The 115,343-nt window shown below is 59.4% G+C and carries 100 protein-coding genes, 5 tRNA genes and 1 riboswitch; of the genes, 64 read left to right on the plus strand and 41 right to left on the minus strand.

Annotated features, from left to right (window positions below):
• Positions 1-249: 249 nt before the first annotated feature.
• A complete protein-coding gene (gene zapE, locus J2S67_RS02995) occupies positions 250-1,293 on the plus strand; it encodes a cell division protein ZapE (RefSeq protein ID WP_310246171.1) in 1,044 nt (347 codons plus the stop codon).
• A gap of 160 nt (positions 1,294-1,453) precedes the next feature.
• On the opposite strand, the gene J2S67_RS03000 is transcribed toward zapE, so the two are convergent.
• The 6 genes from J2S67_RS03000 to J2S67_RS03025 form a co-directional block, all read right to left on the minus strand.
• Positions 1,454-1,530: transfer RNA gene (locus tag J2S67_RS03000), tRNA-Gly, on the minus strand.
• Positions 1,531-1,599: 69 nt separating this feature from the next.
• A tRNA-Val gene (locus tag J2S67_RS03005) sits at positions 1,600-1,671 on the minus strand.
• Positions 1,672-1,695: 24 nt separating this feature from the next.
• Positions 1,696-1,769 (minus strand) — tRNA-Cys (locus J2S67_RS03010).
• A gap of 48 nt (positions 1,770-1,817) precedes the next feature.
• Positions 1,818-1,891 (minus strand) — tRNA-Gly (locus J2S67_RS03015).
• 210 nt (positions 1,892-2,101) lie between these two features.
• Positions 2,102-2,581: a DUF3817 domain-containing protein gene (locus J2S67_RS03020; RefSeq protein ID WP_070506410.1), complete on the minus strand. Its 480-nt coding sequence runs from the start codon at positions 2,579-2,581 to the stop codon at positions 2,102-2,104.
• On the minus strand, positions 2,578-3,030 hold the full coding sequence (locus J2S67_RS03025) for a DUF2871 domain-containing protein (RefSeq protein WP_070506412.1): 453 nt from the start codon (positions 3,028-3,030) through the stop codon (positions 2,578-2,580). The genes J2S67_RS03020 and J2S67_RS03025 overlap by 4 nt, the downstream gene beginning before the upstream one ends.
• A 280-nt stretch (positions 3,031-3,310) precedes the next feature.
• On the opposite strand from J2S67_RS03025, the gene J2S67_RS03030 reads away from it, so the two are divergent.
• The 9 genes from J2S67_RS03030 to hisF all read left to right on the plus strand — a co-directional run bounded on the left by J2S67_RS03030 (position 3,311) and on the right by hisF (position 11,560).
• Positions 3,311-4,156 (plus strand): PD-(D/E)XK nuclease family protein, encoded by an 846-nt coding sequence (locus J2S67_RS03030; RefSeq protein ID WP_310246174.1) that lies wholly within the window; start codon positions 3,311-3,313, stop codon positions 4,154-4,156.
• Positions 4,157-4,351: 195 nt separating this feature from the next.
• Complete coding sequence (def, locus tag J2S67_RS03035; RefSeq protein ID WP_070506417.1) at positions 4,352-4,939, plus strand: peptide deformylase; 588 nt, start codon at positions 4,352-4,354, stop codon at positions 4,937-4,939.
• A 7-nt stretch (positions 4,940-4,946) separates the two neighbouring features.
• Positions 4,947-5,897, plus strand: coding sequence for a methionyl-tRNA formyltransferase (gene fmt / locus J2S67_RS03040; protein ID WP_310246177.1), 951 nt, complete (start codon positions 4,947-4,949; stop codon positions 5,895-5,897).
• Positions 5,894-7,537 (plus strand): RsmB/NOP family class I SAM-dependent RNA methyltransferase, encoded by a 1,644-nt coding sequence (locus tag J2S67_RS03045; RefSeq protein WP_310246180.1) that lies wholly within the window; start codon positions 5,894-5,896, stop codon positions 7,535-7,537. The genes fmt and J2S67_RS03045 overlap by 4 nt, the downstream gene beginning before the upstream one ends.
• Positions 7,534-8,208 (plus strand): ribulose-phosphate 3-epimerase, encoded by a 675-nt coding sequence (rpe, locus tag J2S67_RS03050; protein WP_070490888.1) that lies wholly within the window; start codon positions 7,534-7,536, stop codon positions 8,206-8,208. The genes J2S67_RS03045 and rpe overlap by 4 nt, the downstream gene beginning before the upstream one ends.
• A gap of 138 nt (positions 8,209-8,346) precedes the next feature.
• A riboswitch (FMN riboswitch) is annotated at positions 8,347-8,494 on the plus strand.
• Positions 8,495-8,717: 223 nt separating this feature from the next.
• Complete coding sequence (gene pnuC, locus J2S67_RS03055; protein ID WP_141742466.1) at positions 8,718-9,431, plus strand: nicotinamide riboside transporter PnuC; 714 nt, start codon at positions 8,718-8,720, stop codon at positions 9,429-9,431.
• Positions 9,432-9,604: 173 nt separating this feature from the next.
• Positions 9,605-9,868, plus strand: a complete 264-nt coding sequence (locus J2S67_RS03060; RefSeq protein ID WP_310246186.1) for a phosphoribosyl-ATP diphosphatase — start codon at positions 9,605-9,607, stop codon at positions 9,866-9,868.
• A gap of 62 nt (positions 9,869-9,930) precedes the next feature.
• On the plus strand, positions 9,931-10,776 hold the full coding sequence (gene hisG, locus J2S67_RS03065) for an ATP phosphoribosyltransferase (RefSeq protein ID WP_310248698.1): 846 nt from the start codon (positions 9,931-9,933) through the stop codon (positions 10,774-10,776).
• A 13-nt stretch (positions 10,777-10,789) separates the two neighbouring features.
• Positions 10,790-11,560, plus strand: a complete 771-nt coding sequence (hisF, locus tag J2S67_RS03070; RefSeq protein ID WP_035757618.1) for an imidazole glycerol phosphate synthase subunit HisF — start codon at positions 10,790-10,792, stop codon at positions 11,558-11,560.
• 38 nt (positions 11,561-11,598) lie between these two features.
• On the opposite strand, the gene J2S67_RS03075 is transcribed toward hisF, so the two are convergent.
• Positions 11,599-12,291 carry a TIGR03085 family metal-binding protein gene (locus tag J2S67_RS03075; protein ID WP_310246189.1) on the minus strand — a complete coding sequence of 231 codons (693 nt, stop codon included), beginning with the start codon at positions 12,289-12,291 and terminating at the stop codon, positions 11,599-11,601.
• Between the two features lie 45 nt (positions 12,292-12,336).
• Here J2S67_RS03075 and hisI point away from each other — a divergent pair, with 45 nt between their 5' ends.
• From hisI to J2S67_RS03125, 10 genes are all read left to right on the plus strand, one after another.
• On the plus strand, positions 12,337-12,810 hold the full coding sequence (hisI, locus tag J2S67_RS03080; protein ID WP_377649944.1) for a phosphoribosyl-AMP cyclohydrolase: 474 nt from the start codon (positions 12,337-12,339) through the stop codon (positions 12,808-12,810).
• Entirely contained in the window at positions 12,810-14,453 is a 1,644-nt protein-coding gene (gene trpE, locus J2S67_RS03085; protein ID WP_310246192.1) for an anthranilate synthase component I, read from the plus strand. Before hisI ends, trpE begins: the two co-directional genes overlap by 1 nt.
• Positions 14,446-15,186, plus strand: a complete 741-nt coding sequence (locus J2S67_RS03090; RefSeq protein WP_310246195.1) for a Trp biosynthesis-associated membrane protein — start codon at positions 14,446-14,448, stop codon at positions 15,184-15,186. Before trpE ends, J2S67_RS03090 begins: the two co-directional genes overlap by 8 nt.
• Positions 15,187-15,450: 264 nt before the next feature.
• Complete coding sequence (locus J2S67_RS03095) at positions 15,451-15,705, plus strand: HGxxPAAW family protein (RefSeq protein ID WP_035757622.1); 255 nt, start codon at positions 15,451-15,453, stop codon at positions 15,703-15,705.
• Between the two features lie 133 nt (positions 15,706-15,838).
• Positions 15,839-16,660, plus strand: coding sequence for an indole-3-glycerol phosphate synthase TrpC (trpC, locus tag J2S67_RS03100; RefSeq protein ID WP_310246199.1), 822 nt, complete (start codon positions 15,839-15,841; stop codon positions 16,658-16,660).
• A 157-nt stretch (positions 16,661-16,817) separates the two neighbouring features.
• The gene (trpB, locus tag J2S67_RS03105) at positions 16,818-18,107 is read left to right on the plus strand and encodes a tryptophan synthase subunit beta (RefSeq protein WP_070490972.1); all 1,290 of its coding nucleotides are present in this window, start codon (positions 16,818-16,820) and stop codon (positions 18,105-18,107) included.
• The gene (gene trpA, locus J2S67_RS03110) at positions 18,104-18,901 is read left to right on the plus strand and encodes a tryptophan synthase subunit alpha (RefSeq protein WP_035757632.1); all 798 of its coding nucleotides are present in this window, start codon (positions 18,104-18,106) and stop codon (positions 18,899-18,901) included. The genes trpB and trpA overlap by 4 nt, the downstream gene beginning before the upstream one ends.
• Positions 18,902-18,904: 3 nt before the next feature.
• Positions 18,905-20,788 carry a prolipoprotein diacylglyceryl transferase gene (gene lgt / locus J2S67_RS03115; RefSeq protein WP_310246202.1) on the plus strand — a complete coding sequence of 628 codons (1,884 nt, stop codon included), beginning with the start codon at positions 18,905-18,907 and terminating at the stop codon, positions 20,786-20,788.
• A gap of 202 nt (positions 20,789-20,990) precedes the next feature.
• A complete protein-coding gene (pyk, locus tag J2S67_RS03120; protein WP_070490970.1) occupies positions 20,991-22,544 on the plus strand; it encodes a pyruvate kinase in 1,554 nt (517 codons plus the stop codon).
• Between the two features lie 8 nt (positions 22,545-22,552).
• The gene (locus tag J2S67_RS03125; RefSeq protein ID WP_310246205.1) at positions 22,553-23,779 is read left to right on the plus strand and encodes an enoyl-CoA hydratase/isomerase family protein; all 1,227 of its coding nucleotides are present in this window, start codon (positions 22,553-22,555) and stop codon (positions 23,777-23,779) included.
• Between the two features lie 75 nt (positions 23,780-23,854).
• Here J2S67_RS03125 and J2S67_RS03130 read toward each other — a convergent pair.
• Positions 23,855-23,936: transfer RNA gene (locus tag J2S67_RS03130), tRNA-Leu, on the minus strand.
• A gap of 285 nt (positions 23,937-24,221) precedes the next feature.
• Between J2S67_RS03130 and J2S67_RS03135 the strand changes: the two genes are divergently transcribed.
• Both J2S67_RS03135 and J2S67_RS03140 read left to right on the plus strand, forming a co-directional pair.
• A complete protein-coding gene (locus J2S67_RS03135) occupies positions 24,222-25,724 on the plus strand; it encodes an inorganic phosphate transporter (RefSeq protein ID WP_083285206.1) in 1,503 nt (500 codons plus the stop codon).
• Between the two features lie 12 nt (positions 25,725-25,736).
• The gene (locus tag J2S67_RS03140) at positions 25,737-25,985 is read left to right on the plus strand and encodes a hypothetical protein (RefSeq protein WP_035757634.1); all 249 of its coding nucleotides are present in this window, start codon (positions 25,737-25,739) and stop codon (positions 25,983-25,985) included.
• 188 nt (positions 25,986-26,173) lie between these two features.
• Here J2S67_RS03140 and J2S67_RS03145 read toward each other — a convergent pair whose 3' ends face one another.
• Positions 26,174-26,695 carry a hotdog fold thioesterase gene (locus tag J2S67_RS03145; protein WP_310246209.1) on the minus strand — a complete coding sequence of 174 codons (522 nt, stop codon included), beginning with the start codon at positions 26,693-26,695 and terminating at the stop codon, positions 26,174-26,176.
• On the opposite strand from J2S67_RS03145, the gene polA reads away from it, so the two are divergent.
• The 3 genes from polA (at position 26,694) to rpsA (ending at position 32,642) form a co-directional block, all read left to right on the plus strand.
• Positions 26,694-29,480, plus strand: a complete 2,787-nt coding sequence (gene polA / locus J2S67_RS03150; RefSeq protein WP_310246212.1) for a DNA polymerase I — start codon at positions 26,694-26,696, stop codon at positions 29,478-29,480. The two genes, J2S67_RS03145 and polA, sit on opposite strands and share 2 nt — an antisense overlap.
• 150 nt (positions 29,481-29,630) lie before the next feature.
• Positions 29,631-30,896, plus strand: a complete 1,266-nt coding sequence (locus tag J2S67_RS03155) for a GNAT family N-acetyltransferase (protein WP_310246215.1) — start codon at positions 29,631-29,633, stop codon at positions 30,894-30,896.
• Between the two features lie 267 nt (positions 30,897-31,163).
• Complete coding sequence (rpsA, locus tag J2S67_RS03160; RefSeq protein ID WP_035757641.1) at positions 31,164-32,642, plus strand: 30S ribosomal protein S1; 1,479 nt, start codon at positions 31,164-31,166, stop codon at positions 32,640-32,642.
• A 186-nt stretch (positions 32,643-32,828) separates the two neighbouring features.
• On the opposite strand, the gene eccCa is transcribed toward rpsA, so the two are convergent.
• Genes eccCa through J2S67_RS03180 form a run of 4 tightly spaced genes read right to left on the minus strand, consistent with a single transcriptional unit; the run spans position 32,829 to position 39,669 of the window.
• Positions 32,829-37,049: a type VII secretion protein EccCa gene (gene eccCa, locus J2S67_RS03165; RefSeq protein WP_310246218.1), complete on the minus strand. Its 4,221-nt coding sequence runs from the start codon at positions 37,047-37,049 to the stop codon at positions 32,829-32,831.
• Positions 37,046-38,038, minus strand: coding sequence for a hypothetical protein (locus J2S67_RS03170; protein ID WP_156961826.1), 993 nt, complete (start codon positions 38,036-38,038; stop codon positions 37,046-37,048). The genes eccCa and J2S67_RS03170 overlap by 4 nt, the downstream gene beginning before the upstream one ends.
• Before the next feature lie 27 nt (positions 38,039-38,065).
• Entirely contained in the window at positions 38,066-39,388 is a 1,323-nt protein-coding gene (locus tag J2S67_RS03175) for an EsaB/YukD family protein (RefSeq protein ID WP_310246222.1), read from the minus strand.
• Positions 39,382-39,669, minus strand: a complete 288-nt coding sequence (locus J2S67_RS03180) for a hypothetical protein (RefSeq protein WP_310246225.1) — start codon at positions 39,667-39,669, stop codon at positions 39,382-39,384. Before J2S67_RS03180 ends, J2S67_RS03175 begins: the two co-directional genes overlap by 7 nt.
• Before the next feature lie 365 nt (positions 39,670-40,034).
• Here J2S67_RS03180 and J2S67_RS03185 point away from each other — a divergent pair, with 365 nt between their 5' ends.
• From J2S67_RS03185 to J2S67_RS03235, 10 genes are all read left to right on the plus strand, one after another.
• Positions 40,035-40,370, plus strand: a complete 336-nt coding sequence (locus J2S67_RS03185) for a hypothetical protein (protein WP_084590386.1) — start codon at positions 40,035-40,037, stop codon at positions 40,368-40,370.
• A gap of 54 nt (positions 40,371-40,424) precedes the next feature.
• A complete protein-coding gene (locus J2S67_RS03190) occupies positions 40,425-40,730 on the plus strand; it encodes a pore-forming ESAT-6 family protein (RefSeq protein WP_310246232.1) in 306 nt (101 codons plus the stop codon).
• 65 nt (positions 40,731-40,795) lie between these two features.
• Complete coding sequence (locus J2S67_RS03195) at positions 40,796-41,125, plus strand: hypothetical protein (protein ID WP_310246235.1); 330 nt, start codon at positions 40,796-40,798, stop codon at positions 41,123-41,125.
• A 159-nt stretch (positions 41,126-41,284) separates the two neighbouring features.
• Positions 41,285-42,394, plus strand: coding sequence for a hypothetical protein (locus J2S67_RS03200; protein ID WP_310246238.1), 1,110 nt, complete (start codon positions 41,285-41,287; stop codon positions 42,392-42,394).
• Between the two features lie 86 nt (positions 42,395-42,480).
• Positions 42,481-42,975 carry a hypothetical protein gene (locus J2S67_RS03205; protein WP_310246241.1) on the plus strand — a complete coding sequence of 165 codons (495 nt, stop codon included), beginning with the start codon at positions 42,481-42,483 and terminating at the stop codon, positions 42,973-42,975.
• Positions 42,963-43,760 (plus strand): hypothetical protein, encoded by a 798-nt coding sequence (locus J2S67_RS03210; protein ID WP_310246244.1) that lies wholly within the window; start codon positions 42,963-42,965, stop codon positions 43,758-43,760. Before J2S67_RS03205 ends, J2S67_RS03210 begins: the two co-directional genes overlap by 13 nt.
• 1,300 nt (positions 43,761-45,060) lie before the next feature.
• The gene (locus tag J2S67_RS03220) at positions 45,061-45,396 is read left to right on the plus strand and encodes a hypothetical protein (RefSeq protein ID WP_310246246.1); all 336 of its coding nucleotides are present in this window, start codon (positions 45,061-45,063) and stop codon (positions 45,394-45,396) included.
• A 51-nt stretch (positions 45,397-45,447) separates the two neighbouring features.
• The gene (locus J2S67_RS03225; protein WP_310246248.1) at positions 45,448-45,753 is read left to right on the plus strand and encodes a pore-forming ESAT-6 family protein; all 306 of its coding nucleotides are present in this window, start codon (positions 45,448-45,450) and stop codon (positions 45,751-45,753) included.
• 64 nt (positions 45,754-45,817) lie between these two features.
• Entirely contained in the window at positions 45,818-46,147 is a 330-nt protein-coding gene (locus tag J2S67_RS03230; protein ID WP_310246250.1) for a hypothetical protein, read from the plus strand.
• Entirely contained in the window at positions 46,148-47,455 is a 1,308-nt protein-coding gene (locus J2S67_RS03235; RefSeq protein WP_310246252.1) for a hypothetical protein, read from the plus strand.
• A 239-nt stretch (positions 47,456-47,694) separates the two neighbouring features.
• Here J2S67_RS03235 and J2S67_RS03240 read toward each other — a convergent pair whose 3' ends face one another.
• On the minus strand, positions 47,695-48,954 hold the full coding sequence (locus J2S67_RS03240; RefSeq protein ID WP_310246257.1) for a class I SAM-dependent methyltransferase: 1,260 nt from the start codon (positions 48,952-48,954) through the stop codon (positions 47,695-47,697).
• The gene (locus J2S67_RS03245; protein WP_310246259.1) at positions 48,951-49,643 is read right to left on the minus strand and encodes an IMPACT family protein; all 693 of its coding nucleotides are present in this window, start codon (positions 49,641-49,643) and stop codon (positions 48,951-48,953) included. Before J2S67_RS03245 ends, J2S67_RS03240 begins: the two co-directional genes overlap by 4 nt.
• A 59-nt stretch (positions 49,644-49,702) precedes the next feature.
• Between J2S67_RS03245 and coaE the strand changes: the two genes are divergently transcribed.
• From coaE to J2S67_RS03260, 3 genes are all read left to right on the plus strand, one after another.
• Entirely contained in the window at positions 49,703-50,350 is a 648-nt protein-coding gene (gene coaE, locus J2S67_RS03250; protein WP_256276256.1) for a dephospho-CoA kinase, read from the plus strand.
• Positions 50,351-50,359: 9 nt separating this feature from the next.
• Entirely contained in the window at positions 50,360-52,450 is a 2,091-nt protein-coding gene (gene uvrB, locus J2S67_RS03255) for an excinuclease ABC subunit UvrB (RefSeq protein WP_035755610.1), read from the plus strand.
• 146 nt (positions 52,451-52,596) lie between these two features.
• Complete coding sequence (locus tag J2S67_RS03260) at positions 52,597-53,697, plus strand: TerC family protein (protein WP_377650344.1); 1,101 nt, start codon at positions 52,597-52,599, stop codon at positions 53,695-53,697.
• A 105-nt stretch (positions 53,698-53,802) separates the two neighbouring features.
• Here the strand turns inward: J2S67_RS03260 and hemL are convergent, their stop codons facing one another.
• From hemL to hemE, 8 genes are all read right to left on the minus strand, one after another.
• Positions 53,803-55,104 (minus strand): glutamate-1-semialdehyde 2,1-aminomutase, encoded by a 1,302-nt coding sequence (gene hemL / locus J2S67_RS03265; protein WP_310248709.1) that lies wholly within the window; start codon positions 55,102-55,104, stop codon positions 53,803-53,805.
• A 17-nt stretch (positions 55,105-55,121) separates the two neighbouring features.
• Positions 55,122-56,135, minus strand: coding sequence for a porphobilinogen synthase (gene hemB, locus J2S67_RS03270; RefSeq protein WP_070490649.1), 1,014 nt, complete (start codon positions 56,133-56,135; stop codon positions 55,122-55,124).
• Between the two features lie 45 nt (positions 56,136-56,180).
• Positions 56,181-56,957 (minus strand): uroporphyrinogen-III synthase, encoded by a 777-nt coding sequence (locus J2S67_RS03275; protein ID WP_239446939.1) that lies wholly within the window; start codon positions 56,955-56,957, stop codon positions 56,181-56,183.
• Positions 56,958-57,053: 96 nt separating this feature from the next.
• A complete protein-coding gene (gene hemC, locus J2S67_RS03280) occupies positions 57,054-57,953 on the minus strand; it encodes a hydroxymethylbilane synthase (RefSeq protein WP_310246264.1) in 900 nt (299 codons plus the stop codon).
• A gap of 15 nt (positions 57,954-57,968) precedes the next feature.
• Positions 57,969-59,168 carry a ferrochelatase gene (locus J2S67_RS03285; RefSeq protein ID WP_310248712.1) on the minus strand — a complete coding sequence of 400 codons (1,200 nt, stop codon included), beginning with the start codon at positions 59,166-59,168 and terminating at the stop codon, positions 57,969-57,971.
• 26 nt (positions 59,169-59,194) lie between these two features.
• Entirely contained in the window at positions 59,195-59,893 is a 699-nt protein-coding gene (hemQ, locus tag J2S67_RS03290; RefSeq protein WP_310246266.1) for a hydrogen peroxide-dependent heme synthase, read from the minus strand.
• Between the two features lie 57 nt (positions 59,894-59,950).
• Positions 59,951-61,378, minus strand: coding sequence for a protoporphyrinogen/coproporphyrinogen oxidase (locus tag J2S67_RS03295; protein ID WP_310246268.1), 1,428 nt, complete (start codon positions 61,376-61,378; stop codon positions 59,951-59,953).
• Between the two features lie 8 nt (positions 61,379-61,386).
• Entirely contained in the window at positions 61,387-62,475 is a 1,089-nt protein-coding gene (hemE, locus tag J2S67_RS03300) for a uroporphyrinogen decarboxylase (RefSeq protein ID WP_310246270.1), read from the minus strand.
• A gap of 110 nt (positions 62,476-62,585) precedes the next feature.
• Between hemE and J2S67_RS03305 the strand changes: the two genes are divergently transcribed.
• Complete coding sequence (locus tag J2S67_RS03305; RefSeq protein WP_310246272.1) at positions 62,586-64,043, plus strand: glutamyl-tRNA reductase; 1,458 nt, start codon at positions 62,586-62,588, stop codon at positions 64,041-64,043.
• Positions 64,044-64,071: 28 nt separating this feature from the next.
• Here J2S67_RS03305 and J2S67_RS03310 read toward each other — a convergent pair whose 3' ends face one another.
• The 4 genes from J2S67_RS03310 to J2S67_RS03325 all read right to left on the minus strand — a co-directional run bounded on the left by J2S67_RS03310 (position 64,072) and on the right by J2S67_RS03325 (position 69,433).
• A complete protein-coding gene (locus J2S67_RS03310) occupies positions 64,072-65,460 on the minus strand; it encodes an alpha/beta fold hydrolase (RefSeq protein WP_310246273.1) in 1,389 nt (462 codons plus the stop codon).
• A 77-nt stretch (positions 65,461-65,537) separates the two neighbouring features.
• Positions 65,538-66,158 carry a hypothetical protein gene (locus tag J2S67_RS03315; protein WP_310246275.1) on the minus strand — a complete coding sequence of 207 codons (621 nt, stop codon included), beginning with the start codon at positions 66,156-66,158 and terminating at the stop codon, positions 65,538-65,540.
• Between the two features lie 36 nt (positions 66,159-66,194).
• Positions 66,195-68,759 carry a DEAD/DEAH box helicase gene (locus J2S67_RS03320; protein WP_407682071.1) on the minus strand — a complete coding sequence of 855 codons (2,565 nt, stop codon included), beginning with the start codon at positions 68,757-68,759 and terminating at the stop codon, positions 66,195-66,197.
• Positions 68,759-69,433 (minus strand): MBL fold metallo-hydrolase, encoded by a 675-nt coding sequence (locus tag J2S67_RS03325; RefSeq protein ID WP_310246280.1) that lies wholly within the window; start codon positions 69,431-69,433, stop codon positions 68,759-68,761. The genes J2S67_RS03320 and J2S67_RS03325 overlap by 1 nt, the downstream gene beginning before the upstream one ends.
• A gap of 68 nt (positions 69,434-69,501) precedes the next feature.
• Here J2S67_RS03325 and J2S67_RS03330 point away from each other — a divergent pair, with 68 nt between their 5' ends.
• The 11 genes from J2S67_RS03330 to secG all read left to right on the plus strand — a co-directional run bounded on the left by J2S67_RS03330 (position 69,502) and on the right by secG (position 82,177).
• The gene (locus J2S67_RS03330; RefSeq protein WP_198020637.1) at positions 69,502-69,879 is read left to right on the plus strand and encodes a GntR family transcriptional regulator; all 378 of its coding nucleotides are present in this window, start codon (positions 69,502-69,504) and stop codon (positions 69,877-69,879) included.
• Between the two features lie 142 nt (positions 69,880-70,021).
• Positions 70,022-72,904 (plus strand): excinuclease ABC subunit UvrA, encoded by a 2,883-nt coding sequence (gene uvrA, locus J2S67_RS03335; RefSeq protein WP_310246284.1) that lies wholly within the window; start codon positions 70,022-70,024, stop codon positions 72,902-72,904.
• A 189-nt stretch (positions 72,905-73,093) separates the two neighbouring features.
• Positions 73,094-73,762 carry a lysophospholipid acyltransferase family protein gene (locus J2S67_RS03340; RefSeq protein WP_052048370.1) on the plus strand — a complete coding sequence of 223 codons (669 nt, stop codon included), beginning with the start codon at positions 73,094-73,096 and terminating at the stop codon, positions 73,760-73,762.
• Positions 73,763-73,882: 120 nt separating this feature from the next.
• Entirely contained in the window at positions 73,883-75,808 is a 1,926-nt protein-coding gene (gene uvrC, locus J2S67_RS03345) for an excinuclease ABC subunit UvrC (RefSeq protein WP_035755626.1), read from the plus strand.
• A 26-nt stretch (positions 75,809-75,834) separates the two neighbouring features.
• Complete coding sequence (rapZ, locus tag J2S67_RS03350; protein WP_035755628.1) at positions 75,835-76,728, plus strand: RNase adapter RapZ; 894 nt, start codon at positions 75,835-75,837, stop codon at positions 76,726-76,728.
• Between the two features lie 2 nt (positions 76,729-76,730).
• The gene (locus J2S67_RS03355) at positions 76,731-77,771 is read left to right on the plus strand and encodes a gluconeogenesis factor YvcK family protein (RefSeq protein WP_035755630.1); all 1,041 of its coding nucleotides are present in this window, start codon (positions 76,731-76,733) and stop codon (positions 77,769-77,771) included.
• Between the two features lie 65 nt (positions 77,772-77,836).
• Positions 77,837-78,817 carry a DNA-binding protein WhiA gene (gene whiA, locus J2S67_RS03360; protein WP_035755699.1) on the plus strand — a complete coding sequence of 327 codons (981 nt, stop codon included), beginning with the start codon at positions 77,837-77,839 and terminating at the stop codon, positions 78,815-78,817.
• A 251-nt stretch (positions 78,818-79,068) separates the two neighbouring features.
• Positions 79,069-79,698: a superoxide dismutase gene (locus tag J2S67_RS03365; RefSeq protein ID WP_310246292.1), complete on the plus strand. Its 630-nt coding sequence runs from the start codon at positions 79,069-79,071 to the stop codon at positions 79,696-79,698.
• Positions 79,699-79,802: 104 nt separating this feature from the next.
• The gene (locus tag J2S67_RS03370; RefSeq protein ID WP_070490638.1) at positions 79,803-81,041 is read left to right on the plus strand and encodes a phosphoglycerate kinase; all 1,239 of its coding nucleotides are present in this window, start codon (positions 79,803-79,805) and stop codon (positions 81,039-81,041) included.
• Positions 81,042-81,851: a triose-phosphate isomerase gene (gene tpiA / locus J2S67_RS03375; protein WP_310246297.1), complete on the plus strand. Its 810-nt coding sequence runs from the start codon at positions 81,042-81,044 to the stop codon at positions 81,849-81,851.
• 74 nt (positions 81,852-81,925) lie between these two features.
• Positions 81,926-82,177: a preprotein translocase subunit SecG gene (gene secG / locus J2S67_RS03380; protein WP_141739900.1), complete on the plus strand. Its 252-nt coding sequence runs from the start codon at positions 81,926-81,928 to the stop codon at positions 82,175-82,177.
• 142 nt (positions 82,178-82,319) lie between these two features.
• On the opposite strand, the gene J2S67_RS03385 is transcribed toward secG, so the two are convergent.
• The 3 genes from J2S67_RS03385 to tkt all read right to left on the minus strand — a co-directional run bounded on the left by J2S67_RS03385 (position 82,320) and on the right by tkt (position 87,305).
• A complete protein-coding gene (locus J2S67_RS03385) occupies positions 82,320-83,951 on the minus strand; it encodes a glucose-6-phosphate isomerase (RefSeq protein WP_310246300.1) in 1,632 nt (543 codons plus the stop codon).
• An 8-nt stretch (positions 83,952-83,959) separates the two neighbouring features.
• Entirely contained in the window at positions 83,960-85,075 is a 1,116-nt protein-coding gene (gene tal / locus J2S67_RS03390) for a transaldolase (protein ID WP_310246303.1), read from the minus strand.
• Positions 85,076-85,202: 127 nt separating this feature from the next.
• Positions 85,203-87,305 carry a transketolase gene (gene tkt / locus J2S67_RS03395; protein WP_310246305.1) on the minus strand — a complete coding sequence of 701 codons (2,103 nt, stop codon included), beginning with the start codon at positions 87,303-87,305 and terminating at the stop codon, positions 85,203-85,205.
• A 216-nt stretch (positions 87,306-87,521) separates the two neighbouring features.
• Here tkt and J2S67_RS03400 point away from each other — a divergent pair, with 216 nt between their 5' ends.
• The gene (locus J2S67_RS03400) at positions 87,522-88,508 is read left to right on the plus strand and encodes a heme o synthase (protein ID WP_310246308.1); all 987 of its coding nucleotides are present in this window, start codon (positions 87,522-87,524) and stop codon (positions 88,506-88,508) included.
• A 107-nt stretch (positions 88,509-88,615) separates the two neighbouring features.
• Here the strand turns inward: J2S67_RS03400 and J2S67_RS03405 are convergent, their stop codons facing one another.
• From J2S67_RS03405 to J2S67_RS03415, 3 genes are all read right to left on the minus strand, one after another.
• Positions 88,616-89,578: a COX15/CtaA family protein gene (locus J2S67_RS03405; RefSeq protein WP_310246311.1), complete on the minus strand. Its 963-nt coding sequence runs from the start codon at positions 89,576-89,578 to the stop codon at positions 88,616-88,618.
• 87 nt (positions 89,579-89,665) lie between these two features.
• Positions 89,666-90,421, minus strand: a complete 756-nt coding sequence (locus J2S67_RS03410; protein WP_239446911.1) for an ABC transporter permease — start codon at positions 90,419-90,421, stop codon at positions 89,666-89,668.
• 1 nt (position 90,422) lies between these two features.
• Positions 90,423-91,409: an ABC transporter ATP-binding protein gene (locus tag J2S67_RS03415; protein WP_310246315.1), complete on the minus strand. Its 987-nt coding sequence runs from the start codon at positions 91,407-91,409 to the stop codon at positions 90,423-90,425.
• Between the two features lie 98 nt (positions 91,410-91,507).
• Here J2S67_RS03415 and J2S67_RS03420 point away from each other — a divergent pair, with 98 nt between their 5' ends.
• From J2S67_RS03420 to J2S67_RS03445, 6 genes are all read left to right on the plus strand, one after another.
• Positions 91,508-92,338, plus strand: coding sequence for a helix-turn-helix transcriptional regulator (locus tag J2S67_RS03420; RefSeq protein ID WP_310246319.1), 831 nt, complete (start codon positions 91,508-91,510; stop codon positions 92,336-92,338).
• A 350-nt stretch (positions 92,339-92,688) separates the two neighbouring features.
• On the plus strand, positions 92,689-94,149 hold the full coding sequence (sufB, locus tag J2S67_RS03425; RefSeq protein ID WP_035755647.1) for a Fe-S cluster assembly protein SufB: 1,461 nt from the start codon (positions 92,689-92,691) through the stop codon (positions 94,147-94,149).
• Between the two features lies 1 nt (position 94,150).
• The gene (gene sufD, locus J2S67_RS03430; protein ID WP_310246323.1) at positions 94,151-95,446 is read left to right on the plus strand and encodes a Fe-S cluster assembly protein SufD; all 1,296 of its coding nucleotides are present in this window, start codon (positions 94,151-94,153) and stop codon (positions 95,444-95,446) included.
• A gap of 32 nt (positions 95,447-95,478) precedes the next feature.
• Positions 95,479-96,234, plus strand: a complete 756-nt coding sequence (gene sufC / locus J2S67_RS03435) for a Fe-S cluster assembly ATPase SufC (protein ID WP_070508115.1) — start codon at positions 95,479-95,481, stop codon at positions 96,232-96,234.
• Between the two features lie 6 nt (positions 96,235-96,240).
• The gene (locus tag J2S67_RS03440; RefSeq protein WP_035755651.1) at positions 96,241-96,570 is read left to right on the plus strand and encodes a metal-sulfur cluster assembly factor; all 330 of its coding nucleotides are present in this window, start codon (positions 96,241-96,243) and stop codon (positions 96,568-96,570) included.
• 203 nt (positions 96,571-96,773) lie between these two features.
• On the plus strand, positions 96,774-98,375 hold the full coding sequence (locus J2S67_RS03445; RefSeq protein WP_310246326.1) for an ABC-F family ATP-binding cassette domain-containing protein: 1,602 nt from the start codon (positions 96,774-96,776) through the stop codon (positions 98,373-98,375).
• Positions 98,376-98,433: 58 nt separating this feature from the next.
• On the opposite strand, the gene J2S67_RS03450 is transcribed toward J2S67_RS03445, so the two are convergent.
• The 3 genes from J2S67_RS03450 to J2S67_RS03460 are packed head-to-tail and all read right to left on the minus strand — an operon-like array spanning position 98,434 to position 100,118.
• The gene (locus tag J2S67_RS03450; RefSeq protein ID WP_310246329.1) at positions 98,434-99,393 is read right to left on the minus strand and encodes an SURF1 family cytochrome oxidase biogenesis protein; all 960 of its coding nucleotides are present in this window, start codon (positions 99,391-99,393) and stop codon (positions 98,434-98,436) included.
• Positions 99,394-99,705, minus strand: a complete 312-nt coding sequence (locus J2S67_RS03455) for a hypothetical protein (RefSeq protein WP_310246332.1) — start codon at positions 99,703-99,705, stop codon at positions 99,394-99,396. It abuts the gene before it with no gap.
• Between the two features lie 2 nt (positions 99,706-99,707).
• Complete coding sequence (locus J2S67_RS03460) at positions 99,708-100,118, minus strand: DUF3099 domain-containing protein (protein ID WP_310246333.1); 411 nt, start codon at positions 100,116-100,118, stop codon at positions 99,708-99,710.
• 170 nt (positions 100,119-100,288) lie between these two features.
• Between J2S67_RS03460 and J2S67_RS03465 the strand changes: the two genes are divergently transcribed.
• Positions 100,289-101,035, plus strand: coding sequence for a beta-ketoacyl-ACP reductase (locus tag J2S67_RS03465; protein ID WP_310246336.1), 747 nt, complete (start codon positions 100,289-100,291; stop codon positions 101,033-101,035).
• Between the two features lie 53 nt (positions 101,036-101,088).
• Positions 101,089-101,847 (plus strand): SDR family oxidoreductase, encoded by a 759-nt coding sequence (locus tag J2S67_RS03470; protein ID WP_035755657.1) that lies wholly within the window; start codon positions 101,089-101,091, stop codon positions 101,845-101,847.
• A gap of 150 nt (positions 101,848-101,997) precedes the next feature.
• Here the strand turns inward: J2S67_RS03470 and J2S67_RS03475 are convergent, their stop codons facing one another.
• Both J2S67_RS03475 and serB read right to left on the minus strand, forming a co-directional pair.
• Entirely contained in the window at positions 101,998-104,193 is a 2,196-nt protein-coding gene (locus tag J2S67_RS03475) for a VanW family protein (RefSeq protein WP_310246340.1), read from the minus strand.
• Positions 104,194-104,350: 157 nt separating this feature from the next.
• Entirely contained in the window at positions 104,351-105,325 is a 975-nt protein-coding gene (serB, locus tag J2S67_RS03480) for a phosphoserine phosphatase SerB (RefSeq protein ID WP_310246343.1), read from the minus strand.
• 81 nt (positions 105,326-105,406) lie between these two features.
• On the opposite strand from serB, the gene J2S67_RS03485 reads away from it, so the two are divergent.
• From J2S67_RS03485 to J2S67_RS03505, 5 genes are all read left to right on the plus strand, one after another.
• Positions 105,407-106,192 carry an ABC transporter ATP-binding protein gene (locus J2S67_RS03485; RefSeq protein ID WP_310246345.1) on the plus strand — a complete coding sequence of 262 codons (786 nt, stop codon included), beginning with the start codon at positions 105,407-105,409 and terminating at the stop codon, positions 106,190-106,192.
• Positions 106,193-106,206: 14 nt separating this feature from the next.
• Entirely contained in the window at positions 106,207-107,004 is a 798-nt protein-coding gene (locus J2S67_RS03490) for a sulfite exporter TauE/SafE family protein (RefSeq protein WP_239446885.1), read from the plus strand.
• A 146-nt stretch (positions 107,005-107,150) separates the two neighbouring features.
• On the plus strand, positions 107,151-107,408 hold the full coding sequence (locus tag J2S67_RS03495; RefSeq protein WP_035755666.1) for a type B 50S ribosomal protein L31: 258 nt from the start codon (positions 107,151-107,153) through the stop codon (positions 107,406-107,408).
• A 108-nt stretch (positions 107,409-107,516) separates the two neighbouring features.
• Positions 107,517-108,611, plus strand: a complete 1,095-nt coding sequence (locus J2S67_RS03500; protein ID WP_070490623.1) for a lipoyl protein ligase domain-containing protein — start codon at positions 107,517-107,519, stop codon at positions 108,609-108,611.
• Positions 108,612-108,815: 204 nt separating this feature from the next.
• Positions 108,816-109,619 (plus strand): hypothetical protein, encoded by an 804-nt coding sequence (locus J2S67_RS03505; RefSeq protein ID WP_310246352.1) that lies wholly within the window; start codon positions 108,816-108,818, stop codon positions 109,617-109,619.
• A gap of 109 nt (positions 109,620-109,728) precedes the next feature.
• Here the strand turns inward: J2S67_RS03505 and pepN are convergent, their stop codons facing one another.
• From pepN to J2S67_RS03520, 3 genes are all read right to left on the minus strand, one after another.
• Positions 109,729-112,395: an aminopeptidase N gene (pepN, locus tag J2S67_RS03510; RefSeq protein ID WP_310246355.1), complete on the minus strand. Its 2,667-nt coding sequence runs from the start codon at positions 112,393-112,395 to the stop codon at positions 109,729-109,731.
• 123 nt (positions 112,396-112,518) lie between these two features.
• Entirely contained in the window at positions 112,519-114,561 is a 2,043-nt protein-coding gene (locus J2S67_RS03515; protein ID WP_035755671.1) for an acyl-CoA dehydrogenase family protein, read from the minus strand.
• A 2-nt stretch (positions 114,562-114,563) separates the two neighbouring features.
• Positions 114,564-115,328, minus strand: coding sequence for a TetR/AcrR family transcriptional regulator (locus tag J2S67_RS03520; protein ID WP_310246360.1), 765 nt, complete (start codon positions 115,326-115,328; stop codon positions 114,564-114,566).
• Between the last annotated feature and the right edge of the window lie 15 nt (positions 115,329-115,343).

Raw genomic sequence — 115,343 nt, forward strand, 5'->3', positions numbered from 1 at the left:
ACGCGGAAATGCACCTATCTTGAACAACCAGAATGGGTGCGCAATGATTCCCTTCCAGCCTAGTGACAAATAAAACACAGCTTGGATGTGGCGCACACAAAAGGAAACAAACGCCAGATTGCGTAAGATCACAGGCAGAGACATCGTTGAGAAAGTGCCTCGAGGAGCGGTTGCGAACGCAGGCGTGCATGCTGGCACATCAACTTGACGACGCATATGAGGCACTGCAACCTGAGGAAACGCATCTACGTGGCAACCATTCACAAGTTGACCGACATCACCCCCAACGTCGCCGCAGAGGCACTTCTAGACGGAATGCATCCGTCGTATCGGTTCGGGGAGGTCTCCTTCGACACCTACATCCCCGACCCATCCCAGCCGAGCCAAGCGGCCGCGGTGAAACGTCTGCAGGAGTTCGCAGAAACCGTCAACGCGGATGCCGCACCCGCCAAGGGCCTCAAGAAGCTGTTCGGCAAGAAGAAAAAGGCGAAGGGGCCGGCGGGTATCTATCTTGACGGTGGCTTCGGTGTGGGTAAAACCCACCTTCTGGCTTCGCTGTGGCATGCCACGGAAGGCAAGCGTGCGTTCGGCACGTTCGTCGAGTACACCAACCTTGTGGGCGCGCTCACCTTCCCGCGGGCGGTTGAGATCCTCAAGACCTATAACCTTGTGTGCATCGATGAGTTTGAGCTCGATGACCCGGGCGACACCGTCTTGATGTCCCGGTTGATGCGCGAACTGGCCGATGCCGGGGTCAAGTTGGCTGCGACATCCAACACGTTGCCTGGTGCGCTGGGGGAGGGCCGCTTCGCAGCCCAGGACTTCCAGCGCGAGATCCAAGTTCTGGCGGATCAGTTCGAGATCATCCGCGTGGACGGTGAGGACTACCGCCATCGTGGCCTGCGGGACGCTCCGGAGCCAATGAATGGCAGCGAGATATTGGCCTTCGCTGAGGAACGGTACCCGGATGCGCACATCGCCGAAGACGATTTCGGCGAGCTCGTAGAGCATCTATCGAAAGTCCACCCGTCGCGTTACCGCAAGCTTCTGAGCGATACCGATGTGCTGGTACTGCACAACGTCGAGACGATTACCAACCAGGCGATCGCTCTACGGTTTGTGGTGTTCGCAGACCGCCTATACGACAAGGATGTGCCGATCATCGCCTCCGGCGAATCTTTCGATCACCTCTTCACCGAGGAAATGATGGCCGGCGGCTACATGAAGAAATACTTCCGCGCAGTTTCTCGTTTGACCGCGCTGGTTCGCGAAGGCCAGGGCGCTGAATCCTAAACGAGCTTCCTAGCGTCTGGCGGGTTGCCGCCAGGCGCTAGGGGGCAGGCCGGTGCTAGACGGCAGGACGGTGCTGCGTGGTAGGGCGGTGCCGGGTGAGAGCTCTGCACCTTAACGCGTTAGGCCGGGAACATCGTTTGATGTTCCCGGCCCTCCTTTTTGGAGCGGACAACGGGATTCGAACCCGCGACCTCCACCTTGGCAAGGTGGCGCTCTAGCCAGCTGAGCTATGTCCGCACATGACAGTCCCGTTCGGTACTGTATTTATAGAAACCGTGGTTCAAGTCTGAAGAACCGCGGTTCTCGTGCGCGATACTGGGTTCGAACCAGTGACCTCTTCCGTGTCAAGGAAGCGCGCTACCGCTGCGCCAATCGCGCCTATATAGGCTACAAATCACTTAGTGGAGGTGGGGACGGGATTCGAACCCGCGTATACGGCTTTGCAGGCCGCTGCCTCGCCTCTCGGCCACCCCACCACATCCGTAGAACTACGGTGCCTATGACAGGCCAGCAAGTGGTTTGCGAGCGGACAACGGGATTCGAACCCGCGACCTCCACCTTGGCAAGGTGGCGCTCTAGCCAGCTGAGCTATGTCCGCACGTGGTGTCACCCGCAGTTAGTTTCCTGTTCGGAAACCGTTTCCGGTGTGATGCCAACGAGTGATTACTCTAGACCAGATTCTGCCTCGATGCCAAATCGGGGTCAGACCGAGTGTCTCAAGACCTGCGATATGCGCTGGCCGTCCCCAGAATGCCCCAGCTCACGAGTGAGCGCGCCGCCCGAGCAAAGCTGGCAACGCATCGTGCCGTTAGCTTCGAGGCACTGGCGGTCCAAGCCACAGCAACGCCACGAACAGCAACGCAACGAACGCAACCAACAGCACGGCCGCGAGCCACACATGACGTAAAACCCACGCCTGAACGTGCTCGATGAAACCTTTCGGTTCCTCACCTCCCGGCGCTAATCGCCATCCGCCCTTCAACAGGCCCCTGCGGTCTACGTAGAGGTCAAACGGCAGGGTTGCGAACGGGACGACTGCAAGCAACACACCCGTGAGGCCGATGCGGGCCGGCCACTTTTGGTTGACCCACACGAAAACAGTGGAGGTGGCATAGCTCAAGAACACGAACCCGTGGATGCCGCCGGCAAACGGCACGATGTTGGCGACATCGAGTGCGCGAAGGATCAGCGCGGTAATGAGCCCTGCCCATGTGAATATTTCTGCGATGGCGAAGGTGCGGAACAGCAGGCGAGGGCTGACAGGCTTGCTTGGTGATGTAGTGGTCATCGAATGGTCGCTCCGTTGGTGGAAGATGCAGCATCAATTTTAGGTGTGACTGCGCGGCGCACAGCCACAACAAAGACGATGAGGCCGGCCGAAATGGCGATGTGTCCCAAGCCTGCGATGCCGGAGATCATGGCCGAAGAGTCCCGGCCAAGTACGGTGAGGCTGCCGTGCCAGGTGAGCATCGCTGACGTCACAACGAGACCGGCGTTGTAGAGCCAGAAGAACCAGGCGAACAGTTTGGGGCTGTCAGAAATCGAGAAAACCTTCTCGACCACGAGAAATATGAGAAACCCCATGAAACCAAGCGCGAGCAAGTGTGTATGCACAACGCCAAGCTGCGTGAACTGGCCTTCTGGGAATTCGTTGATCTTGGTGAATTCACGGTAGAAAACGCCGGCGGTCAAGCCTGCGATCAAATAGATCAAGGATGCGTTCAGCAGCTTCTTCACGGTTCAGTTCCTTTCGGTTCCGGCGCTTCAGGTTCCGGCAGAGGCGCAACGGGTTCGGCCTTTATTGGGGTTCGGGAATGGGGTCCGGACTTTAACGTCATTCAACTTCTTTGAAGAGGCAGAAACATCGCGATCTGTGTTGAAAGTCAGCTCAACCTTTCGGTTGATGAGGTCGCGGTTTGCCGGTCCAGGTCGCGTGAACAAAGTGTCAGTGAGCAATGCCTCAGCGAGCAATGTGTCGGTGAGCAATGTGTCAGGGGTAGGTGACAAACTTGGGAGCATGACACAGCCATTGCTCGCGCATCAGACCTCCCTCGGGCGTATGTATTCACGCACCGTGGGCGGGCTCCCCGAAGTTCCCTCGATCACCACCGTGATTTCCCGCCACGCGGTGGATATGACGGGCTGGGCTGGGCATATGGCCGCAACCGCGGTCGTCAATGACGAGCGTTTACCAACGTCAGTGGGCAATAAGATCCAGCTCAAGCAGATTGCACGGCAGGCCTCTTCCGCGGCGGAGAAATACCGTGACGAGGCAGCGGCCCGTGGTGACCGGGTCCACAACTATGCCGAACACAAGGCTCTGCGTGAGCTTGGCCGCCCGCACGAGGCCGCACAGATGCGTGAAATCCTCAAAGAACACGGGGAAGGCGCCTACGCGGATCGTTTCGATGAATGGTGGGATCTCTTTGGTGTTCGGCCTATCGAACCGGAAGTCACTATCTGGAACCACACTGTCGGCTACGCCGGCACACTCGATCTGGTTGCCGAGATCGGGGGAGCGACCTGCCTGATCGACTATAAGACGCGCGGCACTACCCGGGATGGCCGTGTTAAAGCGCCAGACCCTAAGGTTGTGATGCAACTCGCCGCCGGCGCGCAGGCCGAGGAATATCTGAGCGATCCAGAAAAAGGGACGTGGGAGCCGTGGCCGTTCCCTAAAAACAGTGTTCTGCTCGCCGTGGCTCTCGGTGAAACTGAGGTGCTACCGATGCGGGCCCAGCCTCACAGCCTCGAAAACGCGTGGAAAAGGTTCTGGGCTCTACGCCAAGTATGGGAAACCGAATCCGTGGCCTTCAGCGCAGCCGCAGAACTTCAGCCCGTCCCGCCACCAGCTACTCGGTAGTCACAACACGTACTGGGCGTAACACGTGAGCGGTCAGGCCGGACTGTCGCCCGCCAATCTCACGGTTTTCTCACATACGATGGAAAGCAAACAGCGGAGGGTAAGCACCGCTTCCGCGCCGCATTCGTTGAGCGACAAACATTCATTGAGCAACGCACGTTTTTGAGCGAAGAACATTTCAGAAAGAGGGGAAGCGTGACAGTTCACGCGATTCGTACAGTAGGGGACCCGGTCCTACGGACAGCGGCGGAGCCCGTCACTGTTTTCGATTCATCTTTAGCCTCGCTGGCCCGAGACATGCACGAGACCATGAACAAGGTCAACGGTGTGGGCCTAGCAGGACCACAGATCGGCATCAGCAAACGCATCTTCACCTACAATATCGACGGACACCAAGGCACAGTGTGCAATCCGGTTCTTGAGATCCTGGACGAAGAAACCATCGAAGACGATCGCACGATCGAAGGCTGCCTATCGGTACCAGGGATCCAGATGCCGCTGGCACGCCCCAGGAAAGTCCGGCTCACCGGCGTCGATGTCACTGGCGAGGAAGTAGAGATCATCGCCGAGGGCCTGCTTGCGCGTTGCTTCCAACACGAAACCGATCATCTCAACGGCAGACTCTTCATCGATCGGCTCACAGGAGACGACCGCCGCCGCGCACAACAACAGCTGCGCCACAAAGCCTTCCAAAGCAACGTCGACCACGTGCAAGACCAACGTGCCGCCACCATCGGCAGCGCCTTCTCAAACAAAACCGGTAACTCATTCCTCAGGAGCTGATGCGCACATGGCACGAATCCTCTACGCCGGAACCCCTGATGTTGCTGTCGCACCGCTAGCGCAGCTCATCAACGACGGCCACGAGATCGCAGCAGTATTGACACGAACTGACGCGCCCATCGGCCGTAAACGGGTCATGACACCGTCTCCGGTAGCGGCCTACGCCGAAGATCACGGGCTGCCCGTCATCAAAGCGGACAAGATCACGGACGAAGTCCATGATGCGATCGCCGCACTAGAGATCGATGTCGCCGCGGTTGTCGCGTACGGCGCGATGATCCCACGACGCACACTCGACCTCCCAGAATTCGGGTGGGTCAACCTTCACTTCTCGCTCCTGCCAGATCTACGCGGGGCCGCTCCCGTTCAGCACGCGCTCATCCGGTGCCACGACATCACAGGCGCCACAGCTTTTGTGCTCGATGAAGGTATGGACACCGGGCCGGTGCTCGGGGTCATGACGGAAGCCGTGCAGCCAAACGACACCGCGGGCGACCTCCTCGAACGCCTCTCCACAGAAGGCGCGGTGCTGTTGAGCCAAGCGATCACCGGCTACGTTTCCGGGGCGGTGGTTCCACAACCGCAAAAGGGAGAGGCGACGCTCGCGCCGAAACTCGAACGCAACGACGGCCGCGTCGACTGGGCAACCTCCGCGGAAGCGGTGCGCGGACGCATCGCTGGCACCACGCCAGAACCCGGCGCCTTCACGCACTTCAATGGGGCCAGCATCAAACTCGAGCGGGTGCGTGTCACAACCCCTGATGAGCTCGATGCCCACGAGAAAAACCTTGCCCCTGGCCAGCTGAGCTTCCGCAGCCGGAAGCCGGCCCGCGTCGTCGTCGGCACCGGGTCTTCACCGGTTGAGCTGATGCGTGTGCAGCCTGCGGGTAAAAAGATGATGGCTGCCGCTGACTGGGCTCGCGGAGCCCTCGGCAACGGGGAAGGACACTTCGAATGAGTCGAGATTCACGCTCGAATGACCGCGCCCCACGCTCCGGCCGAGGGGACGGGAACGATCGCCCACGCCGGGGACATCAGCAGAATCAGGGTAATAGGCAAGGGCACGGTAATAGGCAGGGTAGCGCTAACGGCTCCCGCCGCAACGCTAAAGGCCGTGAACGCAACCGCGGCGGCCGACAGCCCCGCCAGTTCAGCGCCGCAGCTCCATCGCAGCGCAACCGCAGCGCTGACCCCGCACGCAAAGTAGCGTTCGACGTTCTGCAGGCCGTCGCCGTTGACAACGCGTATGCCAACCTAGCGCTACCGCACCACATTCGCCGTGCCCGCCTCGATCAGCGCGATGCCGGTTTCGCAACCGAGCTCACCTATGGTTCGTTACGCGAACTGGCAAGCCTGGATGCGGTGCTCTCTGAATGCTCCGACCGCCCACTCAAAAACATTGACCCACCGGTCTTGGATGTTCTGCGGATCGGTACCTACCAGCTTCTGCATATGCGTGTTCCGCAGCATGCCGCGGTCGATGAAACCGTGGCGCTCGCCCGCGACTGCGTAGGCGCTGGCGCGGGAGGCTTCGTTAACGCGGTTCTGCGCCGGGTCACCGAACGTTCGCGTGAAGAATGGGCTGAAACGCTCGAAGCGGCCATCACCGACCCGATGGCGCGCCTCGCCCTGCGGTACTCCCACCCCGAATGGGTGGTTCGTGCGCTACGGTCCTCGCTCGTTGTGCACGGGCGTTCAGCCGATGAGCTCGAGGCTTTGCTCGAAGCCGATAACGTGGCGCCGGAGGTGCACCTGGCCGCGCTTCCGGGGATCGCAACCGAGCAAGAACTCAAGCGTCTCAAAGCCACCCCATCAACCTGGGTTCCCGAAGCATACTCAGTCAACTCTGGTGGCGATCCGTTGCGCTGGCCAGGTGTTGCCGAAGGCCATATTCGCGTGCAGGACCACGGCTCGCAGCTCGCCGCCCGCGTCCTCGCAGAAGCCGATGTTGCAGGCGCCGATGCCGGCCGTTGGCTTGATATGTCCGCAGGCCCGGGCGGTAAAGCCGCGCTGCTGGCCGCGATTGCCGCTCAACGCGGCGCGCATCTGACCGCGAATGAGGTTCAGGAGCACCGCTCTAACCTTGTGAAGCAAGCGTTGCGGGCAGTTGAAGAGAAAGCCTGGACCTCGGTGACCGGCGACGGCCGGGACATCGGTAAGGCACAGCCGAACCACTACGACCGCATCCTGCTGGATGCCCCATGCTCGGGGCTCGGCGCGCTCCGCCGCCGCCCGGAGAGCCGCTGGCGCAAACAGCCATCCGACATCCCAGCGCTCACCCGCCTACAAGGGGAGCTTCTGAACTCGGCACTCGACGCGTTGCGCCCAGGCGGGGTGCTCGCCTACGTGACGTGTTCACCGCACCCGGCTGAAACGCTCGCGATCCTCGAAGACGCGTTCCACCGTCGCAAAGACATCGAACTGCTCGACACCGGAGCAGTCCTCGACTCCGTAACGCTCACCGGCGAAGGTGACGCGACCCGCCCAGCCGACCCCGTCGTCGGAACCAGCACCGGTTCCACAGCCCAACTTTTCCCGCACTCCCACGGAACCGACGCCATGTTCATGGCACTCATCACGAAGAAGGAACAAGCATGAGCCGCCACACGTGCGCAATCCACCCCTCGATCCTCTCCGCTGACTTCCTCCGGCTAGGGGAGGAGCTACAAGCGATCAAAACCGCAGATGCCGTGCACGTTGATGTCATGGATCAGCATTTTGTGCCGAACCTGACGTTCGGCCCGCCAGTGGTCAAGAGGATTCAGGACGAGTCCCCGTTACCGCTCGATATTCACCTCATGATCGAAGACCCCGACCGTTGGGCCCCTGAATACGCGGACATGGGAGCATACTCGGTGACCTTCCACGCAGAAGCCGCGACCGCCCCGATCCGTTTGGCTCGCGAGCTGCGCGCACGCGGTTCGAAAGCCTCGATGGCTCTGCGTCCAGCAACGGGCCTGGACTCCTACATGGACATGCTCCCTGAACTCGACATGCTGTTGCTCATGACGGTCGAGCCGGGCTTTGGCGGGCAGGCTTTCCTCGACGTTGTTGTCCCGAAGATCCGCGCGGCACGTCAAGCGATTGACGGCTCTGGAGCGCAAGTCGCGCTACAGGTCGATGGCGGCGTGACAACCGAGACGATCCGCATCGCCGCTGAAGCCGGTGCGGACACGTTCGTTGCAGGCTCCAGCGTCTATGGTGCCGAAGACGTAGCGGAAGCGATTCAGAACTTGCGCGACGAAGCCCACGCTGCCATCGGAGGTTGAACTGAACTGCACTGACAACGGCAACCGTTGATGGGGCGGGCAATAGAAACTGACCTCAAGCGGGGGCAGTGAGCAAGTCGGCTCAACATTGTGTCACCGTCGCGCGGGGCCCGTATGGACATGGGTTACAGTTATGTTCACGTGCTCCGGGGTCGGTGAAAGTCCGAACCGGCGGTGATAGTCCGCGACCCGTTGCCTCAGCTTGAGTAAATGCTCTTGAAGGGGGACGGCTGAACTGGTGAAAATCCAGTACCGACAGTAAAAGTCTGGATGGGAGAAGCACGGTTTACGCTGAGACAGTGTTCTTCACGTAGCCGCTGGCTGGTATCACGCAGCCACTGATTGCGGGGAAGTTCAGCCACGTCACCGCGTGCCGAGCAGCCGAATGGACGAGTCCATACGACGAGTCCAAGACGCCGCCGCATCGCAAGTGAACGAAAGCGCTGGGCGAAGAAGCCACTCACGTATTCCTCAACCCGGGGCCGCCGTAGAGCGAGAAAGGGTTAGGAATGGATTTTCTGCGGTGGCTTGTCGAAACCTTCAACGGGACTATTGACCTGCCTGGAGGGCAGGTTTTGGTGGTCCGTGAGGTTGTTGGCAATGTTTTTGGTTTAGCTTCGGCTCTTGGCGGTATGCGCCGTAAAGTGTGGGCCTGGCCTATCGGTATTGCCGGTAACTTGTTGTTGCTCACAGTGTTCTTGGGTTCTTTGGTTGACCCGAACGCGACTATGCCTCACCTGTTGGGTCAGGCGGGCCGTCAGATCATGTTCATCGTGGTGTCCATCTACGGGTGGATCCGTTGGAACGAAAGCCGCAAGCAGCGTAGCGGTGATGATTCTCAAGCGATCACCCCACGATGGGGTGGCTGGGGCGTTCGAATCGGGATGGTGTTGGTCATGGTCATCGGCACGATCGCTCTGACCCCACTATTTGCCGCGTTGGGTTCGTATGATCCGGTGTGGGCTGATGCATGGACGTTCATTGGTTCATTGGTGGCTACTTACGGTATGGCGAAGGGTTGGACTGAGTTCTGGCTCGCGTGGGTTGCCGTGGATATCGTGGGTGTCCCGCTGTTGTTCTCGGCAGGATACTTCGCTTCCGCGTTCATGTACTTGTTCTACGGGGTGTTCACGTTGATCGGGTTCTTCGTGTGGGCGCGTGCCCAGAAGAACGAGAAACCATCGATTGCCCGGATGGAGACACTTGACCCAACCGTGGATTGAGTTGTTCCCACCAATTGAGTCTCAGTGCAGGAACTGAGTCTCAGCCTAGGTTGGGTGTGAATGTTCGCTGGCGTCGGGCCGAGGGTAACCTCGGGCCGGCGCCGGTTGCTTTGTGTGGTCTTTGTGTCGTCACGTTCTGCTGATGCTGGGTGGGTTTGATTAGGCTGAGTGGTGTGAAAAGCTTCGAGGAACTCTTTGCTGAACTGCAAACCAAAGCTGTCGAGCGCCCTGAGGGGTCCGGCACTGTCCAAGAGCTGGATGCGGGTATCCATCCGATCGGTAAGAAGATCGTTGAGGAGGCCGCTGAGGTGTGGATGGCCGCTGAATATGAGTCGGATGATGAGGCTGCTGAGGAGATTTCGCAGCTTCTGTATCACGTGCAGGTGATGATGATCGCTAAGGGGTTGTCTCTGCAGGACGTGTATAAGCATCTGTGAGTTGTATGGCGTAGGCGTTGTTGTGGCGTGAGTTTGTGAAGGGTTGAGTTGTTGTGTCGACTTTGCGTGTAGCTGTTCCGAATAAGGGTTCGTTGTCTTCCGCTGTGACGGAGATGTTGTCTGAGGCGGGGTATCGGCAGCGTCGTGATTCGCGCGAGCTGGCGTTGACGGACCCTGAGAACGATGTTGAGTTCTTTTATCTGCGGCCGCGGGATATCGCGGTGTATGTGGGCCGTGGTGTTTTGGATTTGGGGATCACGGGCCGGGATTTGATGATGGACGCGGATGTTGATGATGCGGTTGAGGAGCTGATGCCGTTGGGTATTGGCGCCTCGACGTTCCGTATCGCTGGCCCGCGCGGTGTGTTCTCTGATTTTTCTCAGTTGAACGGTAAGCGGATCGCTACGAGTTACCGGGTTTTGGTGGATCATTATCTTCAAGAGCACGGTATTGACGCGGAGACGGTGCGTCTGGATGGCGCGATTGAGACCTCGATCCGTTTGGGTGTCGCTGACGCGGTGGCCGATGTGGTGGAGACCGGCTCGACGATGCGTGCTGCCGGTTTGGAGCCGTTCGGTCCTGAGTTGATGAAGTCTGAGGCTGTTTTGATTGGCCGGAAGAATCATCACCCGAAGGCTGAAAGCACGCTCGTGCGTCGTTTGCGTGGTGTGATTGTGGCTCGCCAGTACGCGATGCTGGATTATGACATCCCGAAGACGTTGGTTGATGAGGCGATGCGTTTGACCCCTGGCTTGGAGTCCCCAACGATTTCCCCGTTGGCTGACCCTGATTGGGTTGCGGTGCGGGCCATGGTTAACGAGAACCAGGTCAACCGTGTCATGGATGAGCTCTATGACGTGGGGGCGCGCGCGATTTTGGTGACCCCGATTAACGCTTGCCGTTTATAGGAAGGGGCAGGTTGTGTCTGTTGCTGTTCGTGTGATTCCGTGCCTCGATGTGGACGCTGGCCGTGTGGTTAAAGGCGTGAACTTTGAGGGTTTGCGCGATGCGGGGGATCCGGTTGAGCTTGCTGAGCGTTATGGCCGTGTGGGTGCCGATGAATTGACGTTCTTGGATGTCACGGCATCTTCGGATGAGCGTGACACGGTGTATGACATTGTTAGCCGTACCGCTGCTGAGGTTTTCATCCCGTTGACGGTCGGTGGCGGTATCCGTTCGGTCACGGATGTCTCTAAGCTGCTGAACGCGGGCGCGGATAAGGTTTCTGTGGCTACTGCCGCGGTGGAGAACCCGGATCTGATCAACCAGATCAGTGAGGCTTTTGGTTCCCAGGTTTTGACGTTGTCTCTGGATGCTAAGCGTAGCGATAACCCGGATCTAGCTTCCGGTTATGAGGTCATGGTGCGTGGCGGCCGGGTGGGTACTGGTCAGGACGCGCTGGAGTGGGCGGCTGAGGCTCAGAAACGCGGCGTGGGTGAGGTTTTGTTAAACTCGATCGACGCTGATGGGACGCAAGAGGGTTTCGATACGCAGATGCTGCGCGATGTCCGGCGCGTTATTTCGGTTCCGTTGATCGCATCAGGTGGGGCTGGTAAGCCCGAGCATTTCCCACCGGCGGTGGAGGCAGGGGCCGATGCGGTGCTTGCGGCATCGCTGTTTCATTTTGGGCCTGATCACATGATGGCTGAAGTGAAGGCCGCGATGCGGGCGGCAGGCATCACGGTCCGTTAAGAACCGCGTCCGTTGAGTGCCGCGTCTGTTATGCTCCGCTAGGTGCAGCGTTCAGCGTTCTTCGCTGTTGAGGCCTCGAGTGCCTTCTTGGCCTCGGGACTTCCTTCGTAGAGCACCAGCGCGTGTTCGGTTCGGCCGAATGCGTGCATGATGAGTTCGCTCACGGACCCGTAGATCGCGACCGAGTCGGTGCCTTTCTTGGCGTGGTAGCGGGTCCCGTCAGGGCGGACGAGGATGATCCCGACCGGTGAGTTCCGGTAGAGCAGTTTGGCACCGTTCTTGAACCGCTGCCATAGCCGTTCTGTATATGCCGCATCCAGGGATCGTGGTACCCAGCGTTCGCGGGCGCGGCGGATGTCTTCGAGGTGCACAAAGTATTCGAGCAGGTTCGCTGCGGCGTCCACACGTTTGAGGTTGAATGGGGAGAACTTCTGTGGCCCTTGCGCGAATTGTTTGATGAGGCGCGCATACCCGCCGGGGTGTTGGCCTTGGGAAGCGAGGATCTCGAGTTTGCGTTCCATGCCTTGCCGTAAACCAGGGGCACCTGTGATGCCGGCGGCCCAAACGGAGTGTTCACGAAGCACCAGGTGTGCCGCTAAATGCCGTGTTTCCCAGCCATCGCACAGCGTGGGGGCGTGCGGACCTGCGGCGAGGAGCGCATCGGCGAGCGCTTGACGGGACACAGAGACAAAGCGAGGCACGCTCACAAACGTAGCACGTTCAGCTGACACGTCACGCTATGACACTGTAAGGAGTGCGCAACGTAGCATGGGAGCGTGTCTGGTTCTTCTGAAACTCCCGCTGAAATCCGTGCCGATCGCGACCAAGCAGTTGACTCGTCGCCTTCGGTGTTCGATGTTTCTGCGCTGAAATTTAACGCCGATGGGCTGATCCCTGCTGTTGTGCAGGACGTTGATTCGTTGCAGGTTTTGATGCTCGGCTGGATGGATGCCGAGGCCATCAGGCGTAGCGCTACCACCGGGCGGGCAACCTATTGGTCTCGTTCCCGGCAAGAGTACTGGCGTAAAGGTGACACATCTGGTCACATTCAAGAAGTTGTCGCGATGAACTATGACTGTGACGCGGACACGATACTGCTCACTGTGGCCCAGACGGGGGCCGCATGCCATACCGGTAGCCGCTCGTGTTTTGATGACCGCTCCATCCCGGTAGCCACGCCGTCGCGGCAAGCAAACACGGCCGCCGCCGAAACGAGCCGAGCATACGAGACTGAAGCAGGGGAGAAGTAATGAGCGCTCCGAGGATCAACCCGAACATCACCCGCGAGGAATTCGTCGCAGCGGCAGCCTCACCTGATGGCCCACGAGTCATCCCGGTGACAGCACGGATGCTCGCCGACGGCCTCACGCCCTTAGGCGTGTATCGCCGCCTTGCAGATGAACGCCCCGGCACGTTCCTGCTCGAATCCGCGACCGCCGGGCAGTGGGCCCGCTACTCCTTCATCGGTGCGGCAAGTGCCGCGATGCTCACCGAACACGACGGCCAAGCCGTCTGGGAAGGAAACCCACCCGTGGGTATCCCGTCTGAAGGCAACGTCATGGAGGTTCTGCGGGAATCCCTACAGTTCCTCAACCGCGGCCAGCAAAACCTCGCCCGCCCATCGTTCCCCTTCGTCTCCGGGCTCATGGGCTACATCGGCTGGGACGCAGTCCGCTACTGGGAAACCCTCGGTCAAGGCCCAGCAGATGACATGCATGTGCCGATGCTCGCGCTGCAACTGGTCACCGACATGGCCGTCTATGACCACCTCGACGGATCACTCACCCTGGTCGCCAACGCCTACAACAAAAACGGCCTCAACACCGGAGCCGAAGGCGCATACGAGGACGCGGTAGCACGCCTACAGAACATGGCGCACCAACTCGGTGAACCCTCCACCGGCGAAGCGCCAGTCCCCATGCCATCAGCCGACGTATCACGCGAAGAAATGTTCGCAACCGTCAAAGAAACCTGGGCAGAACCAGAATTCATGCACGCGATCGAGACCATCAAAGACGCGATCGTGGACGGCGAAGTGTTCCAAGCAGTCGTAGGGCGCCGCTTCGAACTACCAACCCAAGCGAACGCGCTCGACGTCTACCGCATCCTGCGCGCCACCAACCCCAGCCCCTACATGTATGTCGCGACCTACCACAACGCAGATGCCCAACCATTCTCCGTCGTCGGCTCCTCACCAGAAGCGCTCGTGACCGTGAAATCCGGAAACGTCGTGACCCACCCCATCGCAGGCTCCCGCCCCCGCGGAACAACACCAGCCGAAGACGAAAAACTAGCCAAAGAACTACTAGCAGACCCCAAAGAACGCTCCGAACACCTCATGCTCGTAGACCTCTCCCGCAACGACCTCTCCAAAGTCTGCACCCCAGGCACCGTGGACGTCACCCAATTCATGGAGATAGTCCACTACAGCCACATCATGCACATGGAATCCACCGTCACAGGCCAAGCCGAACCCCACACCAACGCCTACGACGTCCTCCGCGCCGTATTCCCCGCCGGAACCCTCTCCGGGGCACCCAAACCACGCGCACTACAACTACTCGACGAACTAGAACCGGTAGGGCGCGGCATCTACGGGGGAGTAGTCGGCTACTTCGACTCCGCCGGAGACATGGACATGGCCATCGCCATCCGCACCGCAGTCCTCAAAGACCGCACCGCCTACGTATCCGCCGGCGCCGGAATCGTCGCCGACTCCCAACCCGAATCAGAAGCCCTCGAAACCGTCAACAAATCCTTCGCACCGCTACGCGCCGTATGGCTCGCCGACCAACTCAGCGCAACCGAAGACCACGGTGCCGAAGACCACAATGCTGAAGACCACGACGCCGACCAGGCCGAGGAACCAACACCCGGAGACGCCGATGCCTGACACCGAAACCCCACAGAACGGCGAAACCACACTGGGCGGCGAAACCACACCACGCCGCCACCGCTTCGGCCAACGCAAACACATCGTCCTGGCAGGCCTCACCCTCTCCATCGCCGCGCTCATCCTCATAACCCAAACCTGGATCACCATCGGCGCTCCAGACACCGGGGTAGCAGTAGAAAGCCTCAACGTCGCCGGCGGAACCGCAACACCAGCAGCACCCGCGCTCGCCGTGGTGATGCTCGCGGCCACGATCGCGCTCACCATCGCAGGGCCTGTGACGCGCTGGATCATCACCGTAGTCCAAGCCCTCGCCGGTGCTGGCGTTGCAGGGGTGAGTATCTGGGCGGCACTCTCGCCTGAGGATGCGGCATCGGCCAAGGTCGGAGAAACATTCGGCCTCGGGGTGGTCAGCAGTGTTTATGAGGTCACGGTCTTTCCGATCATCACAGCGGTTGCGGGCATTCTCATGGTGCTGGTTGCGGTATGGGGCGTTTTTGTGTCGGCACCCGCCGCATCGACATCAAGCAAATATGATCGCGCGAGCTCCAAGACCGGCAGCGCAACCTCAAAGCCGGGCAACCGGCCAGCAGGTCAAAGCGCCGGAGATGATGGAACCCAAGACGATACAGCCGAGGCCATGGATGAGATCGACCAATGGGACGCCCTGACCCAGGGCGAGGATCCGACTGATCCTGACGGCCCACGCTCCGGGCGCGCACGCTTCTACTAGGACACCGCCTGTTAGGTAGCCCGCGGTCTCTTCATCTGAGACGCCCTTCAACCGGTGCGCAGACGCGATCGAAATGACTCGCCGCACGTAGCGATTGAGCGGTCAACGCCTAGAAGTGGCAGAATAGCAATGAGCGTGTGTTCATGCTGACGCTTCACTCGCGCACACCTGGACACATATCCACCCGTGACCTCACGGTCGCGGATGCCCCACAGAGGGCAGAGCATCACTGACCTGAGGTTTCAACTCGAAGGAGATAGGGATATGCCTCTCGATCGCCAGACCATTGCTCATGACCCAATCCATGAGCAGCACCTGGGCCACGGCAACACGGTTGCTTCGTGGGCAATGTTCACCATCATGTTTGTTGGCTTCCTGCTGTCCTGCGTCGCCTTCACCATCCCTAACTGGGTTCTTTTCTGGGCCGGCGGCGTGATCTTCGTTGTCGGTATCATCGCCGGCGTCGTTCTGAAAGCCGCCGGTTTCGGCGTGGGTGGCTCCCGCACCAAGCACGACTAACGTTGTGAGCGCTCAGCCCCGCGAAACATTCGCGGGGCTTCGTTCTATACGGGGTTATACACGGTTCTATACAGGGCATACATAAGGTCCGGTACCGTCCGAACGTAGCGGACAGAAGGGATAGGCAAGGCACATGGCTGAGGCCACTGTTTTGGATCAGATCATTGAAGGTGTTAAGGAAGATCTGGCCGAACGCAAGCAACTCGTGCCGCTTGAAGAGATCAAGCGCCGCGCCGCTGAAGCCCCACCAGCCCGCGATGCGCTGGCCGCCCTCACCCCGAACACGGATTCCGCCTTCGCTGTGATTTCTGAGGTTAAGCGCCGTTCGCCTTCGAAGGGTGCGCTCGCGGACATCCCTGAACCTGCTGACCTCGCCGCCGAATATGAGGCTGGCGGCGCCGCAGCGATCTCGGTTCTGACAGAGCAGCGCCGCTTTGGCGGTTCACTCGCGGATTTCGATGCCGTCCGCGCGCGCGTCAACATCCCGCTTCTGCGCAAAGACTTCACGGTAGACGAATACCAAATCTATGAGGCCCGTGCCCACGGTGCGGATCTGGTTCTGCTCATCGTTGCGGCTTTGAGCGATCAAGAGCTCAGCGACTTCCTTGCGCTCACACACCAGCTGGGCATGAACGCGCTCGTTGAAACACACACCCCGGAAGAGATCGAACGAGCCACAAAGGTTGGCGCGAAGATCGTGGGAGTCAACGTACGTAACCTCAAAACCCTCGAGGTCGACACCGGCCACTATGCTGAACTGGCCAAGCACCTACCTGAGACGGTCGTGACGGTCGCCGAATCAGGTGTCGAGGACATCGAACAGGTCAAGACCTACGCCCACGCTGGCGCCGACGCCGTGCTTGTAGGAGAAGCACTCGTCAAGCACGCCCAACCGCGTCAAACCGTCGCCGAGTTCACTGAGGCAGGCCACACCATCCGGTCCTCAGCCCGCTAGTCACCGGCATCTCCGCTAGCCACCATCATCATCTAGGAACGCAATGACCCACACACCAGACTCCGGCGAACAGAACCCTGCCGATCAGAACCCCGGCGAACAGAGCACCGAAGCGTGCGACACTGATGGGCGCGGTTCTGAAGGCAATAACACCGCGATGGCAGATACTTTCATGTCCGGATCGCTACGTAACGCACCCGGCCCATACTTCGGTGACTACGGTGGCCGGTGGATGCCAGAGTCTTTGGTTCGCGCCCTCGATGAGCTTGCAGAGACGTTCAACGCGGCAAAGCAAGACCCAGAGTTTGTGGCTGAGTTCCAGGACCTGCTAGCCAACTATGCCAACCGCCCGTCACTTCTAACCGAGGCGCCACAGTTCGCTGAGCACGCAGGTGGGGTGCGTGTCTTCCTTAAACGGGAAGACCTCAACCACACCGGCTCCCACAAGATCAACAACGTTCTCGGCCAGGCGCTACTTGCCAAGCGGATGGGGAAGAACCGCCTCATCGCTGAAACCGGTGCGGGCCAACACGGTGTAGCTACGGCGACAGCGGCAGCCCTGTTCGGGATGGAATGCGTCGTCTACATGGGCGAGGAAGACACCGAGCGTCAAGCCCTCAACGTGGCCCGCATGAAACTGCTCGGCGCCACCGTTATACCGGTCGCTGTTGGCTCCCGCACGCTCAAAGACGCGATCAACGAAGCATTGCGTGACTGGGTCGCGAACGTCGAACACACCCACTACCTGCTCGGAACCGCGGCCGGCCCATACCCATTCCCGAGCATGGTGCGCTTCTTCCACGAATGCATCGGTAACGAGACCCGCGAACAGATCATCGAACAAGCAGGGCGTCTCCCGGATGCGATCTGCGCGTGCGTGGGCGGCGGATCTAACGCGATCGGAAGCTTCCACGCTTTCCTCGACGATAAAGACGTCGAACTGCACGGCCTGGAAGCCGGAGGCGACGGCATCGACACGCCACGCCACGCGGCAACCATCACCCTCGGCAGGGCAGGCGTCCTACACGGGGCGAAGACCTACCTCATGCAGGATGAAGACGGCCAAACCATCGAATCCCACTCGGTCTCAGCTGGCCTGGACTATCCAGCGGTAGGCCCAGAACACGCCTACCTCGCCGACATCCACCGAGTCCAGTACACCGCCATCACTGACAGCGAGGCGATGGAAGCGTTCCGCCTGCTGTCGCAAACAGAAGGCATCCTCCCAGCGATCGAATCCAGCCACGCTCTGGCCGGCGCGATCAAAGTGGGCCAGCGCATGGCTGAAGAAGCGAAAGCTAACGGCCAAGACCCAACCGAGCACATCGTCGTCGTGACGTTGTCAGGCCGCGGCGATAAAGACGTGGCAACCGCAGCCCGCTGGTTCGGTCTGCTGGAGGAAAAAGACGAGCAGAACAACGGGGAAGAGGAAGGCAAGCAAGCGTGAGCCAGAGCGCACCACGAATCACATCCGCTGACGCGATCGCGCGGGCACACAAGGAAGGCCGCCCAGCGCTCATCGCCTACCTGCCAGCAGGCTACCCGGACGTGCAATCCACCATCGACGCAGCGATCGCGGCAGCTAAGAACGGTGCCGACATCATCGAGATCGGTTTGCCATACTCGGATCCCGTAATGGACGGGCCAGTCATCCAGGCCGCGACAACACAGTCCCTGGCGAACGGGTTCAAGGTACCGCAGGTTTTCGACATTATCCAGAAAGTCACCGCGGAGGCCGATGCTGCGGTGCTGATCATGACCTACTGGAACCTCGTGTTGCGGATGGGTGTCGATGAGTTCGCCCGCCGCCTGGCAGAAGCCGGCGGAGCGGGCCTGATCACCCCTGACCTGCTCCCGGAAGAGGCAGGCGACTGGATGGAAGCGTCTGAGAAATATGGCCTTGACCGAGTCTTTCTGACTGCGCCATCGAACACTCCGGAACGTGTCAAACAGACCGTGGATTCCTCCCGCGGGTTCGTCTACTGCGTATCCATCATGGGTGTGACAGGTGCCCGCGATAGCGTCTCTGATGCAGCGCAGGGTGTTGTGGAAGCGGTCCGTGCGGCAGGTGACCTCCCCGCGTGCGTTGGGCTCGGGGTGTCGCAGCGTTCTCACGTTGAAGAGATCGGCGAATATGCAGACGGGGTGATCGTCGGTACCGCGCTCGTGCGTGAGCTCGGTGAAAACGGTCCCGAAGGCGTAGGCCGGTTGACCGCGGAACTAGCAGGACGAGGCAGGTAGCCCATGATCACACAGACGATCACCACGGCAGTTTCAACCGCTATCCCGGCGTCACTCCCATCGCCGCCGCAAGAGTTCTCGTCGTTTTCGCTAGGGCCGTTGACCATCCACATGTATGCGATCTGCATCTTGTTGGGGATCATCGCCGCCCTGATCCTCACGCAGCGGCGTTGGGAAGCACGCGGCGGAAACCCCGAGCTCGTGTGGGATGTAGCGATCTGGGCGGTTCCGCTCGGCATCATCGGTGGTCGTCTGTACCACGTGTTCTCTTCCCCTGACCAGTATTTTGGGCCGAATTATGACGGCACCGGGGACCCCATCAAGATCCTGTATATCGCCAACGGTGGCCTCGGGATTTGGGGTGCGGTAGCCCTCGGTGCGGTTGGTGTGTGGATCGCTACGCGCCGCGCCGGTGTCAGGTTCTCTACCTTCGCTGACGCTGTCGCGCCAGGGGTTCTGCTGGCTCAAGCAATTGGCCGCTGGGGTAACTACTTCAACCAGGAGCTGTTCGGTAGCCCGACTGACCTGCCGTGGGGTCTCAAGATTGATGCTGACTCACCGACCTTCCCGGCTGGTATGCCAGCGGACACGCTGTTTCACCCGACGTTCCTGTATGAATCCATCTGGAACATCGTCGGTGTTGCGATCCTCTTGCTGCTTGACCGTTTGTTCCGTATGCGCCGCGGTGCGCTCTTGTGGCTCTACATTGTGATCTATACGGCAGGCCGCACATGGATCGAAGCATTGCGGATCGACGAAGCTCAGATGATCACGATCGCCGGTGTCACGCAGAGGCTCAACGTGTGGGTATCGATCCTCGTGTTCCTGGGCGCGCTCGTCGCGTTCGTCATCGCCTACCAGCGAGGCAAGAACGCACCTGAGCTCGATGTGGCTCTGCCAGGCCGCGAACCAAGCGCAGCGGCGGCCGCTGGTGCCGATAAGCCTGCTGAGGAAGAACGCGACGCCGCGGACAAGTCTGCTGAGACGGATAGACCTGCCGAGGCTGAGAAGCCTGGCGACGCGGAGGAGAAAGCTGCCGAGGTTGAGAAGCTAGAGGAGGCCGAGAAGCCTGCTGAGACCGAAGAAACCGCGGATGAAGAGAAATCCGCTCAGGTCGCTCAGGTCGCCGATGAGGAGAAGTCCTCTGAAGCCGATAAGCCCGAGCGCACGGAGACGACCGAGACCGCAGATGGTACGGACGATCGTGACGATACAGACGATGGCGACGATGCCGACAGTGCCGAGGCGTCAGAAGTAGCGTCTGAACCTGAGCAGACTGAAGCATCAGATAAGGCTGAGGCCCTGGAAACGGCGACCGATACGGAACAGGCCGGTACAGCCGAAGCTGCGGACACCGCGGAAGAAACTGACGTCGTGGAAGAAGAGCCTGAACCTGTAGAACCTGAAGCGGAAGAGCCTGAACCGGAAGAGCCAGCCGAGACGGTCGAGCCGGCCGAGACAGCCGAGACGGAAACCGTAGCTGAACCGGACAAACCGGCGGAGACCGCCGAGTCTGCCGAGACGGAACCTGCTGAGACCGAACCGGACGAGACCGAGCCTGCTGACGCGGAGCTCGCCAGCGAAACTGCGGATACCGCGGATACAGCCGAATCGGATGCTGACACTGCACCTGTTGTTGAAGCAAAGACAGCAGACACTGCTGAGTCCGCGGCTGACAAGGCAGGCACTGTTGAAGCCGGCGCCGCGGACACCGGCGCTGAGGACCCCGAGACCAACGGAGCCTCCGATACCGACACAGCCGACTCCGACACCGGTACGGCTGGTACTGACGCCGACAACGCCAGTACCGACACGGAAGCGGATACTGACACAACAGCTGATGACACCGGTGACGATAGCGTCGGCGATAAGAAAGACGAGAACTGAATCAAAAGGCCAACTGCAGCCCCGTGCCCGCCCCTTGAGCGGGCGCGGGGCTGTAGGCTTATAAACAGGCGAAACCTCAGCGCATGCGGGATGAGACGAACGCATGAGTGAACATGTCTGGGGCGCCGCGAAATACATCACGATGGGGCGTTGAAAAATGATTGTTGACAAGAGTGCAGCCAGCAAGAAGAACAAGCGCCAGGTGCGGAGAGCCAAGATTGTCGTGACGTTCGGTCCGGCGCTCAACACTAAGAAGATGGCTCGCAAGGCGCTCAAGGCCGGTATGAACGTGGCCCGCCTGAACATGAGCCACGGGGATCATGCGACCCACCAGAATAATCTCGATAATCTGCGTGAGGTATCCCGAGAGCTCAATAAGCCGCTCGGTGTGTTCGCTGACCTGCAGGGCCCTAAAATCCGCCTTGCACGTTTCGCGGATGGCCCGCATGAGCTTGCCGAAGGCGATACTTTCACGATCACTACCCGCGATGTCCCCGGTTCGAAGGCCGAGTGTGGCACGACGTTCGCTGGGCTTATCGAGAACGTCGATGTCGGTGACATTTTGTTAGTCAATGACGGCAAGGTGCGTCTGCGGGCGGTCGAAGTCACGGCTACCGATGTTGTGACCGAGGTTGAGGTCGGCGGTGAGGTTTCTGATAACAAGGGCATCAACCTCCCCGGGGTTGCTGTGAATGTACCGGCGCTTTCGCAGAAGGACGAAGAGGACCTGCGGTGGGCTCTGCGTGCCGGTGTGGACATGATCGCTTTGTCTTTTGTGCGTAACGCTTCCGATATCGATCCTGTGCACCGGATTATGCAGGAGGAAGGCCGGAAGGTTCCGGTCATCGCCAAGCTGGAGAAGCCGCAGGCTGTCGATAACATCGAGGAAATCATCGACGCGTTCGATGCGATCATGGTGGCTCGCGGCGATCTCGGGGTGGAGTTGCCGCTTGAGGATGTTCCTGTGGTTCAGAAGCACGCGGTCGAGCTGGCTCGCCGTTGGGCTAAGCCTGTGATTGTGGCAACGCAGGTTTTGGAGTCGATGATGGATTCGCCTACACCTACGCGCGCTGAAGCCTCTGACTGTGCGAACGCGGTTTTGGATGGTGCCGATGCGGTGATGCTTTCGGGGGAAACCTCGGTTGGTAAGTATCCGATCGAAACGATCGAGACCATGGCGCGGATCATCAAGTCGACCGAGGCTCACGGTTTGCAACGGATCCCGCCTCTCGCGGCGCGCCCCCGGACGCGTGGTGGCGCGGTGACAAGGGCGGCGGTTGAGGTTGCTGAAGAGGTCAATGCGTCTTATCTTGTGGCGTTCACGCAGACCGGTGACTCGGCGCGCCGTTTGGCGCGTATGCGTTCGGAGATCCCTGCTCTGGGATTCACTTCGAGTGAGCAGACGTTCCGCTACATGAATTTGTTCTGGGGTATCACCCCGGTTTTGGCGGGGTTTGTGGATCATTCGGACAAGATGTCTCAGCAGGCCGAGGAGCACTTGCTGGGTAGCAACCTCGCTGAAGAGGATGAGCTCGCGGTGATCGTATCGGGTTCCCCTCCAGGTAAGGCTGGATCCACGAACTCGTTGCGTGTGCATCGTCTGGGCGACATCACGCATAGCGGTAAGGATGGCGAGCGGAACGAGGAACGCCATGAGGAGATCAAGCCGTGGCGTACGCGTGAGCAGGCCGCCGAGGACCTGGTTGTGCGGATGAATGAAGGCCAAGACGCACGTCTACCGGCCATTGACTTCTGATGGCTGCTATGGCTGTAGATGCTATAGATACCGGATCAGAGCTCGTACTCGCTGAACGTGCGGGGGCCTTGGGTGTTGTGACACTCAACCGCCCGGCCGCGGTGAATGCGTTGAACCTTGAGATGGTTCAGGGTATGCATCAGGCGCTGGATGTTTTTGCGGCAGACGATGCGGTGCGTGCCGTGCTGGTTCGTGGCGCGGGTGAGCGGGGTTTGTGCGCGGGCGGTGACGTGCGCGTGATCTATCGAGGCACCATCGAAGAGCCGGCGGTTGCGATGGAGTTTTTCGCGGCGGAGTATCGCTTGGATCACGCGATCGCGTGTTTCCCGAAACCCTATATTCCGTTCATGGATGGCCTGGTTTTGGGTGGGGGAGTCGGGATCTCGGTTCCTGGTTCGCACCGGATTGTGTGCGAATCGACCCGGTTGGGGATGCCGGAGACCGGTATCGGTTTCAGCCCGGATGTGGGTGGCGCGTATTTCTTGGCGCGTTCTCCTGGGGCGGTGGGCCGCTTCTTGTCTTTGACTGGGCTGCAGGTCTGCGGTGCCGATGCGGTGTATGCGGGGCTTGCTGATGCGTTTGTTCCGGCTTCGCAGCAAGGTGCCTTGCGTGCGGAGCTTGAGCAGGTCACATGCGCCGGTGACGTGGACGATGCGGTGGAGCGCTACTCGCTTTCCGTCCCGGACACGGACGGCCGGCAGCGCAGCGCAGGTGAAGGCACAGTAAGGGACACCGCAGAGGGCGCCGGTGCGGGACGTTTGGAGGCGGCCCGCGGCTGGATCGACGAGGCTTTCTCGCACGAAACTGTCGAGGACATCCTTGAGGCCTTGCAGGCGCGTGTTGAAGGCGCTGGTGAAGCTGCTGGGCAAGGCACGCTTGAGCGGGAAGCGTTGGATGCGATGCGCCGGAACAGCCCAACGGGTATGAAGACGGCACTGGAAGCGATCGAGCGTGCGCGCCAGCTGAGCCTGGCGGATACGTATCGGCAAGACTATCGGTTGTGCGGGAACGCAGTCTTGGGCAACCGCCGCGGCGGCGCGCATGCTACTGAGGTAGAAACGCGCGAGCTAGTACGGCCTGGCCACGATATGCGTGAAGGGATCCGCGCTCAGATTATCGATAAGGACCGCAACCCACGGTGGAAGCCAGCAACGCTGGAGGGTGTTACCGCCGAGCTCGTCGAGAGTTTCTTCGCCGAGGTACCAGGCTTCCCGGACCTTGAATTCCCTGAATAGAAGCTAAAACGCGTAGAAGCTAAAACGAAAACCAAACGCGGGGCGCAACCTTTGTTGCGCCCCACGTTGTATGTGTGCCCGAGGCGGGACTCGAACCCGCACGATTTTCATCGCTGCATTTTGAGTGCAGTGCGTCTACCAATTCCGCCACTCGGGCTGGTGTCTATGTGAGTATCAGGTCGAGTTCCTGTTCGAGGGGATCACTGACTCGTTTACTCGTGGTTTTCTCACCAGCGGGTTCTACTGTATACGCACTCGTGTGGAAAATGCACATCCAACCCGCACCGCTACGCGGGCGTGACTATTCACACAGTGCTTATTCCGCCTCGGGGTCACGCTTTCGGGCTTAAAGGTCTAGCATTGTCACGGGAGTGAAATGAACTCTAGGTAAACAGATGTTCATGCCCGGTTTATGTGAGTGTTTTGAAGAGGAAGGCCCCGCATGGATCCGTTCTTACTCGTTGTCATTGTCATCGCTTTGGCGTTGTTCTTTGACTTCACGAACGGCTTTCACGACACCGCTAACGCGATGGCCACCCCGGTTGCGACGGGGGCGATCAAGCCGAAAGCTGCTGTGACGTTGGCCGCCATCTTGAACCTTGTTGGCGCATTCCTGTCCACCGAGGTCGCGATGACGGTTTCTAAGGGGATCATCAACGAATCTTCCTCGGACGGTGGGATCCTCATCACTCCATCGGTGATTTTGGCCGGCCTGATGGGCGCGATCGTCTGGAACCTCTTGACGTGGCTACTCGGCTTGCCGTCGTCTAGCTCTCACGCATTGTTCGGTGGTCTCATCGGTGCCGCCATCGTGGGTGCGGGCCTCTCAGCGGTGAATTACGGAACGCTTTTTGAGAAGGTCCTGATCCCTGCGGTCGCTGCCCCACTCATCGCAGGTGTTTCAGCGTTCTTCGCCACGCGCTTGGCGTACCGCATCACGCGTCGGAACAGTAAACACATCTCCCCGAATCGCGGCGGTTTCAAGATCGGTCAGATCTTCTCTTCCTCCCTTGTCGCGTTGGCTCACGGCACGAATGACGCTCAGAAGACGATGGGTATTATCACTCTGGTTCTGGTGTCCGCCAACATGCAGGAAGCCGGCACAGGCCCTCACCTGTGGGTTATCGCTAGCTGTGCTTTCGCGATCGCGCTAGGCACCTATACGGGCGGCTGGCGCATCATGCGCACGCTGGGAACGGGCCTGACTGAGGTCAAGCCGCCGCAGGGTTTCGCTGCCGAGGTTTCCACGGGTGCCGCGATCCTGGCGTCATCACACTTAGGTTTCGCGTTATCGACCACGCAGGTCGCGTCCGGTTCCGTGGTGGGTTCCGGTTTGGGCCGTAAAGGGGCCGGCGTCCGCTGGCGTACCGCTGGCAAGATCGCGACCGGTTGGCTTTTCACACTGCCTGCCGCTGCCATCATCGGTGGTCTGGCTGCGGCGTTGACTCACCTGGGTTCGGTAGGTGTGTGGATCGTTCTGATCACGGGCCTGGCCGCAATGCTCACGATTTTCTTGATTTCTCTACGTAACTCGGTCACTCACGAGAACGCTATGCGTGGCGTCGAGGTTTCCTCCGCCGCGGTTCACATTCCAACCAAGAAGGAACGCCGTAGCGCTGCCCGTGCATTGCGCCGTGAGGCTCGCGAGGCGCACGAGCACGCTAAGGCCGCCGCCGCGAAGGCTAAGTCTGAGGCGCGGAAGGCTCGCCGTGCAGCTCGTGCCGCAACGCATGCCCACCGGGTTGCACGGAAGGCGGCGGCAGCCGAGTTGCGTGAGGTGCGTCGTGCGCAAGACCGTGAGGAATCAGCGCGGCTTAGCTTCATCGCGGCAGTCGATAGCCAAGCCGCAGCGGAAGAGTCCGATGTGGCGGCCCGTGAAGCCGAACGCGCCGCTAAGGAAGCCAGTAAGGGCCACGATGTTGCTGAAGCGAAGCAAGGTAAGTAGCGGAGAAGATCAATGACTGTTGAATTTATGCCGTTTCTGATGGTGTTCGTCGCGACTGTGTTCTCAACGCTGTTCGTGGTGCTGATGTTCTCGACCGGGGTGCGGTTGCAGTCCCTGCATGACGCGGCAACGGAGGAAGGCCTCAGCAAAGCGAAACGTCTCAAGGCCGGCTATTTCGCGTGCTACGCGGTATCCGGGCTGATCGTTCTGCTCGGTATCGCGTTGATCGTCCCGCCGATCCATAAGGCGCTGGGGTTCTGAAACGTTAGGCTTCTGAAGCGCTGGGTTTCTGAAACGTTAGGCTTCTAGCCGCGCGCAAGCGTTGAGGGCGGGTCACCGTGCAAGGTGGCCCGCCCTCAACGCGTCTACACCCGACATGTCCACAACGAGCGCAGCTACGCATCTACACAGCCACGTAGCGTGCCGGCGTGTGGTTTGAGTGCCACCGTTTAGCGCAGGTCGATGAGCTGGTTGGTGATGCGTGCGGTCGCGACAAGTTTGTTGTTCTCGTCATAGATTTTGATGTCGTGGCTCGTGGTGGTTCGGCCGAGGTGGGCTGGTGTGCACACTCCGCGCACCCGCCCGGAAACACCGCCGCGGTGGTGGGTGATGTTGAGGTCCACGCCTACGGGGGATTTCCCCTGGAGCCCTGAGTCGACGATGTGCAAGGCTGCGGCGAAGGAGCCAAGGGTTTCAGCGAGTGCCGCGCTGGCTCCGCCGTGGAGGATTCCGGCTACCTGGGTGTTGCTTTCAACCGGCATGGTTGCGGTGAGTTCTTCGACCGTGAAGGTGTCGAAGATGATCCCGAGCTTGGTGACCAGTGCTCCGGGGCCATGGTGGCGTAGGTATTCCCACGCCGCGTGCGGGATGTTCGCTTCAGTGAGTTCGGTAGCGAACGGATGGTTCTCGTGGGCAGCTTGGGTGGTGTTGTTGGTGCCGCCCGTTTCGGGTTTTGAGCTTTTGTCAGTCATGGGCATTAGGCTTTCATGTGTGAGTGCCAACGCCAAGTCTTCTTCGTCTAAATCTTCGTCTTCGTCCGAATCCAAGCCGCGTTTGCTCGTTATCGATGGGCATTCGATGGCGTTCCGCGCGTTTTTCGCTTTACCTGCAGAGAACTTCTCGACTGCTACGGGCCAATACACGAACGCGGTTCACGGTTTCGTTTCGATGCTGCTGAAAATGATTGAGCAGCGGGAACCGACCCATGTTGCGGTCGCTTTTGACCTTTCTGGGCCTACTATCCGTTCGCAACAGTATGAGGAATATAAGGGCGGCCGCGCCGAGACTCCGCCGGAGTTCGCGGGCCAGATCGAGTTGATCGATCAGGTCATGGCCGCTATGAACATCCCTACGTTGACGTATGAGGGCTATGAGGCTGATGACATTCTGGCGACGTTGTCGACCCGCGGCGCTGCGGATGGTTTCGATGTCCTGGTTGTCTCTGGTGATAGGGACACGTTCCAGTTGATCAACGATGACGTGCTGGTTTTGTATCCGATGCGCGGCATTTCGGATATCCCGCCGATGGACGCTGCCGCGGTGCAGGACCGTTACGGGGTTCTTCCGCAGAACTACCCGGATATGGCTGCGCTGGTGGGGGAGAAGGCCGATAATCTTCCGGGTGTTCCGAGGGTGGGCAATAAGACTGCGGCTAAGTGGATCAATCAGTATGGCTCGGTTGAGAAGATCCTTGAGCATGCTGATGAGATCAAGGGCAAGGTTGGACAGAGCCTGCGTGACCACGTGGATGATGTACGCCGTAACCGTGAGCTGAACGCATTGGTTCGGGATTTGGATGTGGATCTCACGTGGGATGACATGCGTGTGCGTGAACCGGAGTGGGATCGCATTGAGGACTTGTTTGATTCGCTTGAGTTCAATACGTTGCGCCGCCGTTTGAACGACGTGATGGGTGGTTTGAGCGAGGAAGAGTCCCCGGCTGTTGAGTTGCCGACTGTTGTTTCATTCGCTGACGCTGAGAAGATTCGTTCGTGGTTTGAATCTGTTGCTGGCGCGGGCGCTGATGGTGCGCCTGTTGCCGCGGTGCGCGTTGAGCTGTCGGCTGAGCACGCGGTGGGTGAGGCATCGGATGTTCTGAGCCTTTCGGTTGCGGTGCTTCCTGAAGAGTCGGCGCAGGCTGAGGTGTTGCAAGTTGATCTTGCCCAGTTGGATGAGCAGGCCACCGATGCGGTGGCGGCCTGGCTTGCGGATGCTGAGCGGCCGAAGGTTGTGTATGACCTCAAGCCGATGCTGAAGGCACTGTGGGCGCGTGGCTTGCAGTTGTCGGGTGTGATCGATGATGTAGCGCTCTCGGCGTATCTGGTTCAGCCGGACCGCCGTGGTTATGCGCTTGAGGATCTCTCCCAGCAGCACCTGAAGCGCACGCTGGGTGAAGCCGCGGCACAGAACGCCGGCCAGCTTGACTTAGGCCTGGATGAGGACGGAGCGGCCGTGGATGGCCGCGAGGCGGAGCGTGCAGATGTCACGTTGCGTCTGCATTCGGTGTTGCAGCCCATGCTTGTTGATCGTGAAGCTCAAGACCTGTTGACGCAGGTCGAGGTTCCTTTGGCGAGCGTTCTGGCGCGCATGGAGGCCACGGGTGTGGCTGTGGATCTGGGCTCGCTCGATGATTTGATCGATAGCTTCACCCAGAACATGAACCGCGCCCAACAACAGGCTTTCGACGCGATTGGGCACGAGGTGAATCTCAGTAGCCCTAAGCAGTTGCAGACGGTTCTGTTTGAGGAACTTGAGCTTCCTAAGACCAAGAAGATCAAGACTGGTTACACGACGGATGCGGCCTCGTTGCAGGATTTGTTGGTCAAGACGGGGCATCCGTTCCTTGAAGCGCTGATGGCTCACCGGGACGTGGCTAAGCTACGCCAGACTGTTGAAGGCTTGAAGAAGACGGTTGCCGCTGATGGGCGGATCCATACGACGTTCTCTCAGACAGCTGCGGCTACCGGCCGGCTGTCTTCCTTGAACCCGAACCTGCAGAATATTCCGGTGCGTACCGAAGAGGGCCGCCGTATTCGCGACATCTTCACGTGCGGTGACAGCGCGGAGCTGCTCACGGCGGATTATTCGCAGATTGAGATGCGCATCATGGCGCATTTATCTGGGGATGAGGCGTTGATCCAGGCGTTCAAGGATGGCGAGGATCTGCACCGTTTTGTTGGCTCACATGTTTTCGATGTAGCGCCCGAGGACGTTTCCCCTGAAATGCGTTCGAAGGTCAAGGCGATGAGCTACGGCTTGGCGTACGGGTTGAGCCAGTTCGGTCTATCCCAGCAGTTGGGTATTTCGGTTGATGAGGCCCGCACGCTGCGGAACGACTATTTCAAGCGTTTCGGTGCGGTACGTGATTATCTCGATGAGGTTGTCGCTCAAGCGCGTGTGGACGGCTACACCTCGACCCTGTTGGGGCGGCGCCGCTACCTGCCTGAGTTGCATAGCGATAACCGTCAGTTGCGGGAGATGGCTAAACGGGCCGCGTTGAACGCGCCGATCCAGGGCACAGCGGCGGATATCATCAAGCTTGCGATGCTTCGCATCCCTGCCGCGTTCAAGGACGCGGGCCTGGAATCGAAGATGCTGTTGCAGGTCCATGACGAACTGATTTTTGAGGTCGTGGACGGTGAGCAGGAGAAGGTGCGTTCGCTCGTAGTCGAGATCATGTCCAGCGCGATGGAATTGTCTGTTCCTTTGGATGTGAACATCGGTAGCGGGCGCACATGGCACGCCGCAGCACACTAGCGGCCGCCTGGCAAAGATTGAGTCTTTCACGGAAGATAGTGATCCACAGATGTTGGTCTGGAGTTGGAAATGAGTAGTGGAGCGGTGAATCAAGAGCGGTTCAGGGTTGTTCGGCATCGCCCGGACGGACCCCTGGGTAGCCCGGATCCGGTGACTGAGGCGTTCATTGAGGCGATGGCCTTAGGGTTCTTGGACGGGCGCCGCACGCAAGAGGAAATGCAGGGCAAGGTTGATCGTTTCCGTCAGGACCGTTCGCTGTTGACGATGGTCCATGATGACAATCAGCCCTCGATCGCACTGGATGCGGATATTCCTATTGCGACGTTCGGGGAGTTCCCTGGCCAGCTGTGTGTGCGTGAAGGTGTCCTCGTTGATACGCACATGGTTACCGAGGTGACGGTGCGGACCTCGCACCGGCGTCGTGGTTTGTTGACCAAGATGATGCATGCCTCTTTCGACCGGGCTAAAGAAGCCGGGCGTCCGTTGGCGGCACTCACGGCGACCGAGGGCGTGATTTATGGCCGCTTCGGTTTTGGCGTTGCAGCGCATACTGGCACGTGCCGGGTCAAGGTCCTGCATGGTTTGCGTTTGCGGGCTTCTGCGATCAAGGCGATCGAGGATTCGGGTGTGCGCGTTGTGGTGCCGTCCTGGGAGGCGATGCCTGCGATCCATCGTGAGTCTTCTGAGGCCTATGTCAAGCGGACGCCTGGACAGGTTGCTCCGGTGTCTTCGCAACGGCGTCGCGCAGCTGGCATCAGTAACTATTTGGCGGAGCCAGGGGAGAGCCACGATTTGCGTCCGCTGGTTGCGCTCGGCCCGGACGGTAAGGTGCGTGGGCATGCGATCGCGGAGTTCTCCGGCTGGGATTCTCGCCCGTTCACGTTGAAGGTTCATGAGCTGATGGCCGCGGATCCTGTAGCGGAGCTCGCTTTGTGGCAAGCGATAGGTGCCACGGATCTGGTTGAAGAGCTTTCGGCCGATTCGGTGGTTGCTGATCACGCGCTGCGTGTCGCGTTGATCAATGGCCGCGATGTGGTTGACGGTGTTACGCGCGATGCCCTGTGGCTGCGGGTTCTCGATGTTCCAGAGGCGATGCGGGCCCGCGGACTCAGCAGTGAGGGCTCCGTGGTCCTGGACGTCTCTGACCCTCTGGGGTATGCCCAGGGGCAGTTCCTGATCGAGGCAGACGAACACGGAACGAGGGTTACCGAAGCCCCGGAAGCTACTGATGGTTCCGGCGCGGATGTGCCGCGCTTGAGCCTGGATGCGGAAGCGTTGGCTGCTCTATACCTTGGTACGTGCCGTGTAGCTGATCTGGTGGCGAGCGGGCGTGCCCAGGCTGATGAGGCCGACCTTGAAGCGCTTCACTTGTTGTTTCACTCGAAGGTGCCTCCTATTAACACAACCCACTTCTGATGTTCCGGTTGCCTGGTCATGATGGGCAGGGTCTTGATGATGGGGTCTTGACATTGGGTAGAGTTCTGCCGCGTGGCAGCAGTAAAAGAAGCTCATACTTCATTGACTGAATTATCCCCATAGCATAGACTTGGTTGAGTTGTGCACTTTGCGTGCCATCACGCGTGCGCAATTCCATATTGTTCACTACTTCAGAGCAGTACACTTTGAGCGAAACATTCGCGGCTGTTCTGACCGATTTACTATCCGTAACGGAGCCCCTACTACATGACCACTACGAACCCGGATCAGACCGGACTCCCGCAGGTCGCAGTCAACGACATCGGTTCGGAAGAGGAATTCCTCGCCGCTATCGACGCAACCATCAAGTACTTCAACGATGGCGATCTCGTTGAAGGTGAAGTCGTCAAGGTTGATCATGACGAAGTTCTGCTGGATATCGGCTACAAGACCGAGGGTGTTATCCCGTCCCGCGAGCTGTCTATCAAGCACGATGTAGACCCTAGCGATGTCGTCGAGGTTGGCGACACGGTTGAGGCACTTGTCCTGACGAAGGAGGACAAGGAAGGCCGTCTGATCCTTTCCAAGAAACGCGCACAGTACGAGCGTGCTTGGGGCGATATCGAGAAGGTCAAGGAAGAAGACGGCGTCGTTACCGGTACCGTCATCGAGGTTGTCAAGGGTGGTCTCATCCTCGACATCGGCCTGCGTGGCTTCCTGCCTGCTTCCTTGGTTGAGATGCGTCGCGTCCGCGACTTGGCTCCGTACATCGGCCAGCAGCTTGAAGCGAAGATCATCGAGCTCGACAAGCACCGCAACAACGTTGTTCTCTCCCGCCGCGCATGGCTCGAAGAGACCCAGTCCGCGGTCCGCACCGAGTTCCTCAACAAGCTAGAGAAGGGCCAGGTTCGCGAGGGCGTTGTCTCCTCCATCGTCAACTTCGGTGCATTCGTTGACCTGGGCGGTGTTGACGGCCTGGTTCACGTTTCCGAGCTGTCCTGGAAGCACATCGACCACCCATCCGAGGTTGTCGAGGTTGGCCAGAAGGTTACCGTCGAGGTCCTCGAGGTAGACATGAGCCGCGAGCGTGTTTCCCTCTCGCTCAAGGCAACCCAGGAAGACCCATGGCAGACCTTCGCCCGCACCCACGCACTGGGTCAGGTTGTACCTGGTAAGGTCACCAAGCTCGTTCCGTTCGGCGCGTTCGTTCGCGTTGAGGACGGCATCGAGGGTCTGGTTCACATCTCCGAGCTCGCTGAGCGTCACGTTGACCTCGCGGAGCAGGTTGTTCAGGTGGGCCAGGAGATCTTCGTCAAGGTTATCGACATCGACCTCGAGCGTCGCCGTATCTCGCTGTCCCTCAAGCAGGCCAACGAGGGTGTTGACCCAGAGGGCACCGAGTTCGATCCTGCTCTGTACGGTATGGCCGCAGAGTACGACGAGGCCGGTAACTACAAGTACCCAGAGGGCTTCGACCCAGAGACCAACGAATGGCTCGAGGGCTACGAGACTCAGCGCGCAGAATGGGAGCAGCAGTACGCTGCAGCTCAGGCCCGCTGGGAGGCACACAAGAAGCAGGTCGCAGAGGCAATCGAGAAGGACGCAGAGGCCGGCGCACAGCAGGCATCCGCTCCAGCTCCAGCTTCCTACTCCTCCGAGGACCAGAGCGACACCGAAGACAGCGGCACGCTCGCATCCGATGAAGCCCTTGCTGCACTGCGTGAGAAGCTCACCGGCAACAAGTAAGCAAGTCATCCGCCCCGCGAGCGCGGCACAGACACGCTAGCGGGGTAGATGAACCAAGAGGGCGGTTCCGAAGGGAACCGCCCTCTTCGCGTACCTGAAGCCGTTTGCCGTACCTCGACCCTCTTACAGCATCCAGTGGGTCATCACGGTATCCAGTGGGTTATTCAGCTATTCGGCGGACAGGGGCTAGTTGTTGCCTTCCTCGGCGTCGAGGGTGGCTACCTGGATGGTTTGTGGGCCTTCGTTCGGGCGGATCAGCATACCGCGGCCGGCAGGGAAGTGGCGCGGCCGGATGCGCCCGATGATCGGGCCTTCGCTGCTATCGCCGTCCATGAGCAGAGTCACGGCACCGGCTTCACGCAGCGATGCGAAGAACGGCTCATACATGGTGCGTGATGCGCCACGGACACGACGGGTGAGTGCCACATGCAAGCCGATGTCGGTGCTCATCGCGAGGAATGGGGTGAACGCGTGAAGCGGTGAGGCCGCCCCTGCGGTGAGGACGTCGTAGTCGTCCACGAGCAACACAATCCGCGGCCCTTCGAAGCCAGCATTCTGTTGGGCGAGCGGGTCGGCTTGCACACGGGACTGCACCTCTTTGACCACCGCAGCGGTGAGCTGTTCAGCATGCATCGAGGTAGCTGCGTATCCGCCGAGGTATTCCTCCGGGATCGCGTTCTGAAGGTCACGGCGCGGATCAAAGACCGCGAACACGAGCTCTTCTGAGCTGTATTGGCTCATGAGTTCGTGGGCGAGCAGACGCAACAGGCTCGTCTTGCCGGCTTCCTCATCCGCGAGTACCGCAAGGTGCGGTTCGCGGCCGATGAAGTCCAGGTAACGGATCGCCTGATTGCGTTCCATAACACCAAAGCGCAAAAGCCCCGGAGTTGATGAAGGCGGCAGCTGGTCCACGTTGATGTGGGTCGGCAGCAGGCGCACGGTGCGCGGGGTCTGCTCGCGATAGTGGAGTTTGACGTACTCGACCGCTTCCCTGAACGCCTTGGTGAGGCCGTCATCGCTTGGCTCGTCATCGATACGCGGTAGCGCGATCTGGCCGATACGGCCGTCGATGTTAAAGCCACGGCCCGGCTTGTTCTTAGGCAGGTGCGCCGCGGTCTTGGAGCCGTGCATCGAGTCCGATGGTTCGGTCAGCCGCATCTCCAGCCGGGTTCCGAAGAAGGACTGCTGCGCCATCCGGACTTCGTTCCAGCGGGTAGCTGTAGCGATGATGTGGATCCCGTAGCCGCTACCGCGGGTCAGGAGCGAGTAGAGCGAATCCTGGAGGTCTTCGAACTCGTCGATCAAACCACCCCAACCGTCCACGAACACTACGACGTCGCGCACATCGAGTTCGGGGTGGCGGCCGGATGCGAACATTTCACGCATCGTGGAGACCGAGTCGATGTGGAGGGACTCGAACAGCGCTTCGCGTTCGGTCAACAGGTCAGTGACTTCCTCCAGGGTTCGCCGCAACGCTTCGCGGCGTGTGCGCACGGCGACGCCGGCAGTGTGCGGAAGGCCCTCGATTGCGAGCAAGCCTGAGCCGCGCAGATCCAAGCCGTAGAGAGTTATTTCACGCGGGGAGTTCTCCAAGGCCAGCGAGAGCGCGATCGTGCGCAGGAGCGTGGACTTGCCGGTTGAAGGTCCGCCGAGGATCGCGATGTGGCCGCCCGAGTGGGCTAGGTCGAGTTCCCAACGCCCTTGCCACTGGTGCGCTGGGTCATCCAGAATCCCGATCGGAACCGGGAGGCTGTGCGATGTCTCCCCGGCGAGCTGGCCCGAAATCGCGGCAGGTTCCGGCGGCATCGAGAGCGCTTGATCCAGGGTGACCTTATCCGGCAAAGGCGGAAGCCAGATGGGGTCGGTCACGGCGGGGTACTTGCTCATCATGGCAACGGATGCGCTCAAGACGGTGGGCCCTTCGGCATCCTCATCATCCGACTGGGTGGCGGGCTTCGCGGCTTCCGCTTCGTCCTCGGCCTCGTCATAATCCTGGGCCATGGTGATGAAGTTCTGTGAATAGTACTGATCGATCAGCACGACGGGTACGGTGGGTTCCTTGGTCACCTCATCTTCTGCGGTTTCGATCGCTAGCGGGCCAGAGACGTAACCGGCTTTGAACTGCTCATACACGGTCGTATCCACTTTGAGGTAGCCGTAGCCAGGCAACGGCGGCAGGTGGAAGGCGTCCGTTGTTTCGAGCACGGTGCGGGATTCAGCTTCAGAAAGTGTGCGTAGACCGAGCCGGTAGGACAGGTAGGTGTCGAGGCCGCGGAGCTTGCCTGCTTCGAGGCGCTGGGAACTGAGGAGCAGGTGCACACCGATCGAGCGGCCAATACGACCGATCGACATGAACAAGTCGATGAAATCGGGTTGCGCGGTCAGTAGCTCACCGAACTCGTCAATCACGAGGAACAGGTGCGGCATGACCGGCAGGTTGCGGTTGCGGCGACGTGCCCGCTGATAGTCGGTGATGGAGGCGATGTTGCCTGCGGCTTTCAACTGTTCCTGACGCCGTAGGATCTCACCTTCAAGGCTCGCATAGATGCGGTCCACGAGCGACACATCGTCAGCGAGGTTGGTGACGATACCGGAGACGTGCGGGATGCCCTTGAACGGGGCGAAGGTCGCACCACCCTTATAGTCGACCAGAACCAGGTTGAGCTGTTCAGGGGAGTGGGTCAAAGCCAAACCGAGCACCAGTGTTCGCAGAAGCTCGGACTTACCCGAACCCGTTGCGCCTACGCACAGCCCGTGCGGGCCCATACCGTGCTGGGCGGCCTCCTTGATGTCCAGGCGAACAGGCTTGCCTTGCTGATCCAAACCGATAGGCACGGTAAGGAAGTCAGGGCCGAAGTTCGGCTCCCACGCCGCCTGCAAATGCGATTCGTTGAGCTCCTTGAGGCCCAGCAGTTGAGTGAACTTCATACCGGCTTGCTGCTCGGAGTGCTCAAGGGAATCGTGAGAGAGCCGCAGCGGGGCCAACACGCGGGAGATTGACTGGGCTAAGGCAACATCGGAATCATCCAAAACACCCTTGAGACGTTGTGCTACGGAACCATCAGAGTCCAGACGCTGAACCTCAACTTCCGCGGCGGCCTCAAGGTCCACCTCGCTGGCCGCGGCATCGTTCCTAAACCCGGCCCAATTACCCAGACCAGCCCAACTACCTATGCCAGTCTTACTACCCAGGCCCGCTCTGCGGCCTCGTCCACTTCCGTTATCTTGCCCAACATTGTTGTTGTGGACGGCCCTGTTGCTTTGTACGAGGCGTGCTGACACATCGCCGGGTTCTTCGAGCTGATTGCGTAGCGCGTGGATGACGGTGATGCCCATCATCTCTAGGTCCGTTGCGGTGCCTGCACTGAAGTTCTCTACCGGACCACTATGCCGCAGATCGACGATGAGCAGACGCGGCTGGTTGAGGTTTACAACCGTGTAGTCCGCCGGTGTGCGCCGTAGCTCAGCGGTCGCCTGGTAGCGGCGCTGGATGTTGCTGCGCAGCAGAGATGCCAGCTCCGGCATCGTCTCGCAGATGCGTGGCACGGGGCCGAAAGCGGTTGGTTGGTCTTGGTCGAGAATGTGGGGGAGCCTACGCACCCACTCCCACTTATCGCGGTGAACCGTCGGCACGAGGAACGCGAGCTGGAGGTCTTCAGGGGAGTGAAGCGCAACCGCCTGCAGGACCAGGTTGCGGATCGCTTGATCGCAGAACTCGTTATCCCCGATGACTGAGACCGTGTGGTCGGCGCCCAGGTGAACCAGCAACGGCATGTCTGGGGTCGTGGAGAAACGGTCTTGGAGAACATCGAGTTGCTGTTCGAGGTGAGGGTCAGTGCTTTCTAACGACTGGTCTTCGCCTTCAAGGCGGAACTCGACACCCGTGGCATCGCCGATGCCGCATCGAACATTGAGGTAGTCGCTGTGTTGGCGGCGCCGCTCCCACAGCCGCGATGGGGTGAAGATCAACTCGACGAGTGCGTTGGTGCGCGGGTCAGTTATTTGGGCTCGGGAACGCCGTTCGTCTTCTGCTGTACGCAACTCGTGGTGGCGTTCTTCGAGGTATTCAAGGTAGTTGTCGCGCAACTGTTTGCGGCGGCGGGTCTGTTTACCATTTTGCGAGGTCATCATGACGATCGCGCCGATCACGGTCACGATCATCATGAGCGCTCCAACCGCCGCGAAAGGGGAGCCCCGGAACAGCATCATGACCGTCATCGAGCCAGCCATACCCAAGAGTGGGATGAGGCCGAGGAACCCCATGTTGCCGGCTCCGCCGTCCTCGATCAAGGGCGGGCGGCGGACCGTCTCAAGCTCGGGTTCCGCTGCGGGTGGCTCGGAGCGGGCCGGGCGGTGGAACAGTCCGTTGTCTTCCAGGGCAGTCAGGGATCGGCTGTGTGTGGTCATGATGTAGCTTTCGCGACGGAGAGCACGGTTGCCCCGAGCTGGGCCACTTGCAGGCGCTCCCGTTCTGAGAGCAGCTCCATATTCAAACGGCCACCGGTGGCGACGTGAGCGTCAAAGCTCAGTTCTGGCAGGTTGGTTTTACGGCTGATCGGCAAGTGGGAACGCAGGTTGGTGTGACGCACGGATTGTTTGGTGAGTCTGACTTGCCGCTTTGATGCGTGGATGCTGTCAACCATGACTGGCACGAGCGCTACGTGCGGGTAGCTATGGTGAATGTAGTTACAGAAGGACTCGGCAACATCGACCGCAGCCGGGTACATCGGGATCGGAACGATCAGCGCGTGCAAGCCCGGATAGAAGGCGTGCATCACGTGATCGCTCATCGGCAGGTCAAGAAGCGTAACCGCAGCAGTCTGGGACAAGAACTGGAAGGTGTTCTGCATTAGGGCTCTGTCATCGAGCCGCTCGTCGCTATCTCCCCACGGCAAGAAACGCAGGTGCCGGGAGATCTCATCAGAATATGTATGAAAGTGCTGGTGGACGGGAACATCCCTTTGGTTCATGAGTTCAGAGAGCCTCTCAAGCCCTTTGTCCTCACTCACCTTTCGCGGGTTGCGTGGCCCGAGCCTACGCAGGGTGGCGCCGTCACGGTTGAGCACATCCACCACAAGCGTGGGTTCTTTGCGGCTATCCGCTAACTGATGCCCCAACAGAGCCACAGTTGAGCTCGCACCGGAGCCTCCCAGGGGGCTCGTGATGCCGATTCGGCGGCCCGTGAGCACCGAGGTCTGGCAGCCTTTGAGTGCCCGCTGGTAGGCCTCCGGGAACGGGTCTGACACCACCAGGTTCACGACCGAGCGCGTCGCGCGAACCCACCAGGAATCTCCAGGCGTGGTTGTGGTGTACCTAGGCACCGCGGCTTTCTTCTCGGGGCGGGCCGGGTTCCTCTTTCTCAAGGGATTGGCTGGCATCGTGGACTTAGAGTACATTCTCGGGCCTTTCACCTTTCCTGCGGGCTACTGACCGGTAAAGGACTCGATCAGGCGCGCATACAGTCCGAACGCGCCCACCAGGACAGGGAAAATAGACAAGGTCAGCAAGGTTTCGAAACGGCGGGCCGTTAGACGCAGGCCCGCGGCCACATGCTCTGGCATACGCCATAGCGGCTGTGTCAGGATCACGACGATCAGCAGGGCGAGCGTCAACGGCATGATCCACGCCGGTATCGAAACGGAAGACAAGCTCACCCAGAACACACCGCCGACGATCGCGGAACCCAGCATGCAGGTTCTCTCTGCAACCAACGGCATGTGGCGGGAACGCAAGGACACTAACGCGATCGTGATCAAAACGAGCGCAGTGACCCAGGGATCGTTCCCGGAAGGCCCTAGCAGGAAGACTGCTGTGAGCATCGTGAAGCACATGAGCCATATCAAGATGGCCATGCCGGCGTGTGCGCGCCTCACGCGTGAGGCTACGTCGCTGCGGTAGGGGCGTTTGCCGTCGGCGAGGTCATCATCCACACGCGTGAGGCCGGACAAGATGAGGGCGATGCGGGGAATGATGCCAACCAGGATGCCGCTGATAGTGAGCATCCAGAGCCCTAGATGCATGTCGCCAAGGTTGAGGATGAAACCTAGATACCACACGCCCACTGTCATGAGCGAGGCAATACCTGTAATGAGTGCTGTTTGCCACGCCCTGTGGTTGATCCCAAGGGCTAGAAGTGTGGCTGCGATCCACGCGTTGACGATCATCCACCCGAGGAACGGCTCGGGTTCGGCGAAGAACACTGTGAGGGTCAGAAGGGCTGCCGAGACAGTGGTGAGTTCGATGTCGGTGCGCCACCAGCGGTGATCGATAGCCGTCATCGCGATGAGAGGAAGGACCGTTGCGGTGAGTCCCCACGTAAGGAATGTTGCGCTACCAGGGTCCGGTAGAAGGCTGAGCGCTAGTGGCACCGCGAGCAATACGAGAAGTGCTGTGCTGAGTAGCCGCGATTTTGAGAAGCTCACCGTGGCGGATCGCGCCGCTGTGAGTTCGGCGCTGGTGTCTGCGAGGTCATAGACAACCGGGGAGCGGACGACCTCGTCGCGACGATCTAGCCGAATGAGAGCGCCGTCAGTGATTTTCGCGTCAGCGAGGGTTTCGTGGAGGGCGAGGCTACCGCCGCCCACCGGGGTGAGGGTCAGCTCTTGTGGGGCGGCTTTGTTGCCGGCGCGGGTGTGTCTGAGGATCTGCGGGATGAGCTCGCCAACGCTGACACTTGCCGGTAGGAGCATTTCTATGTTGCGGTCTGTAGCTAAGACAGTGACTCTGCGGTATCCGGTGCTCACCATGGGGCAACCTCGCCGACGGTGCGCTCTATTGAAATGGATGTCTCGGTGGGTGTCGAGGCGCGATTCATACGTTCGTTTTGTTCTTTAAACAGGTTGGAGATAAAGGAGAAGCCGACGCAGCCGGCGCAGATGAGGGCCGCGATGATCAGTCCGATCACGATGTGTTTGATTCCGGAGGTGAATGTGCGTCGGCGCCGGTCGTTGCCGTATAAGAGTGCGAGGCTGAGTCGCTGCCGACGAACAGCTACTGATTCGAGAATCTGCTCGTCATGGTTCTGCATGGTTCTCCTTTAGCGCATTCACAGAAGCAGAGGTGATCGCGCGGCCGATTATGCATGAGTCATGTTACAAGCAGCTTAAGGACGGCCAAAAGTAGTATGACGCGAACTCCTGTGTGTCTCCGATGTGTCTCATGTGCTGGCCTGTTGTTTCAAGGGCTAGCGCTGATTGTTTGATCCTGTTGTTGCGAGTCGCGGCTGAGCTTAACGTTATTTCAAATTTGTAGAGTTTTTTGGGTTTTGGGGTGTTTTCTGGTGGTGGTGCGGGTTAGGATGGCGTGCGTTGGCTCGGGTTTCGCGCCTGGTTTTGTGGGTGTGGGGTTTGGGTTGATGTGTTGGTTGTATTGGTTTTTGAAGGGAATAGTTTTATGAAGTTTGATATGGGTTCGCAGACGTTGGCTACGTTGAATCAGAAGACGTCTGGGTCGAATGATGATTTGGGTGGTTTGGTTCGTCAGTTGGTGGCGGCTGTTGCTCCGTTGGAGGGGAAGTTTAATGGTCAGGGTCGTGTGAGGTTTGATCAGTTCAAGGCTCGTGCTGATGAGATTGCTGCTGATTTGAATAGTTCGTTGGCTCGGATTGCTCAGGGTCAGTCTGAGATGAATGTTGCGACTCAGACTGGGGATCAGCAGACTGCTGATAACTCGACGCGTAATGAGTCTGCTGCGAATTTTGATGGTGCGCGTTTCTCTTCCACCCGCTAAAGCGGGCTGTTAGTTTTCTTGTTTTTCTTGTTTTTGTTTTTGTGAGGGGTTTTTATGTCGTTGGATCGTATTTCGTTTGATACTGGTGTGTCTGGTCAGGTTCAGGGGGATATTCAGGGGATTGTCTCTCGGCTTGAGTCCTTGATTGGTGAGCGTGATGCTCAGGTGGCTGAGGCTATGTCTGATTTTCAGATGGATGGTGTGGATGCTGAGTATCAGCATGTTGAGAAGCGGTGGCATAACGCTTCGAATGAGGTGCGCGGGATTATTAGTTTGGTGCGTGAGACGTTGGCTAGTAATGATGAGACGGCTGTGTCTACGCAGTCGCGTGCTCGTAATGCTGTAGCGAATACCGGCTAGCCAAGGGTGTACCCCCTGTGTGTGGGGGGGGTTGGATGGACTGTTCTTTCAGAAAGTTGTGACACATGCACTATTCAATTGTTCATTCTGGTGCGTCCAAGACCGTCAAAGCGACGCAGGAATCTGCTCAAGACTTGGATGATGCCCTGAAGGATGTTAAATCCGCGTTGGACGACCTTGGAAACGTGCTGAAGCATTCGAATGCCGTCGCTGGTGCGGTGACCGCTGTCAAGGATGGCGCTGTTACTCCTGCTGCGGATACAGTGATGTCTAAGGTCCGTACCGCGACTGGTTCTACCAGTGATGCTTTAGATTCCTATGCGCAGGGTGACGAGACAATGTCTTCTAATGCCGGTTCGGCGCCGGGTAGTCCAGACATGCCGGGGGTGGGATAAGTGAGTTTTGCTGTTGTTGATCTCGATGATCCCGGTGAAATTAGGGCAAAGGCATCTGATGTTCGGTCAAAGTTTAACGACGCTGCAGATGCCATGCAGGTGGTCCGTAAAGGCTGGAGTCCAATTCAAGAGCACTATGCGGCTCCGGAGGCGCCTACTGTGTCCGGAGCGATGGATGATCCGCATAGGATTGTCGGTGACCTTGATGACGCCGGCGATAAGATCAAGTCTGCTCTGGATGACTATGCGTCTGACCTTGACGGTCTAAAGCAGCGCCGTAAGGCACTCATAGACAAAATTAATGACTATAAGGCGATGGACCCGGATGATGGCGATGAATCCGGGCAGGAGGATAAGGATAAGCTTCGGAAGGAAATCGTAACCGAAGCTATTTCGCTGGCAGAGGATAAAGACGATATCCAGAATCGATGCCGGGACCGACTGCTAGCTGTCAGCATTGACGAAAATGATGCTTCTGACGCCAAAGATAAAGCGCCCAGAGCGAAAGAAGGCGCCGGAGAAAATATCGTACGTGCTTTCGGCAGTGCTATGTGGGACAGCGTTACGCGTAGCAACGATCTAGATGGCCGATGGGGCCCTGTGGCACAAATTGGCAATATATATTTTGATAAATGGGAGTATATATTCAAGGGGCTGCAGTGGAGTATGGGCAAGAAGGTCCCTGTGAGTTTCGCTGATGCCAGATGGCAGATGCCGAAAACGCTTCAGCGAATGACGGCAGGGAGCTTTGGTCTATTGCACTCGGCTGTTCGATGGTCCCCTCTAGGTGACTCATGGAACCCGATGCGGACGGCTGGCAAGGCTAAAGGCACCGTCGAGACCTTGGCTACCCGCGCTCGGATGCGGATTAAAAGCCGCAATAACTGGGTTGCGAAAAACCCGATTGATCAAGGGGCCCTTAACGACGTTGGGAAATACGCTAAGGTAGCTGGCCGTGCTTCCTCGGTTGTAGGTGCGGGAGTAACAGCTGCTACTAGCTGGCAGGAAGACTCGAAAACGCACCCGTCTATGGGTAATGGTGAGAAGGCGGCTCGTGCAGGTGTGGCAACGGGACTGTCTGTTGCTGGTGGCTTGGGCGGCGCTAAAGCTGGTGCCGTAGTCGGCGGCGCCCTCGGCTCTGTTGTTCCAGTCCTCGGTACGGGGGCAGGGGCGGTAGTCGGAGGGATCGTCGGTGGTGTTGTAGGCGGTATGGCCGGTGGATGGGCTGGGGATAGGGCCAAAGAGCGCATGAGCTCGTGGAAAGACTGAACTCCAGGGAGTAGCAAAGCCTGAAACTGACGCCAAGTAAGCATTTCCTCGTCATGGCGACGTCGAGATAAAGGACAACCTAGCTCATGCATAACCCAGAGATTGAGTTCACGCTCTCAGAGCATCGTGATGCACGGTTCAGGCTCCCCATCCCGCAAGACTGGGAGATGGACACCTCCGGTAGTGATAAAGGGGTGTTCATCTACATGGGGTCAGAAGAGTGGGGTAGTAGCCGTTTCCGTCCGAACATTGTGGTGATTCAGAGAGCCTACGATCATCGGCACGATAACGATGAAGACTATTACCGCGAGATCCTCGCCACGGATGCCGGGCTAGCCGATCAGCTGGCTGAATACCGCAACATCCACCTCAGCTGGGACACGCTAGGTGAGGATAGCGCGGCCGTCTTGCGCGTATCTTCCTACCGGAATGAGGAAGGGACACCGCTGATGCTGTATCAGTGGAACGCACTACGCGCCGGCCTAGAAGTGAATTTTGCCATCACGTTCCCCACTGCTGACTATTCAGTGTGGGCAGACCTTGCATACGCATGGGCGAAGGATTTCGAATGGACAGTCTAGAAACTAATCAAGAGGAACAACAGTCCGGGATCGTTCTGCCCCGCGAGCAGTTCCTTCGACTATTGCGCGGCGAATTCGAAGGTGACGGTCCCACGCTTTATGACGTAGCCGATGAGTGTGTTTTAGCGAACGGTGAGGCTCAAGCTCCGTATGCACAGTTTTGGGGCATCTACACGACCCGTCGAAGCTTCATGCAGGTTCGGCGGCTGCGTCCGGATGGAACCGAAAACAAGGTGTATATGTGGACCGGCCCGCGAGGCGTTATTTTTGCGGTCGAGAATCACACCGAAAGTGTTGTGACGATGAGTGCCGCAAGCCTCGATAGCCGATTCACGCTCCTGATCGATGGCATGGTTTTGGGGCGGCGCGACTTCCCACGAGAGTATGAGCCGGGATACGGCGTGATCCAGCAGAAGGATATTCTCAAGCTCCTCGAGCCTGATGGTCTACCGTCTTCCGAGCTAGCTGCGTCTACGAAAGCACTCGCTGACTCGGTTGCTCACGTGCAACCTGGGATGGCCCAAGACCTTGTGGACGGTCAATACGAGATCATCTCCATCATGGGTGAGTGGGAAAGCGGAGATCGCGACGAGACCGCGAGCGTCGTCTACTTTGATACGCCGCACGGCTACCTTCTGCATAACACGGAGCGCCAGATGCTGCGTAAAGAGCACCATCTCGAGCCCGCGCCCGGCTGGTACATCCTCCTCCGCGCTATGGAGGTGCTGCCACCGGAACCGGTGATCGCTTCATGGCAGGAAGAAGCCGACGCACACAGAGACTGAACACCTCACTCCACTGGATGTGCCGCAGGTGGTGGGACGCCGGTTTGCGTAAATGCCAATGTTTGCTGGTATAGATATTGGCTTTATCGGTTGTCTCGGGCTGGCTAGTGTTTCGCCTCCTTATCCGTTGGTGTTGAGGGAGCAGTTCAAAAACAGCTATCGTTCCCCTCTTCACGAGGGAGAAGGTTGCTGTTTCCTCGCTAAACTCCCCTTGGCCCCTACCGGTGGATGCATAACTCTCAAGAGTGGTAAGTAGTTCCTGCCAGAAAATGTCGACGTTTGTCCACGCATCCATCGGCATGATCTGAACCCCATTAAGGATGAAAGAAACCCAGCCTTCACCAGGCAAACACCTATTATTTTGCCAATGCCACCAACGAGCTGCCTCACCTGGATTAGCGGAAATAGATACCAGGTGCTCGTCATGTTGCTTAGAAAAAAGCTCTGGAAACGTAACGCCTGTCCCTCTGAGGACAAAAGTTTCGATCTCCAGTTTGGTCTCATTCATCCAATGGTTCATACGTTCCAAACCTAGCGTGGATAAAACTGTAGTTGCACGAACATCTGATACGGACATTCTGGGATTGCAGATGGCCTCGACCTAAATTCCTCCTTGTAGATGTCCTTATAGGAGATCATTTGGTCGTGGGACGATCGGGTTCCGCTGCGAAAAAGCCGAAGCAGTCTTAGGGGACCCGTTAGCAGGTCTGAGCCTTCGACTCTCCCGAGGTAATCGCTTGAGTCTTTCTTCCACTGTCCCGCCACCGGATGCCTCGGAACAATCGCTCGCCGAAGATCTTTCACGGCACCAAGCCCCCAACGACCTGAAGGGCAGCCTCTTCCTTAGACGCGATGGAACACTTCCCGGGTATAACGTCAATCCAGCTTTAGGCGAGGTGCCAACTAAACCAAGGACACTTCAGCCTGAAGCCAGGCATGACTCGCACTGGCGTTCCATTGCCTTATCCCTTAGTGCCTAAAAGGGTAGTGAAGTGACGTCGAGATGCATGGGACACGGCTATCGCCGGACTGAAAATCGCGTTCGAAAGCTCCGCGAACACATCCGCTCCCGCAACACATAATTCCTTGGTTACTAAGGGGTAGCTATCGCACTCCTGTTACTGCGCTTGGAGTTTGGTTAATTTGAATTCAACATTCACCAGATTCGGGTTTTTGGGGTGTTTTCTGGTGGTGGTGCGGGTTAGGATGGCGTGCGTTGGCTCGGGTTTCGCGCTTGGTTTTTGGGTGTGGGGTTTGGGTTGATGTGTTGGTTGTATTGGTTTTTGAAGGGAATAGTTTTATGAAGTTTGATATGGGTTCGCAGACGTTGGCTACGTTGAATCAGAAGACGTCTGGGTCGAATGATGATTTGGGTGGTTTGGTTCGTCAGTTGGTGGCGGCTGTTGCTCCGTTGGAGGGGAAGTTTAATGGTCAGGGTCGTGTGAGGTTTGATCAGTTCAAGGCTCGTGCTGATGAGATTGCTGCTGATTTGAATAGTTCGTTGGCTCGGATTGCTCAGGGTCAGTCTGAGATGAATGTTGCGACTCAGACTGGGGATCAGCAGACTGCTGATAACTCGACGCGTAATGAGTCTGCTGCGAATTTTGATGGTGCGCGTTTCTCTTCTTCCCGCTAACTGTTATCTATTTCTTGTTTGAGGCAAGACTTTTATTTTTTAGGAGTAATTATGTCGTTGGATCGTATTTCGTTTGATACTGGTGTGTCTGGTCAGGTTCAGGGGGATATTCAGGGGATTGTGTCTCGGCTTGAGTCGTTGATTGGTGAGCGTGATGCTCAGGTGGCTGAGGCTATGTCTGATTTTCAGATGGATGGTGTGGATGCTGAGTATCAGCATGTTGAGAAGCGGTGGCATAACGCTTCGAATGAGGTGCGCGGGATTATTAGTTTGGTGCGTGAGACTCTGGCTAGTAATGATGAGACGGCTGTGTCTACGCAGTCGCGTGCTCGTAATGCTGTAGCGAATATCGGCTAGCCAAGGGTGTGCCCCCTCTTCTAAGGGGGGGTAGATGGACTGTTCTTTCAGAAAGTTGTGACACATGTACTTTGATATCCATCACGCGGCCGCTACGCAGACTGTTACAGCAACCAACAGCGCCGCTGATGATCTCCAGGCTGCGTTGCTTGAGCTCTCACAAGCGTTCGCAGCCGCTGGGCACGCTCTGCCGCAATCACCGGTTGTGACAAATGGTTTGGCCGCGGTCTTCATGGGCGCGATCGAACCCGGTTCCAACACTGTGATCAGCCGAGTTAACATGGCAACGAGCAGCACAAACGCCGCTCTGAGCTCGTATGCCCAAGGGGATCAGCAGATGTCTGCCAACGTGTGCCCAGTCCCAGGCAATATTGATATGCCGGGGGTGAACTGAGTGGGCTTCAACGTCGTAGAGCTTGACGACGGGGGAGCCGCCCGCGCAGCAGGCAGCGGAATCAGTTCAGCTGGTGATTCCATCGTTGCAGCGATGAACAGCGTTCAAAGCAGTTGGAGCCCCATCGGTGGCCAATACTTTGCCCCGGAAGCCGGGCAAGTCATTAACGCGATGACGGCTCCATCAACATTGAGCAGGCAGCTGGATGCAGCGACCATGAGTGTGAAGTCCGCTCTTGACGCGTACGGAGCCGAACTTGATGCCCTCAACAGGGATCGGGACCGGATCCTCGCGAAGATCGCGGTCTACAACGCCATGAACCCTCCACCAGACGACCTTGAAGGGCAGAGGGAAAAGGAGCGCCTCAGGCAAGAGATCGAGGCCGACTGCGCTCGGCTCGCTGAAAACAAAGACCGTGCACAGAACCAATGCCGCGGCGCGTTGCTGGGTATTACTGTGGGCGGTCACACGGCGAGCAACGCTGCAGGTATCGACCTTGCTAAAGCCGATGAGGCTGGCGGCAATATGGTCGGTAGCTTCTTCAAGGCGCTGTGGGATCGGGTTGCGCGGAACAACAGCTACGGAGGCGCAGTAGGTCCTCTGATGCAAATTGGTCTTTTGACGATGGATAAATGGAAGTATGCCATCCAATACACCCAGCTATCCAAGTACTGGACCACCGTGAACTTGGACGCCGCCGCGAAAGGCCTGTGGAAGGCGCCTAAGACACTGGAAAAATTTGCTGATAGCAGTTGGACCGCAATGATATTAGTCCACAAAGCTACCGGCTGGACGCCAATGGGCGCCTCCTGGAACCCGATGGCGAAGCCAAACGGGTTCAAAGAAGGCGTCAAAGCCTTTGGCGGGCGTACACTGATGCAGCTCAACACTTCCGAGAACCGAATCCCTGTCAATCCTGCATATCAGTCCCACCTCGACACCCTCGGTAAAGTCAGCAAGAACCTTGGACACGTGGGTACAGCCGTTGGCGTAGCCACAACGAGTGTTTCGAGCTGGCAAGCCGACTCGAAAGCCCACCCAGCGATGGGTGGAGTCGAGAAGGGCGCCCGTGCAGCAACGATGGCGGCCACCTCCACCGCGGGTGGCATAGCTGGGGCCAAAGCCGGTGCAGCTGTAGGTGCCGCAATCGGCTCCTTCGGTGGTCCCGTAGGCACAGCTGCCGGTGCCGTCGTCGGCGGTATCGTCGGCGGTGTTGGTGGCGGTAAGGCCGGTTCGTGGCTCGGAGATAAGGCCAAGGATACTGTCGGAGATGGTGCGGCCTTTATATGGGATAAGGTCTCCAACTGACCCGCGCGATGCTCAACCGGCATCGTGGGGAAAGATCCGGGGACAGCCCCGGCAGTGTACCCTGTGGGTGCCCAGGTTTATGCCTGGGCACCCACGGCCGTTAACAAGCCTTGCTCACTGAGAACTGACTTATTGACCTATCCCTGGCCTGCGACCATCGACCGCCGGAACGAGAGCACCAGCCCTTAGCCGCCAGAACTCGACGAGTTTGGCGGCGGTTAGGTCTAGACCAGCAGGTTCTAGACCTTCGTCTCCGTGACCGTGAACGTCGCATCACGTCCCAGCTGCCGAGTCTGACCAATGTTCTGTCTCAAGAACGCCCGATACCGCAGATGCGAATTCCAGACAGCGATGACGCGGCCACCACGCCCCGCAATCTCACGGGCCGCAAACAACAGCTTCTCGCCAACGGCACGCTCTACGACAGCGCCTTGATGGAACGGCGGATTCACCAAAACAAGCCGAGGTGAAACCTCAACGGTCGACGTGCCCTCGCTCAACGGTGGAATTAGGTGCTCGCCCGCGTCAGCCATCACAGCCCGTACCTGCTCTGCAACCCCAGAGGCTCGGGCACTCGCGGAAGTAGCTGCAACAGCGGCCGCCGAGTCATCCGTGGCATCAACGCGAGCATCTGGCCAACGCCGAGCCGCCCACACCGCAACCGTCCCGTTACCACAGCCAAGATCAACAACCCGCTGGCCCGGCTCCGGATCAATATCGTGCTCAGCGATCATCTCCAGCATGAATGCAGTACCAGGGTCCAAACGGTTCTGACCGAACACCCGCGCATCCCCATGTAGAGTGACCCTATTCCCGGCAACCAACACAGTGCGCGGCTCGGGATACAGAACACGCCTGGCAGCATCAGAATCAATCGGCCCGGCATTAGAAACGAGCGAGCCCGCGCCGGCAGAAACCTTCAGAACGCGGGACTTCTTGCGCCCACGCTGCGGCTGAACCGGACCTAGCCAACGCTCAAGAGGTTTATTCATCGCGGGTGTCATGTGCTTATCCCGGCCGCCAGCCCACACCGTCGCGCCGTCGGCTACAAGCCCGCGCAAGGCAACAGCCCAATACTCAACCTCAGCAACAGAGCGAGGCAACTGCCACAACACTAAACCGAACCCGCCACCGGCAGGCCGGGGAACCTCATCAAGCGAAGAAAACGCAGAAGACCCAGCCATGCCGAGCTCATCAGCGTTAGCTTTCAACGCGGTCAACAACGCAACAGAATCCTGAACCGAAACAACACCACGCAAGCCAGCCTCAACAAGCCCGAGCGTCAAAGCGCCATAGCGGTCGCCCAGGACCAAGATGCGGTCCCCAGTCAAAGCTTCGGCCTCTACCTGGGCAAGGCCGTGCTCCAAGAGCAGCTGATCGGTCGCGTCCCACGCACGCAACTCGGGGGACTCGATGTCCGGCCACCGCCGCAACGAACCCCAACTCGCGGGAACCTGCTGCGCTCCGCTAGGTGTCACCGCGTCCTGATTATGTGTCATTGGGCCCACACCGCCCGTCCTTCGGCGATCTCGGCCTCGCCGGCGAAGGCTGTCTGCAACGCGGCCCGTGCAGCGCCGATGCCCTCCTCGGAATCCGTGACAGCGATTGTCATGCAACATCCGGTGGCCGAATATGTCGTGTCCAACAAGGTGTACCCGAGGCCGCGTATCACATGTTCGGCGCGTCCGGCCTGCGCCATATTTACAGACACCACAAGCTCACGCTTCCGGTGCCACGTCACAAAGCGGGCGCCATCCAGAGCCTGCGAAACCGATTCCGAATACGCACGGACCAAACCGCCAGCACCCAACAAGATCCCGCCAAACCACCGCGTGACCACCGCAACAACGTCCGTGAGGTCGCGGCGCTCATCGGAGGTTTCACGCTGCGCCAGGGCCGTTAGCATCGGGATACCGGCAGTACCGGCCGGCTCGCCGTCATCCGAGGAACGTTGCGTGTCCTGATCCGGGCCCAGAATGAATGCAGAACAGTGGTGCCGTGCATCATGAAACGAGCGGCGTTGCTCCTCGATCACAGCGCGGGCGTCATCTTCACTGCGGACAGGCGCCAAGACGGTGTGGAACACCGAACGCTGAATCTCGATCTCGTGCACGTGCTCATCCGCAAGGCGCGTAAAACGCGTAGACCGCACACGCGGATCTGCCAGCTCAATCGGGGAAGAAGTCATCGTTTCCAGTCTAGATGGCCACTACAGTGGAAGAAGGACCCAGCTACCTAGGAGGCAACGTGACCCAGCAGCCTGAGAATAACCCGCGCATCGGGCTGACAGGCGGGATCGCAGCAGGTAAATCTACGGTTGCGCGGCGGCTCGCTGAGGAACACGGAGCGCTTATTATCGACGCGGACGCTATTGTGCGCAAGCTGCAAGAGCCAGGGGAGCGGGGACTAGAAGCGATCGTCGCGGAATTTGGTGAGGACATGCTCACCGCTTCCGGTGCACTCGACCGGGCACGGCTCGGTGCCGTGGTTTTCAACGACGAGCAGGCTCGTGAACGGCTCAACGCGATCATCCATCCGATGGTGCGTGAAGAAGCGCAACGGCTAGCTGACTCTGCTGCGCCAGGACAGTTGATTGTCGAGGACATTCCTTTGCTCGTTGAAAGCGGCCAGGCGGGCCGGTTCGATCACGTGATGGTGGTCGAGGCTCCGCTTACGGAACGGGTGCGCCGGATGGTCGAAGACCGCGGGATGAGCGAAGACGACGCCCACGCTCGGATCAAGGCGCAGGCAACGGATGAACAGCGGCGTGAAGCAGCCACGCATCTGCTGGTGAATCACGGCTCAGTCGATGACCTGCATAAAGCCGTCGATGCGGCGGTCGCCTCGATCCTCGCGGTGCCGCGTGACGCTGAACACAGCGGGGGCACCGACTAGGCTTAAAGCATGTCGTTGGCGCAGAAAATTGATCGTGTAGTCCACCCGTTCGAGGTGGTGTCCGAGTTCGAGCCTGCAGGGGATCAGCCGCAAGCGATCGCGGAACTCAAGCAGCGCATCGAAGGCGGGGAGAAAGACGTCGTCCTGCTCGGTGCGACCGGTACCGGTAAGTCCGCAACCGCCGCATGGCTCATCGAGGCCGTTCAGCGCCCAACACTGGTCTTGGTGCAGAACAAGACGCTCGCCGCGCAGCTCGCAAACGAGCTACGGCACCTGCTACCGAATAATGCGGTCGAATACTTCGTCTCCTACTACGACTACTACCAGCCGGAAGCCTACGTCCCCCAAACCGACACCTTCATCGAGAAAGACTCCTCGATCAACGAAGAAGTCGAGCGGCTGCGCCACTCCGCGACCAACGCGCTGCTGACCCGCCGCGACTGCGTGGTGGTATCCACCGTGTCCTGCATCTATGGCCTCGGTACCCCAGAGGAATACATCAAACAGATGGTCACCCTGAAGGTGGGCCAAGAACTGGACCGCGACCAGATGCTACGCCAGTTCGTGCAGATGCAATACACCCGCAATGACGTGGACTTCCACCGTGGAACGTTCCGCGTGCGTGGTGACACGGTCGAGATCATCCCGATGTATGAAGAGCTCGCGGTACGCGTCGAATTCTTTGGGGATGAGATCGAATCGATCCAGACGCTGAACCCGATCACGGGCGATGTGGTGCGCGAAGAAAACGAAATGTACATCTTCCCGGCCTCCCACTATGTAGCCGGCGACGACCGCATGCACCAAGCGATCGGGACCATCGAAGACGAACTACGCGACCGACTCCAAGAGCTAGAGAGCCAAAACAAGCTCGTTGAAGCCCAGCGCCTACGGATGCGCACCACCTATGACCTGGAAATGATGCAGCAGATGGGCTTCTGCAACGGCATCGAGAACTATTCACGCCACATCGACGGCCGTGACGCCGGTTCCGCACCGCACTGTCTACTGGATTACTTCCCGGACGACTTCCTGCTGATCATCGACGAATCCCACGTGACCGTTCCACAGATCGGCGGAATGTACGAAGGCGACATGTCCCGCAAACGGACCCTCGTTGAGCACGGCTTCCGCCTACCTTCCGCAATGGACAACCGCCCCCTCAAATGGGATGAGTTCCTCGAACGCATCGGCCAGACCGTCTACTTGTCTGCAACACCAGGCAAGTACGAGCTGTCCCAAGCCGACGGTTACGTCGAGCAGATCATTCGCCCAACCGGCTTGGTGGATCCGAAGATCACCGTCAAACCAACCAAGGGCCAGATCGATGACCTGCTCGGGGAGATCAACGAACGCGTCGCGCGCAACGAACGCGTGCTCGTGACCACCCTGACCAAGCGCATGGCCGAAGACCTCACCGACTACCTCGCAGAAAACGGGGTCAAAGTCGAATACCTTCACTCCGACGTCGATACACTACGCCGCGTCGAGCTGCTCACCGAACTACGCATGGGTACCTTCGATGTACTCGTCGGCATCAACCTGCTCCGCGAGGGCCTCGACCTGCCCGAGGTATCGCTCGTCGCGATCCTGGACGCAGACAAGGAAGGCTTCCTACGCTCAACGACCTCCCTCATCCAGACCATCGGCCGCGCCGCACGTAACGTCAACGGCGAAGTACACATGTACGCCGACACCATGACGGACTCGATGAAACAAGCAATCGAAGAGACCGAACGCCGCCGCGAAATCCAGATAGCGCATAACGAGAAACACGGGATCACCCCGGCACCTCTCAAGAAGAAGATCGCGGACATCACCGAGCAACTCGCTCGCGAAGACGCCGACACCAACGAACTACTCAGCAACTTCGACTACGGCGCCGGCCACCGCGGCTACAACGCCCTACAAGACGACAAGAAGACCGACGCGCGCGGCACCATCGCCGCACCGAGCGAAGACCTCGCAACGCTCATCGCGCAACTATCCGAACAGATGCACGCGGCAGCCGCTGACCTTCAATTCGAACTCGCCGCACGCCTACGCGATGAAGTCGCAGACCTGAAAAAGGAATTGCGCGCCATGAAGTCGGCCGAATAAGCCTCCCGTAAAATTAAACGGAATATAGGATTCACCGGACCAACCGGTGATGTGGGAAGGACCAAGTGGTCAATTTATCTGCTCTGACCGGGCTCGCCGAGAGCGTGCCGACGGCGGGCGCATCGACAGCGAGCGTCACGACACCGATCCCTGTGTGGTTCGAAATCGGTTCGATGATCGTGCTGGTTGCGATCCTGCTGATCGACCTCATCGTGATCGGGCGCCGCCCGCACGTGCCGTCGATGAAGGAAGCCGGCATCTGGGTTGGCATCTATGTTGCGCTCGCCCTGATTTTCTTCGGGTGCATGTGGGCGTTCGCGGGGCAGACTGATGCGCTCCAGTTCCTTGCGGGTTGGATCACCGAATATTCGCTCAGCGTCGATAACCTATTCGTGTTCATCATCATCATGACGAGCTTCGCGGTTCCGCGTGAACTGCAGCAGAAGGCTCTCATGATCGGCATCGTGATCGCGTTGATCGCGCGCGGCCTGTTCATTCTTGCCGGCGCTGTGCTGATCGACCGTTTCGTGTGGGTCTTCTACATCTTCGGCGCGTTCCTGTTGTGGACTGCCGTCAAACAGGTCATGGACCATTCGGACGACGAAGAGGACCAGCCTGGCCTGGTCAAGCGTTTGACCTCCAAGCTCAACGTTGCCGATCACTATGACGGCTCCAAGCTACGCACCACGGTCAACGGTAAGCGGATGTGGACGCCGATGGCGGCGGTCATTCTTGCGCTGGGTATCACTGACGTGATGTTCGCGCTGGACTCGATCCCGGCGATCTATGGCATCACCCAGTCGCCGTTCATCGTATTCACGGCGAATGTGTTCGCGCTCATGGGTTTACGCCAGCTGTACTTCTTGCTGGGCGGCTTGCTGGACCGTGTGATCTACCTGACGCACGGAATTGCAGCGATTCTCGCGTTCATTGGTATCAAGCTGATCCTGCACGCATTGCACAAGAACGAGTTGCCGTTCATCAACGGCGGCAAGCCTGTTCCAGTTCCGGAGATCAGCACGGAGTTCTCGCTGATCTTCATTGTTCTGGCGTTGCTGATCGCGGTTGTGTGGTCGTTCATTTCGCCGAAGGGTCGGGAGGTCGCGCACTGGGCGGCGGCTCGAGCAGCGGCTGAGAAGCGCATCGAAGCTCGCAGGAAGGCCGCCGAAACGGCGACGAAAGGGGCCGATCCCTCGGCCCAGACCGAGAAGAAGAAGCTCGGCAAGCGTAATCCGAACGTTCGCTAGATAGCGGTTCACTACGTACAAATAACGATGGCCGGTTCATTCCACCTGGAATGAACCGGCCAACGCTGTTAAGGGTGCCGGCGCGGCGCGTCTGAACGTGACCGTTTAGGCCTGTGCGGCCGCCTTCGCTGCTGCTGGCAGGGCCTCCAAGATGCGGTCCACAACCGCATCGTCGTGCTGTGCGGATACGAACCACGCCTCGTAAGCCGATGGCGGCAAGTAGATTCCGGAATCCAGCATCGAGTGGAAGAACCGGCCGAATGCCTCGACGTCCTGTTGTTTGGCTTGCTCGTGGTTGGTGACCTCCCCGTCGCGGAAGAACACCGAGAACAACGTTCCTGCGGTGTTGATCGCGTGAGGAACACCGGCTGCTGTCAGCGCCTCGTCCACACCCTTCTGGATAGCTTCCGATGCGCGTGCAACAGCCGCGTGGGTATCGTCATTCAGTGCACGCAACGTAGCCAGGCCCGCTGCGGTGGCGAGCGGGTTACCCGAGAGCGTACCGGCTTGATAGACCGGGCCGTTCGGAGCCAAGCGATCCATGATCTCCTTGCGGCCACCGAACGCGCCGACCGGCATACCGCCGCCAATGACCTTTCCGAACGTCATGAGATCAGGTGCCCAGCCTTCGCCGTCCACGCCGTAATAGCCGGTTGAGGACGCGCGGAAGCCGGTCAAAACCTCGTCCGAAATCAGCAGTGCGCCAGCGGCGTGGGCGGTTTCTGCAAGGAAACGGTTGAAGCCGATGCCGTCTTCAGTGCCCGGGGTCAAGACACCCGTGTTGCACGGTGCGGCTTCCGTGATGATCGCGGCGATCTCGGAACCGCGAGCAGCGAAGAGCTCGCGTACGGCCTCGCGGTCGTTGTACGGCAGAACTACGGTGTCTTTCGCGGTGCCCTCAGTAACGCCAGCAGAACCTGGAAGCGCGAAGGTCGCAAGCCCCGAACCGGCCTCAGCCAACAGGGAGTCGACGTGGCCGTGATAGCAGCCAGCGAACTTCACGATCACATCGCGGCCGGTGAAGCCGCGAGCCAGGCGGATTGCCGACATCGTGGCCTCGGTGCCCGAGTTCACCATGCGCATCTGCTCAACGGGAGCGATCATCGAGGTCACCAGTTCAGCGAGCTCAACCTCGCCTTCGTGTGAAGCGCCGAACGATAACGAATGATCAGCCGCGGACTTCACGGCGTCGATCACGGCAGGGTAGGCGTGACCCAGAATCATGGGACCCCACGAGCCCACCAGGTCCACGTACTCGTTGCCGTCCGCATCGGTCACGTGCGCGCCCTTACCCGCAACCAGGTACGGGGGAGTGCCGCCAACGGAACCGAACGCGCGCACCGGCGAGTTCACACCACCCGGAATAACCTTCTGGGCGCGCTCAAAAACTTCAGCGCTATGCGTCAGATTGCGGTGTTGAGTAGTCACAGGAACTCCTTCGGTGCTCGGCCGGAAGCCAAAAGTTCAGCAGCCTCCAGCGCGTAATAGGTCAGCAGGGTGTCAGCACCTGCACGTTTGAACGACAACAAAGATTCCAACATGGTCCGCTCACGATCCAACCAGCCCTGAGCGGCAGCCGCCTCGATCATCGAGTACTCACCCGAAACCTGATAAGCACCCACCGGGACAGGGGAGGCTTCCGCAACCGAACGCAAAACATCAAGATACGGCAAGCCAGGCTTGACCATGACCATGTCCGCGCCCTCGGCGACGTCCTGCTCCAGCTCCCACAGAGACTCACGGGTATTAGCCGGGTCTTGCTGATACGTGCGGCGATCACCTTCGAGCGAAGAGTTCACGGCCTCACGGAACGGACCGTAGAACGCTGAAGCGTACTTCGCGGTGTACGCGAAGATGCTCGTGCCCTGGAACCCCTTATCATCCAGCGCCTCTCGGATCACGCGGATCTGGCCGTCCATCATCCCGGAAGGACCCAGCATGTGTGCGCCAGCTTCGGCCTGCGCAACCGCCATGTCCGCGTAGATCGCAAGCGTCGCATCGTTATCAACCGTGGCAGGGGAGCCGCCGTCCGTGGCAAGCACGCCGCAGTGGCCGTGATCGGTGAACTCGTCCAAGCACAGGTCGCTCATGACGACCGTGTCATCGCCGACCTCCTTGCGGACCTCGCCCAACGCGACATTCAGAATTCCGTTCGGGTCCACGCCCGCGCTACCAACCGCGTCCTTGGTCTCCGGAACCCCGAACAGCATGATGCCGCCCAGGCCAGCCTTCACAACCTCGTGCGCTGTGCGTTTGAGCGAATCCATCGAATGCTGAACCACACCCGGCATCGAGGTGATCGGGCGCGGCTCGGTGGCGCCTTCGCGTATGAACACCGGCAGAACGAAATCAGCTGGGCGCAGCGTGTTCTCGCGCACGAGAGCACGCACCGCCGCAGTTGAACGTAGACGGCGAGGACGATGATGTGGGAACGCCATGAACAGATGCTCCTTAGATACGTGACATGGTCAAGATTGAATGGCTTATGATCTCGGGTTCGCCTCACGCCGTGGTGTTGCGTTCCCGTCAGGCAAAGGTGCGGTGACCCTACGCAACGCGGTGACGAGGTCGGCGGGGTAGGGGTGCTCTGCTTGCGCTGCGAGACGGTAGCCGTGTTCCTGGATGCGTTGGGCGGTGGGCTTGCCGATCGCAATGAGCTTGGTCGAGTCCGGCGGCTGATGCGCCAACACCAGATCAGCGATATACGGGCTGGTCAGCAACAATGCATGGAAGGCGCCAGCGCGGATGAGGCCTGGAAGTTCGGCAGGAAGTGGCGCTGGAACCGGGGCGTAGGCGTCGAACCGTTCAACATCCCACCCCAAGTGTGTGAGCCCATCTTTGACGGTGGGCCCAGCCTTGGCCGAGACCGGGTACGCGACCGAGCGTGGACCTTCTACATAGTGGGGGAACGATGCAACGAGGGCTTCGCCGGATCCCGCCGCTACGTGGTCAACGCGCACGCCGGCCTCTTCAAGGGCAGCGGCGGTGGCTCGGCCTACCGCGACCACGGAAACGCTGGCATGCGGCGCGAAGTTGCCCTGGGAGCTGAGTGCCTGGACCGTGGTTTTCGAGGTCACAACAAGATGAGCGTAACCCCCGCGGGCGAGCCTTTCGTTGAACGCGCTGATCAACGCTGCATCAGCATAAGAGAAATCAATGAAGGGATGAGCACACGGCTCAAGACCTGCGTCCTCAAGGGCCGCACACAAACGTGCCGCACGGCCAGCAGGCCGCGGAACTAGTACCCTCGGAACACTCACCCCGAGCCCGTCTGACACGCACCTATCCCATCATCGACTAACTCACTACCTGCACACAGCCGAAACAGCATTGCAGGTAGCCAAACATTGTTGTGCCTAGGCGTTCAACACGGTCCCGGCACCGGCATCGAGCAACTGCTGCGCCAAGACCGCGCCAAGCTCGACCGCGTTCTCTGCAGGACCTTCAACATGGTCAACCCACGTCTGTGAACCATCCGTTGCGAACGCGCCCCCACGCAACGTGAGAACACCGCCCTCAACAGTCGCGTAAGCACCCACAGGGGCAGAGCAACCGGCCTCAAGCGTACGCAGAAGCGAACGTTCAGCCAGCACCGCCGCACGGGTATCCGCGTGGTCAGCGGCAGTCAGGGCCTCCCCGTACCACGTACCTTCGGCAGCCTCGGTACGGATCTCAAGCGCCAACGCCCCCTGGGCCGGAGCCGGCAAGAACTGCTTGGGGTCGAAACGCTCGCTAATGTGTCCCTCAAGCCCCAAACGGTTCAGGCCGGCGGTCGCCAAAACCACGCCATCCAGCTCACCGTCGGTCACCTTAGCCAAGCGGGTATCAACATTGCCGCGGATCGGCACAACCTGAAGGTCGGGGCGGATCGCACGCAACTGTGCCGCACGACGCGGGGAACCCGTCCCCACCGACGCGCCAGCCGGAAGGTCCGCCAGTCTCATCCCGTCGCGGCTACACAACGCATCCGTGACGTCCTCGCGGTGCGGGATGCACGCCAACGCGATGCCATGCTCCGGAGCCGTTGGAAGGTCCTTGAGCGAGTGGACCACCGCATCGACCTCCTTGTTCAGCAACGCCTCACGCACAGCGTTCACGAACACGCCCGTACCCCCGATCTGCGAGAGATGACGGCGGTCCGTATCGCCTTTGGTCGTGACATGGACGAGCTCGAAACGGTCCTTGCCTACCGTCAGCTCAGCCGCCCAAGCAGCTTGCGTCAGAGCGAGCTTGGAAGCTCGCGTTCCGATGCGCATCACTTCACCCAAAAATCATTCACCAGCCTGTTGACGCTCTTTATCACGCTGAGCCTTACGTTCAGCGATCATGACTGCAAGTTCGCTCGGCTCACCAGCATGGGCAACATCAGAATCCGAATCGACCGCGGAAGTCGTCGGCTTGATGGCACGCTGATTCGGGCAGCAACCGGCGCCACACACATCGAATGTTGGGCCGAAGCTCGTCACACACTTGCGTGGGAACGTTGGATCCAGGCGCTCCTGAACCAGGTCAGCCAACGCTGCGATGAACTCAGGGGACTCACCCGCGGTGGGGATGCGCACGAACGCAAGCCCCGCCTCATCGGCCGACTCCTTCGCCTCAGTGTCGAGGTCCCACACCACTTCCATGTGGTCGGTCACGAAGCCGATCGGAACCACCATCACGGCCGTGCGTTTACCGGGAAGCTCGGCGATGACATCGTTGACATCCGGTTCAAGCCATGGAATGAACTCAGGGCCCGAACGCGACTGGTACACCAGCTGCCACTCGATGTCTCCCACGGACTCCATGATGTACTCAGCGGCCGCGATGTGCTGCTTTTCGTACCAGCCGCCTGAGCCTTCTTCCCAGGTTGCGCGCGGGCCAGAAGTCTCTGCCATCGTGTTAGGGATCGAGTGGGTCGTGAACAGGATCTCTATCTGTTCGTCCTTGTGGCCTTCAGCACGGAACTTCTCGAGAGCCTCACGGATGTGCGCGGCAACCGGATCGAGGAAACCTGGGTGGTTGAAGAACACGCGCGCCTTACGAATATCCAGCTCCCCGGCAAGCCCCGTCTCATCCAGCGCGATACCGAAGTCCTCACGGTACTGACGGCACGAGGAATAGGAGGAATAAGCCGAGGTCACAATGCCAAGCGCCGCACGGTGCCCGTCAGCGTGGATCTGCTTGACGGTCTCAGCCATATACGGTTCCCAGTTGCGGTTGCCCCAGTAGATCGGCAAGTCGATGCCGCGGCGACCCAGCTCTTCCTTCAGCGCTGCGATCATCGCCTTATTCTGGTCGTTGATAGGGGACTTACCACCCATCGAACGGTAGTGAACCGCGACCTCTTCGAGGCGCTCATCCGGGATGCCGCGGCCGTGCACAACGTTCTTCAGGAACGGGATAACGTCGTCTTGGCCTTCAGGGCCGCCGAAAGACGCAAAGAGGATCGCATCGATCTTCTCGGCCTCCTCGATGTTGCACGGCATCGAGGTATCAGAAAAATCAACCGTGGTCACAGCAGTACGCCCGCCATTTCGTTGAGGTCATCGAACATGCGGCCGGTGTGGAACGGCAACTCATCACGAACGTGCAAGCGGGCATCGCTGTAACGCAGGGTACGCATCATGTCCACAAGCTCCGTCAGCTCATCAGCCTCGAAGGAGAGCAGCCACTCGTAGTCACCCAACGCGAACGCAGCAACGGTGTTGGCGTTGACGTTCGGATACTGGCGGCCGAGCATCCCGTGCTCACGCAGCATGCGGGAACGCTCTTCCTCTTCGAGGATGTACCACTCGTACGAGCGGGTGAACGGGTAAACAGTGATCCACTTGCGTGGCGTGACGTCTGGATCCATGAACGCCGGCATGTGGGCGCGAGCGAACTCAGCGATCTGGTGGACACCCATCGCCTGCCACACACGGCCGAGGCCAGCAGCGGCTTCCGAATTCTCGAACTCACGGATAGCCTTCTGAAGCTGCTCCGGATCATCGCCGGTCAGCCACACCATGACGTCATCCTCGGCGCGGAAACCAGAGACGTCGTAGAAGCCACGCACTTCCACACCGCGGGCCTCGATGGACTTGATGGTGGCCTCGATGTCTGCGACGACGCGTTCAACGTCTAAGTTTGCGTCGCTCAGGCCAACGAGCTTCTGATAAACGTTATAAGAACAGTACTTCACCTGCGTTGTTGCAATGTCAGCTTTGCTCATAGTTATCTCTCCATCACAGACGGGCCTTGCCGGCCGCGGATTGGTGTTTGTTTAAGCCTATCGTTCGGTGGTACCGGAAGGTGCTGGGGGCACGTGGGTTGTTCGCGCGAAGCGAGCGATCGCGTCCAAACCCGTTCCCGCCCGCCAAGATCCGGTGAGTTCAAGCGTTGGGTCCTCACTGAGTGCGATGCTGAGCGCGGCAAGCGATTCCGCGTGGCCTGGCAGACGCCTGCGTTGGGTTACGGGCCAGTCTTGGATGAGCCAGTCACGGACCTCGATGTCTTCGGCATCGACGCCGGTCATCGCGGCCAAATCCTTGACCGCTTGCTCCGGAAACAGTGCAGGGTCAGGGAGTTCACCATCAACAGGTGAATAGCTCAGCCGCACGAACACACGCCCCGGAACCTTGGATGCAAAACGTTCGATGTGTTCCCACTTGGCCGAAAGATGCGTCATCGCTTTGGCGCGCACACCGCGGGTGTCCGGCGGAACGAGCACTCCGTTGCCGCGCGGATTGAGCGCCAGCTTCTGGCTCACCACGCTCAACGCGACAAGCCGCACAGGGGAGGCGGGGGCTTCAGGGATGTGCCGGGCGATGTTAGGCGCAGGTTCGGCAAGGAGGTCTCGCGTGGTGTCAGGGTCGGTTGCAAGCGCTACACTCGCGGCCTCGTATCGGCGGCCATCGTCTGCTTCCACCGTCCAGCCGCCGCTATGGTTGCGGCGCAACGAGGTCACGCGAACGCTGGTCTCAAGCGTTCCTCCGCGCTGAGCAAGGACATTCACGAGCCCATCGATGAGCGTGGACATCGTCGGCACGGTCGCAGCAACCGCAGCCCCCGCCGTCTTTGCTGAATGGCTCGCGGACCTCCGCTTGTCCAGGATCGCGCGCGCTCCGCGCCTGAGGCTTCCGTACTGTTTGACGTTATCGATCAGCCCAGGCACGAGCGCTTCGAGCTCGAGCGTGCGTGGATCCGCTGAATGCACGCCCGTGATCAGCGGAACCAATAGGCGGTCCGCCACGCGTTGACCCATACGTTTGGAAACATAGTCGTAGGTTGAGATGCCTGGCTTGGCGCCAAAGCTACCGGGTAATAGCGCATCCGCCCACGCGCGGATGGCACCCCACCGGCCCACGGCACGCTTGACGTCCTTGTTGAGTGGCTCGGTGGGGATACCCCATAGCGACGTGCCCGGGATCGGGAACGGGCCGTGGTTCGAATGGATCCAAGAAGCATTCCCTTGCGGGCTAACAACCTGATCACTCAGGCCGAGCGCTTCGATCCACTCCGACATCGCTCCGGTACCGATCGCATAGGATTCCGCGCCACCGTTGAGGCGCACCCCATCAAGCAGGATGTCAGAGACAGCTCCGCCAGCATGATCAGCGGCCTCCAGGACGGTAACGGTACGCCCAGCGTGGGCTGCCGCCAACGCGTGCAACAGCCCGGAGGGGCCACCCCCGATGACGAGATAGTCAGAGTTCATGGGCGGTGTCAGAGCTCATGGATGTATGAGACCAGGTCAGTCAAAACCTGTGCATCCGTTGTCGGTGGGACACCGTGCCCGAGGTTCACAACGTGGCCTGGGGCCTTGCGTCCTTCCTCAACCACACGGCGAGCCTCAGCGAAACGGACCTCTTCAGTGGAGAACAGAACCGCAGGGTCGATGTTGCCCTGGACAGCGATGGTTGAGTTTAGCTGGGCGAGCGCGGCAGGGATCGAGATGCGGTGATCCAGGCCCACCGCGGTCGCATCGACTTCTTCGATGGCTTTGAGCATGTGGCCGGAACCCAGTGCGAAATGCGTGCGAGGGGTTCCAAGGTCCGCGACGTGCTGCATCGAGATTTTGCTGAACGGCTGTGCGTGCTCGCGGTACGTCGCTTCCGAAAGTGAGCCGGCCCACGAATCAAACAGCTGAACCGAGGAAGCGCCGGCCTCAACCTGGGCGCGCATGAAAAGGCCCGAGGCGTGAGCGACCCACTCAGCGAGCTTGGCCCACAAGCGCGGCTCGGCGGTCATGAGCGCACGAGTCTTGAGATGATCGCGTGACGGGCGGCCCTCGATCATGTAGGAAGCAACCGTGAAGGGGGCGCCCGCGAAACCGATGAGCGGGGTCGAACCGAGTTCATCAACCGTGAGCCGTACCGCTTCGCGGATACATTCCAGACCCTCTTGATACACGTCATCGAGTGCCGGCAACGCATCGATGTCAGCCTCTGAGGCGATAGGGGAGTCAAGGACCGGGCCAACACCTGGCTCGATCTCCACACCGATCCCAGCGATTTTGAGCGGGGTCATGATATCGGAGAAGAAAATACCCGCATCAACGTTGTGGCGCCGCACCGGCTGGCACGTGATCTCGGCCACCATATCCGGGATCAAGCAGGACTCAAGCATGTCCGTGCCTGCTCGCACCTTCTTATATTCAGGAAGTGAACGCCCAGCCTGACGCATGAACCAGACACTCGGGGCGGCATCCGTGCTTTCGCCGCGTAAACGCTTGATAAGTGGGGCATCCGCGGTCCCGCCCTCAGCGGTGCTGCGATGCAAAGGATGAGATGAAGGCAAAGTCACAGTTGTCATTGTGCCCTTATTATCTCATTGCCAACCTGGGAGGATTCTGAACGACACCTGGCGTTCACATCCTGGTCGCTTTGGTGTCATCGTGGGCGGTGCGGACTAGAATATAAGGCATGCTTATCGCCCTTCGCGCAACTCACGATCGCCTGGGGCTGGACGCCCTCGAACGCATCACGCGAGGAGCCGACCAGCTTGACACGATCATCGAACGCCTCAACGAGGCCCATCCTGAACAGCCGCTGTCCGGGTGGGTCACGATGGCCACATGCAACCGCCTAGAGATCTATCTTGACGCGGATCTCTTCCATGAGGCGGTCGATATCATCGCCCTGGCCGTCGCTGAGGCCTCAGGCTTGAGCCAGAGCGAAGTTGAGGACCTTTTGGTCGCTGACGCCGGCTCATTGTCGGCCCACCACATGTTCACGGTGGCGGCGGGGCTGAACTCCCAAGTAGTCGGCGAAGGCGAAATCAACGGGCAAGTGCGCGCGAGCTTTTCCGAGGCGCTGGCTGAAGGGCGCACAACCTCGATGCTCAACGACCTCTTCCAGGGTGCGCTACGTACCGCCAAAAACATTAGCCACCGCACGACGATCGGCGCGGCTGGCCGCTCATCCGTCACTGTTGCGATCGATCAGGCAGAACCTACGACCGGCCAGTTGACCGGCGCTCGGGTGATCGTGGTGGGAACAGGCGCGATGGCGCGCATCGCGGCCTCTGATCTGAACCGCCGCGGCGTAGCTCGTTTGGATGTGTTGTCTGGTTCTGGCCGTGCCAAGAACTTTGCGATAACCCACAACGCGCATCCGCTGTCCACCGATGAAATGCCTGCAGCACTCGCGGCATCTTCACTCGTGGTTGCTTGCTCTGGCCGCGGCACTGCACAGATCTTGACTCAGGATGTTCGCGACGCGATGCAGCTGCGCGAGCTATACAACGCCGAACACGCTTCAGCCAAGCTCGGCGAACTCGTGATCCTCGACATGTCTTTGACCTCTGACTTGGAAGAGGAAGTGCGCACGATCCCGGGCGTGCGGGTTCTAGGCCTCAAGGATATTTCGGCAGACGCCTCTAACCAGGAAGAGATCGAGCGCGCACAAGAGATGATCAACGCTGGGGTGGGCCGTTTCGAGTTGCGTCAGCAGATCCGTCGCCTCGACCCTGCGGTATCCGCCCTGCGGCGCTCGGTCCGCGCCGAGATCGAACGCGAGATCGAGGGGGTACGCAACAACCATGACGAGGAAACCGTCAAAGTTGTTGAACGTGCCCTGGGCCGCGTATATAAGCGGCTACTGCATTCGCCTATGATGCGCGCCCAAGAACTCGCGCGGGAAGGCGAGGGTCAAAAGTTCATGTCCGCTGTCCACACGCTCTTCGGTGTGGACCTCGAACAGGGCGGACGGGTACCTAACGACCCTGCCTCGATCCAGGCCCGCGAAACACTGCGCGATGTTGCCGATCACGACCAAGATGCACCAGCGCACGCGATGCCGTTATCCGAGATCCGTGACGCGTTCGTGGACTATGAAGAGACCGCGACCGTGATCGAAGAAGAACTCAAAGAGAAACGCTAAAACCCTGCGGTGTTGAACTGTTGAAACGCTAGCGGCCGATGCGTTCTCTGAGCTCCCCGAGCACTGTTGCCGGGTCGTCGGAGAGGCCATCGTGGTGGTGATCCGCTGATTCCCACACGTTGATGCCGCGGATTCTGGAAGCCGTTTCAAGCGAGAGCTCACGGTCCACATAAATGTCCGGGGTATAGACCGCGGCGGCGACGGGAACCGTGTTGTTCGCCAGTTGCTCGTAATTGTAGAGCGGGCTCCATCCGCTGTATTCATGCAGCGCATGAGCGAGTTGCTCAAGCGGCTGCAGAGCCGGGTCTTGCTCGAAATCTTCAGGCAACGCTGCCTCACCGATCAGCTGCGGAACATCGGCACTAGGCAACGTTTGAGGGTGTGTCTGCTGTTGCGAACGCGAAGCCGCCCACCGTGTCGCAGGGCCGGACGTGTAGATCGCTTCTTGGAAGAGCCAATAGATCGGGTTGCGTGCGTGATCCACCTGGGAACCCAGAAGCGAGAGCATCACAGGGGAGATGCCACCATGCGAGAGGGCGTCTTCTAGCCCGAAACGCAACTGTTGAACACGCGAATTACCGCCCAATAGCATCCCGAGCCGCTGGATAGTCAGTTCGGTCACGACATGGCCGTTAGCTAAGCGGTACGGATGCCCGGCATCGCGAGCGCGGCGCGCTTCAGCGTACAGATCTCTCAACTGCGCTGCGGCATGCGGCCAAGCCTCGAAGACCTCGGCCTGACGTTCAGCAGTACGAGCGTATGTTGCGTCATAGACCCGCTTCGGATCACCTTCGATGAGCCCAAGCCCGCCGGTGATCATCGAACCAGCCAACGCGTCCGGGGCGAAGCTCAGGTAGCTCATCGTGATGAAGCCACCGTAGGACTGGCCCAGCGTGAACCAAGAATCAACACCCATAGCCAGGCGGATCGCCTCAGCATCAGCAACGATGTCAGTGGCCCGGAAGTGAGACAAGAACTCGATCTGTCGGGTGATCTGTTGCGGCTCAGGCTCGCCCGAACCGATAGCATTCAGCGTCGCAGCGCTGATCGGAGAGGAACCGCCGGTACCGCGCTGATCCAGCAACAACACGCGGAAGTGCGGTAGCAGCTCACCAAGCCAGCCGGAGGACGGATTAACGGGACGCAGAGCTTCGAAGCCTGGGCCGCCCTGTAAATAAACAAGCCACGGCCGCTGTTCCGCATCCGCATCGATTGAACGAACCTCACGCGCCCGCACCGTCACGCTCTGAGCATCGAGTGACGCTCCAGAGCTGTGCGTCGACGAGTTAGCAGCTAAGTGCTCGGTTCCGTGGACGAGCGGTACTTCGTATAGAACCGAAGACACGACAGCGCCCCGCCAAGCAGCCGCATCATCACGGCGAAGAAGCTTAGCGGGGCGAGGCGTCAAAGGAGTCAAAACAGTGCTGACCTTCGGTTGGCTCGAACGGTGAAGAGATGCTCACGGTGAAGAGATACTCACCGCGCTGATAGAAATTAGTCGGCTTTACGCAATACGAGCTTGTCCTGACCATTGGTCAGTTCAACACCGTTGGTCGCCTCGGAAATACGCAGCTTACCGGAGGTCAAGAAATCCCCCAGGGCCTCAGCGGCGGTGAGAGCTTCGCCCTGGCAGTTGGTGACATTGCTGTAAGACTGCGTCACCGTTGCATCAGAACCCTGAACATCGACGTCATAGGTTTCGTTAGCGCACTGGTCGATCACTGCCAACGTGCCCTTACCGGAGCCCGAAGGGGTCAACATGAAGCCACCCAGCTTCGCTTCAGACACAGCGCCCTTGACAGTGAAAGACTTCACGGTCAAGTGAGTGTTCTCAGAGAAACCAAGAGCGGACACGCCAGAGTCCTTGCCGGACTCCGTCGAGGAAGCCTCGCCCGAGGCTGCTTCCGACGTTGGTTCAGCGTGAGTGTTTTCACCCTGATTGGTGTTTTCACCCTCAACAGAGCCGTCCTTCTGATGGAACTGAGAGGACTCTGGGGTTGGGGAATCAAGAGTCGTTGGGTGCTTAGGGGCACAACCGGCCAGGGAAGCAACTACCAACGATGCAGGCGCCAAGAGCGCAACTGCGCGAACAGTGCGAGTGGAAAGTCGTGACATGGGAACCATTCTATCGCTAATTTATGTTTGACATGTTCACCGGCGTTCGCCCGTGCCGTCGATGCGGCCGATCGCCGTGACAGTGAGCGCTAATTCGCCACGCTCATCCGTAGCATCCAAATCAACAACCGCATCGAAACCCCAGTCGTGATCACCCTCCGGGTCAGCGAACGTCTGGCTGACCTTCCAGATCGGCCGACCATCGGGGTCTGTCGCCTCAACAATCTGCAACAGTTCAGGGGAGCGGCCGCTCGGGCCATCGTCGATGTCCTCATGCTCAGCGAAGTAGTCATCCATCAGATCAGCCCACGCATCGGCATCGAAACCAGATTCGCCATCCAGCTCACCCAGAGCAATATCCTTCTCAGCCCCGAACAGTTTGACGCGAGAGAACATCGCGTTGCGCACCATGACCCGCAAAGCACGCTTCTGCTGTGACAAGCGCGGCGGCTCGGCCGGTTGCTGAATCGACTGATCCTGCGGCACCTCACCCGAAGCTAAGGCCTCCCACTCGCTCAACAGCGAAGAATCGACCTGCTCGATCATCTGACCTAGCCACTCGGTGATGTCCTCAAGCTCCTCAGTTACAGCTGAATCCGGCACCGAGCTACGCAGGGCCTTATACGCATCCGTGAGATAACGCAGCAGAATCCCCTCAGCCCGCGTCACCTGATAATTGCGTACATACTCGCCAAAGCTCTGACCCGTCTCATACATTTCACGGACCACTGACTTAGGGGAGAGCTCATAGCCAGCCAACCAGCCAGCGCCCTGCCGGTAACGTTCAAAAGCCACCTCAAGGTCTTCCCGCAAAGGCTGTGGGTGCGTGATCTCATCAAGCCGATTCATACGCTCGTGATATTCGAGGCCATCGGCACGCATCTGCGCCATCGCCTCACTCTTGGCCTTCTTGACCTGTGCCCCGATAATAGGGCGCGGATCCTCAAGGGTCGCCTCAAGAATGGAGACAACATCGACTGCGTAATCAGGTGAATCGCGCTCCAGCATCTCTAACGCGGCGATAGCGAAGCTAGAGAGCGGCTGATTCAGGCCAAAGTCTTCCGGCAAATCAACCGTGAGGTGAAGCCGGTTGCCGTACTCATCTGGCTCGCCGCGCTCCAAAACATTGGTCGCCAGTAGCTCCTTGATGATCCCTAAAGCCTTCTTGACGTGCTCCCGGTTACGGATGGGTGGTTCGTGATTCTGCGTCAAGATATCGCGAGCATGCCTGAACGCATCGCCCTCATAAGCGAGCAGGTTCAAGATCATCGCGTGGGAGACCTGAAAAGACGAGGTCATCGTCTCCGGCTGAGAGGCCACGAGCTTCTCAAAGGTCTTCTCACTCCAGGACACGAAGCCATCAGGGGGAGACTGCTTCTTAACCTGACGCAGCTTCTTCTGATCATCCCCGTGCCGAGACCGGGCTTTCTCCATAGCCTTCGCGTTAGCGATCTCATGCTCCGGGGCCTGCACCACCACATCACCGGCAGTGTCAAAACCTGCCCGGCCTGCACGCCCAGCCAACTGATGGAACTCCCGCGCGTTCACATGCCGGGTGCGTTGACCATCGAACTTAGACAACGCGGTCAAAACCACAGTACGGATCGGCACATTGATGCCCACACCGAGCGTGTCAGTACCGCAAATGACCTTGAGCAAACCAGCCTGGGCAAGCTGTTCAACGAGCCGACGATACTTAGGGAGCATCCCTGCGTGATGCACCCCGATACCGGCACGAATCATCTTCTTCAGAGTCTGCCCAAAACCCGAAGCGAAACGGAAGCCACCCAGAAAATCCGCGATACGGTCCTTCTCCTCGCGGCTAGCAACATTGAGCGAAAGCAAACCTTGAGCTTGCTCGATCGCCTCACGCTGAGAGAAATGCACAACATAGACCGGGGCGCGGTGAGTTTCGACCAGTTCCTTGAGCGTCTCGCCGATCGGCTCCATGCCGTAATGATGGTGCAAGGGAATAGGGCGTTCGGAGCCTGAAACCGTCACAGCAGGCCGGCCCGTGCGTTGTTTGAGGTCCTCTTCAAAGAACGTCGTATCGCCCAACGTTGCCGAAAGCAACAAGAACTGCGACTGCGGCAAACCCAACAGTGGAACCTGCCACGCCCAGCCGCGCTGCGGGTCAGCATAGAAGTGGAACTCATCGGCGATCACGACACCGCAATCAGCGTGTTCGCCTTCGCGTAACGCCATGTTCGCGAGGATCTCCGCGGTACAGCAAATAATCGGTGCCTTTGGGTTCACGCTCGCCTCACCCGTGAGCATGCCCACGTTCTCGGCACCGAAAACCTTGATCAAGTCAAAGAACTTCTCAGAAACCAACGCCTTGATCGGGGCTGTATAAAACGAACGCTCACCGCGGGCCAAAGCCGCAAAATGCGCCGCGATAGCAACCATCGATTTACCCGAACCCGTGGGGGTCGCAAGAATTACATGCTTACCCTCAACAAGCTCCATGACCGCTTCATCCTGAGCCGGGTACAGCGTCAACCCACGGTTTGAAACCCACTTCAGGAACGCATCGTAGATGGCCTCCGGAAGGTTCGTCTCCGAGGCATTCGGGACCAGATCAGACAGGTTCACGTTCATCACCAGCCGCGGGCACGCCACTCAGGCAAGCTCGCACGCTCATCACCCAGCGTGGTGCCATCGCCATGACCCGGTAAAACAACCGTTTCATCCGGATAACGGCCGAACAGTTTGGACTCAACGTCATCAATCAGCGTTGCGAAACGCTCCGGATCATTCCATGTATTACCCACGCCACCAGGGAAGAGGGAATCGCCCGTGAAGAGGTACTGAACCCCGTCGATCGTAGTGGCCAACGCAATCGAGCCAGGGGTGTGTCCACGCAACCAGATCACATCCAATGTGACCCCGCCAGCGTCCACCGTGTCACCATCATCCACAGTCTCCGTGAATGTGATGCCCCGCATCTCTTCCACCGCAGGAATATCCAGCGGATGCCCGATGAGCCGGGTACCTTCCCCGGTCAGCTCCGGCAAAGCGCCAGTGTGGTCATGGTGCTGATGCGTAATCACGATGCTCGGCGCGGCATCAGCACCGACGGCCGCGCGCAAAGTCTCAGGCTCAGCAGGGGCGTCGATGAGCAAGACATCCTGCGGATCAGTCAGCGACTGCAGAATATAGGCGCGGTTATCCATATCGGACACCGCGACCATGCTGAGCCGAGTCTTGTCATCCGAGGCAATAACCTGTGCTTTTGATCCTTGCGAAGAGTTACGTGGAGATGCTGGGGCCATGCCCAGTAGTATACCCTGATACATATCTCGTATTGTGTTGTGTCAAAGGCACTAAAACCGCCGGAAAGATGACTATGACGATCCTCGCCGACTTCACGGTCAGCAGTGAAGACATCCCGCCGTACCGCCAAGTGCGCCGCGCAATTGCCCAAGACATCCGAGAAGGCACGATCGCCGTCGGAACGAAACTACCGACAGTCCGCTCACTCGCCGCCCAACTCAACCTCGCGACCAACACTGTTGCCCGAGCCTATAAGGAGCTCGAAGAACTCGGCCTCGTGGAAGGCCGAGGGCGCGCTGGCACGATCGTGACACCCGGAGCCGGGCGAACATCAGCGAAAATCGCATCCAATGCAACATGGTTCGCTCGCTCAGCCGAAGGCGCAGGCCTGAGCCTTCAAGCGGCCCTCGACCTCGTACGCGCCGCCTGGCCATCCAATAAATAGCCAGTCACGGAGTATTGACCTAACCAGTATTGACCTAACCGGGCCTCCGCATTGAACTAACCGGGGCTCAGCCGCGCGAAGTGCGCGGCGCGCGACCGCGACGCAACCAGTTGCGCAACTGACACTTACTACCATTGGAGCTGTGACTTCTTCTGTGACCACACCTTCCAGCACCCGCCCTGACAGAACCCGCATTGTTGTTCAGGGAGCCCGCGAACACAACCTCAAAAACGTCGATGTGACGCTGCCGCGCGACGCTATGATCGTCTTCACGGGCTTGTCTGGCTCCGGTAAGTCTTCCCTGGCCTTTGACACGATCTTCGCGGAAGGCCAACGCCGCTACGTCGAGTCTCTTTCGGCTTATGCCCGCATGTTCCTCGGCCAGGTTGATAAGCCTGACGTCGATTTCATTGAAGGCCTTTCACCGGCGGTTTCGATCGACCAGAAATCAACCTCAAAGAATCCACGCTCCACGGTTGGCACCGTGACAGAAATTCACGACTACCTGCGGTTGCTTTTCGCGCGCGTCGGAATTGCGCACTGCCCAGAGTGCGGCGAGAAAATCACGGCACAGACCCCGCAGCAGATCGTGGATCAACTCATGCGGGAAGAAGACAAGACCCGCATCGCCGTCATGGCACCCATGGTTCGGGAACGCAAAGGCGAATTCCAAGACCTCTTCGCGCAACTATCCCAAGACGGTTACGCCCGCGCCCGCGTGGACGGCGAAACCATCCAACTCTCTGATCCGCCTAAGCTCGCCAAGCAGTACAAACACACGATCGAAGTCATCGTGGACCGCATCGCGATCAAAGAATCCGCGATGCAACGCCTCACCGACTCGGTTGAGACCGCGCTCAAGCTCGCCGACGGCCGCGTGATGATCGACTTCGTGGACCGCGACGCGGATGCAGCCGACCGCACCCGTACGTTCTCCGAACGCCTCGCATGCCCCAACGACCATCCGGTGCAGCTTGAAGAGATCGAACCACGCACCTTCTCCTTCAACAACCCATTCGGTGCATGCCAACGCTGCGACGGCATCGGGCATCAGCTCGAAGTGGACCCTGACCTCGTGGTTCCAGACCCATCCGCAACCCTGGCTGAAGGCGCGATCGCGCCGTGGGCCATCGGCAGCTCGGTTGCCAAGTACTGGGTGCGCGTCATGGCTGGGCTGGGTGAAGAACTCGGCTTCGACGTCGATACGCCTTTTGAGAAGCTACCGAAGAAGGCTCAGAAAGCGCTACTGCACGGCAAGGACTATAAGGTCACCGTGGCCTACCGCAACCGTTTTGGCCGCGAACGCCGCTACACGCAGGGTTTCGAAGGTGTGCTCGGATACATCAAACGTAAGCACGGCGAAACCGAATCCGATACCGCTCGTGAACGCTACGAAGAGTACATGCGCAACGTCCCGTGCCCGGAGTGCAACGGTGCTCGCCTAAACCCTGCGGTGCTCGCCGTGCTGGTCGGTGGGAAATCGATCGCAGAAGTTTCAGAAATGGCGCTCGATGAGGCTTATGAGTTCGCCGCGAGCCTCGAACTCAACGAGCGTGAAGCCAAAATCGCAACCGAGGTTCTCAAAGAGATCCGCGCTCGACTGAAGTTCATGCTCGATGTCGGCTTGAACTACCTCAACCTCTCCCGCGCCTCCGCCACGCTTTCAGGCGGTGAGGCCCAACGCATCCGTCTGGCGACCCAGATCGGTTCAGGACTGGTCGGTGTGCTCTACGTGCTCGACGAACCATCCATTGGTTTGCACCAGCGCGATAACCGCCGCCTCATCGAGACCCTGACGCGCCTACGCGATCTCGGCAACACGCTGATTGTGGTTGAGCACGACGAAGAGACCATCGAAGAAGCCGACTGGATTGTCGATGTGGGGCCAGGCGCTGGCGAGCACGGCGGGCAGATCGTGCACTCGGGATCGCTCGCCGAGCTGAAGGAAAACACCGAATCGGTTACGGGCGCTTATCTTGCTGGCCGTCGAAGCATCGCGGTTCCGGAGAAGCGCCGCAAACGCGATAGGAAGCGCCAACTCAAGATTGTTGGGGCACGTGAGAACAACCTCAAGAACGTGACCGTGAACGTCCCGCTTGGCATGCTGACCGCTGTCACGGGTGTTTCTGGCTCGGGTAAGTCCACGCTCATCAACGACATTCTGTATCGGGTCTTGGCGACCAAGCTCAACAAAGCGAAGTTCGTTCCGGGCCGCCATACCCGCGTCGAGGGCCTTGAACACCTCGATAAGGTGATCCACGTAGACCAGAGCCCGATCGGGCGGACGCCGCGCTCCAATCCGGCCACCTACACGGGTGTCTTCGATCATGTTCGTAAGCTCTTCGCCGAAACCCCGGAAGCGAAGATGCGCGGCTATTTGCCGGGGCGTTTCTCCTTCAACGTCAAGGGTGGGCGCTGCGAAGCGTGCAAGGGCGATGGAACCATCAAGATCGAGATGAACTTCCTGCCGGACGTCTATGTTCCGTGTGAAGTCTGCCACGGTGCCCGTTATAACCGCGAGACGCTGCAGGTCAAGTACAAAGGCAAATCCATTTCCGATGTGCTTGATATGCCGATCGAGGAGGCCGCTGACTTCTTCTCCGCCTTCAGGCCCATCGCTCGCCACCTCGACACGCTGGTCGATGTGGGGCTCGGTTATGTGCGGCTCGGCCAGCCCGCCACCACGCTTTCGGGTGGTGAGGCTCAACGCGTCAAGCTCGCCTCCGAGCTGCAGAAGCGCTCGAACGGGCGCAGTATCTATGTTTTAGATGAGCCGACCACAGGCCTGCACTTCGAGGACATCAACAAGCTTCTGCGCGTGGTGCAGGGGCTGGTGGATAAGGGCAACTCGGTGGTTGTGATTGAACACAACTTGGATGTGATCAAGTCTGCGGACTGGATTATCGACTTAGGCCCCGAAGGTGGTTCTGGTGGCGGGACAATCGTCGCGGAAGGAACGCCGGAGGACGTGGCAAAGGTTTCCGAGTCCCACACGGGCTTCTTCCTCAACGAGATCCTGAACTAACCCGCCCGGGTGCCTGCGCCTGCTAGGTGCGGCCAAGCATGCCGGAATCGGCATGAACCTGCGCCTTGTAATGCTCCGCTGTGATAAACAAAAGGCGGGCCATCCGTGGCACAATTGCAAACGGAAAACTTCTAGAGCAATAAGAAAAGCATGCCTTTCAAGGCATGCAGATAAGGTGACGAATCCAGGATGGCAAGCATCGATTTCTTCAAGCCCGTGGTAGCGCGGGCTATCAAGCTTGTCTTCAGGCCGACCATCACAGGCCTTGAGAACATTCCCAAAGAAGGACCGTTCATCGTCGCTTCGAACCACTTGTCGTTCTTCGACTCGGTCATCATCCAGGCGTTGATGCCGCGCAAGGTCGCGTTCTTCGCTAAAGCCGAATACTTCACGACTCCGGGCATTAAAGGTCGGATCATGAAAGCGTTCTTCACCTCGGTTGGCTCGATCCCGGTCCAACGCGGGCAACAGGCTGCCTCAGTGGCCGCGCTGGATAAGCTCGTTGAGATCCTCGACAAAGGCTCCGGAGTAGGTATCTATCCGGAGGGGACCCGCTCCCGTGACGGCCGCCTGTACCGGGGGCGCACTGGCGTAGGCTGGTTGACCCTGGCCACCGGAGCGCCAGTGGTTCCTGTAGGGCTCATTGGTACAGATAAGCTCCAGCCTGCCGGATCCAACCGGATCCGGCGCCATAAATTCGAACTCCACGTGGGTGCGCCGCTTGCTTTCGAACATCCTGGCGCTAAGCACCCGTTGCCGCTACGCCGTAAAGTAACTGATCAGGTGGTCGATGCGATCGCACAGATCACGGGGCAAGAACGCGTGGGGGAGTACAACAAAGCCCCAACAGCCCAATAGGGCCACGGCATCCCAGTAAAGCCCCCAGCATCCCAGTAAAGCTCCGACGTTCCAGTAGCGAACCACCAATAGCGAACCCTAAGTAGTGACCGCAGTAGTGACCTAGGCGAGGTGAATCAGGTGGCCGATCCGGCATCGTACCGCCCCGAATCATCTCAGATCCCTACGAGTCCGGGCGTCTATCGTTTCCGAGACCCTGCTGGCCGCATCATCTATGTCGGCAAGGCCAAGAACCTGAGGAACCGGCTCAACTCCTACTTTGTTGCCCCGGAACAGCTCTCGCCTAAGACGTACACGATGGTGCACACGGCATCGTCTGTTGAATGGACGGTGGTGGGTTCCGAACAGGAATCGCTACAGCTTGAATACACGTGGATCAAACAGTTCAATCCACGTTTCAACATCATGTTCCGGGACGATAAGTCCTATCCTTACCTGGCCGTCACGGTTTCTGAGAAGTTCCCGCGCGCCCAGGTGATGCGTGGTGACAGGCGTAAGGGGACCAAGTATTTCGGGCCGTTTTCCCCGGCGCGTGCGGTGCGTGAAACCCTCGATCTGTTGCTTCGTGTTTTCCCGGTGCGTACCTGTTCAGCGGGCGTTTTTCGCCGGGCAGAGCGTTCGGGACGCCCGTGCCTGCTCGGATATATCGACAAATGTTCCGCCCCGTGTGTGGAGCGGGTCAGCGTTGAGGAGCATCGTGAGCTTGTCAACGGCTTGATTCGGTTCATGAGCGGCGACGGCAAGCCCGCAATCCGCGAGCTCGAAGCGAAGATGAGGCAAGCCGTCGCTGAGCTCGACTACGAATCCGCCGCACGGCATCGCGATGACATCCAGGCGCTTCAGAAGGTCTTTGAACGCAACGCTGTTGTGCTGGATGAATCGACGCACGCGGATATTTTCGGTATCGAACAAGACGACCTGGAAGCGGCGGTCCAGGTGTTTCACGTCCGCCACGGGCGCATCACAGGCCAGCGAGGCTGGGTCATGGAGAAGGTTGAAGACCTCGAACCGCCGCGGCTTGTTGAGCAACTGTTGGAACAGGTTTATGGCGCTTATGATGATGCCGACCGGATCCCACGTGAAGTATTGGTCCCTGAACTGCCTACGCGTTTCGAGGTGCTGACCGGCTGGCTCTCTGAGTTGCGCGGCGCGAAAGTCTCTTTGCGCGTTGCCCAGCGCGGAACCAAGCGTGAACTCGCTGAGACTGTGCATGAGAACGCCGTCCAGGCGCTCAAACTTCACAAGATCAAACGTGCCGGGGACATCACGGTGCGTTCAGCTGGCCTGCAACAACTCCAAGAAGCTCTCGGGCTTGCTGAGCCACCGCTACGCATTGAGGGCTATGACAACTCTCATTCGTCCGGAACCAATGTTGTGGGTTCGATGGTCGTGTTCGAAGACGGGCTGCCGAAGAAGTCTGATTACCGCAGGTTCATGGTCAAAGGTGACGCTGCCCGTGATGACACGGCCTCGATGTATGACGTCATCTCGCGCCGTTTTCAGCGCTACCTCGAAGACCTTGCGGAGGCCGAGACTCACACTTCTGGTGAGATCACTGCCGAAGAAGCCGTGAAGGGTCAGGCCCCTAAGTTTGCCTACCCGCCTTCGCTGGTTGTGGTCGATGGCGGCCCACCTCAGGTGGCGGCTGCCCAGCAGGCTCTACTGGATTTGGGGATCACGGACATCGCGGTGGTCGGGTTGGCTAAGCGTCTTGAGGAGGTGTGGGTCCCCGGGGACGACTACCCGGTGATTCTGCCTCGGCAATCCGAAGGGTTGTTCTTATTACAACGCGTGCGTGATGAATCACACCGTTTCGCGATCACGTTCCACCGAGAACGCCGAGGCAAGTCGATGCTTGAGTCCATCTTGGATACCGTGGATGGGCTCGGCCCCGCCAAGCAAAAGGCTCTACGGGATGCGTTTCCGTCGCTGAAGAAGATGCGGGCCGCGAGCGTTGAGGAGCTTCAAAGCGCTAAGGGCGTTGGTCCTGCGTTGGCTCAGAAGATCTACGATGCGCTTCATGCTGATGAGACCGAGGCACGCTAGGGACGGCGGTTGGGTAGCCTTGGGTTATGCAGATTGAGCAGCCGGCTGAGGTACCGCAGAAGAACACGATCGTTGTCATGACCAGCATGTCTGGGGCAGGCCGCACTACGGCAGGCCATGCTTTAGAGGACATGGGCTGGTACGTGGTGGATAATCTTCCGCCACAGATGTTACAGACCCTCGTAGATGTCTTGTCGCGATCGCGTAGCCAAGAGTTCAAGATCGCGGTTGGCGTAAACGTCCGGTCCCAGCAGGTTCTGGATGATCTGAGTAGCACGCTCGCGCAGATGGACACTGACGGCGTGGAGTATCAGCTCCTGTTTATCGACTGTGACGATGCAACACTCGTGCGCCGCTTTGAACAGGGCCGCCGCCCGCACCCGTTGCAAGGTAGCGGGCGCATCGTTGACGGGATCGCGGCCGAGCGCGCCCTAACGGCGGGCCTGCGTGAGCGGGCCGATTTCACGCTTGACACCACAACGATGAACGTGCATGATCTCAGCCGCTCCATCCACGACCTGTTCAATGAGCAAGGCCCCGTGGTTCTGACGCTCAACGTGATCAGCTTCGGCTTCAAATACGGTGTCCCGATGGACGCTAACTTCATGGCTGATGTCCGTTTTGTTCCTAATCCGCACTGGGTTCCTGAACTGCGTCCACTCACCGGTCAGGATCATGACGTTTCGCAGTATGTGTTGCAAGCGGAGGGCACAACAACGTTCATCGAGCACTACGTGGGTGCGCTCGAATCGGTGTTCGATGGCTACCGCCGTGAACGGAAGCATTATGCGACGATCGCGATCGGGTGCACGGGTGGTAAACACCGTTCGGTGGCGATCGCAACCGAGGTCGCTCGCCGTCTTGATCAGAACCCTGATCTGAAGGTTGTTCTTTCACACCGGGACTTGGGGAGGGAATAGGCATGGATATACCGACACATGCGATCCCGCTGGTCGCTCCGCGTTTGCGTCCTAGCCAGCGTCGCTCGCGGTGGAAGATCACCGCACTCGGCGGCGGGCATGGACTGCATGCCTCGCTGAAGGCTTTGCGTTTGCTTGATGCTGACCTGACGGCCATCGTGACGGTTGCCGATGACGGCGGTTCTTCAGGCCGGATCCGTGACGAGTTCGGTGTGCTGCCGCCAGGGGACCTGCGGATGGCGCTTTCGGCGCTGTGCGATGACAGCGAATGGGGCCGCACCTGGGCCCGGGTCATGCAGCACAGGTTTACAACGCTTCCAGATTCTCCTCGCAGTATGGAAGGTCACGTTCTGGGTAACTTCCTCATCGTGACCTTGTGGGAGATGCTAGGGGATGCGGTCGAAGGCCTGAACTGGGCTGGCCAGTTGCTTGGTGCCCGCGGCAGGGTCCTGCCGATGTCGACCGATCCGTTGCGTATCAAAGGCACCGTTGTGAGGGAACAAGACGGTCAGCCGATAGCTGAGGTGTATGAGGGCCAGGTTGCGTTGGCGAAAGCGGCGCACCGTGGTTCCGTGACCGATATCTGCTTGCTTCCTGAAGATGCGAGCGCGACCCCGCAGGCTGTGGAAGCCATCAGCGAAGCGGACTGGAATGTGCTGGGGCCAGGCTCGTGGTACACGTCGGTTATGCCGCACCTGTTGCTCAATGACAGCCGGCGGGCGCTCGCTGAATCGCAAGCGCGCACGCTTGTGACGATGAACTTGTCGTCTTCAACGTTTGAGGCCTCCGGGCTGAGGTCTGCTGATCACCTCAAGATTCTGCGCCGCTACGCTCCTGAGCTGCACATCGATGCGGTGCTCGCTGATCCATCGACCCTCGATGATGAAGCGTATTTCTGCCAGGTCGCAGAGAACATGGGCACTAAGGTGTTCTTCGACCGTGTCGAATCGAAGGCTAAAGAGTCTGTGCATGATCCATTGCGGCTCGCGGCCGCATATAAGGATGTTTTTTCGCACTTCGAGTCCGGGGGTGTCTCCGGTTAGACTTATGGTTTTTGTAAGACCTATTTTTGTATGGTCTGTGTAATCCGAAGGGGATGTCAGCTTTCATGGCATTGACGAATGCAGTCAGAGACGAGCTGGTTGCCGTGGACGTTACGGTGACGTCCCAGCGCCGTGCCGAGGTAGCTACCATGCTCCGTTTGGCTGGTGGTTTGCATCTGGTTGCCGGGCGGATCGCGGTTCAGGCAGAGGTAAGTGGCGAGGCGATTGCGCGCCGTATCCAGAAGACCCTAGGTGAGGTTTTCAACGTTCGATGCGCCATGCGGCTCGTCAGCGGTGGCGGGCTACGCAACTCTGAGCGTGTTGAGATGCAGGTTCTGGGCGATGGAGCATCGCTGGCTCGGCAGACAGGTTTGGTTGACGGCATGGGCCGCCCGGTGCGTGGCTTGCCTCCTTCGATCGTCAACGGTTCGGTCGCTGATGCGGCGGCCGTGTGGCGCGGAGCGTTCCTCGCGGCGGGCTCACTCACCGAACCTGGCCGCTCCTCCGCGTTAGAGATCGTGTGCCCCGGACCCGAAGTCGCGTTAGCGCTCGTGGGGGCCGCACGCCGCCTGGGCATCACCGCTAAAGCGCGCGAGGTCCGCGGGCAAGATCGCGTTGTCTTGCGTGACGGTGAAGCGATCGGTCTCATGCTTCAAAAAATGGGTGTCGTGGAAGCAGTCAAGGTCTGGGAGGAGCGCCGGGCACGTAAAGAAGTGCGTGCCAACGCGAACCGTCTAGCGAACTTTGATGACGCGAACCTACGCCGCTCCGCGCAAGCCGCGGTCGCTGCTGGTGCACGCGTTCAGCGCGCCCTGGAGATCCTCGGTGATGAGGTACCGGAACACCTCCGGGATGCCGGTACCTTGCGCATCGAGCACAAGGAAGCAAGCCTCGATGAGCTTGGCCGGCTAGCGGACCCGCCGCTGACGAAGGACGCGATCGCTGGCCGTATTCGCCGCCTGCTGATGATGGCCGATCGCGTTGCTGATGAACGCGGGATCCCGAACACCACAACCGCAGTTCCTGCGGATATCCTCGACGACTAACCCAGGTGGGGCCGTCCATCCCGGCGTGCGGAACAGGATGACACCGCAACGCGCAAGATAAAGCGCGGCCAGGGAATAAGAGCGGGGTTGTGTTGGTTACACCCGGATGAGGGCGTCCTCAGGGATGGCTCCCAACAGTTTGCGCTACCCCTACTCGCACTGCCCAGACGTCAGGGGAGTAGAGGCGTTGCAAGAGTACATCTGTATGACCGGCATGGAGATTCCTGCTGGTTGAACGCATGGAGGTTAACTTGACTCAGTACACGCTTCCGGACCTGGACTACGACTACGGTGCACTTGAGCCGCACATTTCCGGCAAGATCATGGAGCTGCACCACTCCAAGCACCACGCAACCTACGTCAAGGGCGCCAACACCGCCCTCGAACAGCTGGCAGAAGCACGCGATAAGGGTGATCTGTCCAACGTCAACAAGCTCACCAAGGACCTCGCGTTCAACCTCGGTGGTCACACCAACCACTCGATCTTCTGGAAGAACCTCTCCCCAGAGGGTGGCGGCGAGCCAACCGGTGAACTTGCTGAGGCCATCAACGAGCACTTCGGTTCTTTCGAGAACTTCAAGAAGCACTTCAACGCCGCAGCACTGGGCATCCAGGGCTCCGGTTGGGCTCTTTTGTCCTATGAAGGCATCGGCGGCAAGTTGCTGATCGAGCAGTTGCATGACCAGCAGGGTGATGTCCCAGTAGCAACCCAGCCACTACTGATGCTGGATATGTGGGAGCACGCTTTCTACCTCGACTACCTCAACGTCAAGGCTGACTACGTTGATGCGTTCTGGAACATCGTCAACTGGGACAACGTCTCCGAGCGCTACGCAGCAGCTAAGGAAGGCGCATCGAAGCTGGTTCTGCCAGGCGCCTAATCAACGCAACTAGAGCGTGAGTGTCTCGCCGCTCTCGTTCGCTTCGTCGCGGATGAGAGCGGCGAACATCGTTAACGCGGGCGTTATCCCGTAGGCTTAGATGTATGCCTGCCTTTACTCTTGAGGATTTGATGTCCAAAGGCGTCAAGGGCCGTACGGTTCTTGTACGCTCCGATTTGAACGTTCCACTCGACGATGACCGCAACGTCACCGATGCTGGCCGCGTTAAGGCCTCGATTCCGGTGATTTCGCGTCTGAGCAACGCTGGTGCCCGGGTGATTGTGATGGCACACCTGGGTCGGCCGAAAGGGGAGCCTGATCCGGCGCTTTCGATCCGCCCGGCAGCTGAAAAGCTCGCTGAGCTGAGCGGCTTGAACGTCACGGTCGCTGAAGACGTTGTAGGGGAGTCCGCGCAGTCCTTGGCTCAGGAGCTTGCCGATGGTGAGGTTCTGGTGATCGAGAACGTTCGCTTTGAAGCTGGCGAGACGTCCAAGGATGACGCCGAGCGTGAGGAACTCGCGAAGCGCTACGCCGCACTTGCCGGCGAGGACGGCGCGTATGTGGACGATGCGTTCGGTGCGGTGCACCGTAAGCATGCCTCGGTTTTCGATATCGCACGCCTTCTGCCGGCGTACCAGGGGGACCTGGTTCGTGATGAACTTGAGGTCTTGAAGCGTTTGACGGTTGAGCCTCAGCGCCCCTTCGTTGTAGTTCTGGGTGGGGCGAAGGTCTCTGACAAGCTCGCTGTGATCGAGCGTTTGCTCACCGTTGCTGACCAGATTCTGGTGGGCGGCGGAATGGTCTTCACGTTCTTGAAGGCTAAAGGCTATGAGATCGGTAGCTCGCTGGTTGAAGAGGATCAGCTTGAGACGGTCAAGGGTTACCTTGACCGTTCCGGAACCGAAGGGCACGCCGAGATCATCCTTCCAAGCGACATCGTGATGGCTGATTCCTTCGCTGCTGATGCCGCCCACGAAACCCGCTCGGTTGAAGACCTGACTGGCGGCAGCATCGGGCAGGCCGGCATGGGCTTGGATATTGGCCAGGTTTCCGCTGGAACCTTCGGAGAGAAGATTGTCACCGCAGCCACGGTGTTTTGGAACGGCCCGATGGGCGTGTTCGAGTTCCCGGCATTCGCTGCGGGTACGCGCGCTGTAGCGAGCGCGCTGGAGCGCTCTGAGGCGTTCACGGTCGTGGGTGGCGGCGACTCGGCTGCTGCGGTTCGTAGCCTGGGCCATCACGATGCTGATTTCGGGCACATCTCAACCGGTGGTGGCGCATCCCTTGAATACCTTGAAGGTAAGGAACTTCCAGGGCTGACTGTTCTGGAGGAGAGCAACTAGATGGCACACATCACCAACGGTGAATTCGCTCGCCGTCCACTGATTGCCGGCAACTGGAAGATGAACATGGATCATCGCCAGGGCATCACGTTGCTTCAAAAAACGGTGTGGACGTTGCAGGATGCGAACCATAACTTTGATCGAGTCGAGGTAGCGGTCTTCCCGCCCTTTACTGACCTGCGTAGCGTTCAGACGCTGGTTGCGGGGGACGATCTCCCGGTGGTCTATGGCGCTCAAGACATCTCCGAGCATGACGAGGGGGCGTACACGGGCGAGATTTCCGGGCAGTTCCTGGACTCCCTGGGGTGCACCTATACGATCGTGGGCCACTCGGAACGCCGAACACTGCATCAGGAAACCGATGAGGTAGTTTCCGCTAAGACAGCCGCTGCGCTGCGCCACGAGATCACGCCTGTGGTGTGCGTAGGTGAACCGCTTGAGGTACGCCAAGCGCAGCAGCACGTTGAGCACACGCTTGAACAGGTCAAAGCCGTGATCAGCTCGCTGGATGCGCACACGGTCTCGAAGCTCGTGCTCGCTTATGAGCCGGTGTGGGCGATCGGGACCGGCGAGGTCGCTGGACCGGAAGACGCCCAGGAGATGGCTCACGCTATCCGGGAGTGTGTCAACCAGATCCACGGCGAGGATGCCGCTAACGGCGTACGTATCCTGTACGGTGGGTCAGTGAAAGCAACTAATGTCGCGGAGATCATGCAAGAAGCCGATGTTGACGGTGTTCTTGTGGGAGGCGCAAGCCTCGATGCCGTGGAATTTGCTAATATTGCTAGGTTCGAACAGCACTACGCATAGACGCGGAGTGCGAAGCGAACACTTTGAATCAGTTTTGACGTATTTAGAAGCTCGAGGAGATCATGTCGGGTTTGATCAACGCCTCGCAGGTCACCCTGCAGATCCTTGTACTTATTACCAGCATCCTGCTGATTATGACGGTGCTGTTCCATAAGGGCCGTGGCGGCGGCATCTCGGATCTGTTCGGCGGCGGTATGGCCTCATCGATGCAGTCTTCCGGTAGCGCTGAGCGAACGCTGAACAAGATCACCGTTACGATCTCGATCGTGTGGGCTGTGTGCATCGTTCTGCTTGCTCTCCTGATGCGGCTGAACGTCGAGGCCTAGACAGCCTGAGCAACATAGACGTTGGAGGCGGACCATTTCGGTCCGCCTCCAACGTGTTTAAGCCCGCCGCGGCAGGCTCACTTGGATATCGAGGTTGCTTGGGTACTGAGGCTCGCTTGGGCTTCTAGATGTGATTCAGTGTTCAGGAGCGCTTGAGTATCTCGGTGAGCTTGTCAACGATGTACGGTAATCCCACCGCTGGGTCGTCGGCTTTGATCATGAGGACGGGACGTCCGCGCCCGGCGAGCACGCGTGCGTCTCCGGTGGCTTGTGCTGCAAGCTGTTCACCGCCGGTATGGTCCAGGCCAGGGATGTCGATGTCGTTGACGGTTCCGGCGAGGATGTGTATGAAGATACCTTCCGCTGGACCGCCCTTGTGGGCTTGTCCGGTCGAGTGCAGGAAACGGGGCCCCCAACCGAATGCGGTTGGACGTTTGAAGATCTCTAAGAGGGCCGTCTGCAAGGTAGCGGCGATCTCACGGTGCTTGTTGCGGTCAGCGAACACGTTGACCGCAACATAGCTACGCGATGTGGAGGCGGCACCGAGTTCCTCGATAGCCGAGGAAAGGTCGGTGATGTTCGCGTTGTTCGCCCAATCGCCGTATGCGGCGATACAGACCGGACCGTCGGCGATGTTCGGGGGAGTCTGAGCGTTGCCGGGTTCGCCCGCTAGGAGGCTGCGAGCTGCCACCTTGGACGTCTCGACATCCGGCTGGTCGAATGGGTTGACGCCGATCAGACGGCACGCCACCGCGACCGCGTACTCCCACACCATGAATTGTGCAGCGATCGAACCCGTAACGGTGATGCCTGGGCCCGCGGGCGTGTGGGCGCCATCGTTGGTGCCTTGCAGGTAGACGTGCAGAACATCCTCTGCCTCATCTGGTAGCGCATCCTCGGCTGATGAGGCCAACTGTACGGTGGGCACAAGCCCCAAGCCCTGTTTGCCAGTGGATTCGGCTACGAGCTGTTCGATCCATGCGCTGAATCCTGGCAGGTGGGTGGTGTCATCATGGATCACAAGCTTATTTCGCTGTGGATGCTGGCCAGCCAAAGCGGCGCCCAAGATGAGTGCGGGGTTCTCGCGATGATCCCGGATGCATTCGGCTTGCGCCGCCATTGCCTCATCGAGTAGGCGCTCAACATCGACGCCGGCGAGACCGGTTGGCACGAGCCCGAAAGCAGCCAGAGCAGAGAAACGACCACCAACCGTTGGGTCTGCGGTGAACATCGTGAGCCTGTGCTGATGCGCTAGTTGCTCAAGCGGGGAGTCAGGGTCAGTAATGACCAGAACGTGCTCAGTGAGCCTCAAACCAGCCCGCTGGACGGCCTCGCTGAAAACCCGGAAAGCAACGTCCATCTCAAGGGTGCTTCCGGATTTAGAGGCCACGATCATCAGCGTCGAATCAAGGTGTGTCAGTGTTGCGGCGAGCATCCCAGGATCGGTTGAATCGATCACGCTGAGCTCGACACCTGCTGCGCGAGACACAACCTCTGAAGCCAGCGTGGAACCACCCGTGCCCGCCAGGATGATCCGTTTGATGCCGCGTTCTTTCAGCTCATCCCGCAACTCGATGATTGGGTCAATGAGCGGGCCAGACGCAGGAAAAGGGTTCGCCCAGCCAAGCCGATGCACAGCCTCGAGTGCGGCTTTCTTGCCCCACAGGGAAGAGTCCTTAGCCGCAAGGCGGGAAGCCACACGGTCCTTGACCAGCTGAGGCACTAAAGCGTTGACCGCCTCCTCGGTTTCGAGGTGGGCGGTTGTCGAAAGCATCGTCATCTCTAGCGTTCCGATGCAGCCTGAAGTTCAGCCTCGAGCCGCGTCAGCAGGTCCTTCCATGCTGCAACAAACTTCTGGACGCCTTCGGTCTCCAGCTTTGCGATGACCTCGTTGTAGTCGATTCCGAGTTCACTGAGCTCATCGAGGATCACGTCTTGCTCACGGTAGGTTCCGCTGACCGTGTCCTTACCGTCACCACCGTGATCAGCTACCGCGTTGAGTGTGGCTTCAGGCAACGTCGTGACAGTCTGTGCGGCAACGAGCTCATCCACGTAGAGCGTGTCCGCGTAGTCGGGGTTCTTGACCCCGGTCGAAGCCCACAGGGGACGCTGCGGATGTGCGCCTTGAGCCGCGAGCGTCTTCCACCGCTGGGTGAGCGATACTTCACGGAAAATCTCGTAGGCTAAACGCGCGTTGGCCAGCCCTGCTTTACCTCGCAACGCGAGGGCCTCAGGGGAACCGATCGCATCCAGGCGCGCATCGACCTCGGTATCCAGACGGGAAATGAAGAAAGACGCAACGGAATGGATGCTGGCAAGGTCCAGCCCGGTGTCCCGGGCCTTCTCAAGGCCACGCAAGAAAGCGGAGAGGACCTCGCGATAACGCTGCAGACCAAAAATCAAGGTCACATTGACGCTGATACCGCGGGCAAGGCACTCGGTGATGGCAGGCAGGCCCTCATCCGTGGCCGGGATTTTGATCATGACGTTGGGGCGGTCCAGGGACTCCCACAGCGCTACTGCCTGATCGATTGTTGCCTGCGTATCGAAAGCGTGGCGTGGATCCACCTCGATCGAGACACGACCATCCACGCCGTCCGTCGCATCATAGATGGGCCGCAACAAGTCAGCGGCCTGAGCGACGTCCTTCGAAGTGATCGCAACCACTGCATCGTCGACTGAGGCGTTCTGAGCGGCCTGCTCAGCGATGTCAGCGGCATAGCTTTCCGAATCAGCGAGCGCGGAGGCGAAAATCGCAGGATTAGTGGTCACACCGGTGACGTTCACCTCACGCACCATAGACTCCAGAGAGCCGCTCGTGATGCGGTGACGAGACAAATCATCAAGCCAGATGGAAACACCGGCATCGGAAAGGGCCTGCGTATGAACGTTAGACATGAACGGGGACAACTCCTGAATCAAGAACAGTTCAAGTGTAAAAACAGCGGTGAGCGCCCGAGAAACACGCGTGCCTATCGGGAGTGCTTGCGGCTCGCGGGGCGGGCGCTCACGCGTTATTCCATCGTTAGCGGGCAGCCAGAGCTTCTGCAGCCTCGACAACAGCCTCAGCGGTGATACCGAACTTACGGTACAGCGTGTCACCGTCCGCGGAGGCACCGAAGTGATCCAAGCCAACGATGCGGCCGTTGCTACCAACCCATTCGTACCAGCTCATCGGGTGCGCCGCCTCCACAGCTACGCGTGCAGTGACCTCAGGTGGCAGGACCTTTTCGCGGTACTCGGCATCCTGGGTGCGGAGCCATTCGATGCACGGCATCGAAACCACGCGGGCGGCGATGCCGCGTTCGGCCAGTGTCTTCTGAGCCTCCACAGCGAGGCCAACCTCGGAGCCTGTTCCGATCAGGATGACATCCGGGGTGACGTCCTCGCCGTCGCGGGTCGCTTCACGCAGGATGTATGCGCCGCGTTCAGCGTTCTCAGCTGCGGCGAAACCGTCTTCTTCACGCGGCAGGGTCTCTACACCTTGACGGGTCAAGACGATCGCGGTCGGGTGATCGGTGGTCTCAAGCATCTTCTTCCACGCGACCGCGACCTCGTTGGCGTCCGCTGGGCGGATCACATCAAGGTTCGGGATCGCGCGCAAGGAAGCGAGCTGCTCGACCGGCTGGTGGGTCGGGCCGTCCTCGCCCAAACCGATCGAATCGTGCGTCCACACGTAGATCGAGGGGATGCCCATCAGCGCGGACAAACGCACTGCAGGGCGCATGTAATCGGAGAAGATCAGGAACGTGCCTGAGTAGGCCCTGGTCGGGGAGGAGGTCACGATGCCGTTGACGATCGCGCCTGCCGCATGCTCGCGGATACCGAAGTGCAGGTTGCGCCCGCCTGGGCACGCCTCATAAGTGTCGGTAGCCCACGTGGAAGGGTTGAAAGACTTGGCGCCGTTGATGAACGTGTTGTTCGAACCTGCAAGGTCCGCTGAGCCGCCCCACAGCTCGGGAAGCACAGGGGCCAGTGCGTTGATGACCTTGCCGGAGGCGGCGCGGGTAGCGATCGTCTCACCGGCTTCAAAGTGAGGCAGGGCTTCAGTCCAGCCCTCAGGCAGCTCGCCTTTTTCTAAGCGGTCATACAGCGCTACAGTGTCATCCTCGGAGCGGGCGCGCCATGCCTCCATCGCGGCGTCCCATTTCTTACGCAACTGTTCACCGCGTTCTTGTGCCTTACGCGTGTAGGTAAGCACCGCATCGTCAACAACAAAGCTGCGCTCAGGGTCAAAACCTACCGCCTTCTTCAAACCAGCGACCTCGTCTCCTCCGAGCTTGGCGCCGTGGATACCGCCGGTGTTCTGCTTGGTAGGGGAAGGCCAACCGATTACGGTGCGCAAAGCGATCAACGAAGGCCGGTCGGTTTCTGCCTTAGCGGCCTCGATCGCCTCGTTCAGTGCCTTCATGTCCTCGACGTAGTCGCCAGTGCGCAACCAGTCGACGCGCTGGGTATGCCAGCCGTAAGCGCGGTAGCGGGCCTCGACGTCCTCAGTGAAAGCGACGTTCGTGTCGTCCTCGATAGAGATCTCGTTGTCATCCCAAATCACCACGAGCTGACCCAGTTGCTGGTGACCAGCCAGGGAAGACGCCTCGGATGTAACGCCTTCCTGCAGATCGCCATCGGATGCGATCACATAGATCCGGTGGTCAAACGGCGACTCACCAGCAGGGGCATCTTTATCGAATAGACGACGCATGCGGCGCTGAGCGTAAGCGAAACCAACAGCCGAAGCCAAGCCCTGGCCCAGTGGGCCCGTGGTGAATTCAACGCCTGCAGTGTGGCCGTACTCTGGGTGGCCCGGGGTCAAAGCATCCCAAGTGCGAAGAGCCTTCATGTCATCAAGGCTCAGACCGTAGCCGGTCATGAACAGCTGAGTATAGAGGGTCAGCGAAGTATGGCCAGGGGAGAGGATGAAACGGTCGCGGCCCGCCCACTGAGGGTCCTGAGGGTTGTGGCGAATATGCTTCTGGAAAAGCAGGTGGGCTACGGGTGCGAGCGAGATGGCGGTGCCTGGGTGACCATTGCCCACCTTCTCAACCGCATCAGCGGCCAAAACTCGTGCGGTATCTACCGCGGCGGCATCTTCTTGTGTCCAGGTGAAGGTCTGGCTCGCCGAAGGCATTAATGGTCCTTTCGAACTACTCGCTAACAGAACGGTCACTTAACGCTGATGATCGGTGACGTATCGAGGCTGTATCTAAGCCTACCCGCAGATGTCAGGGAATCGAGCGCATAGGGCGGTAGAATAGGTGGAAGAATGCAGGAATCCTCTCTTCCTGTGCCCCGCATCACTGCGCCCCGCGGTTTGGCGCGACCCAACGTCATGAGGTAACAGTCAATGTCCACCTTGAGCCATCAGGAAACGTCTACTCCCGCCGTGCCGCGCCATCAGCGCCAGCCCGGCGAGACACATGGCGTCTTCCTCTCGCGCAAGGCTAAAGCGTACTTGGCTCTGACCAAGCCGCGCGTGATCGAGCTGTTGCTTGTGACCACGTTGCCGACCATGATCTTCGCTCAACGCGGCTGGCCGGACCTGGTTGCGATGCTGGCAACCAACATCGGTGGGGCGATGGCTGCCGGTAGCGCTGGCGTGTTCAACTGCTATTTTGACCGGGACATGGACAAGGTCATGAACCGGACCAAGAACAGGCCGCTGGTGACCGGGGAAATCACGCCGAACGCCGCGCTCGTGTTCGGGTGGATCCTAGGTGTCGCCTCGATCGCGGTGTTGTGGGCTGGAACCAACCTTCTGACTGCCGCGTTGGGTCTTGCTGCGATCCTCTTCTATGTGGTCCTCTATACGCTGATTCTTAAGCGCAAGACCATACAAAACATCGTGTGGGGCGGCATCGCAGGTTGCATGCCTGTTCTGATTGCCTGGGCTGCTGTGAAGAACACGATCGAGTGGCCAGCCATCGTCTTGTTCCTCATCATCTTCTTGTGGACCCCGCCGCACTACTGGCCGCTGTCCATGAAGTATTCGGAGGACTACGAACGCGCCGACGTTCCGATGCTGGGTGCTGTTGCCCAGGGCCGCACGGTGTCCGCTCAGGTTGTTGTGTACGCGTGGGCTACGGTCGCGTGCTCGCTGTTGCTGATCCCGATGGGGGACGCCGGCATCGTGTACACAGTGGTTGCGCTGGCCTCGGGTGGATGGTTCATTTGGGAATCCCATATTCTGCACCGTGAAGCGGCGCAGGATCACAGCGCGAAGAGCCTCAACCGGAAGGCGATGCGCGTGTTCCACCTCTCGATCATGTACCTCACGCTTCTGTTCATTGGCCTGGCGATCGACCCGTTCGTTGGTTCGCCGCTTCTGGGCTAAAACGTATTTACTTACCGACAGAGCCGCGCTTCACTCGCTGAGTGAAGCGCGGCTCTCTCGTTTGGTTGGGTTTCGCGTGGCTGGTGTTGCCGTGCGTCTGGTGCTGGCTAGTTGACGGTACGGTCCCACACGTTGGTCACCGCGGAGAGCAGTAGTGCCGAGCCGAGCATATGTGCCAGAACCAGGCCGATCGGAAGGCCTGAGAAGTGCTGCCAATAGCCGATGCCTGCCTGGATGAGGATCACGCCGATCGCCATGAGGTAGGCGTTCTTGAGGCTCGCGATGTTGCGGCGCATCACAATGACAAGGCCAACGATGATCAGCAACGTCATCGCGTAGACGGGGATGGTGTGCATCCGAGTCACGATGAGGGCGTTGAACGTGTGTCGTGGCGCGCTTTCGTCACCTGCGTGCGGGCCGGTGCCGGTCACGGTAGTTCCCATCACGATGATCCAAGCGGCCAGAGCCCATGCAGTCGCTGCGATCACACGCAGCGGGCCAAACACTGGCTGCGGAGTGAACGGCACGTTTTCCTTGAGGGCTACAGAGCTTTCGACGCCTGGGTTGCGGTAGGCGCGGCCGGTGCGGTTGACGAGCAGAACCGCGAGAGCCACGCACGCGGCGGATGCAAGGAAGTGCAGTGAGACGACCCAGGGGTTGAGCTTGGTGAGAACCGTCATGCCGCCGATCACAGCCTGTGCCGGGATGATGCCTAGAAGCGCCCAGGACAGCACGAAGATGTTCTTGTGAGCCTTGCGGGAACGCCACGCGGCAACGATCATCGCGACTGCGATCGCCGCAAGCACGAAGGTCAGGGTGCGGTTACCGAATTCGATGAGACCGTGGATACCCATTTCCGGGGTAGGGGTCATGGTTTCAGGCGTGCACTTGGGCCACTCTGAACAACCGAGGCCGGATTTGGTCAACCGGACGGCACCACCGGTCACGATGATCCCGATCTGTGAGATCAGGGAAGCGATTGCTAGACCGTGAGCGGTTTTCGTCACCGGCTGGTAGCCGCTGGCTTGTGAGCCAGTCGGCTGGGTTGGCGACGAGGTGGTCGCTGTCATGACGGTTCCTTTCTGGGGCTCGGTGTGAGGTTCGGTTGTGGGCTCGAATGGGGCAGGCTCATCATCGAGAAGCGCAATGCCGCACCGTCAATTCTCCCACCTAAAGTTGCGTATTGCGGCCGCGACGAGGATCAGGGCCCACCCGGCGAGCACGATCGTGGCTTGGATGTTGATGTGGCCGTGTGCAAGCGCGTCGCGCATTCCTTCGCCGAGCGCTGCGGAAGGCAAGAGCTGTACGAAACCTGCGAGCGCATCGTGCAGGCGGGTCAGGGGCATGAGCACGCCGCCGATCGCAGCGATCAGAACGAGGCCGATGTTGGTGATGGCGAGCGTTGCTTGTGCTCGCACGGTTCCAGCGATCAGTAGGCCCAGAGCAGTGAATGTGATGACGCCAAGAACCCCGATGAGAACGGCCCATCCGAACGTGGGTTTTGGTTGCCATCCGAGGAACACCGCGACGGTGCTGAGCACGGCCACGTGGAGTAACGCGACTATGGCGACGGCCGTGATCTTGCCGAGGATGAGCCCTGACTTGCCGAGGGGAGTTGTGGCCAGCGCACGCAACACGCCGTACTGTCGGTCGAAGCCGGTTTGGATCGCTTGGCCAGTGAAGCCCACGCTCACGAGTGCGAGTGCGAGCACGCCCGGGGTTGCAGCGTTGATGCGGGTGTCCGCGATGCCGTCGAGTACCGATGTGGTGGTCAGAGCCCCGAGTGCGAGTAGCGGCAGGATGAGGGAGACCAGGAGTTGTTCCGCATTGGTCACGATGATCCGGGTTTCGTAGCCGGCATGGCGCAGGATCCGGGTGAGCGCGGGAGCCGGAAGGCTTGCAGTCGTAGTCATGTCAGGCCTCGCCTTCGGTGGATTGCGATGCGACCTCAAGGAAAACGTCCTCGAGGCTACGGCGTCCCAGGTGCATACTGGTGGGCATGAGGTCTGCCTTCTCGAGCGCAGATGCTAGTTCGCGCAGCTGCTGGGGAGCCGTCACATCCTCGATAGTCCATGCGCCTGGTCTTGTGTTGGTTGCGGTGAGGTGCACGCCGGTTTGGTCAAGGATGCGTGCGAGGTCAACGGCCTCGGGGAGAGTGAGACTGAGGCTTGCCGTTGAGTCGGCGTCTAAGAGGTCAGACACACTCGACTGCTTCACGACGCGTCCGCGGTCCATGATGAGGATGTAATCGGAGAGCCGTTCGGCCTCTTCGAGCAGGTGGGTTGTGAGAACAACCGCCGCGCCATCGCTTGTGAGTTCTTTGATGATGTCGAAGACAAGCAGTCGTGACTGTGGGTCAAGCCCAGCACTTGGCTCATCGAGGAAGAGAACTTCGGGCCGCCCCAGCATCGCCATCGCGAGGGAAACCCGCTGTTTCTCGCCACCTGAGAGGCGCCGGATGGAGCGGCGCGCGAGGTGCGCGATGTTGAGCTGCTCCATGAGCTCAGGCAGCGGGCGGGGATTCTGGAACAGGCCCGCAACGTGTTTGAGCAGACGTAGTGGGGTCTGTGCTGGTGGTAGTCCACCGTCTTGCAACATGACGCCTACACGGGAGCGCAATGTGGCAGACGCACCCCAAGGGGTCTGGCCCAGCAAAGAAATTTTTCCGGCGTCAGGCTTTTGCAAGCCCTGGCAGCACGCGAGGGTTGTGGATTTACCTGCACCGTTCGTTCCGAGCAGGGTCGTCACCTGCCCACGGGCCGCGGTGAAGGACACGCCTTGAACTGCCTTGATAGGGCGGGTTTTCGAACCGAAAGTTTTCGCAAGCCCCGAAACCTCGAGGGCAACATCCGCAGCCTGCGTTTCGGGCACGGAAACCTGGGGTAAATGATGTTGGGCCACGGTGCCATCGTATCGAGCCACGCGCGCGATCCCGGATCGAGTAGTTACGATGGTGGACAGTTGCGTTAACCCTCAACGAGGAAAGGTGGCAAACGTTCATGTCTGCCCAGACCAGCAACTCTGCTCAGTCCAGCAACGATGCTGTTGATCGCGATACGCGGGATGGGGCTGCTGAACGGGAGCCGCACCTTGCCCCGGAAGAATCCACGCGCGACCGCGTGTTGCATAGCGTCATGATGAACGGCCCCATCACCGCGGCCAAACTCGGCAAAGAACTAGGCCACACCGCAGCCGCGATCCGCCGCCACCTCGACAAACTCGAAGAAGAAGGCCTCATCGAAGTCAAAGAGATGGGGCACAGACCATCCCGAGCCGGACGCCCCGCACGCCACTACGTGGTCAACCCGCAAGGCCAATCCCAGTGGGGCTCCCGAAACGCTGACGTAGCGATCAAAGCCATCTCCCGTCTATACGCACTAGGTGGGGAACGCGCAGTAGAAGAGTTCGCACGCGAACTCGCACTCGAACAAGAAGCCCGCTACACCGCGATGCTTGAAGGCACCGAAAAAGGGCCCGAGCGCATCGAGGCACTAGCCCGCGCGCTCGCCGCCGACGGCTACATGGGATTCACGCGGGACGTCTCGATCCCTGCCGGCAGGACCCCGATGCGGGCTAAACAGATCTGCCAGGCTCACTGCCCGGTGGTGGATATCGCCGCGGCGGTGCCCGCGATTTGTGATGCGGAAACGGAAATGTTCCAGCGGGTCTTAGGTGTGGATGTGCGGCGGTTGTCGACGATGGCGGCCGGCGGGCACGTCTGCACCACCCACGTGCCTGTTGAGCGCGGCTCTGCCGGTAGGGGTACGCCCGTTCCGCGGGAGAAAGTCACCCGCGTGGCTGGGCCGCGGCGCCCATCGGGTGATAAGTAGGCCTTGGACAGCGCATGACGGATCGTGACCACAGCGAATCGCGAGCATAGTGGTCGCCAGCACAGCGGATCGCGGTAGGTATATCCCATGAATGAACTGAGGTGTGGCTTAGTTGACGCAGATGCCGAATAACGCAACAGTTAAGTTCGGTAATTCAGTTTTTTGGGCTGCGGGGCGGAATAAATCCCACACCGCCACCGTTGTACCGCAATGGCAACTCGCGCGCTCAACGTTGACAGCGTATCTGGGCGCAGACGCCGAACACCGATATCGGCGTCAGAGGAAAACATCTCATTGGAACAAACATCAGTGACCCGACGCTGGCGAGTGCCAGCAGAGAAGAGGACGCGATGACGGATCAACAGGCGCCTAGCGCAAAGGATCCAGGTGTAATCGCCGAAATCCTCGAGGCGAACCCGGAACTCGAGGGTATTGGTAACTACGAATACGGTTGGGTTGACTCCGACGCCGCCGGACAGGACGCAGAGCGTGGCCTCGACGAAGACCGCGTGCGCTCCATCTCGGCTAAGAAGGACGAACCCGAATGGATGCTCAACAGGCGTCTGCGCGCACTGAAGTACTTTGAACGCAAGCCAATGCCAACCTGGGGCCCAGACCTCTCCGGCATCGACTTCGACAACATCAAGTACTTCGTCCGTGCTTCCGAAGGCCAGGCCCAAACCTGGGAAGACCTTCCAGAAGATATCCGCAACACGTACGAAAAGCTTGGCATCCCAGAGGCAGAACGCAACCGCCTCGTAGCTGGTGTTGCCGCCCAGTACGAATCCGAGGTTGTCTACCACCAGATCCGCGAGGACCTTGAAGAACAAGGTGTCATCTTCCTTGACACTGACACCGCTTTGAAAGAGCACCCGGAGTTCTTCGAAGAGTACTTCGGCACCGTGATCCCAGCTGGCGATAACAAGTTCGCGGCACTCAACACCGCAGTGTGGTCCGGCGGTTCCTTCGTCTACGTCCCGAAGGGTGTACACGTCGAGATCCCGCTGCAGGCCTACTTCCGCATCAACACGGAGAACATGGGCCAGTTTGAACGCACCCTCATCATCGCTGACGAGGATTCCTACGTTCACTACATTGAAGGCTGCACGGCCCCGATCTATAAGTCGGACTCCCTGCACTCCGCTGTGGTTGAGATCATCGCGAAGAAGGGTGCCCGCGTTCGCTACACGACCGTCCAGAACTGGTCGAACAACGTGTACAACCTCGTCACCAAGCGCGCAGTATGCGAAGAAGGCGCGGTCATGGAATGGGTCGATGGCAACATCGGTTCCAAAGTCACCATGAAGTACCCGGCTGTCTACCTCACTGGTGAACACGCCCGCGGCGAGACCCTTTCGATCGCGTTCGCTGGTGCCGGCCAGCACCAGGACACCGGCTCGAAGATGGTGCACATCGCACCAAACACCTCGTCCTCGATCGTCGCGAAGTCGATCGCCCGTAACGGCGGCCGCTCCGGTTACCGCGGCCTCGTGCAGGTGCGTGAAGGTGCCCACGGTGTCAAGAACAACACCGAATGTGATGCGCTCTTGGTCGATACGATCTCGCGTTCGGACACCTACCCGTACATCGACATCCGTGAGGACGACGTACAGATGGGCCACGAAGCCACAGTTTCGAAGGTTTCCGAAGACCAACTGTTCTACCTCATGGCCCGCGGTATTCCTGAAGACGAAGCGATGGCGCTCATCGTTCGCGGCTTCGTCGAGCCGATCTCCCGCGAGCTCCCGATGGAGTACGCGCTTGAACTCAACCGTCTAATTGAACTTCAGATGGAAGGATCTGTTGGCTGATATGTCTGAGACGACTTCCACACAGCGTCCACAGGGCGCACCACTGATCGCGGGCTTCACGGAGGAAGGCGAAGACCTATCCCCGATGAACGCTGATCAGGCTCACGGCGGTAGCCCCATCGCAGGGGCTGCCGTGAAGAGCCACTCCCACGGCGGGGCAGCCGAGGGCTGGGGTGGCGCTAACGATTCTTCGCGTGCCGGCCGCGCCACGAGCTTCAACGTTGAAGACTTCCCGCAGCTCACCGGCCGTGAAGAGGATTTCCGCTTCACCCCACTGCGCCGCCTGAAAGGCCTCCACAAGGATGATCTGACAGGTACTGCACCGAGCCTGAACCAAGAGGTCCTCACCGGTACCGGCGAGGTCCGCATCGAACAGGTCGCCCAGGATCACGCGGCCGTTTCCTTCATGGAGCCAGAAGACCGGCTCTCGGCGAACGCCTACGCAGCCGCCAAACACGTGGATCTCGTGACAGTTCCCGCTGAAACCGACGGGCTCGTCACCAAGCTCACGCTACGTGGTGAGCATCAGGACCCGGCAGGCCAGCACATCACGGTTGTAGCCGAGCCCGGCTCCAAGGCAACCGTCGTGTTCGACCACGTAGGTTCGGCGGTTCTGACCCAGCACATCGAATACGACGTCAAGGACGGCGCTGAGCTGACCATCGTTTCGCTACAGAACTGGGAAGACGACGCCGTGCATGCTGCGAACATGCAGGCACGCCTCGGCGCTGAGGCCAAACTCAAGCACGTGGTGGTGACCTTCGGTGGCGACCTCGTCCGCCTGACGCCATCGGTACGTTTCGCGGGTGAACGAGGCGAAGCCTACGTCTACGGGTTGTACTTCACCGACGCGGGCCAGCACCAAGAACACCGCCTGTTCATCAACCATGCATCCGCGAACTGCACGTCCGATGCCCTCTATAAGGGTGCGTTGCAGGGCGACGGTGCGCACTCGGTGTGGGTTGGCGACGTCCTCATCCCGGTTGCCGGTGAAGGCACCACAACCTACGAAGCCAACCGTAACCTCGTGCTGTCGGAAGGCGCACGCGCCGACTCGGTGCCGAACCTCGAAATCGAGACCGGCGTCATCGAAGGTGCAGGCCACGCGGCTACCACGGGTCGCTTCGATGACGAGCACCTGTTCTACCTCATGGCCCGCGGTATCGACGAGAAAACGGCGCGCCGCTTGGTGGTCCGTGGCTTCCTGAACGAAATCATCCAGAAGATCGATGTTCCTGAGATTGAGGATTCCCTCAACGCGACCATCGAGGCCGAGCTGGCCGTCAACGATAACTGACCTTCACTTCTCACAAGGAGAATCGACTTTTCATGAACACTCTTGAAATCAAAGACCTGAAGGTCGGCATCGAGACCGATCAGGGATTCAAGGAAATCCTCAAAGGCGTCAACCTGACCATCAAGCCAGGTGAGACCCACGCGATCATGGGTCCTAACGGCTCCGGTAAGTCCACGCTCGCTGCAACCATCGCAGGCCACCCGTCTTACATCGTGACCGGCGGCTCCATCACCCTCGACGGTGAGGACGTCTTGGAGATGGAAGTTGACGAGCGCGCTAAAGCCGGATTGTTCCTCGCGATGCAGTACCCAGTCGAGGTGCCGGGCGTTACCATGACGAACTTCCTGCGTACCGCCAAGACTGCACTCGATGGCGAGGCACCGAAGCTGCGCACGTGGGCTAAGGACGTCAAGGGTGCTTTCGAAGCGCTCAAGATGGATCCAGAGTTCGCTAACCGCAACATCAACGAAGGCTTCTCCGGTGGCGAGAAGAAGCGAGCTGAAATCATCCAGATGGAACTGTTCAAGCCAAAGTATGCGGTACTTGATGAGACCGACTCCGGCTTGGACGTCGATGCGTTGCGCATCGTTTCCGAAGGTGTGAACCGTGTCCAGGAAAGCAACAACATGGGTGTCATGCTGATCACGCACTACACCCGCATCCTGAACTACATCAAGCCTGACTTTGTGCACGTGTTCGTTGACGGCCACATGGTTGATCAGGGCGGCCCAGAGCTCGCTACCAAGCTTGAAGAAGAGGGGTACGACAAGTACCTCGCTAAGGCGTGATCCCTCATGGCTGAGAACGCAAAAGATCTGGCACCCATCGAGGATGTCACCGAGGCGTTGCATGAGGTGATTGACCCGGAGCTTGGCGTCAATGTGGTTGACCTCGGGTTGCTCTACGGCATGGCATATGACGACGAGGGTGCGCTCGTGATCGACATGACGCTCACCACGGCGGCGTGCCCGCTCTCCGATGTGATTGAAGATCAGATCGACTCGGCTATTGGCACCATGGTTGATGAATACCGCGTCAACTGGGTGTGGATGCCGCCGTGGGGTCCTGAACGGATCACCGAAGACGGCCGCGACCAGATGCGCGCGCTCGGATTCAACATCTAAGCAGAGCGTTATCTAGAAGCTCACGCTTGGGCTAGAACTGTGCGGGGTTGAGTATCTATACGGTGCTCAACCCCGCACAGCTTTAACTATTAGCGACCAGGAAGTCACGCGTGAAGGTGCCCGCGCGGTGAAAGGCACAGCGTTTTCGCGCCAACCCCTGGGTAGACTAGGAAAGTTCGTTTTCAGCCGTATTGGGGGTTGTCTTGATTTCCGTGGACAATGTGGAGCTGCGCGTGGGTGCGCGCTTGCTCATGGACGAGGTCTCGTTCAGGGTTGACCGCGGAGACAAGATCGGCTTGGTGGGGCGTAACGGCGCGGGAAAAACAACGTTAACGAAGGTGTTGGCTGGCCAGGGGCTCCCGGCCGACGGCAGCATCGAGCGCCGCGGAGAGATCGGCTATCTTCCGCAGGACACCCATCTTCCGGATATGCAACAGCTGGCTCGCGACCGCATCTTATCGGCCCGTGGCCTCGATAACGTCATAACCAAGTTGCGTGAATCGCAAGCACAGATGGCCAGTGATGACCCGGCTATTGCGCAGAAGGCGATGCGCCGCTATGACCGCTTGGAGGCCCAGTTTTTAGCCGCGGGAGGTTATGCGGCTGAATCGGAAGCGGCAACCATCTGCAATAACCTCGACTTACCTGAGCGGGTCTTGGCGCAACCGATCGGTACGCTCTCGGGTGGTCAACGCCGCCGTGTTGAGCTTGCTCGCATCCTGTATTCGCAAGCCGACACGCTGCTATTGGATGAGCCGACCAACCACTTGGATGCAGACTCGATCATCTGGCTGCGAGAGTTCCTGCAGGCCTATGAGGGCGGGTTCGTGATCATTTCCCACGATACGGACTTGCTGGAGGCGGTTGTGAACAAGGTGTTCCACCTGGACGCCAACCGTGCCACGATCGACCAATATAACCTCGGGTGGAAGAAGTACCTGGAGCAACGGGAAACCGATGAGCGGGCCCGCCGCCGTGAAGCCGCCAACGTCCAAAAGAAGGCATCAGCGTTGTTGGCTCAGGCAGATAAGATGCGTGCTAAGGCTACCAAGGCTGTGGCGGCGCAGTCCATGATCAAACGCGCGGAACGCATGTTGCGGGGCATCGAGCCTGAACGGCAAGCGGATAAGGTTGCGGCGCTTCGCTTCCCGGACCCGGCCCCGTGCGGGAAAGTGCCTATCTCTGCGGAAGGTTTGAGCCGCGCCTACGGTTCACTCGAGATCTTCACTGGCCTGGATCTTGCGGTCGACCGTGGTTCCCGTGTGGTCGTGTTGGGTCTCAACGGTGCCGGTAAAACCACGCTGTTGCGCCTGCTTGCCGGGGTTGATGAACCGAACTCTGGGCAGGTCGTTTACGGGCATGGATGCAAGATCGGTTATTTCGCTCAGGAACACGACACGATCGATGGTGAGAAAACCGTACTGGAGAATATGCGCCGCACCGCTCCAAGCCATTTAGGGGATGCCCAAGTGCGTTCGATCTTGGGTTCGTTCTTGTTCTCTGGTGATGACGTGGACAAACCCGCACGTGTGCTCTCAGGTGGCGAGAAAACCCGCCTAGCTTTGGCGATGATCGTGGCTTCTCATGCGAACGTATTGCTCCTGGACGAGCCCACTAACAACCTTGACCCGGCCTCTCGTGAACAGATCCTCGGTGCGCTGGCCACCTATGAGGGCGCGGTGATCTTGGTGTCCCACGATGAGGGAGCGGTAGCCGCGCTCAACCCCGAACGGGTCCTGCTCTTGCCAGATGGCACCGAGGACTTGTTCAACGACGAATACCTCGAGCTCGTTTCCTTAGCATAGAGAAGAAGCAACTGGATGCGTTTGCTCTTGAACGGACGCCTAGCTCTTGAACGGAGGGCTAGGTCTTATCCGACATCCACGTGTGGTCTTCTCGTTGCGGTTCGGCTAGGGGAGTTTCATCCTCATAACCTTGCGCGTCGAGGTAGGCGTCTTCGATGTCTTCATCGTGTGCCGAACCGTCACGGCGCGGGCGGCGCTGTTTCTTCTGAGCCACCCGCCGGGCCTGGAACATCGGCTCAGACGTGCCCTCGCCATCGGCCCCTGTAGCACCGGCGGCCTGGGCTTGCTTGCGTTCAGCGTTGATTTTGGCCTGTTGTCGTGCCGCATATCCGAAACCGATGAAGAACAAGAGGCCGAAAGCCATCCACTGTAAGGCATAGGACCAATGCATGCCTTCGTCTTCGGACGGCTCTTGCAGTAGCGCTGGAGTTTCAACGCTCGGCTCTTCCGAAGCAAGCCAACCGTAGGCGCCCGGGGCGATATCCAGTCCCGTCACCTGGGCGGCCCCAACCAGATCAACTGAGGCGATCTGCCTGGCAGGGGCATCCCTGCCAATATTAGGTTCACCACGCACCAAACGAACCACGATGCTCGCCTCGCCTCGGGGAGGTGCAGGCACGTTGTCGGGGTGCTGGTCAGGGCCGTCGCCGTTGGGCATCCAACCGCGGTCAACAGCGAGGATCACGCCGTCATTGGTCTCGAATGGAACCAGCTGCTCCATACCGACCCGACCGTTGCCAGAGCGCATACGCACCATGAGCTGTTGATCGCTCAGGTAGCGGCCCTCGAGCCTAACCGGAGTGTATTGCTTGTCTTCTGGCAGGGACTCAAGCCACGGGCTATCAGGGGCTAGCTCGATCGGGGTAGCGTTCCAGTTCTGTTCGATGAGCCGGTTCGTTTGCGCGACATCGGCCCGGCGGTCCCACTGCCACCAGCTCAACCCAGCGCAAATCGCTGCGAAGAACAGGACCATCAGAAGCCAGCCGATCCAGCGAGTGGAAGCTAAAAACTTATACACCTAGGGCTCCTCCCTCTGAGTCGCTGAGTCTTCATTCGAGGCGTGCGCCTGCGCTGTGTGCAATGTCGCTACAGGGACAACGTTTTTGAGGAATAGGCGAGCGTTGAGGAATTCGCTGAGATACTCGCGGTGCTCATTGCACGCAAGCCATTGTTTACGGCGGTCAGGGGAGTGGACCTTCGGGTTGTTCCACTCCAGAACATAGCTCGCTTCCGCCTTACAGCCTTTGCGGGAGCAGGTGAGTGTTGAGTCTTCCTGCGCCGTTGCATCATCGTCTTTGTGCTGACCTGATAGAAAACCGAGCACATCCATAATCAGGCATGCCCCGCATCGTTGTTTCCAGCCGCTTGTGAACGTTGGTGTTGCTCGCTATGAACCTGGATGACCTGTTCGGAGGCCTTATCCTCTTGGTCTTCGACGTAGGTGCTCGACAACTCAGTAGGTGCCTGTTGATCTGCCCACGTGGGGTCCACGGTGTCGGAAGGCTGGATCGCGTTCGCGCTCACGACGGCGAACCAGGGGATCACGGTAGCGAACAGTAGAAGACCAAGGCCCACCCATAGGTTCCCGTAGTAGGCGATGATACCGCCGAGCGGGAAGCAAATGACGCGCAGAGTCATCTTGAGCGCGTACATACGGTGACGATGGCGTGCCTCAAGCGACGCCGCCTCTTGGGCGTCGGTGATCGAGTATTCCGCAGCTACGGTCGCATCCTTTTTAGCCATTGTATCTATTATGGACTCCCACTCGTTCGATGCCGGCATCCTAGGTACGCATCACGGGTGTTGGCTTCCTGCCAGCTTACGCACCGCACTCGGTAGACTGAACACGTACATCACATTGGCTTATTGCACACCCCGGGAACGGGTGTGCGCTGACCTGCTCAAGGAGATGCATGAGCGCGAGTGCCGCGACCACGAAAACCACGGATACACCCGCACGCACTGTATTAGTGACCGGTGGTAACAGGGGGATTGGTTTGGCGATCGCTGAGCAGTTCCTCAAAGCCGGTTACCAGGTGGCGGTGACAACTCGGTCTGAGCCTGCACCGGTTGAGGGGATTCTTTCTGTCAAGGCCGATGTGACCGATAGCGGCAGCGTTGATGCCGCGATGGCTGAGGTTGAGCAGAAACTCGGCCCGATCACCGTGGTGGTTGCCAACGCAGGTATTACTCGCGACACTCTTTTGATGCGGATGAGCGAATCCGACTTCACCGATGTTGTGGACACGAATCTCACGGGTGCGTTCCGTGTGGTTCAGCGCGCCACGAAAGGTATGGTCAAGGCTCGTTTCGGCCGCGTGATCCTCATATCCTCTGTTGTTGGTTTGCTGGGTGGGGCAGGCCAGGTCAACTATTCAGCATCGAAAGCCGGGCTCGTCGGGATTGCGCGTTCCGTTACTCGTGAACTGGGTTCGCGCGGCATTACCGCGAACCTGATCGCCCCCGGCTTCATCGAGACAGACATGACTGAGGCTCTTGACGAGGATCTGAAGAAGCAGTACAAGCAACAGATCCCAGCGGGCCGTTTCGCTTCCTCTGAAGAAGTAGCCAAGGTCGCAGTGTGGCTGGCATCGGAAGACGCCGGCTATATCTCTGGCGCGGTTGTACCCGTCGACGGCGGGCTGGGGATGGGGCACTAGGCCCCGGCCTAGATTCTCTTTGCTCTGAGACGTTTTACTGAAAGTAGGTTTGCATGTCCAAGCTTGAAGGCAAGGTAGCGATCGTTACTGGTTCCAGCCGTGGAATCGGTGCGGATACCGCGAAGATTCTCGCGGCTGAAGGTGCCGCTGTCGTGGTGAATTACCGCGATAAAGCGCCGCGGGCGAATAAGGTTGTCAAAGCCATCGAGGAAGCCGGTGGCCGTGCGGTAGCGGTCAAGGCGGACCTCACGGTCGCAGAGGATCGTGAGGCGCTCGTGAAAGCCGCCGTAGAGAACTTCGGCCACCTCGACATTCTCGTGCTCAACGCATCGGGCGGTATGGAGTCCGACCGTGGCGAAGATTACGCGATGCGCCTGAACCGTGACGCTCAGGTGGGTATGCTCGATGCCGCGTTCCCGTCGATCCGCCCGGGCGGCCGCGTAGTGTTCGTGACCAGCAATCAGGCCCACTTCATCGAAACCCACCCAACGCTTCCGGCCTACGAGATGGTTGCCAAGTCGAAGCGCGCAGGTGAGACCGCGTTGAGAGAGCGTGAACACGAGTTCGCTGAAGCCGATATCACGTTCGTGGTGGTCTCGGGTGACATGATCGAAGGCACCATCACCGCAACGCTTCTGGACCGCGTTGAGCCAGGTGCGATCGAAGCGCGCCGCGAGGAAGCTGGCCGCTTGTACTCGGTTGCTGAGTTCGCTCAAGAGGTTGCTCGGATGGCTATGGATGACGTCGAGCACATGCACACCGAATACGTCGGTGGCGCTAAAGGCTTCCTCGATAAGGGTTTTAACCTCTAAGGGATTATCCGCTGACGAAGGCCCTTAGGCCTCAACGTAGGGGCCAGCACATGTGAAGGGGCGACCACTTGTCCAAAGTGGTCGCCCCTTCACGCTGTTCCGCAGGACTGCTTGCTGAGCTCGTCGCGGCTAACTATCTTGTGCTACAGCCTAGTCCTTGCTGCAGGTTACGTTAGGCCAGCCCTCATAACGTGTGGTCTGGGAGTCCTTGAGAACTTCGCCGGTATCAACGTTGGTGCGAGTTCGCGTGACATTAACGGTGAAGCCCTTCTTGCCGCTGGATTCCGGGATACAGTTCGGATCGTCCGAGGTCAGCGTTGGGCCAGACGTGTAGTCGTAGAAGTCGCTCGTGGTGGTTTTCACTTTCCAGGTCTTATGGCCAAACACGGCGGTGTTAACCTTGTTGTTCTCCAGCCACATCGCGACCACGACGGGAGCCTTGGTGTTGTTCTTCCACTTGACGTTGATCGAGCCTTCCCAATATGTGGATTCACGTCCAGCTGGGTAGCGGTCGAACCAACGGTTGTGTGGCCTCCACTCCTGGATGTCCATGCCTGCGAGGTATCCGGCGTTATACGCCATCGTCGCGATCTGTGAAAGGCCCCCACCGACTGCCTTGGTCGAGACGCTGTTGACCACCACACCGGATGAGTAATAGCCGTTTGCTTCCGTAACTGGGCCGAACTTGGTGGCAAGATCGAAAGACTCACCGGGCAGGATGACGCTACCGTTGATGCGTCGTGAACCGGCTTCGAGGTTCTTAGTCCGGGTTGGGTCATAAGGGTACGGTGTTGCGAACTCAGCGACCTTGGTAACGTTCCACTTCTTCGCTTGCGCGGTGGTTACGGATGGTTCCTGGGCTTTGAACGGCACGTCCGCGATGCGATCAGACGTGGATGCGGCGGCTTCGCGGACCTTTTTGCCTAGCTCCTCACTGTCTAGTCCTTTACCGCTTTTGCCCGGTACTATCTCCGCTTTCGCGTTCGAGCCTGTCCCGACCAGTTTGAGGCTTGCGTCTTGTGCCGTGGTGTTGAGCTTAGGGTTGGCTTTTTCTACCGCGGATTTCAACGCCTCATCGTCCGTTTTCAGTTCGGGGGAGGAGTCCTTGACGTCTACGACGGTAGCCTGAGCGAGAGTAGCCACGCCCAGTTCGGCCCGCTCGCCTCCGGCTTTCACCGTGACTGGGCCAGAGAGGTATGGGTCCACCGTGGTTTTGATGAATTCGTTCCATCTTTCGGTGGTGACGTCGGGTTCGATGACGTTGGATGCGACCTCGATTTTGCGTTCTTTGGCGAACGCGTTCTTGGTGATGCTGTTCCGGGCGATCTGTTCGCTGACGTCGTGGCCGTCTTTCGGTTGAGTGAACTCAGGGCCGCCCTCGGTGAGGCTCAGTTTTCCTTCGACCGGGTCATTAGTGAGTGCATCAGAGATCTTCTCTGCGCTGGTCGTGAGGGCTTCTTCATCGAGGGTCTGCTTGACCTCGAGCTCTTGGGTTCCGGATAAACGTTCGAGAATGATCTTCGGGTTCCACGTCCACCCAGACAGATCTGCAAGTGTCGCCTCAACGTCGATTCCGACACCGGCCTGAGCGGGGGTCACCGACGCTGTCGCGGACCCAGCGGTGAGCGTCAGCTTCTTGGTGAGGCTGCCGCCGAGCTCTTTCTCTAGTTTCACGGCGGCTTCCTGGCTGGAAAGGCCAGAGATATCGACCCCGCTCACCGTGATGTGGGCAGGGAGCTTATCTGAGGTGAACCAGGCGGTTCCGGCGTAGGCGCCAGCTGCGAGCAGGAGGACTCCACCGACGATGGAACCTGCGACGAGGCCGCGCCGTTTGCGCTTGTGGCCGCCAGCCTTCTCAGATGGCGGGTTGGAAGCCGATGCAGAACCTGGGGCGGACGCAGCAGAAGCGGACGCAGTGGAAGCGGACGCAGTGGCGGTGGATGTGGCGGCGGGAGCGGTGGTGGAGACCGAGGCCGAGTCCGAAACGGAAGATGCGGCGGAGGACTCATCGGAAGGCTCCGTCGAAGGCTCAGTGGAAGGCTCAGGGACCGATGCGGTGGAAGCCGCGGCGGGGTCCTGCTCTTGGTGAGCCGTCTCTTCCTGAGCTGACTCGTCCCGAATGGTCTCGTCTTGGGGAGTCTCCTCTTGAGACGCATCCTCTTGCGGCGTCTCATCCTGAGCCGCCTCGTCCTCAGCCGGTTGGTCCTGAGTCGATTCCTCCTGAGTCGGCTCGTCTTCGGGAGTTTCCTCCTGCGAGGTTTCTTCCTGCGCCGCCTCCTCCTGAGTCGGCTCCTCTTGAGGCGTCCCGTCTTCGGGGGTCTCGTCGGATCCAAGCTTTGCGTTCATGAAAACCCTTCTGTGCTGCACACGGGCGCATGCGCCTGTTGGAATACTGTTGAAAGCCTCCCAATATTCTAAGTCTTTTCACAAGGTTTCTTGAGCGGGCTTGCGGTCAACAGCTGTGGTGTACCTCTCGTGCTGTACTCGTGATGTTGCCTGCGTCTTAGTGTTGCTGCTCGGTGGCAACGTCCCAGCCAAGCAGCGCGGCTACGGCGTCAAGCCGGCGGAGCGAGAGGGTGCCGTCAGCGACGGCTTTGAGGGCTGGCTTGGGTTGCAGCCCGAGACCGCCGGTTGCGGTTGTGAGGAGGTCGATGTCATTCGCGCCGTCTCCGAGCCCGAGCGAAGGCAACTGGTTGTTCGATGTCCATTGTGCACGATGCTTGGCTTTCGCCTGGCGGTCGATAATCGGCCCTGTCACGCGGCCGGTGAGTTCGGCATCGTTGACTTCGAGGTGGTTAGCTATGGCTCCGTCAAGGTTGAGTCTGGCGGCGAGCGGGTCGAGGATTTGTTGGAACCCGCCGGATACCGCATAGGCTTTCCAGCCGCGTGCATGAGCGGTTTCGATCAAGAGTTGTGCGCCCGCTGTTGGCGTAGTTTTCTCTGAGACGTCCTCGATGGTCTGGGCGTCTAGCCCCTTGAGTACCGCGACTCGTTCGCGCAGGCTCTGTTCAAAGTCGAGTTCGCCGCGCATGGCGCGTTCGGTGACTGCGGCGACCTGTTCTTCAAGGCCGATGTGGGCGGCGAGCATTTCGATCACTTCTTGTTCGATCAGTGTTGAATCGACGTCGGTCACGATCGCCCCGGCTGGCTCGTTCCATGCGGCCATCTGTTCGCTCGTCCACGCGGCCCATGCGCGTTCGGTGTCCGCGGTCTCCCTGTCCGGGGCCTCGGTGTCGGTAGTCTGTACCGGGCCGTCAGTGATAACCCAGTCCCGCAAGCGTGTGCGCGCAACAGTTACCGCATTGTTGGAGGCCAACGTCCAGGCAGCAGCGCCAAGATCAGGTGCGGTTCGAGGCGCCGGCTTCTCCTGGACTATGAGTGACCCCAAAAGGTCAGCAACCTGCCTGCGTGCGGAAGCGAGAAAGCCTTGTGGCGCGACGACAATCACGGTGGGGGAGGCTGAGAGTGGAATGCTCATGATGGCATTGTTTCGAATCTTGGGCACTAGTTGTCTATCTGTGGCATAAGAATGACGCCGATGTGTCCTAAAGTGGTGTGCATGAGCTCCGTTTTGAACCTGGAAGATGTCAGCCTGTGGCGCGGCCGGAAGTACCTGCTTAAAGACGTTAATTGGCAGGTGAGCGAAGACCAACGGTGGGTTGTGTTGGGTCCGAACGGCGCAGGTAAAACGACGTTGATGAAAATCGCAGCAACGCAGATGTTCCCTTCCGCCGGCACAGTGGACATTCTGGGTGAGCGTTTGGGGCGCGTTAACGTTGCGGATCTGCGGCCATCGATCGGATTGGCATCGAGCTCGGTTGCGTCGATGGTGCGGGAGCGCGAGCAGGCCCTGGATCTGGTGGTTTCTGCTGCTTACGGTATGACGGGCCGTTGGCGTGAAAAATACGATAAGGACGATGAGCGCCGCGCCTTCCAGCTATTGCAGGACTGGGGTGCCGGGACATTGATGTCACGCAGGTTTGCCACGTTGTCTGGCGGCGAAAAGGCACGCGTTCTCATTGCCCGTGCCCTCATGACTGACCCTGAGCTGATGCTGCTGGATGAACCAGCGAATGGTTTGGACCTGGGCGGGCGTGAAGATCTAGTCTCGCGTATGTCCGAGCTCGCGCATAGCCCGTACGCGCCTGCCCTGATCTTGGTGACGCATCACCTTGAAGAGATCCCTCCTGGTTTCACGCATGTTTTGATGCTCAAAGACGGCGAGGTTACGGCGAAGGGCTCGATCGAAGACACGCTGACCGAAGAGAACCTGAAGAAGACGTTCAGCGTGGACGTTAAGCTGACCCGGACCGAGCAGGGCCGCTATAGCGCGTTTGCACGCTAGAAGGTCCGGCTCCTGTGGGTGAGTGGGAACTCTGGCAGCTAGGGCTGATCTTTCTATCTGGCTTATGGGCTGGAACCATCAACACGGTTGTGGGTTCGGGCACGTTGGTGACGTTCCCTGTTTTGGTGTCGATGGGTATGAACCCCGTGAATGCGGTGGTTTCTAACGCGATGGGGCTGGTGGCCGGCGGGTTTTCTGGCGCTTATGGTTACCGCGAAGAGCTGAAGACTGTTCCGCGTACGTTTCTGCGGCTTCTGCCTGCCTCAGTTGCGGGCGGGTTGTGCGGTGCAGCGTTACTTTTGAACGTTCCTGACGACGTGTTCGATTGGGTTGCACCTGCCCTCATTCTGTTCGCGTTGTTTTTGGTTGTCTTCCAGCCGCGGCTCTCTGCGCTAGTTCAAGCCCGTACCGGTTCAACGCAGTTGCGTACGCCTGATCATCAGCAGTTGTCACCGTTTCTGTATGTACTCGTATTCCTTACGGGCATCTATGGGGGGTTCTTCACCGCGGCGCAGGGCGTGATTCTGTTCGCGATTTTCGGAGTCATGCTTTTCGGCTCTTTGCAGCAATCCAATGCGCTCAAGGTGGTTCTGACCTTGGCGGTCAATATCGTTGCTGCGTTGAGCTATCTCTTGTTTGCCTGGGACAGGATTTCGTGGCCCGTGGTTCTGATGGTCGCGGCAGGCTCAACCGTAGGCGGTTGGATCGGTGGGCGAGTGGGGCGCAAACTGTCCCCCACGATCCTGCGCGGGACCATTGTGGTGATCGGCTCGGTGGCTGTAGTCACGATGCTCATCAAACTCTTCGTATAGGCAACGCGCTCAGATTGAGTGTGCTATCTGCCAGCTGAGCATGTAGACTTGAAAAGCTGTTCACGCACGTGCGCGTGCCTGAACGCCACCGAAACCATCGCGACTGGCAAAATCCAGGCGCACTAGATCTTTAAAGGTGCAGATATATGAAGGCTGAAATTCACCCAACGTACGAGGCCGTGGTTTTCCGTGACCTGGCTTCCGGCGAGAAGTACTTGACTCGCTCGACCATGACTTCCGATAAGACCATCGAGTGGGAGGACGGCAACACCTACCCGGTTGTTGACGTTGAAATCTCTGCGGCATCGCACCCGTTCTACACGGGTAAGCAGCGCATCATGGACTCCGCTGGTCGTGTGGAGCGCTTCAACCAGCGCTTCAAGGGCTTCGGCGGCAAGCGCTAAGTTCTGCATCGCAAGCATTGCGGCGCGCACACTGTGCAGCGCGCATTCAATGGGGCTGACACCTACGGGTGTCAGCCCCATTTAGCTTGCCAGCGTTAGGGTAGAAGCATGAGTAACATCGTGAACAGCAATCGTGGGCCAGCCTTTACTCACCACGGCGAATATAAGGTTCCAGGTGGAAAACTTGTGGTTGCCGACCTTGTAGTTGATGGCGGACGCATCGAGCAAGCGATGATCAACGGCGACTTTTTCCTGGAACCTGATGAGGCGTTAGCTGACATCAATCATGCGCTCACTGGTCTGGCGGCAGATGTAAGCCACTCGAAGTTGGTTAAAGCGGTTGAGGCTGGACTGCGCGAGGACGCGGTCATGTTCGGTTTCGATGCTCACGCGGTTGCGACGGCGGTCCGCCGGGCCCTGGGCCATTCAACAACGTGGGCTGATCACGAGTGGGAAATTCTTGAGCCGGTCGCGTATCCGATCTCGTGGAACACGGCACTCGATGAGGTTTTGACCCGTCAGGTGGCTGCAGGCAAGCGTAAACCTACGTTGCGTTTGTGGGAATGGAATGAGCCGGCAGTAGTGATCGGTTCTTTCCAGTCGCTTTCGAATGAAGTCGATGTTGAAGCAGCCGAGCGGCATGGTGTCACTGTGGTGCGTCGCATCAGTGGCGGTGGAGCCATGTTCATGGAGTCGGGTAACTGTGTGACCTATTCGCTGACTGTGCCGGCGACCTTGGTTGATGGCATGAGTTTCGCTGACTCGTATCCGTTTTTGGATGCGTGGGTCATGGAAGCGTTGAGCGAGCTGGGGGTCGAGGCGCGCTACGTTCCTTTGAATGACATTGCTACCGAGCAAGGGAAGATCGGCGGCGCTGCCCAGAAACGGTTGGCTGGCGGTGGCTTACTGCATCACGTGACGATGAGTTATGACATCGACGCTGAGAAAATGATGGAGGTCTTACGCATTGGGCGGGAGAAGATCTCCGATAAGGGGATTGCTTCGGCGAAGAAACGAGTTGACCCGCTGAAACGTCAGACTGGCAACACTGCCCGTGAAGACATTCTTGAGGTCATGATGAGTGCCTTCGAGCGAAAGTATGGGGCTCGGCGCGTCCACTTGGATGAGGAAACACTGGCGGAGGCGCGGAGCCTGGCCGAGCAGAAGTTCCAGGATCCAGAGTGGACGGCTCGTTTGCCGTAGAGGGCAGCCTCTTTACACGGGCCTCTACATGTGCTTACCGTTAGAAATATCAGGCCCCGGGGACTTATAGCTCCCGCAGAGCGAGAATCAAACATCCCGTGCCTGTGTTGCAAGAGAACCGGATAAGGAGCCGTGGACGAGAACCGTCGCGGTACGTCTAGAAACAACCAGCAATGGCGACAACGCATCATGTTGGAGGTTCGCATGAAGACCGTAAGGAATATTGCAACAGCAACCGCAACCGGACTACTCATCGGAGGGCTCGCACTTGGCGGAACTGCCACTGCCAGCCCAGCTAGCACCGTAGCGCCAGAGAAAGGCGCGAGTGCCGCATCGTGCTTTGCAGAAGCAAACACGCAGACTCTATCTATCCAGCAGAACATCGAAGCTACGCTGGGCAACCTCAATGTAGCGGAGAAGAAACTCCTCGCTGAGGACTACCAGTCCAACAACTATTCGGCTGACCTGAAGAAAAATATCGAGCTCTCTCATGACAAGAGCGACAAGGCCAAGACATTGGTCTCCTCGGCCCTGCAGATCGCGGAGGAGGATTACGGAAGCCTCGAAGACCTGAATGCGGCCGTATCCAAGGCTCAAGCAGACCGTGACGAGGCCATCCAGGCCTATGATGCGATCGTTGAGAAGATAGAAAATGGAGAGATCTCAGGTGACGAAGCCAAGGAGGCGGAAAAGAAAGCCGCTGATGCGGTAGCTGAAACCACCGATGCATACAACGACAAGCTGACTGATCTCTCGGGGGTCGTGAAGCCACTTCAGTCGGCCCGCAACATTAACGGTGAAGCCCGCGATGCAGCACAGGCCGGGCACAACAACCTCAAACAGGCAGAAGAAGCCGGTTATTGGCCAGCTAACGGCGAAGAGATCAAGACCGCGCTGACCAACGCTGACAAGGCGGCACTCCAAGCGGACCAGGAGCTTGAAAGCCTCCTTGATGGAGATTGCTCCGAGCTAATCGACCAGTCGGGAACCCAGCCAGGAACCCAGTAAGCATTTTCGGCCAGTGAAGGAAGCAGTAAAATAGTGGGCACGTCGCCAAGCTCTTGGTGACGTGCCCACTATTTTTATGTGAGAGAGGCTGTGCTAAGCCTCTGTTTTTCTATGCCTTCGAGCTAGCTGCTTGCGCGGCTAGGCGACGCTCAGCATCGTCGAGCTCTTCGAGTACGAGGCGACGCAACGCAGCTGGCGCGTCCGTGGATCCATCAAGCCACCTACGTGCACGCTGAATCTCAGGGTTGGACTTGAGGTCGCCATCGGCCAATTCAACCGCGGCAGGGAATAGGCCCTCAACAACACGGGTCGCTTGCCCCTGCGACATCGAAGCCCACACGCTCTCGATCCGCTCCCAGTACTCAGCTGGCTCGGGCTGATCTTTGCCGGCCGGATCGATGCCCAGACCATCAGCGTAGGCCTGCAGGTAGTCGTTGGATAGAACCGTGCCGTCGGATTCTTTGCCTACGTACACGTTCGCGCGGATCTCCTTCTTGACCTCGGCATCCGGGCGGGCAGCAAGTGCCTCACGCAAACCGCACGCCGCATCCTGAGTTGGCTTGCGGCGGTGTTCAGCCTCGATGTCTTCAGCGGTAGCGCGGCCGTGCGCGGCGATCACTGTCAGCGAGGCCCACGTCAGCTCTTCGCCCAGGGTCTCTTTGTCCTGAAGCCAGGACTCAACCACATCGAGTAGCCCCTCCGGAAGCTCAGCAACCCGAGCAGCCGTGTAGAGCAGCGAACGAGTGAATACGAGGCGGCGGTCAGAGCCGACCTCTTCTTCAAGAACCTGAGTCAGCAAGAACGTGAGCCACCGCTGTGCGATCTCGGCGCGCTGGTCCTTGGTCGTGTAGCCGCGAACAGCGATACCCGCCTGCCCCAGTACGGTAGCCAAAACGCCGGAGTCCTCGATCAACGCGGAGTTCGCGACCACGCCATCGATGAAACGCTCGGCAGGCAGGTCGCCGTCACGGGTCATGTTCCATGCGGCAGCCAGCGCGGTTGCACGGTCCAGTTCGGAATCCAAACCAACCGTCAAGGCGACATCAAGCGAAGCGCCCTCCAGGCGGACCTTCGCATACGTCAGGTCACCCTGGTTCGGCAACACGGCGCTACGGCCCGCAACCAAGGTGCGGCCCACCAACTCAGGAACTGGTGCGGACTCACCCTCAAGGCGAACCTCGAACGCCTCAACCAGACGTGCAGGTTCGGCAGCCTGCTCAACCGCATCAGCATCAGCGGCGTCGCCAGCCTCGAACAAGCCAACCTTGAGCACCTGCGGACGCACCACCTCCTTGCCCGTCACCGGGTCCGTTCCCTGCTGCTTCACCACAGCGGAGGTGACAACACCATCGGCATCCGTGTCGGTTTCAACCCACAGGCTCGACGGCCCGGACGTGTTGAGCCACGCCTCAGCCCACGCCTGCATGTCGCGGCCGGAGGCCTCGGAAAGGATCACCAGGAAATCATCCAGGGTCGTGTTGCCCCACGCGTGGCGCTGGAAGTATGTGCGCGATGCCTGCAGGAACGCATCCTGACCCACATACGCGGCCAGCTGCTTCAGGACCGAGGCGCCCTTAGCGTACGTGATGCCATCGAAGTTCTGATCCGCGGCTTCAAGGTCCACGATGTCGGCCATGATCGGGTGGGTCGTCGGGTACTGGTCCTGCGTGTAGGCCCAGCCCTTGCGGCGCGAGGCGAACGTCGTCCAGGCGGTCGTGAAATCGGTCGCTTCATCGACCACGAGCGTTCCGATGTAGTCCGCGAAGGACTCCTTGAGCCACAGATCATCCCACCACGTCATCGTCACGAGGTCACCGAACCACATGTGTGACATCTCGTGCATGATCGTGTTCGCGCGTCCCTCGTGCTGCGCCAACGTCGGTGCCGAGGTGAAAACATAGGCTTCCGTGAACGTCACCAGGCCCGGGTTCTCCATCGCGCCGAGGTTGTATTCCGGTACGAACACCTGGTGATAGTCACCCCACGGGTATGCGTAGTCGAAGTGGGTATGGAACCAGTCCAGCCCCTGCTTGGTCAGCGTGAACAGTTCCTCGTGGTCCAGGTGTTCAGCGATGGACGCGCGGCACGCCAACTGCAACGGAACAGAGACTTCAACGCCCGACGCGGTGGTCCCGTTGTAGTGGTCCTGCCACGTTGCGTACGGTCCAGCGAGGAATGTGGTGATGTAGGTCGACATCGGCTCGGTTGTGGTGAAGGAGCGGGTCGCGCTACCGTCGCCGTGATCCTCGGTTGCCTCGAGCGCACCGTTAGCATCCGCATGCCAGTCGCTTGGCGCGGTGATGGATACGCTGAAGCGGGCCTTCTGATCCGGCTGGTCAAAGCACGGATAGATGCGGCGGCAGTCTGCTGGCTCATTCTGGGAGTACAGGTAGACCTGGCCATCGGTTGGGTCTTTGAAGTAGTGGACGCCTTCACCCGAGCGCGAGTAGGTGGATTTCGAACGGATCGTCACCGTGTTCTCGGCTTCAAGGTCGCGCAGGTAGATGCGTGCCCCATCGACAGCATCATTGACCGGAACCTCACGGCCGTTGAGGGTAATCTGCTCAACGATCCCGTCGACGTAGTCGAGGAACGTTTCAGAACCGACAACTGCTGTGAACTGCAAGGTGGTTGTGAGCCCAAAGTGTGTGGGGTTCTCACTCACCGCGCTCATGAAGTCAAGATGCAACTGGTACGTGTGGGCTTGCACGGTGCGCGAACGTTGCTGCGCGTCGTTGCGGGACAGATTTTCGTTGGAAGCACGCAGATTACTCATGTGAATATTCAAACATCATTAGCGTGCAGACCCTTAACCAGCTTTAACCGCTGTTGGCCTGTACCCATCGGCACAGGCCAACAGCGGCTTTAGCTGGCTGACTTAGTTCGGCCCAGCGTGGCCTTACTTGGCGGCTTTTTCTTTAGCGCGCAGCGTTTTCTCTGACACCGGGGCGTCCGGGTCCTTGCGCAGCTTCTCGTAGTAGGCGTGTGCTTCGTCCTGACGTTCCTGCTCGCGGCCAGAAGAGATCGGTGCGCGGTAGTGCTCTTGTGTGTAACCGAACGCATCAACCAGATCCTGGGCGTGCGGGCGCAGACGGGTGATCAGACGATCCAGGTACTCGGTCAAAGTGCGGCCGCGGTGAGGAGAAATGAGGCCGTGCATCATGTACCAGCCGAGCTCCTCCTCGATCACGGTGAGCGCAAAAACATCGCGTACCCACGTCAGAACCTGCGCGGTGCCGTCCCACGAATCGCCGTGCTTTTCTTCGAACGCCTCGATCGCGCGAGTGAATGCCTCCCACTGAAGCAAGCGGGCGTGAGCCTTGGAAGCAAGCACGAGGCTGTTCTGATGCTGGTTGAAAACATCGGCTTGATCGCCAGGGGAGGCTTTGCGTACCGCGTTGAGCGCTTTCGCGATCTCTTCGACAGCCATGCGAACGCGTGCTGAGAGCAATGCGTGCTGAACCTGCGGATCCTTGAGGTTCTTAGCTGTGCGGCGCTCTGATGCGGTATCCAGGGCATCCTGAACAACGTTGCGCAAACCGGAATGTGAATAGAAGTTCTCCGCGAGAGACTTCGCGGCGAAGGTCGCCAAGCCCAGCGGCTCCATACCCTTGAGCTGGCCGGCGAATTCGGTCAGTAGGCGCTTGCCCACCAACTGAAGCAGAACGTTGTTATCGCCTTCGAATGTCGTGTAAATATCCAGGTCTGCGCGCAGGGAGGTCAATCGGTTCTCGGCCATGAACCCCGCGCCACCGCATGCTTCGCGGCATTCTTGCAGTGTATCCATCGCATCCCATGTGCTGACCGGTTTCAACGCCGCAGCCAACGTTTCGAGGTCCTGACGGGCTTCGTCGTTGTCTTCGCGGCCGGAGAACACCGCATCGAACTTGAGTAGCAGCTCATCGTGGGCGAACGTTCCGGCATAAGCCTTGGCCAGAAGAGGGATCAAGCGGCGCTGATGGCGGCCATAATCCAGCAGCAGCTGCTCGCGGTTGCCGGCGGCAGCGAACTGGCGGCGCTGATTCGCGTACGTCACCGCAATACCCAAGCCGACCTTGGACGCGGCGATCGAAGCGCCATCGAGAGACACTCGGCCCTGAACCAGGGTTGAGATCATCGTGAAGAAGCGGCGCCCCGGGGAATCGATGCTTGAAGAATACGTGCCGTCAGTCGCGACGTCGCCGTAACGGTTCAGCAGGTTGGTGCGTGGAATGCGCACGTTCGTGAAGTGCAGCATGCCGTTGTCGATGCCGTTGAGGCCGCCCTTGACGCCATCGTCTTCTGCGCCAACGCCTGGAAGCAGGTTGCCGTCCTCATCGCGGATCGGAACCATGAAACAGTGCACACCGTGGTTGACACCCTTGGTGATTAGCTGAGCGAAGACGGTGGCTGCACGGCCGTGCAGAGCTGCGTTACCGAGGTAGTCCTTCCAAGCCGCCCGGAACGGGGTGTGGATCACGAACTCTTCGGCATCTTCGTCATAGGTTGCGGTGGTGCCGATGCTTGCAACGTCTGAGCCGTGGCCAGCCTCGGTCATCGCGAACGCACCGGGGAGCTCAAGGCTGATGATCTGTGGGATCCACTTACGATGGTGTTCCTCGGTCCCAAGGTGCAGCACGGCTGAGCCGAACAGGCCCCACTGAACGCCGGCTTTGATCTGCATCGAAGGGTCAGCGATGACGAGCTCCTCGAAAGCAGAGATGTTGCCGCCGTGGTCGTCACGGCCGCCGAGCTCGGTTGGGAACGCGCGGGAGATCGCGTCTTGTTCAACCAGGATCTTGAGGTTGTTGAAAACGTGCTGGCGCTGGTCAGCTAGGACCTGACCCTCGATCTTGTGCAGACGTGTGTCTTTGACGCGTTCGCGTGCTTCAGTGCGTGCTTCGGCAAAGCTGCCCAAGAGGTACTGATTCAAGCGGTCTACGTTGATGCTGGTGCTACTCATGGTCAGTGTGCCTTTCCTAGTGCTGCGGCGGGTGTTTCGGTTTGGTTGTCCATGTCGATGGGGGAGAGGACCCCGTGGGTGAGCCACGTACTGATTGCCTGAGCTAGTTGTGCAGCTGGGGTGCTGTTTTCGTTTTGGTGGGTCAGCCAGTGGTCAACTGCGGAGAGGATGAATCCGAGCGCGGATTCAGCCCAGAGGGTGTCAAAGAGCTCGCTGCTGTGATGCGGGGTGATTTGGCGTAGCCCGGACGTCATGAGCGATGTGATGTCGTTGCGGGCTTTGGCCGCCACATCGGTGTCGATCGAGCTGCTGGTCGGCATGACGCCGGCAGCGTTTTCGGGGTGCATCACGAACGCATAGAGCGCAGGGGAGCTTTGTGCTTGGTCAAGGTATTCGCGGATCATCGCGGTGAGTCCGCCTTCGGGTGTGGTGGCTCGGCGGCCAGCGTCGATCACGTGTGCCCTCACACGCGTGATGATTTTTTGGGAAATCGCGGCACGTAGACCGTCTTTGTCGCCGAAGTATCGGTAGTAGACGGACTTGGATGTTTGCGCGGCTGCTGCGATCTCGTCCATCGATAGCTGTGGACCGCCGTGGTGGATGGCTCGGCGGGCGGCTATGAGGAGTTCTTCTCGCCGTTGCCTGCGGTGGTCTTCCCAACGTGTTGCGCGTCCGTCGCCTTCGCGCTCATCAGCTTGGTGTTCATCACCTGTGCGGTGCTCATCATCATGTGTGGCGAGTGAGCCTTCGGCTTGATCGCTGTGCATGGGTCAGCCTCGCTT

Source organism: Pseudoglutamicibacter albus, assembly GCF_031458175.1.
Lineage (GTDB): Bacteria > Actinomycetota > Actinomycetes > Actinomycetales > Micrococcaceae > Pseudoglutamicibacter > Pseudoglutamicibacter albus.

Excerpts from the sequence above, each read along its gene's own strand:
- J2S67_RS03020 (WP_070506410.1), bottom strand. The coding sequence starts at position 2,581 with ATGACCACTACATCACCAAGCAAGCCTGTCAGCCCTCGCCTGCTGTTC.
- J2S67_RS03030 (WP_310246174.1), top strand. The coding sequence starts at position 3,311 with ATGACACAGCCATTGCTCGCGCATCAGACCTCCCTCGGGCGTATGTAT.
- fmt (WP_310246177.1), top strand. The coding sequence starts at position 4,947 with ATGGCACGAATCCTCTACGCCGGAACCCCTGATGTTGCTGTCGCACCG.
- J2S67_RS03045 (WP_310246180.1), top strand. The coding sequence starts at position 5,894 with ATGAGTCGAGATTCACGCTCGAATGACCGCGCCCCACGCTCCGGCCGA.
- rpe (WP_070490888.1), top strand. The coding sequence starts at position 7,534 with ATGAGCCGCCACACGTGCGCAATCCACCCCTCGATCCTCTCCGCTGAC.
- pnuC (WP_141742466.1), top strand. The coding sequence starts at position 8,718 with ATGGATTTTCTGCGGTGGCTTGTCGAAACCTTCAACGGGACTATTGAC.
- trpE (WP_310246192.1), top strand. The coding sequence starts at position 12,810 with ATGAGCGCTCCGAGGATCAACCCGAACATCACCCGCGAGGAATTCGTC.
- J2S67_RS03090 (WP_310246195.1), top strand. The coding sequence starts at position 14,446 with ATGCCTGACACCGAAACCCCACAGAACGGCGAAACCACACTGGGCGGC.
- J2S67_RS03095 (WP_035757622.1), top strand. The coding sequence starts at position 15,451 with ATGCCTCTCGATCGCCAGACCATTGCTCATGACCCAATCCATGAGCAG.
- trpC (WP_310246199.1), top strand. The coding sequence starts at position 15,839 with ATGGCTGAGGCCACTGTTTTGGATCAGATCATTGAAGGTGTTAAGGAA.
- trpB (WP_070490972.1), top strand. The coding sequence starts at position 16,818 with ATGGCAGATACTTTCATGTCCGGATCGCTACGTAACGCACCCGGCCCA.
- lgt (WP_310246202.1), top strand. The coding sequence starts at position 18,905 with ATGATCACACAGACGATCACCACGGCAGTTTCAACCGCTATCCCGGCG.
- J2S67_RS03125 (WP_310246205.1), top strand. The coding sequence starts at position 22,553 with ATGGCTGTAGATGCTATAGATACCGGATCAGAGCTCGTACTCGCTGAA.
- J2S67_RS03135 (WP_083285206.1), top strand. The coding sequence starts at position 24,222 with ATGGATCCGTTCTTACTCGTTGTCATTGTCATCGCTTTGGCGTTGTTC.
- J2S67_RS03140 (WP_035757634.1), top strand. The coding sequence starts at position 25,737 with ATGACTGTTGAATTTATGCCGTTTCTGATGGTGTTCGTCGCGACTGTG.
- polA (WP_310246212.1), top strand. The coding sequence starts at position 26,694 with ATGGGCATTAGGCTTTCATGTGTGAGTGCCAACGCCAAGTCTTCTTCG.
- J2S67_RS03145 (WP_310246209.1), bottom strand. The coding sequence starts at position 26,695 with ATGACTGACAAAAGCTCAAAACCCGAAACGGGCGGCACCAACAACACC.
- rpsA (WP_035757641.1), top strand. The coding sequence starts at position 31,164 with ATGACCACTACGAACCCGGATCAGACCGGACTCCCGCAGGTCGCAGTC.
- eccCa (WP_310246218.1), bottom strand. The coding sequence starts at position 37,049 with ATGACCACACACAGCCGATCCCTGACTGCCCTGGAAGACAACGGACTG.
- J2S67_RS03170 (WP_156961826.1), bottom strand. The coding sequence starts at position 38,038 with ATGTACTCTAAGTCCACGATGCCAGCCAATCCCTTGAGAAAGAGGAAC.
- J2S67_RS03175 (WP_310246222.1), bottom strand. The coding sequence starts at position 39,388 with ATGGTGAGCACCGGATACCGCAGAGTCACTGTCTTAGCTACAGACCGC.
- J2S67_RS03180 (WP_310246225.1), bottom strand. The coding sequence starts at position 39,669 with ATGCAGAACCATGACGAGCAGATTCTCGAATCAGTAGCTGTTCGTCGG.
- J2S67_RS03185 (WP_084590386.1), top strand. The coding sequence starts at position 40,035 with ATGAAGTTTGATATGGGTTCGCAGACGTTGGCTACGTTGAATCAGAAG.
- J2S67_RS03190 (WP_310246232.1), top strand. The coding sequence starts at position 40,425 with ATGTCGTTGGATCGTATTTCGTTTGATACTGGTGTGTCTGGTCAGGTT.
- J2S67_RS03195 (WP_310246235.1), top strand. The coding sequence starts at position 40,796 with ATGCACTATTCAATTGTTCATTCTGGTGCGTCCAAGACCGTCAAAGCG.
- J2S67_RS03205 (WP_310246241.1), top strand. The coding sequence starts at position 42,481 with ATGCATAACCCAGAGATTGAGTTCACGCTCTCAGAGCATCGTGATGCA.
- J2S67_RS03210 (WP_310246244.1), top strand. The coding sequence starts at position 42,963 with ATGGACAGTCTAGAAACTAATCAAGAGGAACAACAGTCCGGGATCGTT.
- J2S67_RS03220 (WP_310246246.1), top strand. The coding sequence starts at position 45,061 with ATGAAGTTTGATATGGGTTCGCAGACGTTGGCTACGTTGAATCAGAAG.
- J2S67_RS03225 (WP_310246248.1), top strand. The coding sequence starts at position 45,448 with ATGTCGTTGGATCGTATTTCGTTTGATACTGGTGTGTCTGGTCAGGTT.
- J2S67_RS03230 (WP_310246250.1), top strand. The coding sequence starts at position 45,818 with ATGTACTTTGATATCCATCACGCGGCCGCTACGCAGACTGTTACAGCA.
- J2S67_RS03240 (WP_310246257.1), bottom strand. The coding sequence starts at position 48,954 with ATGACACATAATCAGGACGCGGTGACACCTAGCGGAGCGCAGCAGGTT.
- J2S67_RS03245 (WP_310246259.1), bottom strand. The coding sequence starts at position 49,643 with ATGACTTCTTCCCCGATTGAGCTGGCAGATCCGCGTGTGCGGTCTACG.
- uvrB (WP_035755610.1), top strand. The coding sequence starts at position 50,360 with ATGTCGTTGGCGCAGAAAATTGATCGTGTAGTCCACCCGTTCGAGGTG.
- hemB (WP_070490649.1), bottom strand. The coding sequence starts at position 56,135 with ATGGCGTTCCCACATCATCGTCCTCGCCGTCTACGTTCAACTGCGGCG.
- hemC (WP_310246264.1), bottom strand. The coding sequence starts at position 57,953 with ATGCGCATCGGAACGCGAGCTTCCAAGCTCGCTCTGACGCAAGCTGCT.
- J2S67_RS03285 (WP_310248712.1), bottom strand. The coding sequence starts at position 59,168 with ATGCCGTGCAACATCGAGGAGGCCGAGAAGATCGATGCGATCCTCTTT.
- hemQ (WP_310246266.1), bottom strand. The coding sequence starts at position 59,893 with ATGAGCAAAGCTGACATTGCAACAACGCAGGTGAAGTACTGTTCTTAT.
- J2S67_RS03295 (WP_310246268.1), bottom strand. The coding sequence starts at position 61,378 with ATGAACTCTGACTATCTCGTCATCGGGGGTGGCCCCTCCGGGCTGTTG.
- hemE (WP_310246270.1), bottom strand. The coding sequence starts at position 62,475 with ATGACAACTGTGACTTTGCCTTCATCTCATCCTTTGCATCGCAGCACC.
- J2S67_RS03305 (WP_310246272.1), top strand. The coding sequence starts at position 62,586 with ATGCTTATCGCCCTTCGCGCAACTCACGATCGCCTGGGGCTGGACGCC.
- J2S67_RS03315 (WP_310246275.1), bottom strand. The coding sequence starts at position 66,158 with ATGTCACGACTTTCCACTCGCACTGTTCGCGCAGTTGCGCTCTTGGCG.
- J2S67_RS03320 (WP_407682071.1), bottom strand. The coding sequence starts at position 68,759 with ATGAACGTGAACCTGTCTGATCTGGTCCCGAATGCCTCGGAGACGAAC.
- J2S67_RS03325 (WP_310246280.1), bottom strand. The coding sequence starts at position 69,433 with ATGGCCCCAGCATCTCCACGTAACTCTTCGCAAGGATCAAAAGCACAG.
- J2S67_RS03330 (WP_198020637.1), top strand. The coding sequence starts at position 69,502 with ATGACTATGACGATCCTCGCCGACTTCACGGTCAGCAGTGAAGACATC.
- J2S67_RS03340 (WP_052048370.1), top strand. The coding sequence starts at position 73,094 with ATGGCAAGCATCGATTTCTTCAAGCCCGTGGTAGCGCGGGCTATCAAG.
- rapZ (WP_035755628.1), top strand. The coding sequence starts at position 75,835 with ATGCAGATTGAGCAGCCGGCTGAGGTACCGCAGAAGAACACGATCGTT.
- J2S67_RS03355 (WP_035755630.1), top strand. The coding sequence starts at position 76,731 with ATGGATATACCGACACATGCGATCCCGCTGGTCGCTCCGCGTTTGCGT.
- whiA (WP_035755699.1), top strand. The coding sequence starts at position 77,837 with ATGGCATTGACGAATGCAGTCAGAGACGAGCTGGTTGCCGTGGACGTT.
- J2S67_RS03370 (WP_070490638.1), top strand. The coding sequence starts at position 79,803 with ATGCCTGCCTTTACTCTTGAGGATTTGATGTCCAAAGGCGTCAAGGGC.
- tpiA (WP_310246297.1), top strand. The coding sequence starts at position 81,042 with ATGGCACACATCACCAACGGTGAATTCGCTCGCCGTCCACTGATTGCC.
- J2S67_RS03385 (WP_310246300.1), bottom strand. The coding sequence starts at position 83,951 with ATGCTTTCGACAACCGCCCACCTCGAAACCGAGGAGGCGGTCAACGCT.
- tal (WP_310246303.1), bottom strand. The coding sequence starts at position 85,075 with ATGTCTAACGTTCATACGCAGGCCCTTTCCGATGCCGGTGTTTCCATC.
- tkt (WP_310246305.1), bottom strand. The coding sequence starts at position 87,305 with ATGCCTTCGGCGAGCCAGACCTTCACCTGGACACAAGAAGATGCCGCC.
- J2S67_RS03400 (WP_310246308.1), top strand. The coding sequence starts at position 87,522 with ATGTCCACCTTGAGCCATCAGGAAACGTCTACTCCCGCCGTGCCGCGC.
- J2S67_RS03405 (WP_310246311.1), bottom strand. The coding sequence starts at position 89,578 with ATGACAGCGACCACCTCGTCGCCAACCCAGCCGACTGGCTCACAAGCC.
- J2S67_RS03410 (WP_239446911.1), bottom strand. The coding sequence starts at position 90,421 with ATGACTACGACTGCAAGCCTTCCGGCTCCCGCGCTCACCCGGATCCTG.
- J2S67_RS03420 (WP_310246319.1), top strand. The coding sequence starts at position 91,508 with ATGTCTGCCCAGACCAGCAACTCTGCTCAGTCCAGCAACGATGCTGTT.
- sufB (WP_035755647.1), top strand. The coding sequence starts at position 92,689 with ATGACGGATCAACAGGCGCCTAGCGCAAAGGATCCAGGTGTAATCGCC.
- sufD (WP_310246323.1), top strand. The coding sequence starts at position 94,151 with ATGTCTGAGACGACTTCCACACAGCGTCCACAGGGCGCACCACTGATC.
- sufC (WP_070508115.1), top strand. The coding sequence starts at position 95,479 with ATGAACACTCTTGAAATCAAAGACCTGAAGGTCGGCATCGAGACCGAT.
- J2S67_RS03440 (WP_035755651.1), top strand. The coding sequence starts at position 96,241 with ATGGCTGAGAACGCAAAAGATCTGGCACCCATCGAGGATGTCACCGAG.
- J2S67_RS03455 (WP_310246332.1), bottom strand. The coding sequence starts at position 99,705 with ATGGATGTGCTCGGTTTTCTATCAGGTCAGCACAAAGACGATGATGCA.
- J2S67_RS03460 (WP_310246333.1), bottom strand. The coding sequence starts at position 100,118 with ATGGCTAAAAAGGATGCGACCGTAGCTGCGGAATACTCGATCACCGAC.
- J2S67_RS03465 (WP_310246336.1), top strand. The coding sequence starts at position 100,289 with ATGAGCGCGAGTGCCGCGACCACGAAAACCACGGATACACCCGCACGC.
- J2S67_RS03470 (WP_035755657.1), top strand. The coding sequence starts at position 101,089 with ATGTCCAAGCTTGAAGGCAAGGTAGCGATCGTTACTGGTTCCAGCCGT.
- J2S67_RS03475 (WP_310246340.1), bottom strand. The coding sequence starts at position 104,193 with ATGAACGCAAAGCTTGGATCCGACGAGACCCCCGAAGACGGGACGCCT.
- serB (WP_310246343.1), bottom strand. The coding sequence starts at position 105,325 with ATGAGCATTCCACTCTCAGCCTCCCCCACCGTGATTGTCGTCGCGCCA.
- J2S67_RS03485 (WP_310246345.1), top strand. The coding sequence starts at position 105,407 with ATGAGCTCCGTTTTGAACCTGGAAGATGTCAGCCTGTGGCGCGGCCGG.
- J2S67_RS03495 (WP_035755666.1), top strand. The coding sequence starts at position 107,151 with ATGAAGGCTGAAATTCACCCAACGTACGAGGCCGTGGTTTTCCGTGAC.
- J2S67_RS03500 (WP_070490623.1), top strand. The coding sequence starts at position 107,517 with ATGAGTAACATCGTGAACAGCAATCGTGGGCCAGCCTTTACTCACCAC.
- J2S67_RS03505 (WP_310246352.1), top strand. The coding sequence starts at position 108,816 with ATGAAGACCGTAAGGAATATTGCAACAGCAACCGCAACCGGACTACTC.
- pepN (WP_310246355.1), bottom strand. The coding sequence starts at position 112,395 with ATGAGTAATCTGCGTGCTTCCAACGAAAATCTGTCCCGCAACGACGCG.
- J2S67_RS03515 (WP_035755671.1), bottom strand. The coding sequence starts at position 114,561 with ATGAGTAGCACCAGCATCAACGTAGACCGCTTGAATCAGTACCTCTTG.
- J2S67_RS03520 (WP_310246360.1), bottom strand. The coding sequence starts at position 115,328 with ATGCACAGCGATCAAGCCGAAGGCTCACTCGCCACACATGATGATGAG.